The organism is Pseudomonas soli (genome assembly GCF_021283165.2).
GTDB classification, from domain to species: Bacteria; Pseudomonadota; Gammaproteobacteria; order Pseudomonadales; family Pseudomonadaceae; genus Aquipseudomonas; species Aquipseudomonas soli.
Genome location: NZ_CP128543.1, coordinates 1 through 110,914, shown reverse-complemented (window position 1 = coordinate 110,914; position 110,914 = coordinate 1). Strand labels below are relative to the sequence as shown.

Sequence of the window (110,914 nt, the reverse complement as noted above, 5' to 3'; positions counted from 1 at the left end):
CAACGACTTCGCCCGCCAACCCTTGGGTGAGATCGACCCGGAGCGGGTCTACGAGGTCGACTACCTGCTGGCCGAAGCCAACCAGAATTGGGTCAGCCGCTGGGGCCACAGCATGCTGCGCCTGGTGATCTGCGCCCCGGGTCGCCCACGCGGGCCGGCCTGTCGCCTGGACCTCGACCAGAGCCTGGTGCTGTCATACCGCGCCTTCGTCAACGATGTGCAGCTGTCCAGCTGGGACGGCCTGGTCGGCGCCTACCCGTCGAGGCTGTTCGTGCTGCCGTTGGGGCAGGTGATCGACGAGTACACCAAGACCGAGCTGCGCAGCCTGGCCTCGGTGCCGCTCAGGCTCAGCCGCGCCGAGATCGAAAACCTGGTGCGCCAGGCCGCGGAGATGCACTGGAGCTACGACGGCAACTACTACTTCCTGTCCAACAACTGCGCCGTGGAGTCGCTCAAGCTGCTGCGCAGCGGCACCGGTAATGCACGCCTGAACGACCTGGACAGCATCATGCCCAACGGGCTGCTCGAGGTCATGAAGGGCAGGGGACTGGCTGATACCAGCGTGCTCGACGACCCACGCGAAGCGCTGCGCCTGGGCTATCGCTTCGACTCTTACCGCGACCGCTACCAGGCGATGTTCGAGGTACTGCGCAAGCAGCTACCAATCAAACAGACGACGGTGGAAGGCTGGTTGGCGCTGGACGCCGAGCAGCGCCGCCAGTGGTTCGACCGCGCCGACCTGCGCACCAGCGCGGCCTTGCTGCTGCTCGAACAGGCCGGGCTACGGCGCCAGCTGCTGCTGGCCCAGGATGAGGTCAAGCAACGCTACCTGAACGGGCGGGCGCTCAAGGACGGCAGCTTCGACAAAGCCAACGAAACCTTGCAGGCGATGCTGGCCAACAGCGGCTTCCTCAGCCGCCCGGCGGAGTTGCTCGGGGCAGGGGGCTACGGCCTGCCGCAGCCGGACGAGCGCAAGCAACTGGAGCAGGTGAGCAGCGAGCGCCAGGCGCAGCTGCTGCGCCTGAGTACCGACCTCGACCAGCAGGTGAGGGCGCTGCTGGGGCCCGAGCGGGGCAGGGAGATCAAAGCCGTGGAGGCCAATATCAAGCAGGTGGGCGAGCACCTTCGGGCGTTGCACAAGGCGGCCGGGGGGTTGCAGCTGCCCTAGTACATGGCGATAGGGCCAGAAGAGGCAGCACAATGCCCTACAGGTTTTCCTCGTCTTCCTCCGGCAACCCTTGATCCACCTGCAACCACGGCAAGCGGCTCCCCACCCAGATATGCCGATTGGCCGGCACCCGCTCCGGGTGATCCAGCGTCGCCACGGTTACGTCGATCGAATCCGGGCTATGGGCCGTCACCAGTGCCACGTGCGCCCCGCAACTGCCACAGAAGTACCGACTGCAGGTTTCCGGCGCCATGTAGCGCTGCGGTGAGCCCGCCAGCCACTGGAAAGCCTTGAAGGGCAGGGTGACCCAGGTTACCAGAATGCCCCCGCTGACCCGCCGGCAGATCGAGCAATGGCAATGGGCGACATCGCCCAGGGCGCCCGACAAGCGATAACGCAGGGCACCGCAATGGCACCCGCCTTCTTCGACATCCACCATCGAAACGACCTCCCGTCGCCTGGCACCAGCCGAAAGCTGGCTGAAAGCTTGCCCACATAGGATAGCGCCACCACCGGCAGCAGACCGGCCAGCCAGGGCACCCGGAAACTTCCGCGCCCCGGCCCAATCAACAACAACAATGGTGATTCTGATGTTTTCCTGTGCCCGCCTTTTCGCAGTCCCCCTCCGCCAGCTCCTCGCGCAGCGCCTGACGCGCTGATCCGCCCGAATCGTCCTTCCTTTCGCCGCGCCACGCCTGGAGTACCGCCATGCTGACCTTCCTCGGCTTCGCCATGGTCATCACCTTCATGTACCTGATAATGACCAAGCGCCTGTCGGCCTTGATCGCGCTGATCCTGGTACCGATTTTGTTCGCCCTGTTCGGCGGCTTCTACAGCGACATCGGCCCGATGATGCTGCAGGGCATCAGCAAGCTCGCGCCCACTGGCGTGATGCTGATGTTCGCCATTCTCTACTTCGCCCTGATGATCGACTCCGGCCTGTTCGACCCGGCCGTGCGCAAGATCCTCAAGCTGGTCAAGGGCGACCCGCTGAAAGTCTCGATCGGCACCGCGGTGCTGGCCCTGGTGGTGTCCCTGGACGGGGACGGCGCCACCACCTACATGATCTGCTGCGCCGCCATGCTGCCGATGTACAGCCGCCTGGGGATGAGCCCGCGAATCATGGCTGGCCTGATCATCCTCGCCGGCGGGGTGATGAACATGACCCCATGGGGAGGGCCGACGGCGCGCGCCGCCAGCGCCTTGCACGTTGACCCTTCGGACATCTTCGTGCCGATGATTCCGGCCATGGCATTCGGCGTGGTGGCGATCCTGGCCATCGCCTACTGGTATGGCCTGCGTGAACGTGCCCGCCTCGGTGAACTGCACCTGCCGACCGACGACCTCGACCACAGCGAAATCAGCGTGTCGCAGTTCCCGGAAGCCCGCAGGCCCAAGCTGCTGTGGTTCAACGGCGCCCTGACCGCCGCGCTGATGGTCGCGCTGATCGCCGGCGTGCTGCCACTGCCGGTGCTGTTCATGATCGCCTTCAGCATCGCCATGATCGTCAACTACCCGTGCCTGCAGCAGCAGAAGGACCGCATCGCCGCCCACGCCTCCAGCGTGCTGGCCGTGAGCGGGCTGATCTTCGCCGCGGGCATTTTCACCGGCATCCTGTCGGGTACCGGCATGGTCGATGCCATGTCCAAGAGCCTGCTGGCGGTAATCCCGGAAGCGTTCGGCCCCTACATGGCGGTGATCACCGCCCTGGTCAGCATGCCGTTCACCTTCTTCATGTCCAACGACGCCTTCTACTACGGCGTGCTGCCGGTACTCTCGGAGTTCGCCAGCCATTACGGCGTCACCCCGGTGGAAATGGCCCGTGCGTCGATCGTCGGGCAACCGGTACACCTGCTCAGCCCGCTGGTACCCTCCACCTACCTGCTGGTGGCCCTGGCCGGCATCGAGTTCGGCGATCACCAGCGCTTCACCCTCAAGTGGGCAGTGCTGGTATGCCTGTGCATAATGGCCGGCGCGCTGGCGCTGGGGACTTTCCCGCTGTTCAGCAGTCTGTAATACAAGCGCCTCATCCAACCGCAAAGCGCCCGTCACCAGGGCGCTTTGCCTTTACCGCTCGAAGGAATACACATGGAATGGCTGACCAGCCCGGAAATCTGGGTTGCCTTTTTTACCCTCACCGCGCTTGAGATCGTGCTCGGGATCGACAACATCATCATGATCTCGATCCTGGTCAGCCGCATGCCCAAGCACATGCAACCACGCACGCGGATCTTCGGCCTGGCCCTGGCCATGGTCACGCGGATCATGCTGCTGCTGTCGATCACCTGGGTCATGCGCCTGACCGACGACCTGTTCCATGTACTGGGCGAGGGTATCTCCGGGCGCGACCTGATCCTGTTCTTCGGCGGCCTGTTCCTCCTGTGGAAAAGCTCTCAGGAGATCTACCACGGCCTGGAAGGCGAGGACGAGAACCCCGACGAGCCGAAAGGGGCAGGTGGCAAGTTCTTCTACACCATCATCCAGATTGCCATCATCGACATCGTGTTCTCGCTGGACTCGGTGATCACCGCGGTGGGCATGGTCTCCCACGTGCCGGTGATGATCGCCGCGATCATCGTCGCGGTACTGGTGATGATGCTCTGCGCCGGCACCATCAGCGATTTCATCGACAAGCACCCATCGCTGAAGATGCTCGCGCTTTCGTTCCTGATCGTCGTAGGCACCGTGCTGATCGCCGAATCTTTCGATGTGCATGTGCCGAAAGGCTACGTCTACTTCGCTATGGCTTTCTCGCTGGCGGTGGAGGCGATCAACATCCGCATGCGCACGGCGATGGCACGCAAGAAGGGCAAGGAGCACGATCCAGTGAAACTGCGCAAGGACATCCCGGGTCAATAAGCCCAGGAAGCGCGGTAGCGAAAGGGCCCTTCGGGGCCTTTTTTGTTGCCGACGATGAGGCCAGAGCATGTTTCAAATACGTTTCACCCATGCCAAGCTGGCACCAGCCAGGCAAAACAACTAAAGCTTCAGTGAGCACTGGGAAAAACAGCCCACCCCCGGGCCAGGCTCACCGCTGCACCCATTGGCCCCGCCCAGGGGCATAGAAGAAAAGGGGGCCCGACCATGCTGACCCTGCTCAATCTGCTCTCCGCCGTGGCGTTGCTGGTGTGGGGCACCCATATCGTGCGTACCGGCATCCTGCGGGTCTATGGCTCGAACCTGCGCCGCGTGCTCGGCCAGAACATGAACAAGCGCCCGCTGGCCTTCATTGCCGGGATCCTGGTCACCGCCATGGTGCAGAGCAGCAACGCCACCGCCATGCTGGTCACCTCGTTCGTCGGCCAGGGCCTGATGGCCATGACCCCGGCCCTGGCGATCATGCTCGGCGCCGACGTCGGGACCGCGCTGATGGCGCGGGTGCTGACCTTCGACCTGTCCTGGCTGTCGCCGCTGCTGATCTTCCTCGGGGTGATCTTCTTCCTTTCGCGCAAGCAGACCCGCGCCGGCCAGCTGGGCCGCGTCGGCATCGGCCTGGGCCTGATCATCCTGGCACTGCAACTGATCGTCCACGCCGCCGCGCCGATCACCCACGCCCAAGGGGTTAAGGTGCTGTTCGCCTCGCTCACCGGCGATATCCTCCTCGACGCCCTGATCGGCGCGCTATTCGCCATGATTTCCTACTCAAGCCTGGCCGCCGTGCTGCTCACCGCCACCCTGGCGGGCGCCGAAGTGATCAGCCTGCCGGTGGCCATCGGCCTGGTGATTGGTGCCAACATCGGCAGCGGCCTGCTCGCCTTCCTCACCACAAGCCTGCAGAACAGCGCCGGGCGCCGGGTGGCGCTGGGCAGCCTGCTATACAAGATCATCGGCCTGCTGCTGATCATCCCGGTGCTACACCCCTTGGTAGCGTGGATGGACAGCTTGAGCTTCAGCCCGCAGGAACTGGTGATCGGCTTCCACCTGCTCTACAACACCTTGCGCTGTCTGCTGATGCTGCCGACGGTCAAGCCCATGGGCCGCGTGTGCAACTACCTGTTGCCTGAACGCGACAATGGCAATGGCCACAACCAGCCCCGCCACCTGGATCCGACCGCGCTGAACACCCCCAGCCTGGCGCTGGCCAATGCCGTACGCGAGACTCTGCGCCTGGGCGATATAGTCGATAATTTGCTCGAGGCCGTGCTCGGCGCCCTGCGCGGCACCCAGACGGCCATGCCCCAGCAAGTCAGAGCCTTGGGCGAGGATGCCGAAGCGCTGTACAACGCCATCAAGCTGTACCTGGCACAAATGCCCCGTGAAGACCTCGGCGAGCAGGACAACCAGCGCTGGGCCGAGATCATCGAGCTGGCGATCAATCTGAAGCTGGCCAGCGATCTGATCGAGCGCATGCTTCGCAAGGTCCAGCAGCAGAAGACCTCGCAGCGTCGGGAGTTCTCCCAGGTTGGCTTGGAGGAGCTGACTGGCCTGCAGGAACAATTGCTGGCCAACCTGCGCCTGGGCCTGTCAGTGTTCCTCAGCGCCGACCCGCAGAGCGCGCAGCAGTTGCTGCGCGAGAAACGTCGTTTCCGCGCCCAGGAGCGGCGCCTGGCCCACGCCCATGTCAGCCGCCTGCAACGTAAAGTGGTGCAGAGTATCGAGACCAGTTCGCTACACTTGGAGCTCATTGCCGACATGAAGCGTTTGAACTCTTTGTTCTGCAGCAGTGCCTATGTGGTACTGGGCGGCACCGACACCGGCGGGCTGATGCTCGACAGCGTGCCGGACGAAGCCCGTCAGCCTTGAGCCAAGACACTCCGGAGACCTGAGCTCGCCTATGCGTTGCCTGTTGTTCGTTTGCCTGCTGATTTGTAGCCTGCCCACGCTCGCCCTCGACCGCTCGCGGGTCGAGGGCTACCTGTTGCCCAACGGCCTGCAGGTCATCCTCAAGTCCGGCTATGAGCGTGATCATGTGTCGATCCGCCTGGTGGTGGGCGTGGGCCTGGACGACTTCGACTGTGACCAGCGCGAGCTGCCGCACCTGCTCGAGCACCTGCTGTTCAGCGGTATCGACGAGACGGGCGAGGGCGGGCTGGAGGAGCGTATCCAGGCCCTGGGCGGGGAGTGGAACGCCTTCACCAGCAGCGCCGACACCACCTTCGTCATCGAAGCCCCGGCGCGCAACCAGCGCAAGGTGCTCGACCTGCTGCTGGCGGTGGTCCGCGATACTCAAATCGACACGAAGGCGCTGGCCACCGCGAAAAAGATCATCGAGCGCGAGGACGGTGGCCATTACGGCCGACTGCAGCGCTGGCTGGACCGTCAGGACATCGGCCACCCAGCCAGCGACCAGCTGGCTACCGAGCTGGGCCTGAAATGTCCCGAGCGCTCCAACTTCGACGACATGACCCTGGAACAGGTCCAGCAGTTGCGCGAGCACTGGTATGTGGCCAACAACATGTCGCTGATCGTCGTCGGCGGCCTCGACCGCCTGCTGCCAGCCTACCTGGAACGCACTTTTGGCGAGCTGCCGGCGACCGAGCCCGAAGAACGCCGCAACCTCGAAAGCATCAGCCAGCAGGCCGAGCAGCGCCGCGACCTGACCCGCGGCTGGCTGGGCGACAGCGTCAAGTTGCACTGGCTGTTCATCGAGCCGACCCTGGAGGAGGGGCACGACCAGACCCTCGAGCTGCTGTCGCGCTACCTGGACTGGGCGCTGTACGACCAGTTGCGCCTGCGCCACGGGTTGTCCTACGGGCCGTCGGTACAACGCGAGAGCTTCGGCGACAGCGGGCTGCTCACCCTGAATGCCGACCTCGAGCGCCAGGACCTCGACAAGGCACTCAAGGTACTCGAGCAGTTGTTCGACCATCTGCGCAAGCATGGCCTGGACCCGGACACCTTCGCCCGCATCAAGGAGGCGACGATCGCCCGGGAGAGCTGGACCACCCAGGGCAACGCAGCGCTCGCCGACTACTACTGGGGGGCGCTCAACGCCTACGAGGACGGACGTTTCACCGATCCGGTGCGAGAACTTCGCCAAGTCAGCCTGAAACAGGCCGATGCGGCGCTGCGCGAGCTGCTCAAGGAGCCGGGGTACCTGCGCATCGAGAAGCCGTTGCTGGGGTATGACGAGCTGTATGGGTTGGTGGCCTTGTTGCTGGGGTTGATCCTGGCAGTCGGGCTGATCCGCCGCCGCGGGCCTCGCGCCAAGCCCAGCGGTGCTACACGGGCGCCCTGATTCGGCGGTATCCTGTAAGCCTTTCGCTAGCACTCATCGCGGGGCAAGCCCGCTCCCACGACAATTCATGCGTGGGAGCAGGCTTGCCCCGCGATGAAGCCGGCACTGCCATCCACCGCTCCCTGTTGCTTGCCTCATGCCCCCAATCCCCAGCTTCATCCTGCGCATCATCGAGCTGCTCAAGCGCTACCCCGGCATCATCGCGCTCTACGGTTTCCTCTCGGGCATCGGCAGCTTCATGCTGGTCGACCGCCAGGCCGGCCTGGCAAGGTGGATCGCCATCGCGATGCTGGTCAGCTGGGTCTGGCTGATGCTGGAGAACACCCTCACCGAGCTGTTCGCCCGCACCTTCAAGCGCGAGATCCCGCAACCGTTGCTGCGCTTCGCGACACAGATGATCCATCAGGAAAGCCTGTTCTTCGTCTTGCCGTTCTTCTTCATCACCACCACCTGGAACAGCGGCCAGCTAATATTCACCGGCCTGCTCGGTGCCGCGGGGCTGATCTCGATCATCGACCCGCTGTACCACAAGTGGCTGGCGCCGCGGCGCTGGCTGTTCCTGGCGCTGCACACCCTGACGCTGTTCGCGGCCATGCTCACGGCATTGCCAATCATCCTGCATCTGACCACCGCGCAAAGCTTCAAGCTGGCACTGATCGCCGCCATGGCGCTGTCGTTCCCGAGCCTGGCCAGCAGCTTCCCGATCAACAGCTGGCGCCGTGGCGTGGCCCTGGTGCTGGTGACCCTGGCGGTGGGTGGCGGCGGGTGGCTGCTGCGCTCGTGGGTGCCGCCGGCCACACTGTGGATGACCGACGTGGCGATCAGTACCGAGGTGCTCAACCGCCAGCCAGGCGAATCACTGGACGAAGTGGCGGCCAGCCGTATCCGCAGTGGTGGGCTGTATGCCTACACCGCCATTAACGCGCCGCGCGGTCTGAACGAGCGCATCTACCATGTGTGGCAGCTCGATGGCAAAGAGGTCGACCGTATCGCCTTGGACATTCACGGCGGGCGCAAGGAAGGCTACCGGGCCTGGACCCACAAGCAGAACTTCCCACCCAATCCCGCAGGCAAGTGGCAGGTGAGGGTGCTGACCGAGGACGGGCAGGTGATCGGGGTTCTGCGCTTCAAGGTGGTGGAATCCTGACAAGGATCGCGGGGCACGCCCGCAACCATCATCGTGGTGGAAGCGGGCCGACCCCGCGATGGGCTATGATCTGACTCGCCGATTCGCCAGTCAGATGCAGGGAGCCTATGACCGCCCCGAGCGCCACCTTGGACACCCGGCAGCAGCCCACTCGCCTGCGCATCGCCGGAGACTGGACCCTTGCCCACTACGCCAGCCTCAAGCGCGAGTGCGAGCGACTGCGCGACCAGTACGGTGACGAAACCCTCGCCGACCTCAGCCAGCTGGGCCGCCTGGACACCGCCGGCGCCTCGCTGCTGGCCGAACTGCTGGGCTCCGAACGCCTGTCGCGCTGCAGCGACGAACTCCCCGATGCCAGCCGGGCCTTGCTGAAGAACGTCTACTGCTCGGTGCAGGACTACTGCATCCCGGTCAAGGAACCGGAGCAGCCAGTGCTGCTTCTCCTGCTGGCGCGCATCGGCCGCGCCGTCGACCAGCTGTGGCAGGACACCACCCAGGTGCTGGGTTTCATCGGCCTGATCCTGCAGACCTTGTTCCTGCGGCTGTTCCAGCCGCATCGCTGGCGGGTCACCCCGGTGGTCGCGCACCTCGAGCAGACCGGCCTGGACGCCGCGCCCATCGTCGCCTTGCTGACCTTTCTGGTCGGCGCTGTGGTGGCCTTCCTTGGCGCTACGGTGCTGGCTGACTTCGGCGCAACGATCTTCACCGTCGACCTGGTAGCGTTCTCCTTCCTGCGCGAGTTCGCCGTGCTGCTGACCGCCATCCTCATGGCCGGGCGCACCGCCAGCGCGTTCACCGCGCAGATCGGCTCGATGAAGGCCAACGAAGAGATCGACGCCATTCGCACCCTGGGCCTCAACCCGATCGAGCTGCTGGTTGTGCCCCGAGTGCTGGCACTGTTGATAGCATTGCCATTGCTGACCTTCGTCGCGATGCTCTGCGGCATGATCGGCGGCGCGGTGGTCTGTGCCCTGACCCTGGACATCTCGCCGGCCATGTTCCTCTCGCTGCTGCAGAGTGACATCGGCGTGCAGCATTTCCTGGTGGGCATGGCAAAGGCGCCGTTCTTCGCTTTCCTGATCGCCGCCATCGGCTGCCTGGAAGGCTTCAAGGTCAGCGGCAGCGCCGAGTCGGTGGGTGCCCACACCACCTCCGCCGTGGTGCAATCGATCTTCGTGGTCATCGTGCTGGACGCGGTCGCCGCGCTGTTCTTCATGGAGATGGGCTGGTGACTGAAGCCGTGATCGAAGCCCGGGGGCTGTGCAACCGCTTCGGCAGCCAGAGCGTGCACGAGAATCTCGACCTGGACCTGTACCGCGGTGAAATCCTCGCCGTGGTCGGCGGTTCGGGCAGCGGCAAATCGGTGCTGCTGCGCAGCATCATCGGCCTGCGCCGGCCCAATGAAGGCACGGTCAAGGTATTCGGCCAGGACCTGGCCACGCTCGACGAAAACCAGCGCTCGCTGGTCGAACGCCGCTTCGGCGTGCTGTTCCAGAAGGGCGCGCTGTTCTCCTCGCTGACCGTTACCGAGAACGTCGCCCTGCCGCTGATCGAGCATGCCGGGCTGTCGCGGGCCGACGCCGAGCACCTGGCCGGGGTCAAGCTGGCGTTGGCCGGGCTGCCGATCAGCGCTGCCGACAAGTACCCGGCCTCGCTGTCCGGCGGCATGATCAAGCGCGCCGCCCTGGCCCGCGCCCTGGCCCTGGACCCGGACATCCTGTTCCTCGACGAGCCCACCGCCGGCCTCGACCCGATCGGCGCCGCCGCCTTCGACCAGTTGATCCTTACCCTGCGCGACGCCCTGGGCCTGTCGGTGTTCCTCATCACCCACGACCTGGACACCCTCTACACCATTACCGACCGGGTGGCGGTGCTGTCGCAGAAGAAGGTGCTGGTAGCCGGGCCCCTGGCCGAGGTCGAGCAGACCGTTGATCCCTGGATTCACGAATACTTTCACGGCCCGCGTGGCCGGGCGGCCGAAGACGCCGCCCTGCGCGCCCGCCAGGAGCGCTGAACGATGGAAACCCGAGCTCATCATGTCCTGATCGGCCTGGTCACCGTGCTGGTGGTGGCGGGCGCCATGCTATTCGGCCTGTGGCTGACCAAGTCCAGTGTCGACGATGCTTTCAAGGACTACGAAGTGGTGTTCAACGAGGCCGTGTCGGGCCTGTCCCGCGGCAGCCCGGTGCAGTACAACGGCATCAAGGTCGGTGATGTCAGCAACCTGCGCCTGGACCCGAAGGACCCGCGTCGGGTCCTGGCTCGCGTGCGCCTTAGCGGCGACACGCCGGTCAAGGAGGACACCCAGGCCAAGCTGACCCTGGCGGGAGTGACCGGCAACTCGTTCATCCAGCTCAGCGGCGGCACGCCGCAAAGCCCGGAACTCAAGGGCAAGGACGGCAAGCTGCCGGTGATCGTCGCCTCGCCATCGCCAATCTCGCGCCTGCTCAACGATAGCAGCGACCTGGTGACCAACATCAACCTGCTGCTGCACAACGCCAACCAGATGTTCTCTTCGAGCAATATCGAGCGCCTCAGCAATACCTTAGCCAACCTCGAGCAGACCACCGGCGCCTTCGCCAACCAGAAGGGCGGGATTTCCGAGGCCATCGAACAGCTGGCTCAGGTCGGCAAGCAGGCCAATGCCACCCTGGCCGAGACCCAGGCCCTGATGCGCAATGCCAACGGCCTGCTGGGCACCCAGGGCAAGCAGGCCATCGGCAGCGCCGAGCAGGCCATGCAGTCGCTGGCCGAAAGCACCGCGACCATCAACAGCCTGTTGCAGGACAACCGCCAGTCCTTGGACGATGGTGCCCAGGGCCTGAACCAGATCGCCCCGGCAATCCGCGAACTGCGCGAGACCCTCAACTCGCTCAAGGGCATCTCCCGGCGCCTGGAAGCCGACCCCAGCGGCTACCTGCTGGGCCGCGACAACAACAAGGAGTTCCAGCCATGAAGCTGTCGCTGCGCCTGGCCGCACTCGCTACCACCCTGAGCCTGGCTACGGCCTGCTCGATCCTGCCGCAGTCCGAGCCTGTGGATATCTACCGCCTGCCGGTGAGCCAGACCGCCCGCAGTGCCGCGCCGCTGGACTGGTCGCTGCGCCTGAACAAGCCACTGGCCAGCGAAGCCCTGGCCGGGCCGCGTATCGCGGTCATTCCCCAGGGGGATGTGATCAGCAGCTACAAGGGCGCCCGCTGGAGCGACCCGACGCCAATGCTGGTGCGCAATCGCCTGCTCGACGGCTTCCAGCGCGATGGCCGGGTGCAGCGCCTGAGTGCCGACGACAGCAACCTGCAGGCGGACTACGAGCTGGGTGGCGAACTGCAGGCGTTCCAGAGCGAGTACCGCCCAGGCGGGGCTGTGGAGGTGGTGATTCGCTACGATGCACGGCTGGTGCAGGGCCGCAGCCAGCGCATCCTCGCGAGTAAACGCTTCGAGGTACGCCAGCCGCTAGGCAGCCAGCAAGTGCCGGCGGTGGTCGCCGGCTTCGGTACGGCCAGCGACCAGCTGGCGCGCCAGGTAATCGACTGGACCGTCAGCCAGGCTCAGGCAAAGAACCAGTAGCAGACGAAGATCGCCGCGATCACCCCGGACAGCTCGGCCAGCAGCGCGCAGCCCACCGCATGGCGCACGCGCTGGATACCCACCGCGCCGAAGTACACCGCCAGCACGTAGAAGGTGGTTTCGGTGCTGCCCTGGATGGTCGCCGCCACCAGCGCCGGGAAGCTGTCCACGCCCTGGGTCTGCATGGTCTCGATCAGCATCGCCCGCGCCGCGCTGCCGGAGAACGGCTTGACCAGCGCCGTGGGCAGGCCCTCGACGAAGCGCGTATCCAGGCCCATCCAGGTCACTGCGTGGCGGATGCCGTCCAGGGCCAGCTCCAGGGCGCCGGAGGCACGCAACACGCCCACGGCCACCAGCATCGCCACCAGGTAGGGCAGCAGCCCCTTGGCCACGTCGAAACCCTCCTTGGCGCCCTCGACGAAGGCCTCGTACACCTGCACCCGCCGCAACGCGCCGATCACCAGGAACAGGATGATCACGCCGAACAGCGTCAGGTTGCCCAGGATCGAGGACAGGCTGGCCAGCGCGGCCGCCGACAGCGTGCCGAGAAAAGCCATGAAGCCACCCAGCAACAGCGCGCCGGGGATCAGGTAGGCAAGCACCACCGGATCCCACAGGCGCAGGCGCTGCATCACCGCCACCGACAGCAGGCCGACCAGGGTCGAGCAACTGGTGGCCAGCAGGATCGGCAGGAACACCATGGTCGGGTCAGGTGCGCCTTGCTGGGCGCGGTACATGAAGATGGTCACCGGCAGCAGGGTCAGCGATGACGCATTGAGCACCAGGAACAGAATCTGCGCGTTGCTCGCCGTGGTGCTGCTGGGGTTGAGCTCCTGCAGCGAGCGCATGGCCTTCAGGCCGATGGGCGTGGCGGCGTTGTCCAGGCCCAGGCCGTTGGCGGCGAAGTTCATGGTGATCAGGCCCAGGGCAGGGTGGCCCGGCGGTACCTCCGGCATCAGCCGGGCAAACAGCGGCCCGAGGACCTTGGCCAGCCATTCGACGATACCGGCCTTCTCGGCAATCTTGAGAAAACCCAGCCACAGGGTCAGGGTACCGAACAGCAGGACCATCACCTCTACCGAGAGCTTGGCCATGGCGAAGATGCTCTCGACCATCGCGGCGAAGATACCGGCATTGCCGCCCACCAGCCATTGGCCCAGGGCGCTGATGGCCGCAATCAGGAAAAAGCCGAGCCAGAGGCCGTTGAGCATCCGTGTGTTCCCCCGTGAAAAAATGCCCGAATGATAGCGCAATCAACCGGCGCGCTGTTGGGGGCGCTTCGCACCCCATCGCCGGCAAGACGGCTCCCAAAGGGATTTGCGAGACCCGTGTGGGAGCCGGCTTGCCGGTGATGGGGCCAGTGTGGGTAACACGACCGCGGTCAGCTTTCAGACAGCAAAAAGCCCCGACAAGTCGGGGCTCTTCGTTTAGCTCAGCGGCTTACTGGTTGACGGTCTTGCCCGCCACCACGGCCTCTTTCTTGCCTTTTTCCAGCACCAGCGACTTGTAGTACGCCTCGCCTTTCTCGGCGTCGTACATGCCCTGCCACTTGGCGATGACCACTGCGGCCAAGGCGTTGCCCACCACGTTCAGCGCGGTACGAGCCATGTCCATGATGCGGTCGACACCGGCGATGAAGGCCAGGCCTTCCAGCGGGATGCCCACGCTGCCCAGGGTGGCCAGCAGTACCACGAACGATACACCCGGCACGCCGGCGATACCCTTGGAGGTGACCATCAGGGTCAGCACCAGCAGCAACTGCTGGCTCCAGGACAGGTCGATGCCATACAGCTGGGCGATGAAGATCGCCGCGATGCTCTGGTACAGGGTCGAGCCGTCAAGGTTGAACGAGTAGCCGGTCGGAACCACGAATGAGCAGATCGACTTCGGCGCACCGTACTTCTCCATTTTCTCGATCACGCGCGGCAGCACGGTCTCGGAGCTGGAGGTGGAGTAGGCGAGGATCAGCTCATCTTTCATGATGCGCATGATCTTGATCACCGAGAAGCCGAACAGGCGAGCCACCAGGCCCAGCACCATGAAGGCGAAGAAGGCGATGGCGAAGTACACCAGCAGCACCAGCTTGGCCAGCGGCAGCAGCGAGCTGAAGCCGAAGTTGGCGACAGTCACGGCGATCAGGGCGAACACACCGATCGGCGCGTAGTTCATGATCATGTGGGTGACCTTGAACATGGTCTCCGACACGCCCTGGAAGGTACGCACCAGCGGCTCGCGCAGATCGGCGTTGAGGCTCGACAAGCCCATGCCGAACATCACCGAGAAGAAGATGATCGGCAGCATCTCGCCACGCATCAGCGCCGCGAAGATATTCGACGGGATCAGGTTGAGCAGGGTCTCGATGAACGCATGCTCATGCTGCACCTCGGCCGCGGTGGCCTGGTACTTGGAGATGTCGACGGTGCCCAGGGTGCTCATGTCGATGCCGGCGCCCGGGTGGAACACGTTGGCCAAGACCAGGCCGACGACGATGGCGATGGTGGTCACCACCTCGAAGTAGATGATGGTCTTCAGGCCGATACTGCCCAGTTTCTTCGCGTCGCCTACCCCGGCGATGCCCACGATCAGCGACGAAATCACGATCGGGACGACGATCATCTTGATCAGGCGAATGAAGATATCGCCGGCTGGCTGGAGGACGTTGCTGATCCACCATGCCTTTTCTGCACTGAAATGATTCAGTAGCGCGCCGACTGCAACGCCCAGCAACAGACCGATGACGATCTGCCAGGCGAGGCTCAGTTTTGCCTTCTTCATGTCATTACCCTTTGTTGTAGTGGTCACGGGCACCTGACGGAAAGTCGCGTTCCAGAGCGCTTCAAAGCTGCTGGGCGGCTGCGTGTTCCGTTCCGGCCCCCTCTGTAAGGACACCGCGAGCGAGCATTTCTGGCGCTCGGGCCAAGGAAAAAGGCGGCAACTATTGCGACGTGGGCAGAGGCAGTCTAATGCCGGAAACGAATACCGTATGCCGAATCGGCATGAGACCAGAAGCCAAAATCGAGCATCGCCAAAGCCTTGATTTTCAACGTTCGGATTTCCGAACAAGGCCAATGCGCCATTTTTCGGCAGATTTGCAGGTATGAAAGAAGGGAGTTTGATGGCGTGTTCGACAATCCGAATGGCTGAAATGCCACACGGGCTGACCTGTCGGACAACTAAAAAAATTTCGATATACGGTAGCGACAAAATGTGTCTGAAGTGAAAAGTCGCTCGTATGGATAGATAAATCCCTACAGGCGCTTCGGAAGCCAGATCGATCACGTCCTCAACTCGACCCGATCGACCTGCAACTTCCGATGCCACCCTCTCCTGACCCGGCCCATGATGGAGGCACTCCCTGTACCCCTAGGCCACTCCGACCCTGCAACAGTCAGAACGGCCCGGCCCCCTGGTCATGCGCCGCCCCTCCTCGGGGCGGCGCATCATAGAAGCTTGAAAGATAAAAAGGTTCAGCTTCTATAGCGTTACAGTGCGCGACCGCTGGTCAGTACCAATTCGGGTCACGCTTGAGCTGCTCCTGCAGCAAAGCTTTCATGCCTTCGTCCGGCTTGCCCAACCAGCGGTAGTCCGCATGGCGGGTCGGCGACTTGTCCGCAGGCAGGCCCTCAGGCACTTCCACGAGCATGCCGTAGGCTTCGTCCTTGTCCCAGCTGAAGGCCACGACCAGGCGCTTGTAGGTGCAGTTGCCCTCGGATTCGCAGAGCGGACCAACCAGATACTGGTCGCCGTCCTCGGTCACCGCCGACATCTGCTGTGCCGAGCTGCCGCTGAGGTTGATCACCCATTCGGGCAAGCGCTCTTCTTTCTTTATCGTCTTCTGCCAGGTCTTCTGGTATTCGGGGTCCGAGCCAAGCAACTGGTTGACCCGGACCTGGCCGTCATTGGCGGCCAGCGCCGACGCACCACTGCCCAGCAGCAGTGCGACGGCCAAGGCTTTCGGGAGCATCCTGCTCATGGTCGTCAACCCCTACCGCGGCCGAAGAAGAAGGAGGCAACGAACAGCACCAGGAAGACGATGAACAGGATCTTCGCGATACCGGTCGCAGCGCCGGCGATACCACCAAAGCCCAGGACTGCGGCGATAATGGCGATGATCAGGAAAGTGATAGCCCAACTCAGCATGATGTTTCTCCTTTTCTTGTACGAAATCGGTTAACAGTGTCAGAACACCCAACGTTGCTGGGGCTCGACACGTTCAAGAACAGCAGGAGCGTTTTCAGCACTAGCCAGTGGCTCTGCAGCCTTGACCAAGGTGCTGGCGTGAGGCGTTGCCCGCAGTTGCGTCAACAGCGCGGTCTGCGCGGCCACTTGATCGGCCAGCCGAGCGGTCTGCCAGCTGTGGTGGAACAAGCCCACCGCCAAGGTCAGGAGCAGAGCCATGCCGAGGAACAGCAGTTGCTGCATAGGTACTACAGCGCTCTGCGTGCGATTGACATTGTGGCGATTCATGCCGGCTCCTCCTGCGAACTTGTTATTCGTGCTTGGAAACATCAGTGCAGCCTGCATGCCAGTCGTAAGCCTACAAAAAAATCCTTTTAAATCAATAACATATGAAATTTAGAAACCTTTACCTGGTGCGTATACTGCACGATACCCGTTATAGGGTCGTGCGATTTGCACGATTAGCCCTCCACCTTGGTAGCGATCTTGAGCAGGTCGGCGTCGACGCCACGTACCCCGACAATTTGCCTCGCGACTTCCACGGCAATCGTTTTCTGCTCACTACTGACCACCTCACCCGACAACCTGACCAGCCCCTCATCACTGGCTACCTTGATGTTCAATCCGTCAAGGTTGCGGCTGAATCGGTAGCTGGCCTGAATCTTGTCGACGATCCAGCTATCGCTGGGCTGCGGTCCTGCTGGCGCATCAAGGGGTTTTTCCCGGGCCTTGGCAAGGGCAGTGCTGTCCAGGCTGACCAGGTTGTTGACCAGATGCACTCCATCGGTTGTGCGCGCCAGCACCCCTGCTAGCTCCTTGGCTTCGGGGCTGTCTACTTTGCCCCGCAGAGTCACCACACCTTCGCGGCTTTCCACCTCAATGAACGCTTTCTCGGTGATTCGGCTCCACAGCAAGCGTGCGCGCACCACCGCGCCGAGGGTGGCGTCTTCCAGGCGCTGGGCGTAGGCGCGCAACTCCAGGGGCCTGTCCACCAGACGGGGATCGATCCGCAGTTGATTGTCGACCCGCTCGATACCTTTGGTGGCCAGAGCCACCTGCTCGGCCAGCGCCTGCTCCACCGGATTCTCAACATCCCCGGAGAGTCTCGCCTGCTGGCCATCGACTTCCACCTTTATAGAAAACGGGTTGAGCATGGGATTGAGGGACAAGGCTGTCTGCAACGCCCCTTCCAGACGAGCATCCTGCACGGGGTCGGCCTGGGCCGGCGCGATCATCGACAGGGCACAGGCAGCAAGTACAACCATTCGAGGGTAGGTGGACATAAGAGAATCTCCTTGCGCATAGCTCAACCAATCAAACTGGCAACCGTCGTGCCAGCCATTTGATGACAATGAACTTCATATTTTTCAGTCACTTAGACATCATTAAGGCATGCGGCTAGCATGCATGGCGCAGAATCAATCAGAATTGACCATGCAACTTGCCCGATTTTTCCGACACTAATTGAGATCAATCCCAAAGGAGCGCAGGAAATGGAATCAGCCCAGGACAACCAAGGCCGCATTCTGCTGGTGGACGATGAGTCCGCCATCCTGCGTACTTTCCGCTACTGCCTTGAGGACGAAGGCTATAGCGTGGCAACCGCCAACAGCGCCGCACAGGCTGAGACTCTGCTGCAACGCCAGGTGTTCGACCTATGCTTCCTCGACCTGCGCCTTGGCGAGGACAATGGCCTGGACGTACTGGCACAGATGCGCATTCAGGCGCCGTGGATGCGGGTGGTCATCGTCACCGCCCATTCCGCCATCGATACCGCGGTTGACGCTATCCAGGCTGGCGCCGCCGATTACCTGGTCAAACCCTGCAGCCCTGACCAACTGCGCCTGGCCACGGCCAAGCAGCTGGAAGTGCGCCAGTTGTCGGCGCGACTGGAGGCACTGGAAGGTGAAGTACGCAAGCCCAAGGACGGGCTGGACTCCCACAGCCCGGCAATGATGGCCGTGCTGGAAACCGCCCGCCAGGTGGCAACCACCGATGCCAACATTCTAATCCTCGGCGAATCCGGTACCGGCAAAGGCGAATTGGCCCGCGCCATCCATGGCTGGAGCAAGCGCGCACGCAAGGCCTGCGTGACCATCAACTGCCCGTCGCTGAATGCTGAGCTGATGGAAAGTGAATTGTTCGGCCACACCCGCGGCGCTTTTACGGGTGCTAGCGAGAGCACCCTGGGACGGGTCAGCCAAGCCGATGGCGGAACGCTGTTCCTCGATGAGATCGGCGATTTTCCTCTCACACTGCAACCGAAGCTGCTGCGTTTCATCCAGGACAAGGAATATGAGCGGGTCGGTGACCCGGTCACGCGCAGGGCGGATGTGCGAATCCTGGCAGCCACCAACCTGAACCTGGACGAAATGGTGCGTGAGAACCGTTTCCGTGAAGACCTGCTGTACAGGCTGAACGTCATCACCTTGCACCTGCCCCCTCTGCGCGAACGCAGCGAAGATATCCTGACCCTGGCCGACCGTTTCCTGGCGCGCTTCGTCAAGGAGTACTCGCGCCCGGCGCGTGGCTTCAGCGAAGAAGCCCGCGCCGCGCTGCTCAACTACCGCTGGCCGGGCAACATCCGTGAACTGCGCAATGTGATCGAGCGCGCCAGCATCATCTGCCCGCAGGAGCGTGTGGAGATCAGCCACCTGGGCATGGCCGAGCAACCCACCGGCAACGCACCCCGTGTCGGCGCGGCGCTGAGCCTGGACGAGTTGGAACGTGCCCATATCGGCGCGGTACTGGCCACCAGCGATACCCTCGACCAAGCCGCCAAGACGCTGGGCATCGACGCCTCCACCCTGTATCGCAAGCGCAAGCAGTACAACCTATGAAATGGCCGATGAAGCTGCGTACGCGACTGTTCCTGAGTATCTCGGCGCTGGTAACCGTGGCCTTGCTGGGGTTGCTGCTCGGGCTGTTCAGCGTGCTGCAGATGGCGGCCCTGCAGCAGCGAGTGGTACAGGACACTACCCAGACCCTGGAACTGGCCCTCAAGCTGCGCCAGAACCTGGGCGAGCAGCTCAACCTCATCCTCGACGAGGACACAGCTCCAAGCAACCTCGTCACACTGCAGGATCAGTTCCAGACACTGCTCAAACAGGGGCTGGAACAAGGTGGCGAGCGTACCGGTTTCAGCAAGGCTGCCAGCAACTACCAGGCATTTGTCCAGGCCTATCGGCAGAGCCCGATGCCCGCTCGCAGCATGGGCGTGGACCAACCCCTCGGCGCTGCTTTCAACCAGGTACGCACCGACCTGCTCGACTCGCACCGCCAGGCTCTGGAACACATTACCCGCAGCGAGGAGACATCGCGCGCGCACGCCTTGCTCATCAGCGGCTTGCTCGGCCTGATGGGCCTTATCGTGCTGGGGCTCGGTTTCATCACCGCGCACAACATCGCGCGCCGCTTTGGCCAGCCGATCGAGGCACTGGCCAAGGCTGCCGATCAGGTCAGCCAAGGCAACTTCGACGTCACCCTGCCGGTGACCCAGGCCACCGAGCTCAATCTGTTGACCCGTCGCTTCGGCCTGATGGCTGACGCTCTGCGCAAGCACCAGGCCACCAATGTCGATGAGCTGCAGGCTGGCCAGCAGCGCCTTCAGGCGGTACTGGACAGCATCGACGATGGCCTGCTGATCATCGACCGTCAAGGGCGCCTGGAGCACCTCAATCCGGTGGCCCAGCGCCAGCTGGGCTGGGACCCAAGCCGCCTGGGCGTGAGCCTGGCCGAAGCCTTGCACCGCCCCGAACTGGAACAACAGCTGCGTCAAGTGCTGCGCGGAGGCAGCCTGGACCGACTGCCTGAAGACCTGAGCCTGGAGGTGGATGAAGAGACCAGGCTGCTGACCTATAGCCTGACCCCGGTCAGCCACCCCGAAGGCCCCATTCTCGGTGCAGTGATGGTGCTGCACGATGTCACCGAACAACGCGCGTTCGAACGGGTACGCAGCGAATTCGTACTGCGTGCTTCCCATGAGCTGCGTACACCCGTCACGGGGATGCACATGGCATTTGGGCTGTTGCGCGAACGTATCAGCTTTCCCCCAGATGCACGGGAGAACGACCTGCTCGAAACCATTGCCGAAGAAATGCAGCGCCTCACTCAATTGATCAACGATCTGCTCAACTTTTCCCGCTATCAAAGCGGTTTGCAGAAACTGGAACTGGCCCCCTGCTCATTGGAGGAACTGTTCGAGCGCGCCCAGGCGCGTTTCATCGAACAAGCCTCGGGCAAGCAGATCGAGATCATCCGCGAGCTGGAGCCACCACTGCCACGCATCCAGGCCGATGTCGCCCAACTCGAGCGCGTGCTGGACAACCTGCTGCACAACGCCATTCGCCACACCGGCTCCGGCGGGCGTATCCGCCTGCATGCAAGGCGGCATGCCGAGCGGGTGATCATCAGCGTCGAGGATAACGGCGAAGGTATCGCTTATGGTCAGCAGGGGCGGATCTTCGAGCCGTTCGTGCAAGTCGGGCGCAAGAAGGGCGGGGCCGGGCTGGGATTGGCGCTGTGCAAAGAGATCGTGCAACTGCATGGCGGGCGGATGGGCGTGTTCTCACGGCCGGGTCAGGGGACACAGTTCTACATGGCACTGCCGGTTTGACCTGTTCACCCTCAACGCGCCCAGCCTCAAGGCTCATCATCGATCCGCCGCCCTGCCACACGCCGCCCACGAGTGATCAACTCGACAAACTGGCGGGCATTCAGCGGATGGGCGAACAGCCAGCCCTGTCCATAGTTAACCCCCTCGCTGTTGAGCAGCTGCGCCTGGTCCTCGCACTCGATCCCCTCGGCGATTACCCGCAGGTGCAGGTCGTGGGCCATGCGAATGATGTGCGGCGCCACGCCGCTGCTGGCGGCGTCATGGCCCAAGGCATCGATGAACGACTTGTCAATTTTCAGGCAGTCCACCGGCAGGGTCTGCAAGTAAGCCAAGCTGCAATAGCCCGTGCCGAAATCATCAATCAGCACTTGGTGTCCGACGGCACGCAGTGCTTGCAGATTGTCTCGCGCCACGACTACATCAATCAGGCCACGCTCGGTCACCTCGAAGGCGATCTGGCTGGGTGCAACACGATGGTGCGCCAGTAAGCGCGCCGCCACCCTTCCGATCCGCGGTGCCATGACATCGCAGGCCGCCAGGTTGACCGAGATATAGAGCTGGCGGTTGGCCCGCAGCAACTGGCCCAGTTGCTCCAGGACCCGTTGCAGAACAAAGTCGGTGATCTGTCGAATCTGGCCGGTATTTTCAGCCAGCGGAATGAACAGCTCCGGGCTGGTCAGGCTGCCGTCCGGGCGGCGCCAGCGCACCAGTGCCTCGGCACCGACGCAGCGACGGCTGTCCAGTTCGAAGATCGGCTGGTACAGCACTTGCAGCTCGCCACGGCGCAGCGCATGCTGCAGCTCAGAGCTCATCGAGCGACGTTGCAGGATCAGTTGCAATACCAGCCAGCCGATGCAGCCGGCCAACACCAGGCTTCCAGGGAACAGCAACCAGAGCAGGCCATTGAGCTTCAATGGCAGGCTCGCCCTCGGCGCGATCAGCACCAACTGGTAGTCCGGGGATTTGGTGGACATGCGATAGACCAGGCGATCAGGCAGCTCGATCAACGATTTGCCCTGGGCGGGCGGCCATTCGGTGGTCGGAGGCCAGGGTTGCGTCGGGCCAAGCACGGGGATGGCACGGGTACCGCGATCGAGCACCACCAGCAAGCTGCCACCGGGCGGCAGGTCGACGACGTCTGTGAGGTGGCCACGGGAGGTGGAGACCACGAAGCGGCCACGGCCCAGCATCAGGGCCGCGAGGTTCTCATTGGGCTCGGTGGTGGTATTGAGCCAGTAGCTGTAGGTCGGCCCTTGGATATCAGGGCTGCGCAAGGGCTCGATGATCCGCTCGTCGCCGCGGTTGGAACAGGCCCGCGTACCTTCCACATAGGACGCTTCGTAGATGAACCGCGACTTCAGCGCCACCTGTTGCAGTTGTGTCAGCATCAATGGATCGCAGCCGCGCAGGGGCTGCGCCTGAAGCTGGTCAACGGCCTCGCGCAACTGGCCGAACACCTGCTCCAGGCGCTCGAGAAAACGCTCGCCCTGGGCATTCATCTGCGCGCTTTCACTTTGTTTCATCTGTTGCAGGGCAACGTTGACGCTGATTGCAAGCAACAGCCCCGCGCTGGCAAGCGCCGCAAGCGCGGCCAACAGCCAGGGACGGTGGAAAAATTGACGCACCGTAGCGAAGAGGGCGGGCATGCGTGGCATCCAGTTGAATACCAAAGGTATAGCAACGGATTTAAAGCTTGGCGCAGCCGCTGGGCGTGTGAATTGGCCCGCTTGCGCGCCAAGCGTCCGAAAAGGTCGGGTCAGCGCTTGCGGTTAAGCACCTGCAACATCGCGGCGGTCTGCGCATCCGGCGTGCCATCGAATAGCCGCGGGCGGAAACGCATCTGGAAGGCCGCGATCACATGCCGGGTAGCTACGTCCAGATCACCGGTCTGGTCGATGGCATAGCCAAACCGCGCCAGCTGCTGCTGGTACCAGCTGATGGTCGGCGGATTGACCTCGAAATAGGCCTGCTGCCGCGCTACAGAAGGCGCATCCGGCCAGACACCCAGGCCGGCCTCGGCCAGACGCTTCCAGGGGAACAACGGGCCCGGGTCGAGCTTGCGCAGCGGGGCGATGTCGCTATGACCGATGATGTGGCGCGGGTCGATGTTGTTGCGCTTGACGATGTCCTTGAGCAAGGCGATCAGCGCTTGCACCTGGGCTTCGCTGTAGGGGTGCCAGACGCGCCCAGTCGGCGTGTCCGTGTAGCCCTCGTTGACGATCTCGATGCCAATGGAGCTTGAATTGAGCCAGGTGCGGCCCTGCCACTGGCTATCCCCGGCGTGCCAGGCGCGGCGGTTTTCGTCCACTAGCTGGTAGACCTTGGCCGGGCCATCTCCGATGAGGTAATGGCTGCTGACCTCGCCATGGGTCAGCAGGGCGAGGGAGCGCTCCAACGACGCGTTGGTGTAGTGCACCACGACGAACTGAATGCGACTGTCCTGATTGGCCGAGGGGTGGCTGCGGTCGATGCGCAGGCCACTGGAACAGCCTGCCAAGGCCAACAGGAGCAGAGCGGTAAAAAGTCTTTTCATTGCGGGGAGCACGTCATTGAGTAGGCGAGACAAGCGCTACAGTATAACGTGCTCTTGCGGCATCGTTGCGTTCAGCGTACGCACAGCACCAGAAATTCCAGCGAGTTGTCAGCGCTGGCGCTTTTCATGTCCACCAACTGGGTCATCACGCTCAGATGCTCGACCAATGGTTTACCGATCACTTTGGCCTGGCCGTGCATCTGCCGGTCGTAGCTGCTGACGTCGATCGACGACACCGAGCAGAAACCTGGAGCCTGATGCACGATACGTGGATTGAGCTTCAGCTTGTACTGGGTGAAGTAGTTGGCCTGCACCTCGCGCTCCACGTGGCTGATCCATTCCGGCCACTGGCGCAGTACCTTGCCGTCTGCTCCCACATGCGCGGTGAAAATCATGTCCTTGCCCGCGGCACTGGCCTGGAAGGCCAGGCCGAGCACGGCCAACATCAACCATCTAGTTACATTCATCCTCAACTCCTTTCACAATCGATCTATCGACGATGCGCTGAAGAGTCAGCGCTGCGAAAAGTGTCGATTGGTCGGGGGGCTGGGGGGGCGTTAACTATCTATGCCTGCTCGACACGATTGCGCCCATCGGCCTTGGCTCGATACAGCGCTTCGTCGGCCCGCTTGAGTACCTGGTCGCTACGCTCGCCGGAGCGGAAAGCGCTGATACCGATGGACGTGGTAATCACCACGCGCTCACCCTTGAAATGGAAGGGGCACGCCTCGATCGCCGCACGCAGCGTCTGCGCTACCTGGACAGCCGCCGGCGGCGAGGTCTGCGGCAGCAGCATGACGAATTCCTCACCACCGAAACGGGCGATGAAGTCGCGCCCGCGCAGGCGCTTACGCAGTTGATCGGCAACGATCTTCAGCACCTTGTCGCCTGCCAGGTGACCATAGCCATCGTTGATGCGCTTGAAATGGTCCAGGTCGAGGATGGCCATGGCCAGGTGGCCACCGTTTTCCTGCCAGTCGAGCACCTCGCGCTCGACCTGTTCACTCCAGGCCGCTCGGTTGGGCAGGCCGGTGAGCGGATCGATCATCGCTTTTTGCCGCTGCTCCTCGAGATGCTCGCGATAGCCCAGGGCCTCCTGCTCCATGCTCGCCACACGCTCGGCCAAGCCTTGCAGGCGGCTGGCCATATCATGCTCGCGGCGATCGCGCTCGTGCTGGTGATCATCCATCGTCACAAGCAGGCCTTCGAGGCGGCTCTCCAAGATATGCTTGAGGCTGTCAACATCAACAGCCCCCTGCACACTGCTCTGCAAGCCATCAACCTGCTCGCGCAGCTGGCTGTCGAGCTCCCGGGCGGCGAAGCTGTTATCGGCGTGGCCGGCGCTGGCTTCGTGAAGGTGGCTCTGGAAGGTTTCCAGGCGCTCGTTGAGTTGCTGCAGGTAGGCCTCGAACTCGTGCTGGCCGCTGTCGGTAATCGCCAACATGAGCACGGCCAGGTCATCCAGTACAGGGATCAGTTCGTACCAGTTCAGCCCCCGGGAAACCCGCTCACGCATTTCCAGAGCCTGTGCCTTATGGCGCTCAGGCAAGCTCAGGTCGTCGAGCAGGCCGATCAGGGTCTGCTCGATATGGGCGGCAACCTGGCTGTAGGGCGGCTCCACCGCATCGGGCAGGGCATAGGGGCCATCATCGCCGGCGTCCAGTTCTGCCACTGTATCCGGCTCAGCCGTTGCGGCTTGCTCCGTCTCGATGACGGTCGATGGCTCGGGTACAGGCTCGGCAACCGGCGGTTCGAGTTCGGGGCGGGGATCGGCAACGACTGACGGCGTGGTTTCAACCAGCGCCGGGCCAGCCAGTTCCACTTGCGCGCCAGCGGGCTCGACGGGCACCGTTTCATTCACGGCCTGTGCCGCCTCGGGCAAGGCTTGAGGCGCAGGTTCCAGGGCGTGCAGCTCGTCGACATCCCCAGGGTGTGGCTCAGCTGCGATGCCTGGGCCTGCAGCGGCCGGCTGCGGCGCAGGCGATGCCGCCTCGACCGCAACGGGTGCGGGCGTCAATTCGCCCATGGGCTCGTCACGGCCCCCGAACAGGCGCTGCAGGAACCCAGGACGGGTTTCATCATCGGGCTTTTGCACGGCGTTGAGGGCGCGCCCCTGCAAACCACTGAGCTCGCCCAGCAAGGGCGGCAACTCCCGGGACTGGCTGACGCCACCGTCGAGCTTTTTCGCCAGTTTTTTCAACGGACGGGCCACATCGCCCGGCAGCGGCAAGGTCTGCAACTGGGTAACCAGCGCGGTCAGCGCCTCGCTGACCTGATTCATGCGGGTTTCGCGGCGCTGCTCGGAGTCGAGCACGGCTTTTTCCAGGCGCGGAATCAACCCAGCGAGGCCGGCGTCCATGTTGTCGCTGCGGATGACCTCGCGCATCTCCTTCATGCACTGGTCAACGGTCTTGTCGCTCCCTTCGGCCGCCAGGGTGCTGCGCACCAGGCCACGACGCAGCAAGTCGAGACGGGCTTCCCAGCGCCGCTCGAGCTTTTCCTGCTGCTCGATGCTCTTGAGGTATTTTTCTTTCCAGCGCTCGGCTTCTTCGGTCATGCCTGGATCCGCAACGGGTAGTGGCATCTAGTCCTGCAATCACTGGATTTCGGCGGAAAAGCCCAACACTTGAGTGCAGGATTCGCCCAGGCAGGACTAACTCAGGACCGGCAGGGTATCCACAGTCAGGGCGTCAGGCAATCGGATCTCGACGGCGACGGGCAGGTGATCGGAAATTGGCTGTGCCAGCACCTCGACGCGCTCCAGTGTAAGACTCGGGCTGAGCAGGATGTGGTCAAGACAGCGTTGGGGGCGCCAGCTGGGAAAAGTGGCCTCGACCTGGGGCGCGATGAGACCTAGATCACGCAAGGGCGAATGATCGAGCAGGTCGTTGGCGTGGGTGTTCATGTCACCCATGAGGATCTGGTGACGATAGCCGCCGATCAGCTCGCGGATGTAGGCCAGCTGCCGGGCGCGCGTCTTGGAGCCGAGCGCCAGGTGCATCATCACCACGATCAGGGCGTCGGCACCTTCGCCGAAACGCACGAGGATCGCCCCTCGCCCAGACGGGCCAGGCAGGGGATGGTCTTCCAGGTGCTGGGGCTTCAGACGGCTGAGCACGCCGTTGCTGTGCTGGGCGAAACGCCCCAGATTGCGGTTGAGCTGCTGGTACCAATAGGGGAAGGCCCCCAGTTGGGCGAGATGCTCCACCTGGTTGACGAAGCCGGAGCGCAGGCTGCCGCCGTCGGCTTCCTGCAAGGCCACCAGGTCGAAGTCGTTGAGCAGGTCACCGATCTTCTGCAGGTTACCGGCGCGCCCGTTGTGCGGCAGCAGGTGTTGCCAACTGCGGGTCACGTAGTGGCGGTAGCGCTCGGTACTGATACCGACCTGGATATTGAAACTGAGCAGCCGCAGGCGACCATCGGCCGGCAGGCCGCTGGCCTGCAGGTGATGTTCGTTGACCTGCGGCTGGTGCAGGCCGACGCTTCGGGTTGAGCGAAAGCGGCCCATGGCATTCGCCGCTTACTTAGCGGCGCGCTCCTTGGCGATCAGCTGGTCGGCGACGTTCAGCACGCCTTCCGGACCACCGGCAGTGCCCAGGTCGAAGCGATACTTGCCGTTGACGACCATGCTCGGAACGCCGGTGATTTCGTACTTCTTGGCCAGTTCCTTGGCCTGGTTGACCTGGCCCTTGATGGCGAAGGAGTTGAAGGTGGCCAGGAACTTGTCCTTGTCCACGCCCTGAGTGGCCAGGAAGTCGGCCATGTCGTTCGGGTCAGTCAGGCGCTTGCGCTGATTCTGGATGGCGTCGAATACCGCGGCGTGAACCTTGTGCTCCACGCCCATGGCTTCGAGGGTCAGGAACATCTGGCCATGGGCATCCCATGGGCCGCCGAACATGGCCGGGATGCGTTTGAAGTTGACGTCCTTCGGCAGTTTTTCAGCCCAGGGGTTTATGACCGGTTCGAAGTGGTAGCAGTGCGGGCAGCCGTACCAGAACAGCTCGACGACTTCGATCTTGCCAGGCACCGACACCTGAACGGGGTTGCTCAGCTCGATATATTCCTTACCAGCGGTTGCAGGCTCCGCAGCCTGTACGGCGGCCATACCGAACACGCTGGCGGCGACCAGCGCGGCGCTGAGAATCAGTTTACGCATGCTTTACTCCTGAGCAGTCTTTGGTCGCCTCGACGCGACCTGTGTAGGACAGGTCGGGAAGGGCTCGAGTTCTGTAGTGTAACGGCTACGGACAGAAAAAAGGGCAGCGTGGGCTGCCCTTTTCATCTTTAGCGCTGAAGCATTAACCGAGTGTTAACGCGTAATTCAGTGCAGGCCCTGGATGTAGCTGGACAGCGCTTCGATGTCCTTGTTGCTGAGCTTGCCGGCGATGGTGCGCATGGTCATGGCGTCGCCGTCGTTGGTGCGGTTGCCTTCGCGGAAGTCGGTCAGCTGCTTGCTGACGTACTGCGCGTGCTGGCCGCTGAGGTGCGGGAACTTCGCCAGGGCGATGCCTGCACCATTGGGGGAGTGACAACCGGTGCAGGCCGGCATGCCTTTCTCCAGGTTGCCGCCGTTGAACAAGGCACGACCATGCTCGACGAGCTTCGGATCGGCGGCACCTACGCTGCCTTTCTGGCTGGCGAAGTAAGCGGCGATGTCGGCCAGGTCCTGGTCGTTGAAATTGGCCAGCATGCCGGTCATCTCAAGCACGGTACGCTTGCCGTCCTTGATGTCGTGCAGCTGCTTGTTCAGGTAGGGCTCACCTTGGCCGGCGAGTTTCGGGAAGTTCGGTGCCAGGCTGTTGCCGTCCGGGTTGTGACAGGCCCCACAGACAGCTGTCTTGGCCTGGCCGGCGGCGGCATCGCCTTTGATGGGTCCTGCAGCAGTTGCCGCACCTGCGACCCCCATGGTCAACAGCAGACTCACGACTAGTTTGTTCATCAGCTAATCCAACACGGCTAAGGGTGAAATGTTATGTATCGGGACTGCCGCTCATCCAAAGGATGACCAAACGGTAGTCCTCGGCACTGCAGTCCATGCACAATCCACGCGGCGGCATAGCCTTGAAACCCTGTGTAACATGCACCACCAGTTGCGCCATGCCTTGCGCCAGTCTTGGCTCCCAGGCCGCCCGGTCACCGCTTCTGGGTGCCTGGGGCAGTTGTCCGGCGTGACAGGCCGCGCACGTGCGGTTGTACAACGCCTCGGGATCCTGTGTAGCCTGTGCGCTGAAAAACGGCAGGAACATACCGACAGCAAGCAGCCATTTCGCCATGCGGAACGACCTGACAGGGTTGGGGGCCGCGCTGCGTTCTGTTGCGCGAGCTATTGTTCGACACCCCATGCTCAATTGCCTTCGCTGGGCGAATGAGCACACAAAAACTGGGGCATTATATACTTCCGCCAGCCAAACGGAAACGACACCGCTTGCCAGGCCTGGTCCTACGCCTCCAGCGCTGGGCAACACCCACATCGGAAATCCCATGCAAGTCAAGAACCCCATCCTCGGCCTCTGCCAGAAAGCCAAATTCGCCCTCAGCGCCGCCAAGGTCGAACAATGCCCCGAAGACCAGGGTTACGAGGTGGCTTTCGCCGGCCGTTCCAACGCCGGTAAATCCAGCGCCCTCAACACCCTGACCCACGCCAGCCTGGCGCGTACCTCGAAGACCCCCGGCCGCACCCAGCTGCTGAATTTCTTCAGTCTGGACGATGAACGGCGTTTGGTCGACCTGCCGGGCTACGGTTATGCAAAAGTGCCGATTCCGCTCAAGCAGCACTGGCAGAAACACCTGGAGGCCTACCTGGGCAGCCGCGAGTGCCTGCGCGGGATCATCCTGATGATGGACACCCGCCATCCGATGACCGACTTCGACAAGATGATGCTCGACTGGGCCAAGGCCAGCGGCATGCCGATGCACATCCTGCTGACCAAGGCCGACAAGCTGACCCACGGCGCGGGCAAGAACACCTTGCTCAAGGTGCAGTCGGAGATTCGCAAGGGCTGGGGCGACACCGCGACCATCCAGCTGTTCTCGGCGCCCAAGCGCCTGGGCCTGGAAGAGGCCTATCGCGTGCTGGCGGACTGGATGGAGCTGGAAGACAAGCCGGCTGTCTGAGGTCGAGTGAGGCTTTCGTGGTAGCGGGCTTGCCCCGCGATGGCCCTGTCGCAGGGCCAACCCGCGCCCACCAGCCCAGGCAGGCATGACGCCGAATTCCGGGCAAAAAAAACCCCGGACTTCGTATGGGGAGGGGGAAGTTCGGGGTCCAAGTCCGGACCGCTAGGGCGGGGTCCAGATATCTGCCAACACTTAACACAACATAGGAGCATCGAAAGGCTTCACCAGCCATTCAGTACCTCTGAGTGGCGGTTCACCGGTTTAGTTCCGAGCCCCTGGAAACTATTTGCGATAGTTTCATGAAACTCTCGATCTAAAGCCCGAGGCCTGCACCGGATCCGCGACACTACGCCGCAGATCCTACACAGCTTTCACACGGCGTTTAGTGAGCTTCGTCCCAATTCGAGCCAACGCCCGCTTCCACCAGCAACGGCACGTCCAGTTGCGCCGCGCCGCTCATGTGGACCCGAATCTCGGCTTTCACCTGTTCGACCAGGTCTTCGCGCACCTCGAGCACCAGTTCGTCGTGCACCTGCAGGATCACCCGCGCATCCAGCCCGCTCTCGGCCAGCCAGTTGTCCACCGCCACCATGGCGCGCTTGATGATGTCCGCCGCAGTGCCCTGCATCGGCGCGTTGATCGCGGTGCGCTCGGCGCCTTTGCGCAAGGCCGGGTTCTTGGCGTTGATGTCCGGCAGGTACAGACGACGCCCGAACAGGGTCTCGACGAAGCCCTTTTCAGCGGCCTGGGCGCGGGTGCGCTCCATATAGGCCAGCACGCCTGGGTAACGGGCGAAATAACGGTCGATGTAGTCCTGCGATTGCTTGCGATCGACGCCGATCTGCTTGGCCAGACCGAAAGCGCTCATGCCATAGATCAGCCCAAAGTTGATCGCCTTGGCGCTGCGGCGCTGGTCGGTGGTGACGTCCTCGAGAGCGACGCCGAATACCTCTGCAGCGGTGGCGCGGTGCACGTCCAGGTCGTTGCGGAAGGCGTGCAGCAGCCCTTCGTCCTTGGCCAGGTGGGCCATGATGCGCAGCTCGATCTGCGAATAGTCCGCCGCCAGCAATTTGTAGCCGGGGCTGGCAACGAAAGCCTGGCGAATGCGCCGGCCCTCGGCGGTGCGGATCGGGATGTTTTGCAGGTTCGGGTCGCTGGACGACAGGCGACCGGTGGCAGCCACCGCTTGCTGGTACGAGGTATGGATGCGGCCGGTACGCGGGTTGATCTGCCCCGGCAGCTTGTCGGTGTAGGTGCTCTTTAGCTTGCTCAGGCTGCGGTACTGCATCAGCACCTTGGGCAGCGGGTAGCCCTGTTCGGCCAGGTCATCCAGGACCGCCTCGGCGGTGGACGGCTGGCCCTTGGCGGTCTTGCTCAGCACCGGCATGCCCAGCTTGTCGTAGAGGATCGCGCCGAGCTGCTTGGGCGAGCCCAGGTTGAATTCCTCGCCAGCCAGCGCATACGCCTCACGCTCCAGCTCGACCAGCTTCGCCCCCAGCTCGCCACTCTGCACGCCGAGCAGACTGGCGTCGACCAGTGCGCCCTGGCGCTCGATCTTCGCCAGCACCGGCACCAGCGGCATCTCGATATCCATCAGCACCGGCAGCACGCTGGGCGTCTGGGCCAGGCGCGCCTGCAGCGCATGGTGCAGACGCAGGGTGATATCGGCATCCTCGGCGGCGTAGGGGCCAGCCTTGTCCAGTGGGATCTGATTGAAGGTCAGCTGCTTGGCGCCCTTGCCGGCGATATCCTCGAAGCCGATGGTGGTGTGGTCCAGGTACTTCTGCGCCAAGCTATCCATGTCGTGACGGGTGGCCGTGGAGTCGAGCACGTAGGACTCGAGCATGGTGTCGTAGGCCACGCCGCGCATGTGGATGGCCGGGCTGCCATTGGCCAGGATGTTGATGTCGTACTTGGCGTTCTGGCCGATCTTGCCCTTGGCCGGATCCTCCAGCAGCGGTTTGAGCGCCAGCAGCACGCGCTCGCGGTCCAGCTGGGCCGGAGCGCCTTCGTAGTCGTGAGTCAGGGGCACATAGGCGGCTTCATGGGGCTCGACGGCGAACGACAGGCCGACGATCTGTGCCTGCTGGGCATCCAGGCCAGTGGTTTCCGTATCGAAGGCGAACAGCGGCGCCTGACGCAGCTTTTCCAGCCAGGCGTCGAAGCGAGCCTGGTCGAGGATGGTTTCGTACTTTGGCTCGACCTTCTCGCCCACAGGAGCCTCGGCGGCAGCGACGCCATCACCGGCCTGGGGAGCGCTGCGCTGGACTTCGGCAACCCAGCTCTTGAACTCCATCTCGGCGTACAGCGCCAGCAGTGCTTCACGGTCCGGCTCGCCGCAGACCAGGGCGTCCACCTCGATATCCAGCTCGACATCGCACTTGATGGTGGCCAGCTCGTAGGAGAGGAAGGCCGCGTCGCGGTGCTCTTCAAGCTTGGCGGCGAGGGTCTTGGCGCCACGAATGGCCAAGCCCGGCACCTTGTCCAGGTTCTGGTACACATCGCTCAGGCCACCACCGATACCGGTCAACAAGCCGACTGCGGTCTTCTCGCCAACGCCCGGCACGCCGGGAATGTTGTCGACCTTGTCGCCCATCAGGGCGAGAAAATCGATGATGTGTTCGGGACCTACGCCAAACTTCTCGTGCACGCCAGCGACGTCGAGCACGCTCCCGGTCATGGTATTGACGAGGGTAACGTGGCCGTCCACCAGCTGGGCCATGTCCTTGTCGCCGGTCGAGATGATCACCGGGCGGCCGGCGGCGGCGCTGCTGCGCGCCAGGGTGCCGATCACGTCGTCGGCCTCCACGCCTTCGACGCACAGCAGCGGGTAGCCCAGGGCGCGGACGCTGGCGTGCAGCGGTTCCACCTGCACCCGCAGGTCGTCGGGCATGCTCGGGCGGTTGGCCTTGTACTCGGCGAACATGGCATCGCGGAAGGTCCCGCCCTTGGCATCGAAGACCACTGCGAACAGGCTGTCCGGATACTGCTTGCGCAGGCTCTTGAGCATGTTCAGCACGCCCTTGACCGCGCCGGTGGGCATGCCTTTGGAGGTGGTCAGCGGCGGCAGCGCGTGAAAGGCGCGGTAGAGGTAGGACGAACCGTCCACCAGGACGAGGGGCGCTTGGCTCATGAGGAGAATCAACCTTTTCGACGGGTCCGGCGCTAGAATAACCGGATCAATGACGACAAAAGGACTAGGTTATCATGCGCACACTCAATCGCCTGTTACTGCTCGGTCTGCTGGCCACCATGCCAGTCGTCACCCAGGCGGCGGACGAAGCCCCATCGGCCGATCCCGATGTAACCATTCGCACGGAAGGCGATAAGACCATCCAGGAGTACCGTCAAAACGGCTTCCTGTATGCGATCAAGATCACGCCGAAGAACGGCAAACCTTATTTCCTGGTACGCGCCGATGGCTCCGAAGGCAATTTCATTCGTTCCGACCAGCCGGATATGCTGATTCCGTCCTGGAAGATCTTCGAGTGGTGAGCTAGTAACGCGTATCGTTCTTATCAACCAGGCACTTCCGGCGGAAGTGCCCGCATGGGCAATTCTTCAACATGTCAGTCTTCACCCCTGTGTCCCGGCCTGAGCTGGAAACCTTTCTGGCGCCATACGAGCTGGGCCGCCTGCTCGACTTCCAGGGCATCGCCGCCGGTACCGAGAACAGCAATTTCTTCGTCAGCCTGGAAAAAGGGGAGTTCGTCCTCACACTGATCGAGCGTGGGCCGGCTGAAGACATGCCGTTCTTCATCGAACTGCTCGACGTGCTGCACGATGCCGACATGCCCGTGCCCTATGCCCTGCGCGACCGCGAAGGGCATGGCCTGCGCGAACTGTGCGGCAAGCCTGCGCTGCTGCAACCGCGACTGTCGGGCAAGCACATCAAGCTGCCGAACAACCAGCACTGTGCCCAGGTCGGCGAGCTGCTGGCGCACATTCACTTGGCCACCCGCGAGCGCATCATCGAGCGCCGCACCGACCGGGGCCTGGACTGGATGCTGGAATCGGGCGCCGAACTGCTGCCGAGCCTGAACCAGGAGCAAACCGCGCTGCTGCAACCGGCGCTGGCGGAAATCACCGCGCACAAGCCGCAGATCCTCGCCCTGCCCAAGGCCAACCTGCACGCCGACCTGTTCCGTGACAACGTGATGTTCGAAGGCACTCACCTGACCGGGCTGATCGACTTCTACAACGCCTGCTCCGGGCCAATGCTGTATGACATCGCCATCACCGTGAACGACTGGTGCCTGGACGAACAGGGGGGTATCGACCTGCCGCGGGCCCAGGCCTTGCTGGGCGCCTACGCGGCACTGCGACCGTTCACCGCCGCTGAAGCGGAGCTGTGGCCGGTGATGCTGCGGGTGGCTTGCGTGCGCTTCTGGCTGTCGCGCCTGATCGCGGCGCAGGCGTTCGCCGGGATGGACGTGATGATCCATGACCCCAGCGAGTTCGAAGTGCGTTTGGCGCAACGCCAGCAGGTGGCGCTGAAGCTGCCGTTCGCGCTCTGATAGACAATCGCGGCATTTGTGGGAGCGGCGATGCGGCGACCCGACTTGCCCCGCGATAGGCAAGTCGGGTCGCGGCATCGCCGCTCCCACCTGGCCCGCCTACAGCCTCAGAGCTGTTCCAGGCACCCGGCCAAATCACCACCGAGCTTCTCCAGCAAGCGCTCATAGCCCTTGTCATCCACCTTGTCGCCGCCACCCAGCGCATCCAACTCGGCCAACCGCACCGGCAACCCGGCCGTCAGCGTCTCGGCCAGGCGCGGCCTCAGCGGCGGCTCGCTGAACACGCAGGTCTTGCCCACCGCCTGCAAGCGCTTGCGCATGGCGGCGACGTGCTGCGCGCCCGGCTGCACCTCGGAGGCCACGCTGAACACGCCGGTGTGCTTCAGGCCATAGGCGGCCTCGAAGTAGTCGAACGCCTCGTGAAACACGAAGTAAGGCTTGCCGGCGATCCCCGCCACACGCTGCTTGATACGCGCATCAAGGGCATCCAGGCGCTCGACGAACTGCTTGAGGTTGGCCTGGTAGCGCGGGGCATTGGCCGGGTCGGCCGCTGCCAGGTCGCCGGCCATCTTCGTCGCGATCACCCGGGCATTCAGCGACGACAGCCACAGGTGTGCATCGAGACTGCCCGGGCGGTGGTCGTGGTCATGGTCGTCGTGGTCTTCCTCATCATGGGAGTGGCTGTCCTCGCCGAAATGACGCAACTGCATGCCCGGCAGCGACTGCACGGCCACGGTCGGCTTGGCGCGGCTCTTCAGCACGCGGGGCAGGAAACCTTCCATGTCCGGGCCGATCCAGTACAGCAGGTCGGCATCGGCGACCTTGCGCACGTCGGAGGGGCGCAGTGCGTAGTTGTGCGGGGAGGCGCCCGGTGGCAGCAGCACATCGGGGCTGCCGACACCGTCCTGAACGGCGGCGGCGATCTGCTGCAGGGGCTTGATGCTGGTCAGCACACGCACGTCGGCGTGCGCCGAAAAAGCGATGAAAGCGACAAAGAGGGCAAGGATTCGGGACACGGTGGATACTCGGGTCGTCAGAAACAGGTAACATAATAACGTCTCCATCCTGAACCGTCGCTGCCCATGTCCATCACGCCGCTGGCCCACCGTCCCCACGATCACTCCCATTGCGTCCACAGTGCGCTGGCCGAGGCCGACGCGCTGTGCAACCGTCAGGGCCTGCGCCTGACCGCCTTGCGCCGCCGCGTGCTGGAGCTGGTGTGGCAGAGCCACAAGCCGCTGGGCGCGTACGATATCCTCGCCGTGCTCAGCGAACAGGACGGCCGCCGCGCTGCGCCACCGACCGTCTATCGCGCCCTGGACTTCCTTCTGGAAAACGGCCTGGTGCACCGCATCGCCTCGCTCAATGCCTTTATCGGCTGCAGCCATCCCGAGCACGCGCACCAGGGACAGTTCCTCATCTGCCGCGAATGTCACGTGGCCATCGAGCTGGAGCAGAACAGCATCAGCGACGCCATCGTCAGCAGCGCCAATGCCGTGGGTTTCGCGGTCGAGACGCAAACCGTCGAAGTGGTCGGCCTGTGCGGCAACTGCCGGGGCAAGGCATGAGCGATGCCCTGATCCGCCTCGAGCAGGTCGGCGTCAGCTTCGCTGGCGAAGCGGTGCTCGACAGCATCGACCTGGCGGTGGCGCCGGGCCAGATCGTTACCCTGATCGGTCCCAACGGCGCCGGCAAGACCACCCTGGTGCGCGCCGTGCTGGGTCTGCTCAAGCCGCATCGCGGCAAGGTGTGGCGCAAGCCCAGGCTGCGCATCGGCTATATGCCGCAGAAGATCCAGGTAGACGCCACATTGCCCTTGTCGGTGCTGCGCTTCCTGCGCCTGGTGCCCGGTGTAGACCGTGCGGCAGCCTTGGCGGCGTTGCAGGAAGTCGGCGCCGAGCAAGTGATCGACAGCCCGATCCAGACCATCTCCGGTGGCGAGATGCAGCGCGTGCTGCTGGCCCGCGCGCTGCTGCGCGAGCCCGAGCTGCTGGTACTCGATGAACCGGTGCAGGGTGTCGATGTGGTTGGCCAGACCGAGCTGTATAACCTGATCACACGCTTGCGCGACCGCCACGGCTGCGGCGTGCTGATGGTCAGCCACGACTTGCACCTGGTCATGAGTGCCACCGACCAGGTGGTCTGCCTCAACCGCCACGTGTGCTGCTCGGGCCACCCGGAGCAGGTCAGCAACGATCCGGCCTTCGTCGAGCTATTCGGCCAGAACGCCCCGAGCCTGGCCATCTACCACCACCATCACGATCACAGCCACGACCTGCACGGTTCGGTGATCGCCCCCGGCGCCCATGTTCACGGAGAGCACTGCAAGCATGGCTGATTTTCTTCTCTACGCCCTGCTTGCCGGTGTATCGCTGGCGCTGGTCGCCGGCCCCCTGGGCTCGTTCGTGGTGTGGCGGCGCATGGCCTATTTCGGCGACACCCTTTCCCATGCCGCGCTGCTCGGCGTGGCCCTGGGCTTCGCCCTGGATGTCAGCCCGGCGCTGGCAGTGACCGTTGGCTGCCTGCTGCTGGCGATCCTGCTGGTGACCCTGCAGCAGCGCCAGCCCCTGGCCTCGGACACCCTGCTCGGCATCCTCGCCCCCAGCACGCTGTCGCTGGGGCTGGTGGTGCTGAGCTTCATGCACGATGTGCGCATCGACCTGATGGCCTACCTGTTCGGCGACCTGTTGGCGATCAGCCCAACCGACCTGGCCTGGATCCTCGGTGGCAGCGCCTTGGTGCTGATGCTGCTGGCGATGTTCTGGCGCCCCTTGTTGGCGGTGACCGTGCACGAGGAACTGGCGATGGTCGAAGGCTTGCCGGTGACCGGCCTGCGCCTGGCGCTGATGCTGCTGATCGCCGTGGTGATTGCGGTGGCTATGAAGATCGTCGGTGTGCTGCTGATCACCTCGCTGCTGATCATCCCGGCCGCCGCGGCACAGCGTCACGCCCGCTCACCGGAGCAAATGGCCCTGGGCGCCAGTCTGCTGGGGGTTGCCGCGGTCTGCGGGGGCCTGGCGCTGTCCTGGTTCAAGGACACCCCGGCCGGGCCTTCGATCGTGGTCTGTGCGGCAGTGCTATTCTTGCTGAGCCTGGCGTTGCCGAAACGCTGAATTTTCAGGGTGCGCGCAGGCGCATCCTGCAACCTTTTCGCAGCTTTCGAGTCTGAGAAGACCTGTTTTCGAGCGTACGCACCTGGGTGTAGACTTGCTCGCTTTTTGCGCAAATAGAGAGTCGCAGGAATGAAGCCGTTCGCCTCACGTTATCTGCTTGTTGCCGCGTTTTCCCTGTTCCTGGCTGCCTGCTCCAGCAAGCCGGCCGAACAGCCGGTGGCGCCTGCCCAGCCCGATGCCTGGCAGCAGCTCGAGCAAAGCATCGCCAGCAACGAGCTGGCCACCGCCGAGGATCAACTGGTCGCCTTGCAGGGCCAGGCGCCGGATGATGCCCGCCTCGAACCGCATCAGCGTCAGCTGGCCGAGGCCTACCTGCGCCGTAGCCAGATCGTCCTGCAGAAGGGCGATGTGAATGCCGCTGCCACGGCATTGGCCCGCGCCCGCGCGCTGATGCCGCAAGCCCCGGCCCTGACCGGCGGCGATGCCGTGGCCCAGGCCCGCAAGGCCGAACTGGAAAAGGCCGAAGCGGCGCTCAAGGCTGCCGAGTCCAAGCCCAAGGCCCGGGTGATCGACCCCACCGCGCCGACCACCGTCGTGGCACTTAAAACCACCGATAGCCGCGCCATGCGTCGCCAACTGGACGATATCGCGGCGGACGTGGTGAGTTATCAGTGCGATGTAGTGTTCCAGGTGCCGCGCACCGAGGATGCGCCTTGGCTCAAGACCCTTCTGCAGAAGCGGGTGCGCAAGCTCGACAGTGGATTCGAGCTGAAGCAGAAGCATGAGATCCAGCGTTCATTGCCGGCGCAGGTGGTGTTGATTCCCCATCAGCAATAAACCTGTCCGGGCCTCATCGCCGACAAGCCGGCTCCCACAGGGAACGCCTACAATCTGTGGGAGCCGGCTTGTCGTGGACGAACCGCGGCGATAGGCTGCAGAGCAGCCCCCGATTAAGCAGGAATAGCTTCGGCAGCCGCCTCCCGCGCCCACACCCGGTGCCCCTCGACTGCCTTGAAGAAGGCCTCGAACGCCTTCTGGTCATCGCCCAGTAGCAGCCCCGCATCCTCCTTGAGCCCCAGCTTGTTCAGCAGCAGCTTGCCTTCACTGGCTACGCCCATGGGCTTGAGATGCTTGTAAGCCTCGAGCAGGAAGTGCTTGGCCACGCCGCTGTTTTCCAGCGCCTCCAGCGAAGCCTTGCCCGCCGGCACCCACACGCCGTCGAACATCACCGACGGCATGCCCTCCATCGACGCATCCACCGGCAGCTGCTTGCCACCGGCAGTCTTGACCGGTGCCGAGGTCGGCCCCAGCAGCATCGGACGCGCACGCTGTGCTTCCAGCGCCTTGACCACCTTGTCGACGCTCGTATCGTCCACGCCGTCAGCCATCAGGATGGCAATCTTGCGTCCACTGATACCGATGTCACCGGGGTGATTCATCTGGCTCAGTGCCTCGGATTGCGCCGGCTTGCTGGCCTTGACCGTAACCGTCCCGGCCTTCGGCGCGGGCAAGCCGAGGTTGGCCGCCACGGCAGCTGCCAGCTTGAGGTCGATATTGGCCAGGATCTCGTTCACCTCCCGCGCCCGGATCGTCTCGCGCTCCACCTTGCCCAGCTCGAAGCTGTAGGCCTTGATGATGTGCTGCTGCTCGGTGGGGCTCATGCTCTGGAAGAAAAGCCGCGCCTGGGAGAAATGATCGCCGAACGACTCGCTGCGCTGGCGGATCTTATGAGCGTCGATGCGCTCTTGATAACTTTCGAAACCGCCATCCTGCGCGGCGGGGGGCGTTTCCTTCGGCCAGCCGCCATCGATCGAGTTGGGCTCGTAGGACGCCCGACCCTTGTCGATGGTCATTCGATGCATCGCATCGCGCTGGCCGCTGTGGTTGGGCGCAACAGGACGGTTGATCGGGATCTCATGGAAGTTCGGCCCACCCAGACGGCTGATCTGGGTATCGGTGTAAGAAAACAGCCGGCCCTGCAATAACGGATCGTTGCTGAAATCGATGCCCGGCACGATATGCCCGGGGCAGAAGGCGATCTGCTCCACCTCGGCAAAGAAGTTGTCTGGGTTGCGGTCGAGGACCATCTTGCCCAGCGGGGTTACCGGCACCAGCTCCTCTGGAATGATCTTGGTCGGGTCGAGCAAGTCGAAGTCGAACTTGTGCTCGTCGGCCTCCGGCACAATCTGCACGCCCAGCTCCCATTCCGGGTAATGACCGGTCTCGATCGCTTCCCACAGGTCGCGGCGGTGGTAGTCGGTGTCCTTGCCGGCAAGCTTCTGGGCTTCGTCCCACAGCACAGAGTGCACGCCCTGGCGCGGCTTCCAGTGGAACTTGACGAAGCTGGCCACGCCTTGGGCATTGATCAACCGGAAGGTATGCACGCCAAAGCCTTCCATCATGCGCAGGCTGCGCGGAATGGCCCGGTCGGACATCGCCCACATGACCATGTGCGCGGATTCCGGCACCAGCGAAACGAAGTCCCAGAAGGTGTCGTGGGCAGAGCCACCGGTGGGCATCTCGTTGTGCGGTTCGGGTTTGACCGCGTGGACGAAGTCGGGGAACTTGATCGCGTCCTGGATGAAGAACACCGGCATGTTGTTGCCGACCAGATCGAAGTTGCCTTCATCGGTGTAGAACTTCACCGCAAAGCCGCGCACGTCGCGCACCGTGTCGCCCGACCCGCGTGGACCCTGCACGGTGGAAAAGCGCACGAACACCGGGGTGATTTTCTCGGGATCTTGCAGGAAACCGGCCTTGGTCAGTTCGGCATGGCAGCCGTAGCTCTGGAAGTAGCCATGGGCGCCGGTCCCGCGGGCATGGACGATGCGCTCGGGTATGCGCTCATGGTCGAAGTGGGTGATCTTCTCGCGCATGATGAAGTCTTCGAGCAGCGAAGGCCCGCGAGCTCCAGCCTTAAGGCTGTTCTGGTTGTCGGCGATCTTCACCCCCTGGTTGGTACGCAACGCCTGGCCGCTGGCGTCACTGCGAAACGCTTCCAAGCTCTGCAGTTTGGCGTTGGTGTTGGCCTTGTCCGGGGTGTCGGTGCCGGCGACCGTGCTCGGCTGCGGCGCCAGGGGCTTCTTGCTGGGCATCTTCGGCTCTCCTCATCAGTCTTCAGGCTGCCCATTCGGGCTAGTTGAAGTAGTGACTGGGCCGCCCTTGAATGCGTTCAATCGGATTGCCGACCGTCGCGTTATGCCGATTGGATTGGAGCGTGACGAAATAAATGCTAAGAACACGCAGGGGAAAAGGCTAAAATGCGCGCCCCGGCTAACCGCTGACCCAAATTCCATGCGCCCCACAAGGTTCGCTCAGTGATCGAGTTTCAAAATGTCCACAAGACCTACCGCGTCGCCGGTAGGGATATCCCGGCCCTGAACCCGACCAGCCTGACCATCGAAGATGGCCAGGTGTTCGGCCTGATCGGCCACTCCGGTGCCGGCAAGAGCACCATGCTGCGCCTTATCAACCGCCTCGAGGAGCCGTCCGGCGGCAAGATCGTGGTCGACGGTGAAGACGTCACCGCCTTCGACTCGAACCAGCTGCGGCGCTTCCGCCAGCAGGTCGGCATGATCTTCCAGCACTTCAACCTGCTGGCCTCCAAGACCGTCGCCGACAATGTCGCCCTGCCGCTGGTGCTGGCGGGCGAGCTGTCGCGTGGCGAGATCGACAAGCGCGTCACCGAGCTGCTGGCCCGTGTCGGCCTTTCCGAGCATGCCCGCAAGTACCCGGCGCAACTGTCGGGTGGGCAGAAGCAGCGCGTCGGCATCGCCCGCGCCCTGTCCACCAACCCCAAGATCCTGCTGTGCGACGAGGCCACCAGCGCCCTGGACCCGCAGACCACGGCCTCGGTCCTGCAATTGCTGGCCGAGATCAACCGCGAGCTGAAGCTGACCATCGTGCTGATCACCCACGAGATGGACGTGATTCGCAGGGTCTGCGACCGCGTGGCGGTGATGGATGCCGGGCAGATCGTCGAGCTGGGCCCGGTGGCCGACGTGTTCCTGCACCCGCAGCACGCCACCACCAAGCGTTTCGTCCAGGAAGACGAGCAGGTCGACGAGAACGAACAACGCGACGATTTCGCCCATGTGCCGGGGCGCATCGTGCGCCTGACCTTCCAGGGCTGCGCCACCTACGCGCCGCTGCTGGGCACCGTGGCCCGCGAAACCGGCGTGGACTACAGCATCCTTGCCGGGCGCATCGACCGCATCAAGGACATTCCCTATGGCCAGCTGACCCTTGCCCTGATCGGTGGAGACATGGAGGCGGCATTCGCCCGCTTCACTGCAGCTGACGTACATATGGAGGTACTGCGTTGATGGACATCCTCAGCTATTTCGCCAACGTCGACTGGGTCGAGATCTGGCAGGCGACCAACGACACCATGGTCATGCTGTTCATCTCTCTGGCCTTCATCATCCTGCTGGGCCTGCCACTGGGTGTCGTGCTGTTCCTGTTCAGCCCACGGCAGATGTTCGAGCACAAGAAGGTCTACGCCGTGCTGGCGACCATCGTCAACATCGTGCGTTCGGTGCCGTTCATCATCCTGCTGATCGTGATGATCCCGATCACGGTGCTGATCACCGGCACCTCGCTGGGCGTTGCCGGTGCCATCCCGCCGCTGGTGGTGGGGACCACGCCGTTCTTCGCGCGGCTGGTGGAAACCGCCCTGCGTGAGGTGGACCGCGGCATCATCGAGGCGACCCAGTCGATGGGCGCCACCACCCGCCAGATCATCTTCAAGGCCGTGCTGCCTGAAGCGATGCCGGGCATCATCGCCGCCATCACCGTGACCGCCATCACCTTGGTGTCCTACACCGCCATGGCCGGCGTGGTCGGGGCCGGTGGCCTGGGTGACTTGTCGATCCGTTTCGGCTATCAACGCTTCCAGACCGACGTGATGATCGTCACCGTGGTGCTGCTGGTCATTCTGGTCCAGGTACTGCAAATGATCGGCGACAAGCTAGTCGTGCATTTTTCCCGTAAGTAACCCCAATGGGGTCGGCCCAGCCGACCCGTTCGGGGGCCATCGCGGCCCTCACAAGGAGTGATCAATGAAGAAGCTGCTTGCTGTTGTCGCCGCGGTAGCGGCCTTCTCGGCCCACGCCGAGACCCTGACGGTCGCCGCCACCCCGGTGCCGCACGCCGAAATCCTCAACTTCGTCAAGCCGCAGCTGGCGAAGGAAGGCGTGGAACTGAAGGTCAAGGAGTTCACCGACTACATCCAGCCGAACGTGCAGGTGTCGGAAAAGCGCCTGGACGCCAACTTCTTCCAGCACCAGCCGTACCTGGATGAGTTCAACAAGGCCAAGGGCACTCACTTGGTAAGCGTCGCCGGCGTGCACATCGAGCCGCTGGGTGTGTACTCGACCAAGGTCAAGGAGCTCGACAAACTGCCTTCCGGCGCCGCCGTGGTCATTCCCAACGACGCCACCAACGGCGGCCGCGCCCTGCTGCTGCTGGACAAGGCCGGAGTGATCAAGCTCAAGGACAACACGAACATCCTGTCGACCATCAAGGACATCGCCGAGAACCCGAAGAACCTGAAGTTCCGGGAGCTGGAAGCCGCGACCATCCCGCGTGTGCTGACCCAGGTCGATGCCGCCCTGATCAACACCAACTACGCGCTGGAAGCCAAGCTCAACCCGGAAAAAGACGCCCTGGCCATCGAAGGCAAGGACTCTCCGTACGTGAACATCCTGGTGACCCGCGAGGACAACAAGGACGCGGACGCGGTGAAGAAGCTGGTACAGGCCCTGCACTCGCCTGAGGTGAAGCAGTTCATTACCGAGAAGTACAAGGGCGCTGTGGTTCCTGCGTTCTAAGCTGAAATTCCCAGGGCCGCTTTGCGGCCCATCGCGATACAGGGCCGCTCCCACAGTTGCAGTGCCAGCTCAACCCTAGCACTGCAACTGTGGGAGTGGGCTTGCCCGCGATGCATCTACAAAGGCTGGACTGCGTTTTGTCACCTTATAACTCAGCCTAGTTGTCTGTTCCACCGCGCAACACCGCCAAAGCGTCCAGATAATTGTTGTACGTCAAACCCTGGGCCGGATCTGCGAAAGAACCAGTAACACCGCCCAAAGCCACTGAAGTTCTCCTGAGTTCAACCATAACTGCCTGCGCACGGGCTGGATTCACTTCAATGGGTATTGCCGTTGCCGTCGTGAGCCTCTGCTCCACTGCCGCCTTCATGGACGCTTTGATTGATTCCCTATTGGGACGTGGTGCCGAACTACTTGGTCCGGTTACTGTGTTTGGAGAGCTTGCTCCATGTACTGCGTGTTGTGGCTGTAGAGCGGTATTGGTGTCAGGGAGTGGTAGCTGATCAAAGTGGGCCATCATTCCCTCCAGCACCTGGGAAGGTGACATCCCGCTTTCAGAAATTCGTCTAGCAGTGTTACCCGCTCCTGAATGACGGCCGGGCGAAGAGGATCTGAGCATATGGCCAGTCGGGTCGCTGAAATTCACAGGATCGCCATTGCAGTAGACATAACAATTGATGCCGCCCTCCAAGAAAGGGCTCAGCGAATCTGGTGAATGGAAGCGCATGAATGTCGTGCTGTACAAGCGGTACCCATTTCCGAGCAAGTAGCTTTGTAGCTCGGTGGACCTCAACTGGCCCGTGAAGCCCAGGCGCGATTGCAATACAGTTTCCAGCCCGTAGGGCGTGTAGGCTCCAACACGTCTACCGTTCATATCAGTTTCGCAAAGCGGCGAAGCTTGCTGATTGGTACTAAGCAGCATTGTCAGCGCCTGGAGGCGACGTGTACTGCCCTGCGCCAAAGATCTGGTGTTGCAAACTCGGCTTTTGTCCGTAGATGGCATTTCGGGCACTCCGAACTAATGGTTCGGGCGCTAGCCTGTAAGGGATGAGACATTCGTTCAACTGGTAGAATTACCAGGTCTGATAGCCTGCGTGCTACTTCGGAACTGCTGCGGATGCTCTGCGGCTCTTTCGCAGCTGGCCCAAGGATTGAATGCCAATCGCGGGGCAAGCCCGCTCCCACGCAAGTTATGTCCGGCGTGGGAGCGGGCTTGCCCCGCGACTCATTTCAACGGTCAGTCGCGCTTCACAAGCCCCGGCAACTGCGCCACCAGCTTCTGGTTGTTGAACGGCGCACGGATGAACCCGCGCTGACGCCCGTCAGGCCCGACCACCGCCAGGTTGCCGCTGTGATCCACGGTATACCCCGGCTTGCTGGTATCGGCCGGGATGAACGGGATGCTCAAGGCGTTGGCCAGCTTCTGGGTGTCCTCGATCGACCCCGCCACCCCGACGAAATCCTTGTCGAAATAGCCCAGGTACTGCTTGAGCTGGTTCGGCGTGTCGCGGTTCGGGTCGACGCTCACCAGCACCACCTGCAGACGCTCCAGCGCCTCCTTGGGCAGCTCGCTCTTCACCTGGCGCAACTGGGCCAGGGTGGTCGGGCAGATGTCCGGGCAGTAGGTGTAGCCGAAGAACAGCAATGACCACTTGCCCTTGAGCTGGTCCAGCACCAGCGGCTGGCCGTCCTGGTCGGTCATGGTCACGTCCGGCACGGTACGGCTCTGCGGCAGCAGGATGATGCCGGCATCGATCAGTTCGGTGGGGTTCAACTGACCACGGTCGTTGAGCACCTTGTTGACGGTCAGGCCCATGATCAGCGCGACCAGGGCAACGAGGATGAAGACGGTTTTCTGGGTTCGGGTCATAGGTTCAGCAAAAGGTAGTGGTCTACGAGCAACGCGATGAACAGGGCGAACAGGTAGCCGATAGAGTACTTGAACGTCTTGATCGCCGCGTGCGGCCGGGTGCCACGGTACAACACCCAGGCCCAGTGCAGGAAGCGCAGGCCCAGCACCAGGGCACAGGCCAGGTACAGCGGGCCGCTCATGTGAATGGCGTAGGGCAACAGGCTCACGGCCAGCAATATCAAGGTGTAGAGCAGGATATGCAGGGCCGTGTAACGCTCGCCATGGGTAACGGGTAGCATGGGAATATCAGCTTTTGCGTACTCCTCCTTGCGATGAATCGCAAGGGCCCAGAAGTGCGGCGGTGTCCAGGCGAAGATGATCAGCACCAGCAGCAGGGGCTCGGCGCCCAGGTGCCCGCTGACCGCCACCCAGCCCAGCAATGGCGGTGCTGCCCCGGCCAGGCCGCCGATCACGATGTTCTGCGGCGTGGCTCGCTTGAGAAAGCCGGTGTAGAGCACCGCGTATCCCAGCAGCGAGGCCAGGGTCAGCCAGGCGGTGAGGGGGTTGGTGAACGTTAACAGCAAAACCATCCCTGCCACGGCCAGCAGCAGGGCGAACAGCAGTGCCGGCAAGGGCGCGACCCGGCCCTGGGCCAGCGGGCGCTTGTGGGTGCGGGCCATCAGCGCATCGACGCGGCGATCAACCACGTGGTTGACCGCCGCCGCGGCACCCGCGCACAAGCCAATTCCCAGGTTGCCGAACAGCAGGACGTTCCAGGCCACCCCCGCGCGGGTAGCGAGAAACATCCCCACCAGCGAGGTGATCAGCATCAGCACCACCACCTTCGGCTTGGTCAGTTCCAGATAGTCACGCCACCCGGCGCGCTGGCGTTCCGTGCTCAGAACCGTCGCCACGAATCGTTCCTCATGTGATGAGTGAGTTGCCCCCCGACCACCGGTGTCAGGCGCCAGCCATGGCCCACGCGAACCTTGTCGACCACGCGGATGCGGTAGTTCACCAGCACCATGGTCAGCAGCAGCAGCACACCGCCGGCGTTGTGGGCAACAGCCACGCCCAGCGGCAGGTGGAACAATACATTGCTGATGCCCAGGCTTAACTGCAGCGCCAGCGCCAGCAATACCAGGCGCGCCAGGCCGCTCAGGCCATGGCGGTGCAGCTTCCAGCCGAGCATCGATAGAACCGCCAGCACCAGCATTGCGCCGAGCCGGTGGCTGACATGGATCGCCGTGCGCGCATCGCTGTCCAGTTGCCCGCCCAGGTAATTGGGGCCGACATGCTGGGTCAGGTGGAAGCCGTTGCTGAAGTCCGCCGCCGGCCACCACTGGCCATGGCAGGTGGGCAGGTCGATGCAGGCCACCGCCGCGTAGTTGGCGCTGACCCAACCGCCCAGGGCGATCTGGCCGGTCACCACCAGCAGCGCCAACGCAGCGATCCGTCGCAGGCTCAGCGGCAGTTTCGGCAAGGGCGCAAAGGCCCGGGATAGACGCAGGGATAGCAGGAAAAGCAGGCTCACCGTGGTGAACCCGCCAAGCAGGTGGGCGGTCACCACCTGGGGCCACAGTTTCAGTGTCACGGTCCACATGCCGAACGCCGCCTGGGCCAGCACCACCCCCAGCAGCAACACCGGCAGGCGGTAGGGCTGGCCGTCATGGGCATGCCGGCGTACAGCCTGGAAGGCAAGCAGTGCGATCACCAGCGCCAGGGTGCCAGCGAAATAGCGATGGACCATCTCCGCCCAGCCCTTGGCTTCTTCCACCGGGTGCTCAGGGAAGTGCAGCTCGGCATGGGCCAGTTGGGCATCGGTCTTGGGCACGCTGATGAAGCCGTAGCACCCCGGCCAGTCGGGGCAGCCAAGACCAGCGTGAGTCAGGCGAGTGTAGGCGCCGAGCAGCACGACCAGCAGCGCCAGTAGCGTGGCGAACACAGCAAGGCGGAATCCGGGTCTGGCCATGGCAGCCTCCTAGCCGATGTTGGACAGCTTGAGCAGGTGGCGCAGGTCGTCCAGCACATGCTTGCCCTTGACCTTGGCGTCGTAGCGCAGCACCAGGTTGCCGTGAGGATCGACGATCCACAGTTGCGGGGCAGTGTCGCCGACCTTCTGGATATAGCGCTGGGCATCCAGCGGGTAGCGTTGCAACTGCGGGTACTCGCGGCCCAGCAGCGCCTGGTAGTCGGCGGCCAGCGGCTGGGCCGCCGCCAGGGCATGGCTGGCGCGGCTGGCATCGCGGCCCAGGCCGACCTGGATCTGCCGGGCCAGGTACACCAGTTGCTGGCACTCCTCGACACAGGCGCCCGGAGCGCTGACCAACAGCTGCCAACGCTCGTCCTGGGCATCGATGCCGATATCGGCCCGGCCCTCGCCATTGCCGATCATCACACCGTGATAGCTGCGACCTTCCGGTACCCAGAACTTGAGCTTGTACATGCTGGTGGCAAGTATCATCGGCCCGAGCACGACGAACAGGATCAACAGCAGTTGCAGGCGCCCGCGGGGCTTGCGGCGGTCAGGCACGTCCAGTGGACTCGTGGCGGCGGCCATGGCGGTTCTCCTTGTCGTTGTGATGCCAGCCGAAATACAGGTAGAGCAGGACCAGCGCGCTGGCCAGGGCGAACCACTGCACGGCGTAGCCCTGGTGCTTTTCCGGGCCCATGGCGACCACCGGCCAGTCCAGGCGGTAGGCGGCAGGGCCTGGCTGCAGGCGTAGCTCCTGGGCAAAGCCCTCCCGGCCCAGCTGCTGCCAGAGCCCGGCCGGATCGATCGCAGTCAGCAGTTGCGGCCACTGGCCGTCGGGGTTGTCCGGGTGCAGTTGGAAGGTCTTGCCCGGCGGCACGTAGACTGTGGCGTCCAGCGCCAGCGCCTGGCTCGGCGTGTCGAAGCGGACCGGCACGCGACGGTCGGGCCACGGCAGCCAGCCTCGATTGACCAGCAACCACAGGTCGCTGACCTGGTCGTGGAAGGGCTGCAACAGCTCTACGCCGACCTTGCCGTCGCGCATCTGGTTATCCAGCAGCAGGCTGTGATCGGCGTCGAACCGGCCATACAGGTGCACGGGGTAGAACGCCGGGTCTGGTAGCTGGCGCAACCGGACAGCAGTGACCGGCGCCTCGATCTGGCGCTCGGTGTAGGTGGCCAGCAGGTCACGCTTTTCGTCGGCGCGCCGCAGTTGCCAGCAGCCGAGCGCGATCAACCCCGGTAGCAGCGCAAGCACCACCAGGGTCGGTATCAGGCCTGGGCGAAACGGCTTCACCAGGGCCTCGTGAGGTCGAGCGCTATACTTGTATCCATCACCGCATCCCCCGGAGTTTCGCCATGCTCAAGGCCGCAATTGTCCTGATGCTGCTGGCCACCATCGCCAGCCTGTTCAGTGGCCTGGTGTTCTTGGTCAAGGACGACGACCAGTCGACCCGCCTGCTCAAGGCCCTTACCGTGCGCGTCGCCCTCGCCACCCTGACCATCGCCCTGGTGGCCTGGGGCCTGATCAGTGGGCAACTGGTGTCGCACGCACCTTTCTAAGTGTTCCCTCCGTGGTCAAAGCACATACACGAAGATGAACAGCCCCACCCACACCACATCGACGAAGTGCCAGTACCAGCTCGCCGCCTCGAAGCCGAAGTGCTTGTCCGGCTCGAAGTGCCCGCGCAACACCCGGCAGAACATCACGAACAGGATCAGCGTGCCCAAGGTCACGTGCGCGCCATGGAACCCGGTCAGCATGAAGAACGTCGCGCCGTAGATGCCCGAGCCCAGGGTCAGCCCGAGTTTGTTGTAGGCCTCGTGGTACTCGTAGGCCTGCAGGGCGAGGAACGCCAGCCCCAGCAGGATCGTCAGCCCCAGCCACAGCTTCAGCGTGCCGCGGTGCCCCTTGCGCAGGGCGTGGTGGGCGATGGTCACGGTCACACTGGAGCTCACCAGCAAGATGGTATTGATCAGCGGCAGGTGCCACGGATCTATAACCTCCTTGGGCGGTGGGAACAGTTTCGGGTCCGGTGTGTGCAGCAGCGGCCAGACGAACTCGAAGTTGGGCCAGAGCATGTGCGTCACACCCTTGGCCCCGTCGCCCCCCAGCCACGGCCCGGCCAGCACCCGCACGTAGAACAGCGCGCCGAAGAAGGCCAGGAAGAACATCACCTCGGAGAAGATGAACCAGCTCATGCCCCAGCGGAACGAGCGGTCCATCTGCGCGCTGTAGAGCCCGGCGTGGCTTTCCTTGACCACCGCGCCGAACCAGCCGAACAGCATGTAGGCCAGGAACAGCGCGCCGACGAAGAAGATCAGCGGCCCATGGGACTCCGGGTGGCCGGCCTTGAGGTCGTTGAACCAGGTGCCGAGCCCGAACACGGTGATGAACATGCCGATCGTGGCAATGATCGGCCACTTGCTCTGCGCCGGTACGTAGTAATGCTCGTGGCTTGCCATGATGTATCTCCTTCCCTCAACGGGCGCCCTCGGTCGCGGCGTGGGCGACCGGGGGGTGGCGAGCGGTGATGTCGAACAGGGTGTAGGCCAGGGTCAGGTGTTTCACCGACTCCGGCAGGTCGCGGTCGACGATGAAGCGCACCGGCATCTCGATGCGCTCGCCCGGCTGCAGGACCTGCTGGGTGAAACAGAAGCACTCGGTCTTGTGAAAGTACGCCGCGGCCTCGGCAGGGGTGATGCTGGGGATGGCCTGGGCGCTCATGGGCTGGTTGGTCGGGTTGCGGGCCACGAAGATCATCTGGTTCACCGCCCCCGGGTTGACCTCGATCTGGTCGGCGGTGGAGTGGAACTCCCAGCTCATGTCGCCGGCATTGGTCGACATGAACTGCACCCGCACCGAACGGGTCGGGTCGCTCACCTGGGTGCCCGCGTACTGCCCGCCGGTCTTGCCATTGATACCGAAGGCCTTGCACATCACGTCGTAGATCGGCACCAGGGCAAAGCCGAAGGCGAACATCACCACGGTCAGCATCAGCAGGCGGCTGACCAGGCGTTTGAGCGACAAGCCGTCCATGGGCGGGCTCCTACTTCACTTCCGGCGGCGTCTGGAAGGTGTGGTAAGGCGCAGGTGAAGGGATCGACCACTCCAGCCCCTCGGCGCCGTCCCAAGGTTTGGCCGGTGCCGGCGCGCCACCGCGGATGCACTTGATGACGATGAACAGGAAGAAGATCTGCGTGGCGCCGAACATGAAGGCGCCAATCGACGAGACCATGTTGAAGTCGGCGAACTGCAGGTTGTAGTCGGGGATGCGCCGGGGCATGCCGGCCAGACCGACGAAGTGCATGGGGAAGAAGGCCAGGTTCATGCCGACGAACGACAGCCAGAAGTGCAGCTTGCCCAAGGTCTCGTCGTACATGTGCCCGGTCCATTTCGGCAGCCAGTAGTAGGCCGAGGCAAAGATGCCGAAGATCGCCCCGGGCACCAGCACGTAGTGGAAGTGGGCGACCACGAAGTAGGTGTCGTGGTACTGGAAGTCCGCAGGCGCGATGGCCAGCATCAGCCCGGAGAAGCCGCCGATGGTGAACAGGATGACGAAGGCGATGGCGAACAGCATCGGCGTCTCGAAGGTCAGCGAGCCTTCCCACATGGTGCTGACCCAGTTGAACACCTTCACCCCGGTGGGCACGGCGATCAGCATGGTGGCGTACATGAAGAACAGCTCGCCCACCACCGGGATGCCGACCACGAACATGTGGTGCGCCCAGACGATGAACGACAGGAAGGCGATCGCCCCGGTGGCATAGACCATCGAGGTGTAGCCGAACAGCGGCTTGCGCGAGAACGCCGGGATGATCGAGCTGACCGCGCCGAAGGCTGGCAGGATCATGATGTACACCTCGGGGTGACCGAAGAACCAGAACACATGCTGGAACAACACCGGGTCACCGCCGCCGGCGGCGCTGAAGAAGCTGGTGCCGAAATGGATGTCCATCAGCATCATGGTCACCACACCGGCCAGCACCGGCATCACCGCGATCAGCAGGAACGCGGTGATCAGCCAGGTCCAGACGAACAGCGGCATTTTCATCAAGGTCATGCCGGGGGCGCGCAGGTTGAGGATGGTGGCGATCACGTTGATCGCGCCCATGATCGAGCTGATGCCCATCAGGTGGATGGCGAAAATGAAGAAGGTCACGCTGGCCGGGGCGTAAGTGGTCGACAGCGGGGCATAGAAGGTCCAACCGAAGTTCGGCCCGCCACCGGGGCTGAACAGGGTCGAGACCAGCAGCAGGAACGCCGCTGGCAGCAGCCAGAAGCTGAAGTTGTTCATCCGCGGCAGGGCCATGTCGGGCGCGCCGATCATCAGCGGGATCATCCAGTTGGCCAGGCCGACGAAAGCCGGCATCACCGCACCGAACACCATGATCAGCCCGTGCATGGTGGTCATCTGGTTGAAGAATGCCGGCTCGACGATCTGCAGGCCGGGCTGGAACAGCTCGGCGCGGATCACCATGGCGAACGAGCCGCCAAGCAGGAACATGGTGAAGGCGAACCACAGGTACATCGTGCCGATGTCCTTGTGGTTGGTGGTCAGCACCCAGCGCATCAGGCCCTTGGCCGGGCCGTGGGCATGTTCATGACCGTGGGCGTGGTCGTCGATCACTGCACTCATGTCCTGTCTCCTGCAATCCACTGACTGCCGCGGGTAGCCCGGCTCATTGCGCTTCGGCCTGCTTGAGCGCCAGCACGTCCTTCGGCGTGACCATGTCGCCCTTGTTGTTGCCCCAGGCGTTGCGCTCGTAGGTGACCACCGCGGCGATATCGACTTCCGAAAGCTGCTTGCCGAATGCCGCCATGGCGGTGCCCGGCTTGCCGTGGAAGACGATGCCCAGGTGCGCTTCCTTGGGCCCGGTGGCGATCTTCGAGCCCTTGAGGGCAGGGAACATCGGCGGCAACCCCTGGCCTTCGGCCTGGTGACAGGCCACGCAGGTGGTGTGGTAGACCTTGTCGCCACGCGCCACCAGCTCTTCGAGGGTCCATTCCTTGCTGGTCAGCTCCTTGAGCTTGGCCGCCTCGGCCTTGCGCTCGCCGAGCCAGGTGTCGTAGTCGGCCTTGGATTTCACTTCGACCACCACCGGCATGAAGCCATGGTCCTTGCCGCACAGTTCGGTGCACTGGCCACGGTAGATCCCGGGCTTCTCGACCCGGGTCCAGGCTTCGTTGACGAAGCCGGGGATGGCATCACGCTTGACCGCGAAGGCCGGCACCCACCAGGAATGGATGACGTCGGCAGCGGTCACCAGGAAGCGCACCTTGGCGCCCACCGGCAGCACCAGCGGCTGGTCGACTTCGAGCAGGTAGTGCTCGTCCTTCGGTGAATTGTTGTGGATCTGCTCGGCGGGGGTGGCCAGGTTGCTGAAGAACTCGACGTCCTGGCCCAGGTACTTGTAGTGCCACTTCCACTGGTAGCCGGTGACCTGGATATCGATGTCCGAGTCGCTGGCGTCGTAGATGTCGATCAGGGTCTTGGTGGCCGGGATGGCCATGGCCACGAGGATCAGGAAGGGCACGACGGTCCAGAGGATCTCGACCCAGGTATGCTCGTGGAAGTGCGCGGCCTGCTGCCCGGTGGAACGGCGGTGGACGACCATCGACCAGAACATCGCGCCGAACACCACGATGCCGATGATCACGCAGATCCAGAAGATGGTCATGTGCAGGTCGAACACCGCGTGGGAGACTTCCGTCGCCCCGGGCGCCATGTTCACCGTCCATGCGGCCTGTGCCTGACCAAACAATGACCACAGCAACAGGCCCATCCAGACATGTGGATGTCGCATCATTGCGGGTTCCCCTTATCGTTCTTGTAGTCCCGGAGGCGTGGACGACCTGCTACGACAAAGGGGGGAACGGTGGCCAAGACTGCCTGGCTTCGACGACCGAGCCCCCTGCTTAAGGCAGTCGGGCCTCATCAACGAATCACGTTTCAAGCGGAGTATAGACACCGACGAATGGGGCGCAACGCAGGGACTGAAATGATCTTCACGCAACCAAACGTTTGCGCTGAAAGGCCCATGGATACTGGGCCGGGACACAATAATGGCACATTGATATAGCCAATTTCCTACACGTGCCTCAGAGATATAACAAATGCGTCTTAGCGATTCTCGTAAGCAAGCTAACTTAGTGTCTTCCGTTTGTAACGCCTTGTCCCTGGAGTTGTCATGAACATCGCTGCTGTACGCGAGCAGATCGAAAACGCCCATCAACATGAGAGCCGCACAGGCCAACTGAAAAACCGTCTCGAGAAGCAACTGCCACACCTGCACCCTTCGATTCACCTACCCCAGCAGGACGCCCAGGGTACTTTGGCCCGCTTCGTCGGCGCCTATATCAACGAGGTTCCAGAACTGCTCGAAGCCGCGCACACCGTGGCCCTCGAGGCCGGCATCGAATCGCAGATCAAGCCAGTGCTGAAGATTGCCGAGGCCTATTTCCTGCAGCCACCGAGCGTGATGGCGGGGCAGGTCGGGCTGGACTGCCTGTTGGACGAGGCCTACCTGGCGCATCGCTTGGTCGAGGAAGTCAACGACCTGTATATCCGCCATTTCCAGCAGCCGCTGATTCCGGTGGATACCACGGTCGCCAACCTGATCGCCCACCAGCTGATCGGCGAGACCTTCGCCAACCAGCTGGATGAGGTGGTGCATCACTCGGTGGACGAGATGCTCGATGACGAGAGCTTTGCCGTGGAGTCAGTCGAGCACTATCGCGACAAGCTGTCGAACCCGGAAACCGGAGAGGCCTGGAAACGCTGGCCATGCCTGTCGCGCCAGCTGGGCGTGGAGTTGAGCCAGTCGGCCTGAGTTGACCTGATCCGACCCTATCACGGGGCAAGCCCGCTCTCACGAACTCGATCATGGGAGTGGGCTTGCCCCACGATAGGCCGCTACAGACTTACCCTAAGCGCCAACCCCCGCCGTAGTCCGCAACCTTCCCTCGACCCGCCGCTTCAGACGCCGCTGCTCCAGCACCAGCCGCGAGCCCTTGGCCGCGCCGCTGCGGCCCCAGTCCTCCAGCAGTTCCAGGCAGGAATGGTCGATATAGCTCAGGTTGCCGAGCGGCACGTGCAGCGTGGTTCCCTCCGGCACGGAATCCAGCACCTGGGTCAGCGCCGGCACCTTGAGGAAGGTGGCCGCGCCGCCAAGGCGAAGCTCCATGTGCCCCGGCTCGTCCAGCGCCACCAGGTTGATCTTCAACCGCGCCGCCTTCAGCGCCAGTTTCAGCAGGGTCAGGGCAAAGCCCAGCAGCACGCCGGTCAGCAAGTCGGTAAAGATGATTGCCAGGGCCGTCGCCGCATAGGTGAACATCGGCATCCGCCCGTAGCGGCCCAGGCCGCGGAACGCCTTGAAGTCCACCAGTTTCACGCCGGTGTAGACCAACACCCCGGCCAGGCTGGCCACCGGGATCTGTTGCAGCACACTGCTCAGCGCCACGACGAACGCCAACAACCACAGGCCATGCAGGATCGCCGAGGCGCGAGTCTGCGCACCGGCCTGGACATTGGCCGAACTGCGTACGATCACACCGGTCATCGGCAATGCGCCGAGCACGCCGCAGAGCATGTTGCCGATACCCTGCGCCGACAGCTCTCGGTCGAAATCCGAGCGCTGGCCACTGTGCATGCGATCGACTGCCGCCGCGGACAACAAGGTCTCGGCGCTGGCGATGAAGGCCAGGGCGAAGGCCGCCACCAATAGGGTCGGGTCGGCCAGCTTGAGCAGGTCGTCGGGGCGCAGCCAGTCAATGGCCTCGGACAGGTCCGCAGGTACCTGCACGCGGTTGACCGGCAGAGCCAGCCACAAGCTGACAGCGGTCATTGCCGCCACACCGAGCAAGGCACCGGGAATGAAGCGCAGGCGTTGCGGGCGCCAGCGCTCCCAGCCCCACATGATGGCGATGGTGCCCAGGCCCAACGCGCCGGCCTGCCAACCGGCGCCTGCGCTTTCCAGCGGCAGGGCCGAGGCCAGCGTCGCCGGGAAGCCCAGCAGGTTGTCCACGCCCGATGGCTGGGGCGCCGTGTCGAACATCACGTGCACTTGGGACAGCACGATCAGCACGCCGATCCCGGCAAGCATGCCGTATACCACCGCTGGTGCGGTGACCCGGAACCAGCAGCCCAGGCGCAAGCGCCCGGCCAGCAGTTGCAGCAGGCCGGCCAACAGCAGGATCGGCCCGAGCATGGCCACGCCATGCTGGCGCACCAGCTCGAACACCAGCACCGCCAGGCCCGCCGCCGGGCCGCTCACCTGCAACGGAGAACCGGCGAGGAAGCCCACGACGATGCCACCGATGATCCCGGTGATCAGCCCTTTTGCGGGCGGCATGCCCGAGGCGATGGCGATACCCATGCACAAGGGCAGGGCTACCAGGAAGACCACCACCGAAGCCAGCAACTCACGCGGCATGGCCGCCTTTATCTGTGTCATGTTCACCATGTAGCTCCTTTCTAGATTCACGGCCATTCCGCTGACCGCTAGCACGGGGAAGCCTGAACGACGCGCAGGCGTGGGCCGCCAGCGGGACTGCCGGCACGGCATTCAGGAAGATTCAAGGCAGGCGAAGGCCGCGCCGCACCCATCGGGTGCAGCCGGCAATCAAGGCTTGTTCAGCGTGTTGGGGTCGCTTAGTAGCGGCCTCTCGGTGTGGCAGAAGGGATCGACTCGCCTGCGGTCAGCGGCAGGAAGCGGTCGCTGGCGGCATCGTAGGCTTCGATCTGGCTGGTTTCGATGTCGTAGATCCAGCCATGGATGTGCAACTGGCCGGCCGCCAGGCGCGAGGCGACCGAAGGATGGGTACGCAGGTGGTGCAGCTGGGCGATGACGTTTTCCTTGGTCAGCAGCTGCATGCTTTCGTGCTCGCTGCCGCAGGAGCAGTTGTCTTCGATCACGGTCCGAGCCACTTCGGCATGGCGCAGCCAGGCGGAAACGGTCGGCATCTTGGCCAGCGATTGCGGGTTGAGCACCGCGCGCATGGCACCGCAGTCGGAGTGACCGCAGACGATGATGTGGTGCACGCCCAAGGCCAGCACCGCGTACTCGATGGCGCTCGACACACCGCCGTTCATCTGCCCGTACGGCGGTACGACGTTGCCGACGTTACGGGTGACGAACAGGTCGCCCGGCGAACTTTGGGTGATCAGCTCAGGAACGATACGCGAATCGGCGCAGGTGATGAACATCGCCCGCGGCTTCTGCGCGGTGGCCAGTTTCTTGAACAGCTCTTGCTGCTCGGGGAAGACTTCGGTGTGGAACCGCAGGAAGCCGTCGACGATATGCTTGAGGGCGGCATCGGCGCTTTCGGCGGGTGCGGCCGGGACAACCTTGGATGGGTCCTTGACGGGCATGATTCATCCTCTGGACGGTTTGAAAGTGAATTCCATGTTACCGGGGAAAGATCAGGGTGACGCGGGGATTTAGATGACGCGCACGGGTAAATAATCACAGTCACCGCTGACTCATGACTCACGCTAGCGTAGGAAACTTAACTGAAACTTAATTGCGCAGGCTCTAGAACGGGCGTTCTGGATAGGAGAGGGGAGAACTGGATAATAGCAAAAAAGCATCAGATGCCAAGCTGCATGAGTGAAATTGTTGGGTTGCTTTAGTTGTACTTATAGAGCTCGACTTCCCGATTGAACGAGCCGCTGGCTAGAACAGCGCCATCTGAGCACCGGGAGGACAGAATGCGCTGCAGTCCAGCGCCAACTCCTCACGCCCTTCGAACCCCAGCCGCCTGGCCGCCTTGCGAAAGCGCTGCGCCAGCAAGTCAGCGAACACCCCTTCACCGCGCATCCGCGCACCGAAGCGGCTGTCGTACAGTTCACCGCCCCGGCTCTGACGAATCAGGCTCAGCACATGCGCGGCCCGCTGCGGGTAGTGATCGTGCAGCCACTGCTCGAACAACGGCGCCACCTCCAGCGGCAAGCGCAGCATCATGTACGCCGCGCTCTGCGCGCCGGCCTCCTTCGCCGCCTGCAGCAGGTGCTCCAGTTCGCTGTCATTGATCATCGGGATCATCGGCGAGCACAGCACGCCCACCGGCACACCGGCCTCACGCAGCACGCGAATAGCGCGCAGGCGCGCCTTTGGAGCGGCCGCACGTGGTTCGAGGGTGCGCTTGAGCTCATCGTCCAGGGTGGTGAGGCTGATCATCACCCGCGCCAGGCGCTGGCTGGCCAGCTCGCTCAACAGGTCCAGGTCGCGCAGCACCAGCGAGCCCTTGGTGACAATGGTCACTGGGTGGCGGTAGCGCAGCAGAACTTCGAGCAGGCGCCGGGTCAGCTGTTGTTCGCGCTCGATGGGCTGATAAGGGTCAGTGTTGGACCCCAGGTTGATCGGCGCACAGACGTAGCCAGGCTTGCTCAACTGCTGCTCGAGCACCTCGGCGGCGTTGGTCTTGGCGATCAGCTTGGTTTCGAAGTCCAGGCCGGGGGAGAGGTCCCAGTAGGCGTGGCTGGGACGGGCGTAACAGTAGATGCAGCCATGCTCGCAACCGCGATACGGATTTATGGAGCGGTCGAAGGGCAGGTCAGGGGAGGTATTGCGGGCGATGATGGTCTTCGCCACCTCGATCCGTACCTCGGTGCCCTGGGTTATCGGCACCTCCTGGTACCACCCGTCATCCTCGGCCACCGCACGACTCGGGGCGAAACGGTTGTGCGGGTTGCTGGCGGTGCCGCGGCCGCGGATGGGAGAAGTAGACATGACGACAATCCATTTACTGTATTTTTGTACAGTATAATGAGTCGTCATCGATAGCCAGTACCGTCAGGCAGGCTGATGCCAGTCACGGTAGGCCGCCAGGGAAAGCCCCCGGCCGACGAACGCGTTGAATGAAGCGGAAAGCCCGCGCAAAGCAATCTTGGTCATGAGTTCCCGCCGCATTATCCGCGCGACCTCCCGCTGATCGACACCTTGTTCCTCGAAGCGGGTGAACGCATCGATGGCATGCGCCTGGGCCCATTTGTAGCTGTAGTACCCGGCCTCATAACCTGTCACCAGATAATCGAAAGACTCGACGAAACGCTCCTGCGCGAACGCCGCAGGGAGCCCGACCAGATGGCTGGCCTGGCGCGCCAGGTCTTGCAGGTCGAGACGTGCATCCCTATCGCGATGCGCGATGAAATCGAACCAGGCACGACGCAGCTTCTCGGCCTCGGCCACGCCTCGCAGCCGCCGTCGGCTCGCCAGCCAGCGCCGCAAGGCTTCCAGGGGAACCGGGGCAGTATCCGCCATGAGGGCAGTGACGCCTTGCAGAGCCGGTGCGGACCAGCACCATTGCTCGAACAGGATGCCAACGAACTCACAGCTGTCCGGGCCGAGCATCGCCGGCAAGGTGCGATTGAGGCGACGGTGACGATGGGTCACGAGAATCTGGTGCAGCGCATGGCCGAACTCATGGTGGAGCTTGCACAAATCGCTGTGGCCAAGGTGCGACGTAAACCCATCGGGCCCGTGTGCGAAGGAGCACGACAGCAGTGTGGTTGGCAATGTCATCGCACCGTCGGCATCGACATGGCGCTGACGCATGGGGTAGCAGTACGGCCAGGACACTTTGCCAGGACGCGCGTGAAGGTCGAGGTAGATGTACCCCAGGACGCTACCCTGTTCGCGTACCTCCAGCACTTGCACATCTGCGTGCCAGACCGCGACGGCACGCGGCACCATGCGGATATCGAACAATCGTTCGTGCAGCTCGCGCAAAGCGGTCAGGGCTGTATCGAGTGGGAAGCGATCACGCAGTTGCAGCCCGGCGACAGCATCGTCCCTGAGTTGCCTGGTCAGATAAGCGATATCCGAAGGCTCAAGCGCCCCCATACCCAATTGGTCAGCCCGCTCCTGCAGTTCCTCGAGGTCGGCCTGCAGCCTGGGACGGTTCTCTTCGATCAGACCCTTGATGAATGCTTCGACCTCGCTTGTGGTACGAGCAGCTTTCAGCTCGAGCCCGAACTCGGCAGCGTTGGACAAGCCCAGCAGCTGGGCCCGCTCGTGTCGCAAACGCAACAGCGCTTGCATTACCTGGGCATTGTCGTGGTCAGGGTCCGTCTCCAGTGACCGGGAAGCACGGTAGACCCAGGCACGCAGCGAGCGATCATCAGCCGATTCGAGAATCGCCTCGACGGTCGTTTCCCCCAGGTCGATCAGCCAGCCATCCAGCTCCTCTTCCTGGGCTTTGTCACGCAGGCGCTGCCGTTGGGGTCCGTCAAGGCCACTCAATTGCGATTCATCGGACAACAAACGTGCACCGGCACTTCGGGCGCCGCTGAGATTGTCCATGAACTGCCGTTCGAGCCCGCTTATGGCGGCTTCGGTCGCGCGCAATTGGGCTCGTTCAGCGCCACCCAGTTGAAAGCCACCCAGGCGAAAGTCCCTGAGAATCCTCGACAGCACCACACGTTGCTCAGTGTCGAGTGTCGCCTCGTCGATGCGTTGATAGGCCTGCAACAGCCCCGGATATTCATGCTTAGACCGCTTCCAGCCGCCGAGCAAACCATGGCAGGCACCCACGGCATCGGCCCAATCCTCGCCCTCGTAAGCGAGGGGGACCAGTGAGTGAAAAGTGTCCTCCAGCCGCTGGTCGAGCCGCTCGATTGCCAGGACCAGGTCATTCCATCCAGGAAAATGCGCCTGATCGGCAACGATCCGCTCAAGCGCTACCAGGTTGGCATCATGAATCTGACGAACAGCCGGTTCGAGCTGCTCGGGCCGCAACGACGCGTAATCAAGCAGCCCGCCAGGAAGAAAAACAAATGGATGGGTCATCGTGCATCTCGGTGCGGGTCAAAGGACCTACACCTTAGTGACCCACCCAAGCGGGACAGGCAGCAATATCTACCCTGCCCCCAAAGAGCGTCCCGAGGGCGCCCGAAAGGTCGTTATTCCGAAGGCTTCTTCAGCTTCGGATTGGGGAAGAACTGCACGGTCTGCACCTTGGCCGGCGGCGCTTTCGGCGCCAGGTGATTGACCCGGGTGCCGAGCTCGCTGGGTACCGACAGGCCTTGTTCGTTCAGGGTGTCAGTGAACCCGCAGGCCACGCACTCACGGTGCGGCACGCCGTCCTCGTTCCACATCATCAGCTTGTCCATCTCGCTGCATGCCGGGCATACCGCCCCGGCGATGAAGCGTCGCTTGCTCTTGCTCAAGGCTACCTCACTCATGCCACAGCGTCCTCGGTGAGGCCGCTGTGGCGCAACAATGCATCGATGGAAGGCTCGCGGCCACGGAAGTCGACGAACAGCACCATCGGCTCTCGGGAACCGCCACGGGCCAGGATGGCTTCGCGGAAGGCGCGACCGGTCTCGGCGTTGAGCACACCTTCTTCCTCAAAGCGCGAGAAGGCGTCGGCCGACAGCACTTCGGCCCACTTGTAGCTGTAGTAACCCGCCGCATAACCGCCGGCGAAGATGTGCGCGAAGCTGTTGGGGAAGCGGTTGTAGGCCGGCGGACGCATCACCGAGACCTCGTCACGCACGCCCTCGAGCACCTGCAGCACGCTGCGGCCGTCGCCATGGGTGGCGTGCAGCTCGAAGTCGAACAGCGAGAACTCCAGCTGGCGCACCATCATCATGCCGGACTGGAAGTTCTTCGCCGCGAGCATCTTGTCCAGCAGGTCCTGGGGCAATGCCTCACCGGTCTCGTAGTGGCCGGAGATCAGCGCCAGGCCCTCGGGCTCCCAGCACCAGTTCTCCATGAACTGGCTCGGCAGCTCCACCGCATCCCAGGCCACGCCGTTGATGCCGGACACGCCGGCATGCTCGATACGGGTCAGCAGGTGGTGCAGGCCGTGACCGAACTCGTGGAACAGGGTGGTGACTTCGTCGTGGGTGAGCAGCGCGGGCTTGCCGGGCGTGGCCGGGGTGAAGTTGCACACCAGGTTGGCCACCGGGCTCTGCAGGCTGCCATTGGCGGTGCGGCGATGGTCGCGGGCGCCATCCATCCAGGCACCGCCACGCTTGTTGGCGCGGGCATAGAGGTCGAAGAAGAAACGGCCGACGTGCTGGCCGTTTTCCTTGATCTCGAACAGGCGCACGTCCGGGTGCCAGCTGTCGAAGCCCTTGAGCTCGTTGATCTCGATGCCGTACAGGCGTTGCACGATGACGAACAGGCCGGACAGCACCTTGTCGATCGGGAAGTAGGCGCGCAACGCTTCCTGGGACACGCTGTAGCGCTGCTCGCGCAGCTTCTCGCCGAAGTACCCGGCGTCCCAGCTGGCCAGCTCGGCGGTGCCCTGCTCGGCGGCATAGGCCTTGAGCTGCTCCAGGTCCTGGGCGGCGAATGGCTTGGAACGCTTGGCCAGGTCGCGCAGGAAACTCAGCACCTGGTCGCTGGACTCGGCCATCTTGGTGGCAAGGCTCAGCTCGGCGAAGTTCTTGTAACCCAGCAGCCCGGCCAGCTCCTGGCGCAGGTCGAGGATCTCTTCCATCACCGGGCCGTTGTCGAACTGGCCGGCGTTCGGGCCCTGGTCGGAGGCACGGGTGCAGTAGGCGGCATACACCTCTTCGCGCAGTGCGCGGTCGCTGGCGTAGGTCATCACTGCGTAGTAGCTGGGGAACTCCAGGGTGATCAGCCAGCCGTCCAGGCCCTTGGCCTGCGCTGCGGCGGCCATCTGCGCCTTGGCCGAGTCGGTCAGGCCGGCCAGCGCGGCTTCGTCGGTGACGTGCTTGGTCCAGGCCTGGGTGGCGTCGAGCAGTTGGTTGGAGAAGCGGCTGCCCAGTTCGCTGAGCTTGCTCTGCACCTCGGCGTAGCGCTGCTGCTTGTCGGCCGGCAAGTCGATGCCCGACAGGCGGAAATCGCGCAGGGCGTGGTCGATGATGGTTTTCTGCGCCACGTCGAAGCTGGCGGCTTCAGGGCTGGCGGCCAGGGCTTCATAAGCTTCGAACAGGGCACGGTTCTGGCCCAGTTCGGTGGAATAGGCGCTCAGGGCCGGCAGGCACGACTCGTAGGCCTCGCGCAGTTCCTGGCTGTTGCACACCGCGTTGAGGTGGCTGACCGGGCTCCAGGCGGCGCCCAGGCGGTCGTTGAGTTCGTCCATTGCCAGCACCAGGCCGGCCCAGGTCGGGTTCTTGCCCTGCTTCTCAAGGATCTCGGCGATGGCCTTGCGGTTGTCGGCGAGGATCTGCTCGATCGCCGGCAGCACATGCTCGGCGCGGATCGCCGAGAAGGGCGGCAGATCATGGGACTGCAGCAGCGGGTTGTTCGCACTCACGGTTCGGGTACCTTGGCAGGAGAAACACGGGACCATCTTAATTACAATCGACGCCGACCGCAGCAGGCAGCCTGCCTATCGGCATTGCAGAGGAACACTATCATGGCCATCCGCACGTTTCGGGAACACACGCCGAAAGTGGGACCACGGGCCTTCGTCGACCGTTCGGCGGTGGTCATCGGCGACGTCGAGATCGGCGAGGACAGCTCGATCTGGCCGTTGACCGTAGTACGCGGCGACATGCACCGGATCCGTATTGGCGCGCGTACCAGCGTGCAGGACGGCAGCGTGCTGCACATCACACACGCCGGGCCGTTCAACCCCGATGGCTACCCACTGATCATAGGCGACGAGGTGACCATCGGTCACAAAGTCATGCTGCATGGCTGTACCCTGGGCAATCGCATCCTGGTCGGCATGGGCAGCACCATCATGGACGGCGCCATCGTCGAGGACGAAGTGATCATCGGCGCCGGCAGCCTGGTGCCACCCGGCAAACGCCTGGTCAGCGGCTACCTGTACATGGGCAGCCCGGTGAAACAGGTGCGCCTGCTGAGCGAGCAGGAACACGCGTTCTTCCCCTACAGCGCCGGCAACTACGTCAAGCTCAAGGACCAGCACCTGGCCGAAGGCTACGACCTCCCGGAATGAATCCGACTGCAGAGAACACCATGCACCAGCAGAACATCCTCTTCGACCTCGACGGCACCCTGACCGACCCGCGCCTGGGCATCACCCGCTCGATCCAGTACGCCCTGGCCAAGCTGGGCATCGACGAGCCAGACCTTACCCGCCTTGAGCACTTCATCGGCCCGCCCTTGCTGCAGGCGTTCATGCAGTTCTATGCCTTCGACGAGGCCAAGGCCTGGGACGCGGTGAACTTCTACCGCGAGCGCTTCAAGGTAACCGGGCTGTACGAAAACCTGGTGTTCGACGGCGTGCCCGAGTTGCTGCAAGCGCTCAATGGCCAGGGCCGCACCCTGTACATCGCCACCTCCAAACCTTGGGAGTTCGCCCGTGAAATCGCCCGGCATTTCGCCTTCGACCATCACTTCAAGGTGATCTACGGCAGTGAGCTCGATGGCACGCGGACCAACAAGGTGGAACTGATTCGCCACCTGCTGGACGAGGAGGGGCTGGATCCGACGCAGACCTTGATGATCGGGGATCGCAAGCATGACCTGATCGGTGCGCGCAGCAACGGTTTGCAGGCCGTCGCGGTGGGCTATGGGTTCGGCAGCCGGGAAGAACTCGAGGCCGAGGCGCCGGCGTTCCACTTCGAGACGCTGGCCGAGTTGCACCAGGCATTCGTGCGCTGATCCCGCTTTATCGCGGATCAGGCCCGCACCCACGCGCTGTCGTGGCAGCGGGCTTGCCCCGTGATGATGCCAGCGCTGCCAACGCCAATTTGCGCTGCTCGATCGGCAATTTTCCAAGCGCTTCCACCCGCTCATAAAACCGCAGCCAATCCCCACCAACCTCTTTGAACAACTGCGAAAAAGCCGGCACCCACTGATCATACAGGCCAAATGGCAACAACTTCGCATTGGTCATCGGCCCGTACATCCAGGCATCGAAACGCCGATCCCCAGCCCAATCCCGATCCCGCACCTCTCGGTATTCGCGCCGCAACCGTTCGAACTCCGCCTGCTTGGCCGCCCGCTTGCCCGCTGCATCCAGCGGCCCGGCATAGATCGCCTGCAGACGCTTGCGGCTGGCGAGCACCAGGCGTATGAAGGCGTCGCGTTGCCCGGCGCCATGCTCCTCGACCGCCGCCAACCCGCGCGCCGCGCGCCATTGCCGGGTGCCTTCCTGCTCGACAAACGACGCGAACGATTCGTTGAACTCGGTATCGTCCTGTACGTAGAAGCGTTGATGCGCCAACTCGTGGAAAATCACCGTGGCCAGGCGCTCCTCGCCCCAGCCGGTCATGGTCGAAAGAATCGGGTCGTCGAACCAGCCCAGGGTGGAGTAGGCCTCCACGCCCCCGACATAGACATCCAGCCCGTCCTGGCGCATCAGCGCCGCCGCTCCGCGGGCGGCACCCTGGCGGTAGTAACCGCGATAGGCCACGCAACCGGCGATGGGGAAACAATGGGTCACCGGCTGCAATGACAGCTCCGGGGTGGCGAACACGTTCCACACCACGTATGGCCGGCCGAGATCGGCATACACCCGATAACTGCCGTTGTCCGGCAACTTCAGTTGCGCGCTGGCGAAGGCCCGGGCTTTTTCGGCGAACAGCAGGCGCTGCCGCAAGGCCGGGTTGGTGGCAGGGTCTGCAATCACCCGATCCAGCGGCTGGCGTGCCCGCAACAGCTGCCATTGCCCCTCGGCCAGCTGACCGTAATAGCCCACGCTGGAGCAACCGCTCAGCAGGACAGCCAGCGTCACGGGAACAAACCGGGTGAAAACGCGGTCGAGAGCCCGACGGCTGCAGCGCATGAAAAGAAAAAGTCCAAACATCGAGGCTGTCTATCTCGCTCGTCGGCCGAATGCGACCAAGACTATCTCGCCAAGGGGAAGCTTTGCCATGCGTACACTGTTTGCGGTCGGCACGCTCGTGCTGTTGTCCGGGTGTTCCACCTTGCCCGACCCGGACCCGAATCAAGCCTGGGTAGACCTGGCACCGGGTGACAACGATTCGCTGCACGCCCTGCAAGTGGATGAACGCGACTGGGCTGACAGCCGCTATTTCGAGGTACAGCCCGGCAACCATGAACTGACCGTGCGCTACCAGTTCGCCGTGACGCCCAGCAACATCGGCCCGGTGGAGCAGCCGCTGTGGCGCGACTGCCAGCTCAACCTCACCTTCAAGGACTTCACCGCCGGCCAGCGCTACCAGATGCAAGCCGGCAGCATCGGCTTCCGGCCGTGGATCAAACTCTACGACCAGCGCCAGAAGCTGATCGGCCAGGGCGAACCGGCAGGCTGCCAGCGCACCTGAACACCGCGAACGGCGCTATGCTTGTAGCCTGTGAACCGCGAGCGGGAGTTTCACCATGCGCCAGCCCATGATGCTGATGGCCCTCAGTGCTTTGGGGGCTTGCGCCAGCCCCTTGCCCCCCGCCGACCCCGGCAAGGCCTGGATCGACATGTACACCATCACCCCCGGTCGCACCCTCATGGCCGACCGCCTGGACGGCAAGCGCCTCGACGACGGCCGCTATTTCCAGGTGACGCCGGGCCGGCATGAACTGGTGGTGCGCTTCGACTACGAGATCTACGCCGGTGGCTTCAGTACCGACCCGACCGAGCGGACCTGCTACCTGACCGTGCGCTACAACGATTTCAAGGCGGGCGAGCGTTACCGCCTGGAGGCCCGGGCTCCGGCGATGCAGCCGCAGGTGTTGCTGTACGACGCCAGCCGCAAGGTGGTGGTGAACGAACCGAGCAACGTCACCTGCATTCCTTGATCGATGGTGGGGCTGCTGTGCAGCCCCGACTGTCGAGCCTTACCGATCATTCTTCTGGTAGATGATCTTCTTCGTGCCGCCATCGCAGCTGCCAACGATCATGTTGGGGTCACTGACCTCGCCATTGGGCACGACCTCCAGCGTGTAGGAGGAAACCTTGTTCGCCTGGATCTTCGCTTCGATCTCGGCCTTCAGTTCCTCGCACGGCTTGGGCGCGGCCAGGGCGGCGGTGGCCAGCAGGGAAGCCAGCACACCAAATGCTACGCGGATCATGGAACGGCTCCTGAGGCAGGGCAGACGAGCTGCCAACGCTGGTTAGACTACAGGAAACCGCCGCCGTTGCGCCGCCTAGGAAAGCAGCGTGGCATCCAGGCTGATAGTTGCGTTCAGCACCTTGGATACCGGGCAGCCGGCCTTGGCCTTGTTGGCGATTTCCTGGAACTGCGCCTCGCTGGCCCCAGGCACGGTGGCCTTGAGGGTCAGGTGAACGGCGGTGATGGCAAAGCCATCAGCCTGCTTGTCCAGGCTCACCTCGGCGTGAGTGTCGATCCGTTCAGGCGTGAATCCCGCCTCGCCCAACATCATCGACAACGCCATGGAGAAGCAGCCGGCATGGGCAGCGCCGATCAGCTCTTCCGGGTTGGTCCCAGGCGTGCCTTCGAAACGGGTGTTGAAGCCGTAGGGCGCTTGCTTGAGCGCGCCGCTTTCAGTGGAGATCTGGCCCTTGCCATCCTTCAGGCCACCTTGCCAGACCGCCGATGCTGTCTTCTTCATGCTGCCTCCTGTCACAGGGTTGGGGTGTCTAAGGTTCTGAGGACCAGGCCCACGCCAAGTTCAGATCAATCTGCAAGAAGGCATTGAATCCAGCGAATATGCCCATACAGAGTCCAGAAGGCCCATGGCCAACCACCTGTAGCGGAGGCTCCAATGACGCACCTGCGAGACCTGAAGATTTCCACCCTCGACCTGGTGCCCGTACGCGCCGACGGCAGCCCGGCGCAATCGCTGCGCAATTCGCTGGACCTGGCGCAACACGTCGAGGGTTTCGGCTACAACCGCTTCTGGGTCGCCGAGCATCACAACATGGACGGTATCGCCAGCTCGGCCACCGCCGTGCTGATCGGTTACCTCGCCGGGGGTACCTCGACCATCCGCATCGGTTCTGGCGGGGTGATGCTGCCCAACCACGCACCGCTGGTAATCGCCGAACAATTCGGCACCCTCGCCAGCCTGTACCCAGGCCGCATCGACCTGGGCCTGGGCCGCGCCCCGGGCTCCGACCAGATGACCGCCCGCGCCTTGCGCCGCGAGCGCTCCGGCAGCGCCGACGACTTTCCGGACGATGTCGAGGAACTGTCACGCTACCTGGGCCCGCGCACCGACGACCAGAAGGTCATCGCCGTACCCGGCCACGACACCGAGGTACCCATGTGGCTGCTCGGCTCCAGCCTGTTCAGCGCCCAGCTCGCCGGCATGCGCGGCATGCCCTACGCCTTCGCTTCGCATTTCGCGCCGCGCTACATGCACGAGGCGATCCGCATCTATCGCGACCATTTCAAACCGTCGACGACGCTGGACAAGCCTTACGTGATGCTGGGCATTCCGATGGTGGTGGCTGAAACCGACGAAAAGGCCGAATACCTGGCCACCTCGGTGTACCAGCGCATCCTCGCGCTGATCCGTGGCCAGAGCCTGATGCAGCGTCCGCCCGTCGAGAGCATGAATGGCCTTTGGCTGCCCCATGAACGTGATGCGGTGAGCAGCTTCCTGGGCCTGGCGATGATCGGCAGCCCGCAGAAGGTGCGGGCGAAGGTCGAGGTGTTGCTGGAGCAGACGGGGGCGGACGAGCTGATCTTTACCAGTGACCTGTATGAGCACGCGGACCGGATCAAGTCCTATGAGCTGATGGCGCAGGCACTCAAGGCCGAGTGAACTCAATCGCGGGGCAAGCCGCTGCGACTTGCCGCGCGATAAGGATTCGATCAGCCGCGGCGGTAGACGATTTCCTTGGTCCCGCCCTCGCAGCTGCCGATTACCTTGCCGGCCGGCTCGCCCTTGTTGACGATCTCCAGCGAGTACCCCTTCACCCCTTTGGCATCGAGCTTCGCCGCAATCTCAGCCTTGAGTTCCTCGCACGGCTTGCCCGCCGCCATCGCACCGCCAGCCAACACCATCAGCCCCACGGCCAGAATCAATTTCTTCATCGATCGCTTTCCTTGTACAGATCAAAGACAAAAAGGGCGCGAAGCACGCGCCCTGCAACCTTGATACCCCAACACGCCGGGCGAGCCTAGCCCAGCTTGGTTTCAGCTGTTGGCGATGCGGAACCCAACCTTCAGCGTCACCTGGAAATGCGCGGCTTTGTTGTCACGGATATGCCCGCGGGTATCGATCACTTCGAACCATTCCAGGTGCTTGATGCTCTTGCCGGCCTCGGCCAGGGCATTGTTGATCGCTTCTTCGATGCTGGTGGGCGAAGACCCGACCAGCTCGATCTTCTTGTAGGTGTGATGATCCGACATGAGCGCTCTCCTTGAGTGGTAGTGGCTTGAGCCTAGCAGCACAGGCCCGGTTTACCTGCGAGCGATCGCCGCAGGGGAAAGTTCGATCGCACTTTCACCCAGCTGCGCAGTCGCAACCTGTACATCCCCCCTCAGCAAGGAGAGTCGACATGGCACGCAATGCGTTGCGCAAAACCTCACTGGAAAGCATGGAAGCCGAGATCGAAAGCCTCCTCAAGACTCTGGAAGGCCTCAAGCACGATGCGTCGGAAGAAACGCAGAAGACCATGAAGACGCTGCGCGGCAACGCCGAAAGCGCCCTCAAGCACTCACGCAGCCTGCTCAGCGATGCCTACGAGGAAGTGAAGACCCGCACCCGCGAAACCGGCGTAGCCACCCGCGACTATGCCCAGGAACACCCTTGGACCACCGCAGGTGTCGCGGTGGGCGCCCTGGGTCTGCTGGCCGCCTACCTGATGTGCCGCCGTAACTAACCCGTCTGTCGCTGCAGCTCCTGGCGCAGCCATTGCGCCAGTTGCTCGGCGCGCCCGTCCGCGCCGCGCCGGGGTACCCACAAGGCCAGTGCCGCATTGGTGGGGGAAAAGCCCCATGGCGCGGCCAACCGCCCGGCCTTCAGGTCGTCCGCCACCAGCGGTTGCGGGGCGATGGCCACACCCAGCCCGGCCACCGCTGCTTCCAACAAGTAGTAGAGATGCTCGAAGGCTTGCCCGTAACTCAGCGCCTCGGGCGCCAACCCATGCTGTCGCGCCCAGGTAGGCCAAGCCTGCGGCCGCGAGGTCGTATGGAGCACGGCAACATGCTGCAAAGCCACGGCTGGCGAGGCTTTCAAACGATCAAAGGCGTCAAAGCGCGGGCTCATCACCGGGCCGATGCGCTCCTCGGCGAGCACGTGTACCTGCATGTCCGCCGGCCACGGTGGCTCTGCGTAGACCAGCAGTGCGTCCAGCCCCGGGCGTCGCGGATCAAGGTCACCTTCGCCCGCTGACAGGTGCAGGCGCAGCTCCGGCAGGTCGGCTTTCAGGCGTCCAAGGCGGGGGATGAACCAACGCGCCAACAAGCTGCCGGAGCAACCGAGCACGAACGGCGCTTCGTCGGCATCGCGGGAAAGCTCGGCGCAGACCCCGCGCAGCCGGTCGAAGGCCTCGAAGCTGGCATCGCGCAGACGCACACCGGCATCTGTGAGTTTGACGCCACGCCCATCCTTGACGAACAAGGCTACCCCCAGATGCTCCTCAAGCACCTTGATCTGCCGGCTGACCGCGCCATGGGTGACATGAAGCGCTTCTGCTGCCTGGCTGACGCTGTTCAGCCGGGCTGTCGCCTCGAACGCCCGCAACGCATTGAGGGGAGGAAGGTCCTGAGCCATCTTACTTGTGAGTTTTCCTGACAGGTTTGCGCAATCTTATCGGTTTTCAGCCGGCCACGTCGTGGTTAGAGTAAAGCCCATCGAATCTCTACTTCGCCTACGGAGCGCCCCATGACCCAGACCCAATACCGCCCCGGCCCCGACGCCAACGGCCTGTTCGGCTCGTTCGGCGGCCGCTACGTGGCCGAAACCCTGATGCCGCTGGTACTTGACCTTGCCCGCGAATACGAAGCTGCCAAGGCCGACCCCAAGTTCCTCGAAGAGCTGGCCTACTTCCAGCGCGACTACATTGGCCGGCCCAACCCGCTGTACTTCGCCGAGCGCCTGACCGAGCACTGCGGCGGCGCCAAGATCTTCTTCAAGCGTGAAGAACTCAACCACACCGGCGCGCACAAGGTGAACAACTGCATCGGCCAGGTGCTGCTGGCCAAGCGCATGGGCAAGAAACGCCTGATCGCCGAGACCGGCGCCGGCATGCACGGCGTGGCCACCGCCACCGTCGCCGCGCGCTTCGGCCTGCCCTGCGTGATCTACATGGGCGCCACCGACATCGAGCGCCAGCAGGCCAACGTGTTCCGCATGAAGTTGCTGGGCGCCGAGATCGTCCCCGTCACCGCTGGCACCGGCACGCTCAAGGACGCCATGAACGAAGCCCTGCGCGACTGGGTGACCAACGTCGATGACACCTTCTACCTGATCGGCACCGTGGCAGGTCCCCACCCGTACCCGGCGATGGTCCGCGACTTCCAGTCGATCATCGGCAAAGAGACCCGCGCCCAGTTGCACGAGAAGGAAGGGCGACTGCCCGACAGCCTGATCGCCTGCGTCGGCGGCGGCTCCAACGCCATGGGCCTGTTCCACGAGTTCCTCGAAGAGCCTAGCGTCAAGATCATCGGCGTCGAGGCCGGCGGCCACGGCGTGCACACCGACAAGCACGCGGCCAGCCTGAACGGCGGCGTACCAGGCGTGCTGCACGGCAACCGCACCTACCTGCTGCAGGACGACGACGGCCAGATCACCGACGCCCACTCGATTTCCGCAGGCCTGGACTACCCCGGCATCGGCCCGGAGCACGCTTACCTGCACGAAGTGAAGCGCGTGGAATACGTCAGCATCACCGACGACGAAGCCCTCGACGCCTTCCACACCAGCTGCCGCCTGGAAGGCATCATCCCGGCGCTGGAAAGCTCCCACGCCCTGGCCGAGGCGATCAAGCGCGCCCCGACCCTGCCCAAGGACCACTTGATGGTGATCTGCCTGTCCGGTCGCGGCGACAAGGACATGCAAACCGTGATGAACCACATGGCCGCCCAGGAGAAACAGGCATGAGCCGTCTCGAACAACGCTTCGCCGATCTCAAGGCCGAAGGCCGCTCGGCACTGGTCACCTTCGTTACCGCTGGCGACCCCGGCTACGATGCCTCGCTAAAAATCCTCAAGGGCCTGCCGGCCGCTGGTGCCGACGTGATCGAGCTGGGCATGCCGTTCACCGACCCGATGGCCGATGGCGTGGCGATCCAGCTCGCCACCCTGCGCGCCCTGGAAGCCGGCCAGACCCTGGCCAAGACCTTGCAGATGGTGCGTGAATTCCGTGTGGATAACCAAAACACCCCGATCGTGCTGATGGGTTACTACAACCCGATCCATCGCTTCGGCGTGGAGCAGTTCGTCGCCGAAGCCAGGGAAGCTGGTGTCGATGGCCTGATCATCGTCGACCTGCCGCCCGAGCATGACGCCGAGCTGGCCACGCCGGCCCAGGCCGCGGGCATCGACTTCATCCGCCTGACCACCCCGACCACCGACGACGCGCGCCTGCCACGCGTGCTGGAGCGCAGTTCCGGATTCGTCTACTACGTCTCGGTGGCCGGTGTGACCGGTGCGGGCTCGGCGACCACCGAGCATGTGACCGAGGCCATTGCGCGCCTGCGTCGGCATACCGACCTGCCGATCAGCGTTGGTTTCGGTATTCGCACGCCGGAGCAGGCTGCGGCTATCGCCCGCCTGGCCGATGGCGTGGTGGTGGGCTCGGCGCTGGTCGACAAGATCGCCCAGGCCAAGGGTGCCGAGCAGGCCGTGACTGATGTGCTGAGCCTGTGCTCGGCGCTGGCCGAAGGTGTGCGCGCGGCACGCAACTAAGCGCGAGGGCTTCGCCCTCGATCGCCGGCAAGCCGGCTCCCACACGACTTGTGGGAGCTTGCCGGCCCAAGCAACTAGCCTTCGAAAATCGACAGGTCCAACGGCCTGATTGCCCCCATCCAGATCGCATGATCGCGGTGATCCGCCAGTTCATCCCCGGTTTCCGGGTGCAGGAACACCACCAGCCCCTTGCGATACAGCGCCAGCCACGGCAGTACCACCCCCACCACCTCCGGCCCGAACGCCAGCTGGCAGCTCCAGTCCGGGTGCGGCCCGACCGGCTTCTGGTGCATGCGACCCATGGTCACGGGAAACAGCCGCGTCGCCTCCTCGCAGAGTTCACGGGCCTGTTGCATGGTCGATGCGTCGTAGTACACGTGGGCGTGATAGCCCTTGATCCTTTGCACGGTGGCTCCTGATTGCAGTAATGCGAACATCTTGAAGTCTACGCCATCTCATTACAGGCGCTCCTGCTCCAGCCAATCCACAAACCGCTCGATCAACGCCCCACGCCGCTTGCGTGGCGGCAGCACCACGTAATACCCCCGCTTCGAGCGCAAACTGCCTTCCAGCGGCCGGCACAGCAGCCCCTGCTCGACCAGCCCATCCACCAGGTGCGCCCAGCCGATCGCCACGCCCTGGCCGGCAATCGCGGCCTGAATCAGCAGGGTGTAGTTGTCGAACCGCAGTTGACCGGACGGAGGAGGGCTGTCCACACCAAGACCACGGAAAACTCCGGCCCAATCGAACCAGCGACTGGCCTGCTCGCCCTTCAGATGCAGCAATGGCAATCTCTGCAAAGCCACGGCTGACAAGGGTTTGCCATGAATCAGCCGAGGGCTGCACACCGGAAAAACTTCCTCATCGAACAGCCAGCGGCTCTCGCCCTGATGGAATCGCCCATCACCGAACAGCACCGCCACATCGATGTCCGGACGCAGCATCGCCTGGCTGCGCTCGCCGGTCACCAGGCTCACGTCCACCTGTGGATAAGCCTCGTGGAAACGCTGCAGGCGTGGCATCAGCCAGAACGCCGCAAAGGCGAAGTCGGTAGCTACCTGCAGCACCTCGCGCTGGCCGCGCCCACTGGCTTGGGCAACGCCATCGTCCATCGCCTGCAAGCCCTGGTGCACCTGCTCGAACAACAGCAACCCCGCCTCGGTCAGCTCGATACCGCGGTAGATCCGGTCGAACAACCGCGTGCCCAGCTGCGCCTCCAGGCGCTTCATCTGCTGGCTGACCGCCGGCTGGGTCGTGCCCAGCTCCACGGCGGCAGCGGTGAAACTGCGCAGGCGGGCGGCGGCCTCGAACACGCGCAAGGTGTCGAGGGGCAGGTCGGCAAGGTGCTCAAACATAAGCTTGGCTAATCCCAGTCATTGCCCGGCATGGGCTTTACCACTGTTATCCGCAGCCGCATGCTGGATTGCAAGCGGTACCCATAACTCTCGACGATGGAAGGCTCCCATGAAGCGACCCAACATCCTGTTCATCATGGCCGATCAGATGGCCGCGCCCTTGCTGCCCATCTACAATCCATCGCCGATCAAGATGCCCCACCTGGCTCGCCTCGCCGAAAAGGCCGTGGTGTTCGACAGTGCCTACTGCAACAGCCCCCTGTGTGCGCCGTCGCGCTTCACCCTGGTCAGCGGTCAGTTACCCAGCCGTATCGGCGCCTACGACAACGCTGCCGATTTCCCCGCCGACGCGCCCACCTACGCCCACTACCTGCGCCGCCTCGGCTACCGCACAGCGCTATCGGGCAAGATGCACTTCTGCGGCCCGGACCAACTGCACGGCTACGAAGAACGCCTGACCAGCGATATCTACCCGGCAGACTACGGCTGGGCGGTGAACTGGGATGAACCGGAGGTGCGCCCGAGCTGGTACCACAACATGTCCTCGGTGTTGCAGGCCGGGCCCTGCGTGCGCACCAACCAGCTGGATTTCGATGAAGAGGTGGTGTTCAAGGCGCGCCAGTACCTCTATGACCATGTGCGCGAGGACGACGGCCGGCCGTTCTGCCTGACCGTCTCCATGACCCACCCCCACGACCCCTACACCATTCCCAAGCACTACTGGGACATGTACGAGGATGTGGATATCCCCCTGCCGCAGGACGAGATCGCTCAGGGCGAGCAGGACCCGCACTCGCAACGGCTGCTCAAGGTCTACGACCTGTGGAACAAGCCACTACCTGTGGACAAGATCCGCGACGCCCGCCGCGCCTATTTCGGTGCCTGCAGCTACATCGACGACAACATCGGCAAGCTCCTGCAGACCCTTGAGGAGTGCGGCCTGGCCGACGACACCCTGATCGTGTTCTCGGGCGATCACGGCGACATGCTTGGCGAGCGCGGACTCTGGTACAAGATGCACTGGTTCGAGATGTCGGCGCGGGTACCGTTGCTGATCCACGCGCCCAAGCGCTTCGGGCCAGCTCGCGTCAGCGCCAGCGTTTCCACCTGCGACCTGTTGCCGACCCTGGTCGAACTGGCCGGCGGCGCTGTGGATAACCACCTGCACCTGGACGGCCGCTCGCTGCTCGGCCACCTGCAAGGGCAGGGCGGGCATGACGAGGTAATAGGCGAGTACATGGCCGAAGGCACGGTCGGCCCGCTGATGATGATCCGCCGTGGCCCCTACAAGTTCGTGTACAGCGAAGACGACCCATGGCTACTCTACGACCTGAGCCGCGACCCGCACGAGCGGGAGAACCTCACCGGCAGCCCGGACCACCAGGCGCTGCTGCAGGCATTTGCCGATGAAGCCAGGCAGCGCTGGGATATCCCGGCCCTGCGCCAGCAGGTGCTGGCCAGCCAACGGCGCCGCCGCCTGGTGGCCGAGGCACTGGCCATCGGCAAGCTGAAAAGCTGGGACCACCAACCGTTGGTGGACGCCAGCCAACAGTACATGCGCAACCATATCGATCTCGACGACCTCGAGCGCAAGGCACGTTATCCACAGCCCGCACCCCTGGATTGAGAAGAGAGGCCGCCATGCAGAAGTTCTCCACCGCCGTGCTCACCCTGGCCCTGAGCCTGGGCGCGGCCCACGCCGCCGACAACGACGCGCAATGCAGCACCGTGAAGATGGCCGACCCCGGCTGGAGCGATATCGCCAGCACCAACGCCGTGGCCCGGCTGCTTCTGGAAAGCCTGGGGTACCAGGTGAAGATCGACAGCCTGGCCGTGCCGATTATCTATGGCGGCCTGAAAGATGGCCGGGTGGATGCTTTCCTCGGCAATTGGATGCCGGCGCAGCAGGGCTTCCATGACAAGTTCATCGCCAATGGCGATGTGCAGCAACTGGCGAAAAACCTGGAAGGCACCGAGTTCACCCTGGCGGTGCCCGATTACGTATGGAACGCGGGCGTGAAAGACTTCGCCGACCTGCACAAGCACGCTGCGCAGTTCGACAAGAAGCTCTACGGCATTGGTTCAGGCGCACCGGCCAACTTGTCGCTGAAAGAGATCATCGACAAGAATGAGTTCGACCTGGGCCAGTGGAAACTGGTCGAGTCCAGCGAGCAGGCGATGCTCGCTCAAGTGGACCGGGCAGTGAAGAAGCAGCAGTTCATCACCTTCCTGGGCTGGACTCCGCATCCGATGAACGTGAAGCTGAAGATGCATTACCTTACGGGCGGGGAGAAATGGTTCGGCAGCAAGGGCGATGTCTACACCCTGACCCGCAAAGGTTATCCACAAGCCTGCCCGAATGCGGCGAAGCTGCTGGGGAACTTGAAGTTCTCGCTGGAGATGGAGAACAGCATCATGGCCGAGGTTGTGGATAAGAAGGTGAGCTTCGATGAGGCGGCCAAGGCTTGGGTGAAAGCGCATCCGCAGTTGTTGGAAGGGTGGTTGGCTGGAGTGACCACCAAAGCCGGTGGTGACGCGCTAGAGGCTATAAAGGCCAAACTATGACTTAACAAGCGACACAACACCTGTAGGAGCGGCTTTAGCCGCGATTACCCGCGCAGTGGGTACCAGACACCGCGTTGCCTGCATCGCGGCTGAAGCCGCTCCTACAGCGATCATGCACCTCAAGGACACCCCATGCCCCGCCTGACCCACCTGCTGCCCTTCCTCACCTGGCTGCCCCGCCAATCGGGCCGCAGCCTGCGCCAGGACCTGCTGGTGGGCCTGAGCGGCGCCATCCTCGCCCTGCCGCAGTCAATTGCCTACGCCCTGATCGCCGGGCTGCCCGCCGAGTACGGCCTGTACGCCGCCATCGTCCCCGTGCTGATCGCCTGTCTGTGGGGCTCGTCCTGGCACCTGATCTGCGGGCCCACGGCCGCCATCTCCATCGTCCTCTACGCCAGCATCAGCCCCCTGGCCGTGGCCGGCAGCGCCGACTATGTAACTCTGGTACTGCTGCTGACCTTCCTTGGCGGCATCTTCCAGCTGCTGCTGGGGCTGTTGCGCTTCGGTGCGCTGGTCAATTTCGTTTCCCACTCGGTGGTGCTGGGCTTCACCCTCGGCGCCGCCATCGTCATCGCCCTTGGGCAGTTACCGAACCTCCTGGGGATGGACCTGCCGAGCCAGGCCACGGCGTTGAAGACTGTGCAGGACCTGGCTGGGCACATGGGCGAAGTTGATCTGTCATCGCTGGCCCTGGGCCTGGCCACGCTGGTGATCGGTATCGCCCTGAAACTGTGGCGCCCGCGCTGGCCAAGCCTGTTGATAAGCCTGCTGCTGGTCAGCCTGATGGCCTGGCTAATGCCCGGCGTGTTCGGCCATGTGCCCAGAGTGGCTGCGTTCACCGGACAGCTCCCGCCCTTCAGCCCGCTGCCTCTGCTGGATGTGGAACTGATGCTGCGCCTGCTGCCCAGCGCTGTAGCGGTGGGCATGCTGGGGCTGGTCACTAGCCTGTCGATTGCCCGCTCGTTGTCGGCACGTTCGGAGCAATTGATCGACCCTGACCAGGAAATCCGCGCACAGGGCCTGTCGAACATCGGCGGCGCGTTTTTCTCCGGCTACCTGTCCGCAGGTTCCTTCACTCGCTCGGGCCTGAGCTACGACGCCGGCGCCCGCTCGCCACTGGCTGGGGTGTTCTCGGCCTTGTGGGTGGCGCTGTTCGCGGTGACCGGCGCCGGGCTGATCGCCCACCTGCCGATCCCGGCGATGGCGGGGAGTATCCTGCTGATCTGCTGGGGGCTGGTGGACCATCGCGGCATTCGCGCGCTGTTCCGGGTCAGCCGCTCGGAGTTCCTGGTGATGGCACTGACGGCGGCGGCGACGTTGCTGCTGGAGTTGCAGACGGCGATTTATGCCGGGGTGCTGGCGTCGCTGTTCTTCTACCTCAAGCGCACCTCGAGGCCACGGGTGCAGCAAAGCCGGGAAGGGGAGGCGGACGTATTGCGGGTGGGTGGGTCGATCTTCTTCGGCGCGGCGCACTACCTGCAGGTGCGTCTTCAGCGCTGCCAGGGGCCACACGTGGTGATCGATGCGCGGCAGGTGAACTTCATCGATTACTCGGGTGTGGATATGTTGCACCGCGAGGCGCGGCGGTTGATGCGCAGTGGCGGGAGCCTGACGTTGCAGCGGGCAAGGCCGCAGGTGGTGGAGGAGTTGCAGAAGCTGGAGGGGGTTGAACTGTGCCCCATTCGCTTTGAGGAATGACTGGGGCTGCTTCGCAGCCCCAAAAATGCAGCCTCAGCCGCGGGCCAACTGCCGGCGCAGCTCATCCAGCACCGGCCCGGTCTCAGGCCGAACCCCGCGCCAGATAAAGAACGCCTCGGCCGCCTGCTCCGCCAGCATCCCCAACCCATCCAGCACCTTGGCCGCGCCCAGCTTGCTTGCCCACTGGCAGAACGGTGTCGGCTCCTTGCCATACATCATGTCGTAGCAAACGGTACGCCCCGCCTCGACCAGGCTGTCGGCAATCGGCGGCAGCTCGCCAGCCAGGCTCGCCGAGGTGGCATTGATGATCACGTCCACCGGCTCCTGCAACCAGGCAAAACCGCTGGCCACCACCGGCCCCAGCTCATCGAACTCACGGGCCAACTGCTCGGCCTTCTCCACCGTGCGGTTGGCGATCACCAGCGACTGCGGCTTGTGCGCCAGGATCGGCTCCAGCACGCCACGCACCGCACCGCCGGCACCAAGGATGAGGATGCGCTTGCCGGCCAGCTCGACCCCGGCGTTGATGGTGAGGTCGCGTACCAGTCCGGCGCCATCGGTGTTGTCGCCTTGCAACGTGCCGTCGGCCAGCTTGCTCAAAGTGTTTACCGCGCCGGCACGCTTGGCACGCGGGGTGAGGCTGTCGCACAGGCGGTAGGCCTCTTCCTTGAACGGCACGGTGACGTTGGCGCCGCAGCCTTGCTTGAAGAAGCCACGGGCGCAGTCGCTGAACTCGTCCAGCGGCGCCAGCAGGGTGGCGTACTCCAGGTCCTCGCCGGTCTGGTCGGCGAACAGACGGTGGATCAGCGGCGATTTGCTGTGGCCGATGGGGTTACCGAAAACGACGTACTGGTCCATGGGTGATCCTCAGGTTTCCACAGGCTTACTGGGCGAGCCAGTCGCGGTCTTGCAGGAAGTATTCGGTCAGGCGCGCTTCTTCGCTGCCTGGTTCGGCTTTCCAATCGTAGCCCCAGCGCACTTGCGGTGGCAGCGACATCAGGATCGATTCGGTGCGGCCACCGGACTGCAGGCCGAACAGGGTGCCACGGTCGTAGACCAGGTTGAACTCCACGTAACGGCCACGGCGGTATTCCTGGAATTCGCGCTGGGCGGGGGTATACGGAGTGTCCTTGCGGCGCTGGACGATCGGCAAGTAGGCCTCGACGTAGGCGTCACCGATGGCGCGGATGAAGGCGAAGCAGGTATCGAAGTCCCACTCGTTCAGGTCGTCGAAGAACAGGCCGCCGATGCCGCGTGGCTCGCCACGGTGCTTGAGGTGGAAGTAGCGGTCGCACCAGGCCTTGTAGCGCGGGTACACGTCGGCGCCGAACGGCGCGCAGGCCTGTTCGGCCACGCGGTGCCAGTGCACGCAGTCTTCTTCATTGCCGTAGTAGGGGGTCAGGTCGAAGCCACCGCCGAACCACCATACTGCTTCTTCACCCTCTTTTTCGGCGATGAAGAACCGCACGTTGGCGTGGGAAGTCGGCACATGCGGGTTGTGCGGATGTATCACCAGCGACACGCCCAGCGCCTCGAACCCACGGCCCGCCAGCTCCGGGCGGTGGGCACTGGCCGACGGCGGCAGGCCGCTGCCGAACACGTGGGAGAAGTTCACGCCGCCTTTCTCGATCACCTTGCCGTCGCCGATCACCCGCGTGCGACCGCCGCCGCCGGCATCGCGCACCCAGGCATCCTCGACGAAGCGGGCGCCGCCGTCTTCGTTCTCGAGGGCAGTGCAGATGCGGTCTTGCAGGTCGAGCAGGTAGGCTTTCACGGCCTCGGTGCGGCTGGTCATCGGGTCACCTGGAAGGAGCGGGGAAAATTCGCCGCGTAGCATACCACCGGCAAACCCCGCGCCGCAGTTGACGGCGATCAAGCAAAGGCGTCCGATAGAAGGCCTTTAAGGTTTGTACGAAAAGTCGCCGAGCGGCGATCAGGCAAGGCGAAAACAGGCGAGGAACGGTCGGAGTCGCGTTCGACTTTGCTGGTTGCAAATGAGCATTCCGAGCCTGTTTTCAACGCAGCATGATCGTCGCGCAGGCACTTTTCGTGCAAACCGAGCGACCCAAAGACAGGAGTGTGTGATGGCCAAGCATATTCAGTTCAGCCAGCATGGCGGCCCGGAAGTGTTGCAGTTGGTAGAGTTCGACCCGGCCCCGCCCGGCCCGCAGCAAGTGCGCGTGCGCAACCATGCGATCGGCCTGAACTTCATCGACACCTATTTCCGTGGCGGGCTGTATGCGCCGCCGTCGCTGCCTTCCGGGCTGGGTACCGAAGCGGCAGGGGTGGTCGAGGCGGTGGGCGAGGGCGTCAGCCGGATCAAGGTCGGCGACCGCGTGGCCTATGCCGGCGGGCCGCTGGGGGCCTACAGCGAGGTGCATACACTGCCGGAGGCTAACCTGGTCAAGCTGCCGGATGCGATCAGCTTCGAGCAGGCGGCGGCGGTGATGCTCAAGGGGCTGACCACGCAGTACCTGCTCAAGCAGACCTATGCCGTGCAGCCGAGGGATTTCGTGCTGTTTCATGCCGCTGCCGGTGGCGTGGGATCGCTGGCTTGCCAGTGGGCCAAGGCGCTGGGGGCGAAGCTGATTGGTACCGTCAGCTCTCCCGAGAAAGCCGAGCGGGCCAAGGCACTCGGGGCCTGGGCGACCATCGACTACAGCCATGAAGATGTGGCCAAGCGTGTGCTGGAGCTGACAGACGGTCAGAAGTGCGCGGTGGTGTATGACGGCGTGGGGGCCGATACCTGGCTGACTTCGCTGGATTGCCTGAGGCCGCGAGGGTTGATGGTGAGTTTCGGCAATGCCTCCGGCGCGGTAAGCGGGGTCAACTTGGGGATCCTGTCGCAGAAGGGGTCGTTGTATGTCACCCGGCCGACGCTGGGGAGCTACGCCAACAATGCCGAGAACACCCAGGCCATGGCCGATGACCTGTTCGCGATGATCGCCAGTGGCAAGCTGGTTGTGGATATCCAACAGCGGTATCCATTGAGTGAGGCGGCCAAGGCGCAGGCGGAGTTGTCGGCGCGGCGGACCGTTGGCTCGACGGTATTGCTGCCTTGAGGGTCAGCCCTGCGTGGTGTTCGCCGCAAGCGTTGCAGCGCCTATGAAATCGAGCGCCGCGCGGGCGGCGCTCGATCTCAAGAGCACTGCAAAACTATCGCCCTGCACTTGCCCGCCAACACGCGATCAACCGCCCTGCCGGGGCCTCCCAGGTGCTGGCGCCGACTCGATGCCATCGAGCATCGCCTCCACCAACCCCTCCGCCATTTCCAGCGAATGCAGACTCGACCAGTACATGCCACGCCCCTCGTCGCGTAGATGGTCAAGGGCCTTGATGCCGGTGTCATAGGCACAGCGCAGGTAGAGCGCGACGTGTACCAGGGCATCATGGGCTTCGATGTTGGGGTTTACGGTGAAGAGCGGTGGGTGACCGGCATCGCAGCGGCCGAAGGGGTGGGTGGTGGTGTTTGGGAGGGGGGGATCGGGGACAATCTTCTTGGTCATGGCAACCTCTACCAGAGTAGGGCTGACACCTCGTCCGTTACCAAACGAATGGGTGGCAGCTGTACACGGGGTGGTAAACCGGGGAGGTACCAGACCCGGCAGGCTCGAAAGCCTCCCGCGCACAGCCGCCATAGACGACTCTGATACCTTCCTGTTACCGGGTTACCACACCCGATCGCCAAGTTATTCGGCGACGGTCTGGAGCCTAGAGGCAGGAGTTCCCACTGAGAAGGTAATGGCAGTCGACAATCTGCGTAGGATATTTCTCTGAATAGAAAACTCCAGCTATTTCAATATTTTTCAGAAAAGTCCTGCAAAACAGTCTCGAGAGAACAAACAAGCGAACGCTCTAAGCTACTAACCCCGCCCCCCTGTGTACGCCGATGCTTGAGGGACCAAGACATTAATGATTATTCAATATTTCGAGTTATCGAGTGATAGGCCTGATCAGCCTCACATGCTGGGATTCGAATCCTATTCAGGTATCCAAGAAACGCTAATAGCATTAGAGCCTAACCTCAGCGCAAGTAAATCACTCTACCCTGTATTTCTTACCAAACGCTTTGAGCTTCGGGCCAGTCATGTCTGGAGACTTCATGCAATCGAACGTATTTCCCCGGAGCTACCTTCGCCCGCTATCTTTAAAATCTATCTCTGGCCTCATGATGTAACGCGAGAAGAATTCTTATTCAAAACAATGAGAAAGAATCCCTGTGTAAAAATTCACAAGCTCATTCGACAAGGAACTCTCGTAGAGGTTGATTTTGGCTTTGTGCAGCAGGTAGCACGTGCAAGCTCCGAGGTTAGAAGCAACAAGCGATACATGGACACAGTTCTTTTCGGAGAGATGCATAAGCGACGCCTGGCAGTCGTGACCAAAGTAATATCTAAACATATTGTCCAAGTCGCACCTGTCACGTCTTCCGAGCTCCCCGAAAAAGACAAAAGCAGTTTCATGATAAATCGCAATTTGTTAAGCGAGATGCCAAGGTACAAGCACAGCGAAAAAAACTGCACTGTGCTTTGCAGTATGCTTCAAAGCGTTTCAACACAGCGCGTACTTCCACCAATGAGCATTCATCGCGGAAGTGTCGGCCGAAATCCAAATTACGCCATCGTCCTGAAGGGCTCCGATAAAAGCGCTTTGAAAGAAGCATTGGTGCATGCAGTGGGCTCGGCCAACTACATCCCCGCCCAAGATCTCATGGATCTGAAAAAAGCGTTTTCCGAAGCTGAAACATCAATACTGACTCAGTCGGCTGCACTGAATGCATACAAATCGAAAGTCCGTGATTTCGATACGCTCCAACGCCTAGCACAGCGCTGGGCCGAGAGCATGGGCTTGACTCTGAGCGAGGAGATTGCGTTTCAAGAGGCCTTGGATGCTGAAAATGGACTCTGACCCGCCCTGGAAACAGGAGCCGGTCAAAGCAATCTTTTACAGCGTTTTGCATGAGGCATGCCGTTTATTGACGAGGTGGCCATGCAGGCATAGCATGCAGCCTACATGGCCTGGCGAAGAGAGCAGAACTCTACCCAGGCGACAGGGCTGAAACCCTCTTCTGCATCAAAAAACCGCCAGCATGGCGGTTTTTTTTGGTCGGTCAAAATAGAGAGTCACCCCGGACGCACAACCTCACCGGTCGCCAAATCCCGAATCACACTCGGATTCTTCCTCCCACCCAACGCCCCACCCAGCACCATGTCCAGCTGCTTGTGGAAATACTGCTCCACCCGCAACCGGCTCTTTGCCGCCGGGCGCCCGGCCGGGTTGCAGGACGTGGAAATCAACGGGCCCACCAGCGCGCACAGCTCACGCACCTGTGGGTGATCGCTGACCCGCAATGCCACGCTGTCATGCTGCCCGGTCACCCACTCGGGCAGCAGGTCCTGGTGCGGCACCAGCCAAGTGTTCGGCCCCGGCCAGGTGGCGGCCATGCGGTCGATCCAGTCCTGGGGGAAGTCTTCGAACAGGAAGTCGAACTGGTGGATGCTGTCGGCGACCAGGATCAGGCCTTTATCCACAGGCCGCGACTTGAGCGCCAGCAGGCGATACACCGCGTCCTCGTTCCACGGGTCGCAGCCCAGGCCCCAGACCGCTTCCGTTGGATAGGCGATCACCGCACCCGCCTTCACCTCACGCGCGGCTTGTTGCACACGCCAACTGCTCACCATTTCCGTCTCTCCGCATAAACGCCGTGTGCGCAGTGTACTTAGCCGGAACGGGCAAACCAACGCCCGGCTTCATTGCTGACCCGGCCCTCGAGCTCCAGCTCGGTGAGGCTGGCCAATACCTGGGCCAAAGGCTGACCGCTGCTGTGCGCCAGGCCCTCGCTGGTGTGGGGTGCGGCGTGGAGCAAGGCGAGCAGGGGATGGTCGGCTTTGCCCATAGGCGCGCCCGGCAGGTTCTGCCAACCGCGCAGGCTGTCGAGGATCTGTTCCACGCTTTCCACCAACAGCGCACCGTCGCGAATCAGTTGGTGGCAGCCCTTGGCGCCGGGGTGGTGGATCGAACCCGGAATGGCATACACCTCGCGCCCTTGCTCCGCGGCAAGGCGCGCGGTGATCAATGAGCCGCTGGCGATGCTCGCCTCGACCACCAGCACGCCGAGCGACAGCCCGCTGATGATGCGGTTGCGCCTGGGGAAGTTACCGGCCAGCGGCCCGGCATCCAGCGGGTACTCGGAGACCAGCGCGCTGCCACTGTCGAGCATCGCCCGGGCAAGGTCACGGTGGCGCTGTGGATAAAGTTTTTGCAACCCCGTGCCGAGCACTCCAATGGTCTGCCCTCCGGCTTTCAGCGCGGCCCGATGAGCGGCACCGTCAACGCCCAGCGCCAGCCCGCTGGTGATGGTGAACCCGGCTTGCGCCAGGCAGCGCGAAAACGCAGCCGCAGTATCCAGCGCCGGTGGTGAAGCACGCCTGCTACCCACAATCGCCAGCTGCGGATGCTCCAGCAAAGCGGGGTCACCGGCGACGAACAGCAGGGGTGGCGGGTCGTCGATTTCACTCAGCAATGCGGGGTAGCCAGGCCCGTCCCACATCAGCAAATGCTGGCCAGGGCGCTCTATCCAGGCCATTTCAGCCAATGCGCCGTCGCGCACTTCAGGGCTGCGACGGGCATCGATACTGGCGGCTGGCAACCCCAGCGCACGCCAGGCACTGGCCGGCGCACTGAGTGCCGATGAGGCATTGCCAAAGGCTTCGATCAGGGTAAGAAAGCGGCGCAGGCCGATGTCGGGGAGGCGATGCAGACGCAGCCGCGCCTCCAGTTCGGCAGGCGAGCAAGGCGAAGAACGGAGTGTGCTCATGGGTGATCCTCCTCGATCGACAGGGGGCCATCGGCGTGGCACAGCCTGTGGATAACTTTGTGGGTAATACTTTGAAAAGCTGTCCATTAAATGGCAGCTATCAAGCCCATAAAGACCCTAGCCGAGCTTTCACAGGTGCCTTGTCCACCGTTTCCCTTTATTATGTGTGCTCAGTTTTCAACCGACCGCACAGTGACTGCCTGACCGCCATGGCCATTTTGAACATTCTCGAATTTCCCGATCCGCGCCTGCGTACCATTGCCAAACCGGTAACGGTGTTTGACGACGCGTTGCGCCAGCTGATCGACGACATGTTCGAAACCATGTACGAGGCCCCGGGCATCGGCCTGGCGGCCACCCAGGTCAACGTGCACCAGCAAGTCGTGGTGATGGACCTGAGCGAAGATCGCAGCGAGCCGCGCGTCTTCATCAACCCCAGCGTCGAAGAGCTGACCCACGACATGGGCCAGTACCAGGAAGGCTGCCTGTCGGTGCCGGGCTTCTACGAAAACGTCGACCGCCCACTGCGCGTCCGGGTCAAGGCTCAGGACCGCGACGGCAAGCCGTACGAGCTGGAATGCGAGGGCCTGCTGGCGGTGTGCGTGCAGCACGAGTTCGATCACCTCAACGGCAAGCTGTTCGTCGACTACCTGTCGCAGCTCAAACGTGACCGGATCAAGAAGAAGCTGGAAAAGCAGCACCGCCAGCAAGCCTGATCCCCACCTTCCAGAAGGCTTGCTCCGGCAAGCCTTTTTCTTTTTCAAGAAGCGAGAACTCCATGCGCATCGTCTTCGCAGGCACCCCAGAGTTTGCCGCCGAACACCTCAAGGCTTTGCTCGACAGCCCGTACGAGATCGTGGCCGTCTACACCCAGCCCGACCGCCCGGCCGGGCGTGGCCAGAAGCTCATGCCAAGCGCGGTCAAGGCGCTGGCCGTGGCCCATGACATCCCGGTGTACCAGCCGCAGACCCTGCGCAACGCCGACGCCCAGGCCGAACTCGCCGCACTGAAGCCGGACCTGATGGTGGTGGTCGCCTACGGCCTGATCCTGCCGCAAGCTGTGCTGGATATCCCACGCCTGGGCTGCATCAACAGCCACGCCTCGCTGCTGCCGCGCTGGCGTGGTGCGGCGCCGATCCAGCGCGCCGTTGAAGCCGGTGACGCCGAGAGCGGTGTGACCGTGATGCGCATGGAAGCAGGTCTGGACACCGGCCCGATGCTGCTCAAGGTGGTCACCCCGATCAGCGCCGAGGACACCGGCGGTACCCTGCACGACCGCCTCGCCGCCATGGGCCCGGGCGCCGTGGTGCAGGCCATCGCCGGCTTGGCCGATGGCAGCCTGCAAGGTGAAGTGCAGGACGATGCCCTGGCCACCTACGCCCACAAGCTGAACAAGGACGAAGCGCGCATCGACTGGAGCCGCCCGGCCGTGGAGCTTGAGCGCCTGATCCGCGCCTTCAACCCCTGGCCGGTGTGCCACAGCACCCTGGACGGCGAAAGCGTGAAGGTGCTGGCCGCCAACTTGTCCACAGCCCAGGGCGCCCCCGGCGAAATCCTGTCGGCCAGCAAAGATGGCCTGGTGGTCGCCTGCGGTGACCAGGCCCTGAGCCTGACCCGCCTGCAACTGCCGGGTGGCAAGGCCCTCAACTTCGCCGACCTGTTCAACAGCCGCCGCGAGAAATTCGCCAGTGGCAAGGTGCTCGGCCAATGAATCCACGCCTGGCTGCCGCCCGTGCCTTGGCCGCTGTACTCAGCGGCAAGGCTTCGCTGAACAGCTCGCTGCCAGCGCAACTGGACAAGGTCGATGAGCGCGACCGTGGCCTGACCCAGGACCTGGCCTTCGGCACCGCCCGCTGGCAGCCGCGCCTGGACCTGCTGGCCGCGCAACTGCTGCAGAAGCCGTTCAAGGCTGCCGACGCCGATGTGCAGGCGCTGCTGCTGGTCGGCCTGTATCAACTGTTCTACACCCGCATCCCAGCCCACGCCGCCATCGGCGAAACCGTCGGCTGTGCCGACAAGCTGAAGAAGCCGTGGGCCAAGGCCCTGCTCAATGCCGTGCTGCGCCGCGCCCAGCGCGAAGGCGAGGCACTGCTGGCCGGCATGGAGCGCGATCCGGTAGTGCGCACCGCCCATCCGCGCTGGCTGCAAAAGGCGCTCAAGGCCTTCTGGCCGGAGCAGTGGGAAGCCATCTGCGCCGCCAACAACGCCCACCCGCCGATGATCCTGCGCATCAACCGCCGCCACCACGGCCGCGACGCTTACCTCGCGCTGCTGGCCGAGGCCGGTATCGGCGCCAGCGCCTGCCAGTACAGCCGTGACGGCATCGTCCTGGCCGAGGCTTGCGACGTGCGCGGCCTGCCAGGCTTCGCCGACGGCTGGGTGAGCGTGCAGGACGAAGCCGCGCAGCTGTCCGCCGACCTGCTGGAACTGGCCCCCGGCCAGCGCGTGCTCGACGCCTGCTGCGCCCCGGGCGGCAAGACCTGCCACCTGCTTGAAGCCGAACCGGGCTTGGCGCACATGGTCGCCATCGACCTCGAGGCCAAGCGCCTGACGCGCGTGCGCGAGAACCTCGACCGCCTCAAGCTCGATGCCGAGCTGATCGCCTGCGACGCCCGCGACACCGCCAGCTGGTGGGACGGCAAGCCCTTCCAGCGCATCCTGCTCGACGCCCCCTGCTCGGCCACTGGGGTGATCCGCCGCCACCCGGACATCAAGCTGACCCGCCAGGCCGACGACATCCCGGCCCTGGCCGCGCTGCAAGGCGAGCTGCTCGACGCCCTGTGGCCGACCCTGGAAGTGGGCGGCATGCTGCTGTACGCCACCTGCTCGAGCCTGCCGACCGAGAACACCGAAGTGATCGACGCCTTCCTCGCCCGCACCCCCGGTGCCCGCGAGCTGGACCTGGCCACCGAGGCCGGTCTGCGCCAGCCCCACGGGCGCCAGCTACTGGCCCAGGAAGGCGGCCACGACGGCTTCTACTATGCCAAGCTGATCAAGATCGCCGCCTCGCGGTAAGCACAAGAACGTAGGGAGTAGTGGATGAAGATCATCATCCTCGGCGCAGGGCAGGTGGGCGGCACGCTGGCGGAACACCTGGCCAGCGAAGCCAATGACATCACCGTGGTCGATACCGATGGCGAGCGCCTGCGCGACCTCGGCGACCGCCTCGACATCCGCACCGTGCAAGGCCGCGCCTCGCTGCCGACGGTGTTGCGCCAGGCCGGCGCCGACGATGCCGACATGCTGGTGGCGGTGACCAACAGCGACGAGACCAACATGGTCGCCTGCCAGGTGGCGTACTCGCTGTTCCACACCCCGACCAAGATCGCCCGGGTGCGCGAGTCGGCCTATCTGACTCGCGAAGAACTGTTCGACAACGACCATATTCCGGTGGATGTGCTGATCAGCCCCGAGCAGGTGGTGACCAACTACATCAAGCGCCTGATCGAACACCCCGGCTCCCTGCAGGTGATCGACTTCGCCGAGGGCAAGGCCCAGCTGGTGGCGGTCCGCGCTTACTACGGCGGGCCGCTGGTCGGCCAGCAACTGCGCCAGATCCGCGCCCACATGCCCAACGTCGACACCCGCGTGGCGGCCATCTTCCGGCGCGACCGGCCGATCACCCCACAGGGTGACACGGTGATCGAAGCTGACGACGAGGTGTTCTTCATCGCAGCGAAAAAGGACATCCGCGCGGTGATGGGCGAACTGCGCCGTATCGACGAGAGCAACAAGCGCGTGGTCATCGCCGGTGGCGGGCAGATCGGCGAGCGCCTGGCCGAGGCCATCGAGAGCCGCTACCAGGTGAAGATCATCGAGATGAACCCGGCCCGTTGCCGCCAGCTCTCCGATACCCTGGAAAGCACCGTGGTGCTGCAGGGCAGCGCATCGGACAAGGACCTGATGCTCGAAGAGAACATCGCCGACGCCGACATCTTCCTGGCCCTGACCAACGACGACGAGGCCAACATCATGGCGTCGCTGCTGGCCAAGCGCCTGGGCGCGCGCAAGGTGATGACCATCATCAACAACCCGGCCTATGTCGACTTGGTGCAGGGTGGCGACATCGACATCGCCATCAGCCCGCAATTGGCCACCATCGGTACCCTGCTGGCCCACGTGCGCCGTGGCGATATCGTCAGCGTGCATTCGCTGCGCCGCGGCGCGGCCGAGGCCATCGAAGCCGTGGCCCATGGCGATTCGAAGTCGAGCAAGGTGGTCGGCAAGGCCATCGAGGACATCAACCTGCCGCCAGGCACCACCATCGGCGCAATCATCCGCGAGGACGAAGTGATGATTGCCCACGACGACACGGTGATCGAGTCGGGCGACCATGTGATCCTGTTCGTTGTGGATAAAAAGCATATTCGGGACGTGGAGAAGCTGTTCCACGTGGGCTTGAGTTTCTTCTAGGAGGGAAGGGCATGCGTGAATCGCTGGAGAAGATGCTGGCCAAGGGTGTGGATAACCCGCTGCTGCGCTTTGGCTTGGGCAAGGCCTGGCTGGACGAGGGCAATGGCGCTGAGGCGGCGGTGCACCTGGCCAGCTGCGTGAAGCAGGACCCCAAGTATTCGGCGGCATGGAAGCTGCTGGGCAAGGCGTATCAGCTCAGCGGAGATCTGGCTGGCGCGCGCAAGGCCTGGGAAGAGGGGATCGAGGCGGCGCAGGCCCATGGGGACAAGCAGGCCGAGAAAGAGATGACGGTGTTCCTGAAAAAGTTGAACAAGGTCTGAGAATGCCGGGGCTGCTTTGCAGCCCCCAAAAATCTCAGTACCAGCGCGCCTCACCCGCCGGGCGCTTCTTGAAGCGCTTCATGCTCCACATGTACTGGCTCGGGTACTCGCGCACGTAACGCTCGACCACCTTGCTCATGGCTGCCGCCGATTCATTCACATCGGTGCTGTACATGGCCTCTGGCGCCGCTTCCAGGAATACCTTGAAGCCTGAACCATCCGGCAGGCGCAGCGCATGCAGGAACACCCCGACAGCCTTGCCACCGGCGAGCATGTTCGGGACGAACTTGCTGGTCAGCGCCTGGGTACCCAGGAACGGCACGAACACCCCGGCCGACTCGGCCGGCTCCGGGTCGGCGGGAATCCCCACCTGGCCACCCCGGCGCACTTCCTTGATCACGCTGAGAATGCCTTCCTTGGTCGAAGGCGCCACGCGGTTGCCCATCTGCACCCGCTGCTCACGCAGCAGGTCATCCACCGCCTTCAACTTCGGCGGGCGATAGAAGATGATCGGTTTGCACTGGTTGCAATAGAAGTGGTTGAGCACCTCCCAGTTGCCCAGGTGGCTGGTGATGCCGACCACGCCCTTGCCCGAGGCCAGGGCCTGCTCCAGCACTTCCAGGCCGTGCACTTCCTTGACCAGGTCGAGCGAGCGCTGCGGCGGCCAGATCCAGGCGCAGGCGCTTTCGACGAACGACTTGCCGATGTCCTTGAGCGCGCGACCGACCAATTGCTCACGCTCGGCCGGGTCCATCTCCGGGAAGCATTTGGCCAGGTTGATGCGCACGACATTGCGCGAGCCGTTGGGGATTTTCCACATCAGCCAGCCGATACCGGCGCCGACGCGCTGCACGGCGCCCCAGGGCAGCTTGGCAAACAGGCGCAGCACCCCGACCATCAGGGCGCCCTTGAACTTTTCCACAGGCGAATTCCTTATTTCAGCAAGGCGCGCATTGTACCCCGTCAGCGCACCAGCGCGGCGTAGCGATCGCAGTCGGTGGTGTGGTCCATGACCATGCCGGTGGCCTGCATGAAGGCGTAGCAGATGGTCGGCCCGACGAAAGTGAAGCCAGCCTTCTGCAAGGCCTTGCTCATCGCCTTAGCCTCGTCGGTGACCGCCGGCACGTCGCCACGGCCCTGGAAATGGTTGATCTTCGGCGCGCCGCCGACGAACGACCATAGCCACTCGGCGGGGTTATCCACAGCCAGCCAGGCTTGGGCATTGCGGCGCACGGCCTTGAGCTTGAGGCGGTTGCGGATGATGCCAGCATCCAGCATAAGCTCCTCGATGCGTTCATCGCTGAGCTGCGACAGTTTCAGCGGATCGAAGCCGTCCAGCACCTCGCGATAGCGCTCGCGCTTCTTCAATACCGTGATCCACGACAACCCCGCCTGGAACCCTTCGAGCAAAAGCATCTCGAAGAGCAACGCCGGGTCGCGCTGCGGCGTTCCCCACTCGTGGTCGTGATAGGCCTGATACAACGGATCGTCGGAACACCAAAAGCAGCGTGGCATAAGGCTCCAATAACGTAGAGGGCGAGGCGAATCGGGTATACTCCCGCTCTTTACATCCGCATCCCCAGATACAGGTGAATTTCGTGAGCCAGCCTACGCCAGCCGTGCGTACCTTCCAAGACCTGATCCTCGCCCTGCAGAACTACTGGGCAGCTCAAGGTTGTGTGGTGCTTCAGCCCTACGATATGGAAGTAGGCGCCGGAACTTTCCACACCGCTACCTTCCTGCGTGCCGTGGGCCCGGAGACCTGGAACGCCGCCTATGTGCAGCCCAGCCGTCGCCCAGCCGACGGGCGGTATGGCGAAAACCCCAACCGCCTGCAGCACTACTATCAGTTCCAGGTGGTGCTCAAGCCAAACCCGGCGAACTTCCAGGAGCTGTACCTCGGCTCGCTGAAGGCCATCGGCATCGACCCGCTGGTTCACGACATTCGCTTCGTCGAAGACAACTGGGAATCGCCAACCCTCGGCGCCTGGGGCCTTGGCTGGGAAATCTGGCTGAACGGCATGGAGGTGACTCAGTTCACCTACTTCCAGCAAGTCGGCGGTATCGAGTGCTACCCGGTCACTGGTGAAATCACCTACGGCCTGGAGCGCCTGGCCATGTACATCCAGGGCGTGGACTCGGTCTACGACCTGGTATGGGCCGACGGCCCGTTCGGCAAGGTTACCTATGGCGACGTGTTCCACCAGAACGAGGTGGAGCAGTCGACCTACAACTTCGAGCACGCCAACGTCGAGAAGCTGTTCGAACTGTTCGACTTCTACGAAAGCGAAGCTAACCGTCTGATCAAGCTGGACCTGCCGCTGCCCACCTACGAAATGGTCCTGAAGGCCTCACACACCTTCAACCTGCTGGACGCCCGCCGCGCCATCTCGGTGACCGAGCGCCAGCGCTACATCCTGCGCGTACGTACCCTGGCCCGGGACGTAGCGCAAAGCTATCTGCAAGCTCGCGCACGCCTGGGCTTCCCGATGGCCACCCCTGAACTGCGTGACGAAGTGTTGGCTAAGCTGGAGGCTGCACAATGAGTGCTCAAGATTTCCTGGTTGAACTGGGCACCGAAGAGCTGCCACCCAAGGCCCTCGCCACGCTGGGCGACGCTTTCCTCGCCGGCATCGAGAAAGGCCTGCAGGCCGCCGGCCTGAACTACACCGGCAAGCAGGTCTACGCCGCGCCGCGCCGCCTGGCCGTGCTGATCCGCCAGCTGGATGTGCAGCAGCCAGACCGCAGCATCAACATCGACGGCCCGCCCGTGCAGGCTGCCTTCAAAGACGGCGAACCTACCCAGGCCGCCCTGGGCTTCGCCAAGAAGTGCGGCGTCGAGCTGTCGGACATCGACCAGAGCGGCCCGAAGCTGCGCTTCTCCCAGCACATTCCGGGCAAGGCCACTACCAGCCTGCTGCCAACCATCGTCGAGGATTCGCTCAACGACCTGCCGATCCCCAAGCGCATGCACTGGGGCGCCAGCCGTGAAGAGTTCGTGCGCCCGACCCAGTGGCTGGTGATGTTGCTCGGCGATCAGGTCGTCGACTGCACCATCCTGGCCCAGAAAGCCGGCCGTGAATCCCGTGGCCACCGCTTCCACCACCCGGAAAACGTACTCATCACCACCCCGGCAAACTACGTCGAGGACCTGCGCAAGGCCCACGTGCTGGCTGACTTTGCCGAGCGTCGCGAGCTGATCAGCAAGCGCACCGCAGAGCTGGCCATGCAGCAGGAAGGCACGGCCATCGTGCCGCCGGCGCTGCTGGACGAAGTAACCGCCCTGGTCGAGTGGCCGGTGCCGCTGGTGTGCTCGTTCGAGGAGCGTTTCCTCGAGGTGCCGCAGGAAGCGCTGATCACCACCATGCAGGACAACCAGAAGTACTTCTGCCTGCTGGACAGCGAAGGCAAGCTGCTGCCGCGCTTCATCACCGTGGCCAACGTCGAGAGCCGTGATCCCAAGCAGATCGTGCAGGGCAACGAGAAGGTCGTGCGCCCGCGCCTGACCGACGCCGAGTTCTTCTTCAAGCAGGACAAGAAGCAGCCCCTGGAAAGCTTCAACGAACGCCTGAAGAACGTGGTGTTCCAGGCTCAGCTGGGGACCGTGTTCGAAAAGGCCGAGCGCGTCTCCAAGCTGGCCGCCTTCATTGCCCCGTACATCGGTGGCAGCGCCGCCAATGCTGGTCGTGCCGGTCTGCTGTCGAAGTGCGACCTGGCCTCGGAAATGGTCGGCGAATTCCCTGAAATGCAGGGTATTGCCGGCTACTACTACGCCCTCAACGACGGCGAGCCGCAAGACGTCGCCCTGGCGCTGAACGAGCAGTACATGCCGCGCGGCGCTGGCGCCGAGCTGCCGCAGACCCTCACCGGTGCCGCCGTGGCCATTGCCGACAAGCTAGACACCCTGGTCGGCATCTTCGGCATCGGCATGCTGCCCACCGGCAGCAAGGACCCATACGCCCTGCGCCGTGCTGCCCTGGGCGTGCTGCGTATCCTGATCGAGAAGCAGCTGGATCTGGACCTGAATGTCGCGGTCGAGTTCGCGGTCAAGCAGTTCGGTGCCAACGTCAAGGCCGCCGGCCTGTCCGAGCAGGTGCTGGAGTTCGTCTTCGACCGCCTGCGCGCGCGCTACGAGGATGAAGGCATCGACGTCTCCACCTACCTGGCGGTGCGTGCCCTGAAGCCCGGCTCGGCGCTGGACTTCGACCAACGCGTACAGGCCGTGCAGGCCTTCCGCAAGCTGCCGGAAGCCGACGCGCTGGCTGCAGCGAACAAGCGCGTGTCGAACCTGCTGGGCAAGGCCGAAGGCGCCATCGCCGATCAGGTCGAACCCAAGTACTTCGACAACGCCAACGAGTTCTCCCTGTACTCGGCCATCCAGCAGGCCGACCAGGCTGTGCAACCGATGGCCGCGGCGCGTCAGTACAGCGAAGCCCTGGCCCGTCTGGCCGCCCTGCGTGACCCGGTCGACGCCTTCTTCGAGGCGGTGATGGTCAACGCCGAGGACGCCAAGGTACGCGCCAACCGTTATGCCCTGCTCAGCCGCCTGCGCGGTCTGTTCCTGGGCGTGGCCGATATCTCGCTGCTGGGGTAAGTCGTTGAAACTGCTGATTCTTGATCGAGACGGAGTGATCAACCACGACTCCGACGCCTACATCAAGTCGCTGGAGGAGTGGATCCCCATTCCCGGCTCGATCGAGGCCATCGCGCAGTTGAGCAAGGCGGGCTGGACGGTGGCCGTGGCCACCAACCAGTCCGGCATCGCCCGCGGCTACTACCCGCTGCAAACCCTCGAGGCCATGCATGCGCGCCTGCGCGCGCTGGTGGCCGAGCAGGGCGGCGAGGTCGGCCTGATCGTGCATTGCCCGCACGGCCCGGACGAGGGCTGCGAATGCCGCAAGCCCAAGCCCGGCATGCTGCGGACCATTGCCGAGCATTACCAGGTGTCCCTGGCCGGCGTGTGGTTCGTCGGTGACAGCAAAGGTGACCTGGAGGCGGCCCTGGCCGTCGATGCACAACCCGTGTTGGTAAAAACCGGCAAGGGCGAGAGGACCCTGGAAAAAGGCGTCCCGCAAACTACACTGATTTTCGACGATCTGGCGGCTATCGCCAGAGAACTTATTTAAATGAGTGCGCCAGAAACGGCGCACTTTTCATTAGGCGGGCACGCCCCGCAACGGTACATGCCACTATGTCGATCCTGCAGGCGATCAGAATCTTTCTTTTTTACCTGCTGTTGGGCACCAGTTCACTGCTGTGGTGCTCGCTGAGCTTCTTCGTCGCGCCCTTCCTGCCGTTCCCCAAGCGCTACAAGTTCATCAACGTGTACTGGTGCCGCTGTGCGTTGTTCCTGGCCCGCACGATCCTGCGCATCGACTACAAGATCACCGGTGCCGAGAACGTACCGAAAGTACCTTGCGTGATCCTGTCGAACCACCAGAGCACCTGGGAAACCTTCCTGCTCTCCGCGTATTTCTCGCCGCTTAGCCAGGTGCTCAAGCGCGAACTGCTGTACGTGCCGTTCTTCGGCTGGGCCATGGCCATGCTGCGGCCGATCGCCATCGATCGCAAGAATCCCAAGGAAGCGCTGCGCCAGGTCGCTAGCCAGGGCGACGAGCTGCTCAAGCAAGGCACCTGGGTGCTGATCTTCCCCGAAGGCACCCGCGTGCCTCATGGCCAGATCGGCAAGTTCTCCCGTGGCGGTACCGCCCTGGCGGTCAACGCCGGCCTGCCGGTACTGCCGATTGCCCACAACGCCGGCAAGTTTTGGCCGCGAGAAGGCTGGGGCAAACGCCCGGGCACCATCGAGGTGGTGATCGGTGAACCAATGTATGCCGTGGGCACTGGCCCACGCGCCATCGCCGAGCTGAACGACCGCGCCCAGGCCTGGAACGAAGCGACCCAGCGAGCCATGGGTTCGCTGCCGCCGCTGGCGGAAAACCCGGAGCAGCAGCCAGCCTGACGATCTGTGGATAACTTGTTAGCAAGTTTTGCATGGATGATCGATAAAGCATGCTAAGTGATTGAATTGGCTGTTTATTTCCATGTATGACGTTTTTGCGAAAATCGTGCATAAGTTTTTTCGCGCTATAAAAAAACCGGCTTTTACGCCGGTTTTTTTGCTCGTTTGATGGTGGCATAGCGAGTACGTGTGAGCGGGCTTGCCCCGCGATGGATGGCACAGGCTGCGCCGGTATCGCGGGACAAGCCCGCACGCAGTGTCATCTGTACTGCCTAGACCTTATCGATATCAACGTCCTTGGTCTCTTTCAGGCAGAGGATCCCTACCACCAGGCTCACCCCGGTGATCAGCACCGGATACCACAGCCCATAGAAGATATCCCCGGTATACACCACCAACGCGAACGATACCGTTGGCAGGAAGCCACCGAACCAGCCGTTACCGATATGGTAGGGCAGGGACATCGAGGTATAGCGGATCCGCGTCGGGAACAGCTCGACCATGACCGCCGCCAGTGGCCCGTAAGTCATGGTGGCGATCAGGATCATGGCAACGATCAGCACTACCACCATCACCTGGTTCACATGCGCCGGGTCGGCCTTGGCCGGATAGCCAGCCGCTTCGATGGCGCTGCGCATGGCCGCCTCGTCGAAACCGTTGATGGTCTTGTCACCGATGCTCACCTGCACTTCGCTGCCGGCAGCCTCGACCGAGCTGTAGGGCAGGCCCTGTTTGACCAGGAAGGTCTTTACCTTGTCGCAAGGGCTGTCGAAACGGGCCTTGCCCACCGGGTCGAACTGGAAGGTGCAGCCTTGCGGGTTGGCACTGACGACAATGGGCGCTTCCCGGCTGGCGGCGTCGATCTGCGGGTTGGCGTAATGGCTCAGCGCCTTGAATATCGGGAAGTAGCACACGGTGGCCAGCAACAGCCCAACCATGAGGATTGGCTTGCGCCCGATACGGTCCGACAGCCAACCGAAGAACACGAAGAACGGCGCGCCGATCACCACGCTGATGATCAACAGGGTATTGGCCTGGGCCGGGTCCATCTTGAGCATCTGGGTCATGAAGAACAGCACATAGAACTGTGCGGTGTAGAAGGTCACCGCTTGTCCGGCGTTGATGCTGAACAGCGCGGTCAGGACCACCTTGAGGTTTGGCCAGGAGGTGAACGATTCGCGGATCGGCGACTTGCTGGTCTTGCCCTGGGCTTTCATTTTCACGAATGCCGGCGACTCATGCATGCTCATGCGGATCCAGGTGGAGATCGCCAGCAGGACGATCGACAGCAGGAACGGCAGGCGCCAGCCCCAGGTCTCGAACTCATCGCCACTGATATAGCGACTGGCCAGGACCACGATCAACGACAACAGCAGGCCGAGCGTAGCGGTGGACTGGATGAAGCCGGTATGGAAACCGCGCTTGCCGGACGGAGCGTGTTCGGCCACATAAGTGGCCGCACCGCCGTATTCGCCGCCCAATGCCAGTCCCTGGAGCATGCGCAGTATGACGAGGATAATCGGCGCGGCGATACCGATGCTGGCATAGGTGGGCAGCAGACCGACGGCGAAGGTCGAGAGGCCCATCAGTACGATGGTCACCAGGAAGGTGTACTTGCGCCCGATCATGTCCCCCAGACGGCCGAACACCAAGGCGCCGAACGGGCGCACCAGGAAACCGGCGGCGAAGGCCATCAAGGCGAAGATGAACGCGGTGGTGTCGTTGACCCCTGCAAAGAACTGCTTGCTGATCACCGCCGCCAAGGCGCCATAGAGAAAGAAGTCATACCACTCGAACACTGTCCCGAGGGATGACGCGAAAATGATCTTGCGTTCCTCACGGCGGCTCGGGCTGCTCGCCACCGCACCCTGTTCCTGGATGTAATCCGACATCGTTGCTGTCCTCGGCCCTTGGGGCCACAGTGATTATTCTTGTTGTTCCACTGCCGGCAGCCGCTGACCGCGCTGCCGCTGTTGCACACACCCGGGTCAGGGCGTCGGTATCGCGTTGCTGTCGCTGAGGTTGGTCTGGGTGTTGGCCCCCTTGAGGATAAGTTGTGCCGCCTTTTCGGCAATCATCAACGTGGGTGAACAGGTATTGCCGGAGACTATCTGCGGCATGATCGAGGCATCCGCCACACGCAGGCCCGGAATGCCATGCACGCGCAGCTGGTTATCCACAACATCGAGCACACCACTGCCCATGCGGCAGGTACCCACCGGGTGGAAGATGGTGGTGCCGATCTGGCCGGCGGCCTGGTGCAGGTCTTCTTCGCTCTGCAGGGCAGGGCCTGGCAGGTACTCGCGGGGTTCGAAGGCGGCCAGGGCAGGGGCATGGACGATGCGCCGGGTAAGGCGGATGGCGTCGGCGGCCACGCGCAGGTCCTCGGGGGCGCTGAGGTAGTTGGGGTCTATCAGCGGCGCGGCGTTCATGTCCGCCGAGCGGATATCGATTCGACCTCGACTGGCCGGGCGCAGGTTACATACCGACGCGGTGAAGGCCGGGAACCGGTGCAGCGGCTCGCCGAAGCGCTCCAGCGACAAGGGCTGGACGTGATACTGAAGATTGGCGGTCTCTTGCTCTGGGCTCGAACGGGCGAAGGCGCCCAACTGACTCGGCGCCATGGCCAGTGGTCCACTACGGTCGTAGGCATAGCGCAGGCCCATGCCCAGCTTACCCCACAGGCTGTTGGCCATCTGGTTGAGGGTGCGCGTGTTCTGGATCTGGTAGATCAACCGCAGTTGCAGATGGTCCTGCAGGTTGCCGCCGACGCCAGGCATGTCGTGGCGCACGGCGATGCCCAACCCTTCGAGCAATTTGCGTGGGCCAATCCCCGAGCGCTGCAGGATGCCGGGCGAACCGACCGAACCTGCACAGAGAATAATCTCGCGGCGTGCCGCGAACTCATGCCATGCACCTTGCCAAAGCGCCCTTACAGCCCGGGCGCGGGTGTTGCCGAGCAACACCTGGTCGACCTGCACGCCGGTCAGCACGGTCAGGTTCGGGCGCTTGAGAACGGGCCTGAGAAATGCCTTGGCCGAGTTCCAGCGCACACCGCTGCGCTGGTTGACCTGAAAGTATCCACAGCCGGCGTTGTCGCCTGTATTGAAGTCGTCGGTCCTGGCGATGCCGCTCTGTTCGGCCGCATCGCGAAAGGCATCGAGGATTGGCCAGCTGTAGCGCTGCTGCTCGACTCGCCACTCACCGTCGACGCCATGGCTGTCGCTGGCACCGGCATAGTGGCTCTCGCTGGCCTTGAACAGCGGCAGCACATCCTTCCATGCCCAGCCCTCGTTGCCTTGCTCGGCCCAACGGTCGTAGTCGGCGGCCTGGCCGCGCATGTAGATCATGCCGTTGATGGATGAACAGCCACCCAGCACCTTGCCCCTCGGATAGCCTAGGGCACGCCCGTTCAGCCCGGGCTGGGCCTCGGTCTTCATGCACCAGTCGGTGCGTGGATTGCCGATGCAGTAGAGGTAACCGACGGGGATATGAATCCAGGGATAGTTGTCACGGCCACCCGCCTCGAGCAGCAACACGCGGCAGGATGGATCGGCGGACAAGCGATTGGCCAGCAGGCAACCGGCGGGACCGGCACCCACGACCACGTAGTCGTAGACAGAATCGGCTGATGGCATGTGCAACCTCGCGCCTGATTATTATTCTTGTCCCGATCCATCTTATTGATTAATTTCGCGGAGGAAACACGAGATTTCGCGCAGCCGTTGTGCGTTTTAGCACAGCGACTATCCGACTGTGAGAGCGGGTTCATCCCGCGGTGGCTTCAACAGCCAGCACATCCAAGGACGCCCATGTTCGACTGGAACGATCTGCGTTTTTTCCTCGAGTTGCAGCGCAGCGGCCGCTTGCTCAGCGCCGCCAAGCGCCTCAACACTACCCACAGCACCGTCGCCCGGCATATCGAGAGCATCGAGAAGCACCTGGGCACCGCGCTGTTCGTCCAGCACGCTCAGGGTTACGAGCTCACCCCCTCGGGCCAGGCGCTGCTCAAGCATGCCGAAGCCATGGAGAACGTCGCCTTGCTGGCGCAGGAAGAGATCACCCAGGCCATCACGCCGCTGGGCAAGATCCGCCTTGGCGTGACCGAAGGCATCGGCATCATGTTCTTCACCCCGCGCATGAAAGCGTTGTTCCAGCGCTATCCGGGGCTTGAAGTGGAACTGGTGGCGGTGCCGCGGTTCGTGAGTATCCTCAACCGCGAAGCCGAGATCAGCATCCACCTGGAACGACCCAACGCTGACCTGCTGATCACCCGCAAGCTCACCGACTACCGTCTGGCCCTGTACGCCAGCCAGGAATACCTGAATCAAGCGCCATCGCTCGACACTCGTGAAGATCTGGCCCGGCACAACTGGATCGGTTATGTCGACGACCTGCTGTTCAGCCAGGAACTGCTGTTCCTCAACAGCTTCTGCCGAGCGCCCAACGTGGTGTTCCGCAGCACCAGTGTGATCGCCCAGCAGCACGCCGCCCAGGCCGGGCTCGGTATCGCCGTGCTGCCCAACTACATGGCCCGGCACGATCCGAAGCTGGTACGCGTGCTGCCCGGCGAGACCATCCAGCGCAGCTACTGGATCTGCACTCGCCGCGAGCTGCACAAGTCGGTGCGCCTGCGCGTGGTGTGGGACTACTTCCTGGCGCTGTGCGCCGCCGAGCAGGATGAGTTGCTAGCCGAATAGCGCCTTGCCGGCGAGCAGCACGGCAGCGCCGCAGCCCACTGCGGCGAACAGCTGCTGAAGACGCGGACCGGCAAGCTTGCTAGCCAACGGCCGCGCCAGCAGCAAGCCCAGCACCGCCCCTGCGGCGAATGGTGCGCCGACCCACCAATGCATCACACCCGCCACGCTGGCGCTGACCACACTGCCAGTGGACACCAGGGCGATCACCGCCAGCGAGGTGGCGACGATACTTTGCATATTCAGGTTGGTGTAGCGGTTCAAAGCAGGAATGATCACGAAGCCGCCACCGACGCCCAGCAGGCCAGATAGCAACCCCGACAGCATCCCGGTGAACGCCAGTGCCCTGGCGCAGGGCAGGGTCCAGCGCAAGCGCCCCTGCAGCGGGTTGAGCACGCAGGGCATGATCTCCCGTTCGCCGCAGGGTGACTCGCCACGCAGCTCACGTGCTGCCTTGCGCCATATCCGCAAACAGGCGTACACCAGCACCCCGGCGAAGACCAAGGCCAACGGTGTATTCGGCACACGGTGAGCGAGCATCAAGCCGAACGGCGCACAGGCAATCCCGATCAGCGCGATGAACAGTGCCGCCCGATAACGCACCAGCCCCTGGCGCAGGCCGAGCACCGCACCGACTGCCGCCGCCAACCCCACGGCCAGCAGGCCGATCGGAGCCGCCTCGACCATGCTCAGACCCAAGCCGAACACCAGCAGCGGCACCGCGAGGATGCCGCCACCGGCGCCGGTCAGCGCCAACACCGCACCAATGATCGCACCAAGCCCGGCGCCCAGCAGTTGGTGCTCGATCACTGTTGCGCCTCGACCACCAGAGGTTGCGGCCGGGCCAGCCACTCGCGGCCCTTGAGCATGGCTTTCCAGTACAGCGGCGGCAGGATCTGCGCCTTGAGCAGCCAGGCCAGGCGGGTTGGCTTGCGGCCATCGAGCAGCCAACGCGGGAAGCTCGGTGCCAGCTTGCCGCCGTAGGTGAACTCGGCCAGGACGATCTTGCCCCGCTCCACTGTCAGCGGGCAGGAGCCATAGCCATCGTATTGCGCGAGGGTCGCGAGTCGACCAAGCGCCACCAGCACATTGTTGGCCACCACCGGTGCCTGCTTGCGGGCGGCGGCGGCGGTCTTGGCGTTGGTGGTGTTGGCCACGTCGCCCAAGGCATGGATATTGCCAAACTGGCGATGGCGCAAGGTTTGCGGGTCGACGTCCACCCAACCCGCCGCATCAGCTAGCGGGCTCTGGCGGATGAAATCAGGCGCCACCTGGGGCGGAACCACATGCAGCATATCGAAGGCCTCGACGCGGGTCTCGGTAGTGCCGTCGGGGAGGGTGCGCACAAACGTAGCGCGCTTGTTCGCGCCATCTACTGCCGTCAGGCGATGCTGATAGTTCAGGTCGACGCCGTACTTGTCGATGTAGCTCATCAGCGCCGGTACATAGTCCGGCACGCCGAACAGCACCGCGCCGGCATTGAAGAAGCTGGCCCTCACGTTGCCCAGTTGGCCGCTGCGCAGCCAGTGGTCACATGACAGGTACAGCGCCTTCTGCGGCGCCCCGGCGCACTTGATCGGCATCGGCGGCTGGGTGAAAAGGGCGCGCCCCTGCTTGAGGTTCTGTACCAGTTGCCAGGTATAGGGCGCCAGGTCATAGCGGTAGTTGGAGGTGACGCCGTTGCGCCCGAGGGTCTCACTCAAGCCTTCGATGGCATTCCAATCGAGCTTCAAACCCGGGCAGACCACCAGCTGTTCATAACTGACAGCGCGACCACCCTCGAGCAGCACCAGTTGGCCCTGGGGATCGAAGCCGTCCACCCGCGTCTTGATCCAGCGCACACCGCGCGGCAGGGTGGCGGCCATGGTGTGGGCGGTACTCGACGCCTTGAACACACCGGCACCGACCATGGTCCAGCCTGGCTGGTAGTAGTGCACATCGGCGGGGTCGATCAGGGCAATATCCAGCGAAGGATCACGGGCGATCAGGCTGGAGGCGGTAGCGATACCGGCGGCACCGGCGCCGACGATCACCACCTTGTGGTGGTCGGCACGGGATGAATCGGCAGGGGACAGGGCAGGCATGGCGGTGTTCCTTGGAAATCTCGTTATGGGTAAAGCGTGACTTACAGCTTGTTCAGCGGGATCTTCAGGTAGCTCACACCGTTTTCTTCAGGTTCGGGGAATTGCCCGCTGCGCATGTTGATCTGCACCGAGGGCAAGATCAGCACGGGCATGTCGAGGGTCTTGTCACGGGCTTCGCGCATCTGCACGAAGCTGTCTTCGCTGACCCCTTGATGAATATGGATGTTGTCGGCGCGTTGCTCGGCCACGGTGGTGACGAAGCACAGCTCACGGCCACCAGGCAGATAGTCGTGGCACATGAACAGCCGGGTCTGGTCCGGGAAGGCGAGCAGGCGACGGATCGACTTGTACAGGGTTCTTGCGCTGGCGCCCGGGAAGTCGCAACGAGCCGTGCCATAGTCGGGAGTGAACAAGGTGTCGCCGACGAACACGGCGGTCTCACCAGCATCCTCGATCATATAGCTCATGCACGCCGGGGTATGCCCAGGGGTGTGCAGGGCACGGGCATGCAGGTTGCCAATGCGGAATCCTTCTTCATCTTCGAACAGCACGTCGAACTGACTGCCGTCCCGAGCAAAGCCCGGTTCGGCGTTGAACAGGGAGCCGAAGACTTTCTGTACCTGGGTGATCTGCGCACCGATCGCGATGCTGCCGCCCAGCCGGGATTTGAGGTAGGCCGCCGCGGACAGATGGTCGGCGTGCACATGGGTATCCAGGATCCATTGCACCTTGGCATCCAGCTCCTCGACGCGAGCGATCAGCTTGTCCGCCGAATCGGTACAGGTACGCCCGGACTTGGGGTCGTAATCCAGCACGCTGTCGATCAACGCGCATTGTCGCGTCTCGCCATCCATGACCAGGTAGCTGATGGTCCAGGTCGCCTTGTCGAAAAACTCTTCGACGTGAAGGTTGTTGCCGATGATCATTGCACTCTCCAGTTGTCCCAAGCCTCCTTGAAGGCATAGGCAGTGGGAGGTGCTTTATCAAGATACATGCCAGCCTTTCAGATAGACGCCTTCCCCCTGCAGGAACGGTCTCGTGCCGCGAAGGACGCGCAGCAGCCGTCATTCCAGCAACCCAAAGGTGACAGTTCCTGGCAGTCGACTGTCAGTCGATGGCAGTGTTTGGCAGTCCTTGCTACGCTCGCAAGGTCCTTCCTCTGGTGCTGTCATGCTAGCCGCTTCCCATCCCGCGATCATCGCACTGGTGTCATACCTTGAACACGATGTGCTGCCCAGCATCGTGCTGGACACCGACTACAACATCCTCGCCGCCAACGCCGCCTACCGTCGCCAGTTCGGCAATGAGGAGCACGCGCCAATCGGCGATAAGTGCCATCGGGTTTCCCATCACTATGCCGTTCCCTGCGACCAGGCGGGTGAACACTGCCCGCTGCGCAAGTCGCTGGACAGCAAGGTGCCCGAGCGTGTGCTGCACATCCATCACACTCCACGCGGGCCTGAACATGTGGATGTAGAACTGCGTCCGATCCTCGACGACGAGGGCAGGGTGGTGGCGTTCGTCGAGCGGCTGACCAGTGTCACCCTGGCATCGGCACAACCTCAACAACAGGGTTTGGTTGGCCGGGCTCCGTCCTTCAAGAGCGCCGTTTCCAGTCTGCAGCGTGCCGCCCCCGCGCAGATCCCGGTCTTGCTCCAGGGTGAATCCGGGACGGGCAAGGAGCTGTTCGCCCGGGCGTTGCACCTGGGTAGCCCACGAGCCAATGGCCCCTTGGTGGTGGTGGACTGCACCGGGCTGACCGAGTCGCTATTCGAAAGTGAACTGTTCGGTTATGAGAAGGGCGCCTTCACCGGCGCGATCCAGCGCAAGATCGGCCTGGCAGAAGCGGCTCACGGTGGAACCTTGTTCCTCGACGAGATCGGTGAGGTGCCGCTGGCCATGCAGGTGAAGTTGCTACGCCTGATCGAGTCCGGAAGCTTCCGTCCGGTCGGCAGCACTCGCACGGTCCATTCAGACTTCCGTCTGATCTCGGCAACGCATAAGCCATTGAAAGAGATGGCCGTCGAAGGGACGTTCCGCGAAGACCTGTATTACCGCATCAGCGGATTCCCGATTCGCCTGCCGTCACTACGTGAGCGAGTCGAGGATTTACCGTTACTCTGTGAGAGCCTGCTGCAACGCATGGCCGGCAAGCATGCGCCCAAGGTTACCGCCGAAGCCCTTGAGCGCCTCAACCTGCATACCTTCCCAGGCAACATTCGCGAGCTCAGGAACATCCTGGAACGGGCCCGGCTGTTTGCCGATGATGGTTTCATTCGTCCGGAACATCTGCCCGAAGACATCCATCCACTATCAGATCAGAGTCATTTCGGCCGTCGCGGACGTAATGAAATGGCCGAGCTGGCGCATGCCTTGGAGACCTTCAAAGGATCACGTAATGAGCTGGCAGCACATCTGGGCATGAGTGAGCGGACTCTCTATCGCCGTCTCAAATCACTAGGGCTTTGAGCGTTCCACGTGGAACATTCAACGAGAACACTGCTGAATGGTATTGTTTTGATATCGCCGCTCAAGGAAGATTGCGAGCTTTGCCCTGGGTCACGGAGAGAGTGTTGAAAAAGATCATCGGTTTGACCTTAGTTGCAGCAGGCCTGCATGGCTGCAGCTTCTACGAAAAAACCAACATTCGAAATGAGGCCGAGACGGCCAAGTACGACCCCGCTACCACGGCTCGCATTCGCGCCTTTACGTCTCCTGAGATCACCGGGTCCTATCAGGCCAATGCAACCTGTGAACAGTATCGCCCTCTCCAAACCAAGGAAGGTACACCGCTCACTGTAACGTTCAAAGATCGAACCTCTACCAAGCAGTACATGCTTTGGAGAAGGGTTGATCTGTTAGGTATGGTTGAAGAAGATTACATCAACCGCACCATTGGTGTTCCTGCTTCGACAACGACAGAAGAGCTGAAGAACGACCGGGTAGGTTACAACGAGCATGTGATCCCGGCTGGTAAACCCATCGTCCTGAGCTTGGGTTTCCACGCTGTATCTGATCAGGGCAAGGCCTGGTGTTACCCAAAACCCGTCTACTTGGTACCACAAGCAGGGAAGGACTATGAGGTCAGATACATCACAGTAAAGGAAAGCTTCATGTCCTCTTCTTGCAAAGTCGCAGTCAGCGAGCTGACTGGCAATGGTCCGGTCAAGACGCCCCAGCCTGTGAAAACCGGAGTCTGTGTGCCGGACAAAGGCTACCTGTACAGAACCGTAGGGCCGTGACGTAACAGTCGATCACCATCAGACGGGCAAAAAAAAGCCAATACTTACGTATTGGCTTTTTCTATTGCGTATCGCCTGAGTAATCAGAAGTCCAGGTTGGACACCGACAAGGCGTTGCTTTCGATGAAGTCGCGACGTGGCTCGACCGCATCACCCATAAGGGTGTTGAACAGTTGGTCGGCGGCGATAGCGTCCTCGATGGTTACCTTGAGCATGCGGCGCACGGTCGGGTCCATGGTGGTTTCCCACAGCTGGTCCGGGTTCATCTCACCCAGCCCTTTATATCGCTGGATGGTGTGGCGCTTGGTGCTCTCGTTCATCAGCCAGTCGAGGGCTTCCTTGAACTCGGTGACCGCCTTGCGACGCTCACCGCGCTGAACGTAGGCACCTTCGCCCAACAACGTACCGAGGTTTTCGCCGAGGGCGACGACACTGCGGTAGTCATTGCTACCGAAGAAATCACGGTTGAAGGTGACGTAGCTGGCCAAGCCGTGAGAGGTGGTTTCCACCACCGGCAACCAGATATTACGTTCCTTGTCCTCGTGCAAGGCAGCCTTGTAGGTCAAACCAGAACGCTGGCTGTTGTCCAGGCGCTGCTGGAACGCTTTGAGCCAATCATCCATCTGCGCCTTGTCAGCCAATTGCTCGACAGTAACTTTAGGCAAGTAGATGAAGTTCTCGGTCAGCTCTTCCGGATACAGGCGTGACAGACGCTTCAGCGTTTTCATCACTCCGCGGAACTCGTTTACCAGTGCTTGTAGCTGGACACCAGATACTGCTGGCGCTGCCTCATCCAGGTGCAGGCTGGCATCTTCCAGGGCCGATTGGGTCATGTATTCTTCCATGGCCTCGTCGTCCTTGATGTACTGCTCCTGCTTGCCTTTCTTCACCTTGTACAGTGGTGGCTGGGCGATGTAGATGTAGCCGCGCTCGACCAGCTCCGGCAGCTGACGGAAGAAGAAGGTCAGCAGCAGGGTACGGATGTGCGAACCGTCGACGTCAGCATCGGTCATGATGATGATGTTGTGATAGCGCAACTTGTCGATGTTGTACTCTTCGCGGCCGATGCCACAGCCCAGTGCGGTGATCAACGTGCCGACCTCCTGCGAGGAGATCATCTTGTCGAAGCGTGCTTTCTCGACGTTGAGGATCTTGCCCTTCAGCGGCAAGATAGCCTGGGTGCGACGGTTGCGGCCTTGCTTGGCCGAGCCACCCGCGGAGTCACCCTCCACCAGGTACAGTTCGGAAAGGGCAGGGTCCTTCTCCTGGCAGTCGGCCAGTTTACCTGGCAGGCCAGCGATATCCAGGGCGCCTTTGCGACGAGTCATCTCGCGCGCTTTACGCGCCGCTTCACGGGCACGTGCGGCATCGATCATCTTGCCGACTACGGCCTTGGCTTCGTTGGGGTTCTCCAACAGGAAGTCGGCGAAGTATTTGTTCATCTCCTGTTCCACGGCGGTCTTCACCTCCGAGGAAACCAGCTTGTCCTTGGTCTGCGAGCTGAACTTCGGATCCGGCACCTTGACCGAAATGATCGCAGTCAAGCCTTCACGGGCGTCGTCACCGGTGGTGGCAACCTTGTTCTTTTTCGCCAGGCCTTCCTGCTCGATATAGCTGTTCAGGCTACGGGTAAGCGAGGAACGGAAGCCGACCAGGTGGGTACCACCATCGCGCTGGGGAATGTTGTTGGTGAAGCACAGCAGGTTTTCGTTGAAGCTGTCGTTCCACTGCAGGGCAATCTCAACGCCCACGCCATCTTCACGCTGGACATTGAAGTGGAATACCTGGGAGTTGACCGGAGTCTTGTTGGTATTCAGGTACTCAACAAATGCACGCAGGCCACCCTCGTACTTGAAGAACTCTTCCTTGCCGCTGCGCTCATCCTTCAACAGGATACCGACGCCGGAGTTCAGGAACGACAGCTCGCGGATACGCTTGGCGAGGATGTCCCAGCTGAAGTGGATGTTCTTGAAGGTTTCAGCCGAAGGCTTGAAGTGAATGTGGGTACCGGTGGTTTCGCTGTCACCCACGACCGCCATCGGCGCTTGGGGCACGCCATGGACGTAGGTCTGTTCCCAGATCTTGCCGCTACGACGAACGGTGAGCACTAGCTGTTCCGACAGGGCATTCACAACCGATACACCTACACCGTGCAGACCGCCGGACACCTTGTAGGAGTTATCGTCGAACTTACCGCCGGCGTGCAGCACGGTCATGATGACCTCGGCTGCAGAAACGCCTTCTTCTTTATGCACATCGACCGGAATACCACGGCCGTTGTCACGGACGCTGATAGATTCGTCCGGGTGAATGATGACGGTGATGTCATCGCAATGTCCGGCCAGGGCTTCGTCGATCGAGTTGTCGACCACCTCGAATACCATGTGGTGCAGGCCGCTGCCGTCATCGGTGTCGCCAATGTACATGCCGGGACGTTTGCGTACGGCATCCAGCCCTTTCAGCACTTTGATGCTGGAGGAGTCGTACGTTTGATTTTCGCTCATGCCTTCACTCCCGATGGTCGTGGGTCTGGGTGATACGGCCTTGTTCCACGTGGAACAAGGCAACTGGCGTTTCCGTTTGCCAGCCTTCCCTCAGAAATTCGTGGTCTACACAGGTGATGAACACCTGGCAGTTCAATTCTTCAAGCAAGCGGCACAGGGCGCGGCGATGCTGCTCGTCCAGCTCGGACGGCAAGTCATCCACCAGATAAATACACTGACCGCGACGAACCTGGCTAACCAGGTGCCCCTGTGCAATGCGCAGGGCGCAGACCACCAACTTCTGCTGCCCACGCGAAAGAATGTCGGCCGCATTGTTCGCGCCCAATCGAAGGCGCAGATCAGCACGCTGTGGCCCGGCCTGGGTGTGGCCCATCTGCTGATCACGAAGGAGGGAGGCGGCGAGAACTTCATTGAGTTCCCGGTCCTTGTCCCAGCCTCGGTAATAGCTCAGGGTCAGCCCGTCCAGTTCGACCAGTTCGCTCAGGGTCTGCTCGAAGACAGGCTTCAAGGCCTTGATATAGTTGCGACGGTATTCATCTATCTCCGCACTGGCGAGACATAACTCTCGATCCCAGGCGGCTTGCGAAACGGCGTCCAGTGTACCATGCCGCAGCCATGAGTTCCGCTGCCGCAGGGCCTTCTGCAGGCGCTGCCAGGTAGCCATGAAGCGGGGTTCCACGTGGAACACGCCCCAATCGAGGAACTGCCGACGCACTTTAGGCGCACCTTCGAGCAGCCGGAAACTGTCCGGATTGATCAACTGCAACGGCAGCATCTCTGCCAGTTGCGCGGCGCTGCGCGCGTTCTGTCCATCGATGCGAATGGTGAAATCCCCCTGGCGCTCCCGCGACACACCAAGGTTGCTCATACCGCCCTCAGCCAATTCGACCTGGCCGAACACCGTGCAGGTCGGCTGATCGTACTGGATCACCGGGTTTAACCGGGTGCTGCGGAACGAGCGCGCAAGACCGAGCAGGTGCACAGCTTCGAGCACGCTAGTCTTGCCGCTGCCGTTGGCGCCGTAAAGGATGTTGATGCGAGGGGAGGGTGAGAGGGTCACCGGGTGCAGGTTGCGCACCGCGGTGACCGAGAGACGTCGAAGGGACATGTCGCCTGCTACGGGTTACAGACGCATCGGCATGACAACGTAGGACGAGTCGTCATTGCCGGCTTCCTGCAACAGGGCGCTGCTGTTGGAGTCCGACAGAATCAGGCGCACCTGCTCTGTAGTCATGACACCCAGCACGTCCAGCAGGTAGCTGACGTTGAAACCGATCTCCAACGAGCTGCCGCTGTAGTCAACGCTGATCTCTTCTTCCGCCTCTTCCTGTTCCGGGTTGTTGGCCTGGATCTTCAGCTGACCAGCGGCCAGTTGCAGGCGGATGCCGCGGTATTTCTCGTTGGACAGGATCGCGGTGCGGCTGAACGCTTCGCGCAGTGCCTGACGATCACCGACCACCAGCTTGTCGCCACCTTTAGGCAGAACGCGCTCGTAGTCCGGGAACTTGCCGTCCACCAGCTTGGAGGTGAAAGTGAATTCACCGGTGGTGGCACGGATGTGGTGCTGGCCCAGAACGATGCTGACCATGCCTTCTGGGTCTGTCAGCAGGCGCGCCAGCTCCAGGATACCTTTGCGCGGCACGATGACCTGATGACGATCAGCTTGGTCGATCGGTGCCTGCATGGCACACAGCGCCAGGCGATGGCCATCGGTGGCCACGGCACGCAAGGTGCCGGGGGATACTTCCAGCAGCATGCCGTTGAGGTAGTAGCGCACGTCCTGTTGGGCCATGGCGAAGCTGGTGCGCTCGATCAGGCGGCGCAATTTGCTCTGCTCAAGCTGGCAGGTCAGCGAGCCCGGCCCTTCTTCCACAGTCGGGAAATCATTGGCAGGCAAGGTGGAAAGGGTGAAACGGCTGCGCCCGGCCTTGACCAGCAACTTCTGCTCGTCGACCTTGATGTCGATCAGCACATCGCTGGGTAGGCTTTTGCAGATGTCCATCAGCTTGCGCGCTGGGACGGTGATCTCGCCCGGTTCAGCCGGTTCTTCCAGCTGGACGCGGCCAACCAGTTCGACTTCCAGGTCGGTACCGGTCAACGACAGCTGCTGGCCTTGCACGACCAGCAGGACGTTGGACAGAACCGGCAAGGTCTGGCGGCGCTCGACGACGCCTGCGACCAGTTGCAGAGGTTTCAACAGGGCTTCGCGTTGAATGGTGAAATGCATGGTCTAGTCCCTTGCCTTCAAATAGCTGCGCAGACGACGGTCATCAAGTCGTCAGCGTACGCAGCAGGTTCTTGTAGTCCTCGCGGATATCCGCGTCGGATTCCTTCAATTCGTTGATCTTCCGGCAAGCGTGCAGGACGGTGGTGTGGTCACGGCCGCCAAACATATCGCCAATCTCCGGCAGACTGTGGTTGGTCAACTCTTTCGACAACGCCATCGCCACCTGCCGAGGCCGCGCCACCGAGCGCGAGCGACGCTTGGACAACAGATCCGAGATCTTGATCTTGTAGTACTCGGCCACCGTGCGCTGGATGTTATCCACACTGACCAGTTTGTCCTGTAGGGCCAACAAGTCCTTGAGCGACTCGCGAATCAGCTCGATGGTGATATCGCGGCCCATGAAGTGCGAGTGGGCAATCACTCGTTTCAGTGCACCTTCCAGTTCACGCACGTTGGAGCGAATGCGCTGGGCGATGAAGAAGGCAGCATCGTGTGGTAACTCGACCTTGGCCTGGTCGGCTTTCTTCATCAGGATCGCAACACGAGTTTCCAGCTCTGGCGGCTCGACGGCGACCGTCAGACCCCAACCAAAGCGCGACTTCAGTCGCTCCTCCAGGCCTTCGATTTCCTTCGGGTAGCGGTCACTGGTGAGGATCACCTGCTGGCCGCCTTCAAGCAGGGCATTGAAGGTGTGGAAAAACTCCTCCTGGGAGCGCTCCTTGCGGGCAAAGAACTGAATGTCATCGATCAGAAGCGCGTCGACCGAGCGGTAGAAACGCTTGAACTCATTGATGGCGTTCAACTGCAGCGCCTTGACCATATCGGCCACAAAGCGCTCGGAATGCAGGTAGACCACCTTGGCGTTCGGGTTCTTCTTCAGCAGGTGGTTACCCACAGCGTGCATCAAGTGAGTCTTACCCAGACCTACGCCGCCATAAAGGAAGAGCGGATTGTAGCCATGCTTTGGGTTGTCGGCGACCTGCCAAGCTGCGGCGCGGGCCAGTTGGTTGGATTTACCCTCGACGAAAGTCTCGAAGGTAAAGGTTCGATTCAGGTAACTGGTGTGCTTCAACGCACCTTCGACCTGAACCGTGCGCTGCTCGGTGCGCCCACCGGCCTTCGGCGGCGTGATGGTGTCGCTCATGCTGTCGAAGCTATCACGACTCGATGGCTCCTCGACCTCGGCAACCTCCGCCAGCTCGACCACAGGGGCATTCGTATGCTGGACCGCCGCCACCGGAGGCTGCACTTGGCTCTGTTGAGCAAGGGTCGCGGCAACTGCAGCGCTGACAGGTGCGTTGGGGGCAGCACGCGCCGCGGAGCTGCGACGGCTACCTATCAACAAGGAAAGCGCAGGGGCAATGCCGCTGCCCTGTTCACCCAGCAGTTCGAGCAGGCGGCCAAGGTACTTCTCGTTGACCCAATCAAGCACGAAGCGGTTGGGCGCATAGACGCGCAACTCGTCGCCTTCGGCTTCGACCTGTAGCGGACGGATCCAGGTGTTGAATTGCTGGGCAGGCAGTTCATCGCGCAGAAGCTCCACGCACTGCTGCCAAAGTTCCACTGACAC

107 protein-coding genes (1 of these 107 cut by a window edge) are annotated in these 110,914 nt (G+C 63.0%); 49 read left to right on the top strand and 58 right to left on the bottom strand.

Annotation, left to right across the window (positions count from 1 at the left end; translation table 11 throughout):
- Window positions 1–1,168, top strand: the 3' portion of a protein-coding gene (locus LU688_RS00535) for a DUF7844 domain-containing protein (RefSeq protein ID WP_094010779.1). It extends 791 nt beyond the left edge of the window; only the last 1,168 of its 1,959 coding nucleotides appear in the window; the start codon falls outside the window, past its left edge; it ends in the stop codon at window positions 1,166–1,168.
- Window positions 1,169–1,205: 37 nt separating this feature from the next.
- On the opposite strand, the gene LU688_RS00530 is transcribed toward LU688_RS00535, so the two are convergent.
- Window positions 1,206–1,607 carry a GFA family protein gene (locus LU688_RS00530; RefSeq protein ID WP_094010780.1) on the bottom strand — a complete coding sequence of 134 codons (402 nt, stop codon included), beginning with the start codon at window positions 1,605–1,607 and terminating at the stop codon, window positions 1,206–1,208.
- Window positions 1,608–1,876: 269 nt separating this feature from the next.
- Here LU688_RS00530 and LU688_RS00525 point away from each other — a divergent pair, with 269 nt between their 5' ends.
- The 9 genes from LU688_RS00525 to LU688_RS00485 all read left to right on the top strand — a co-directional run bounded on the left by LU688_RS00525 (window position 1,877) and on the right by LU688_RS00485 (window position 12,060).
- Window positions 1,877–3,184 carry a CitMHS family transporter gene (locus LU688_RS00525; RefSeq protein ID WP_094010781.1) on the top strand — a complete coding sequence of 436 codons (1,308 nt, stop codon included), beginning with the start codon at window positions 1,877–1,879 and terminating at the stop codon, window positions 3,182–3,184.
- Between the two features lie 72 nt (window positions 3,185–3,256).
- Complete coding sequence (locus LU688_RS00520) at window positions 3,257–4,027, top strand: TerC family protein (protein ID WP_023629725.1); 771 nt, start codon at window positions 3,257–3,259, stop codon at window positions 4,025–4,027.
- Between the two features lie 225 nt (window positions 4,028–4,252).
- Complete coding sequence (locus LU688_RS00515) at window positions 4,253–5,911, top strand: Na/Pi cotransporter family protein (protein WP_094010782.1); 1,659 nt, start codon at window positions 4,253–4,255, stop codon at window positions 5,909–5,911.
- 31 nt (window positions 5,912–5,942) lie between these two features.
- The gene (locus tag LU688_RS00510) at window positions 5,943–7,346 is read left to right on the top strand and encodes a M16 family metallopeptidase (protein WP_094010783.1); all 1,404 of its coding nucleotides are present in this window, start codon (window positions 5,943–5,945) and stop codon (window positions 7,344–7,346) included.
- Between the two features lie 136 nt (window positions 7,347–7,482).
- Window positions 7,483–8,493, top strand: coding sequence for a DUF5924 family protein (locus LU688_RS00505; RefSeq protein ID WP_094010784.1), 1,011 nt, complete (start codon window positions 7,483–7,485; stop codon window positions 8,491–8,493).
- A 107-nt stretch (window positions 8,494–8,600) separates the two neighbouring features.
- A complete protein-coding gene (locus LU688_RS00500) occupies window positions 8,601–9,725 on the top strand; it encodes an ABC transporter permease (protein WP_094010785.1) in 1,125 nt (374 codons plus the stop codon).
- A complete protein-coding gene (locus LU688_RS00495) occupies window positions 9,722–10,507 on the top strand; it encodes an ABC transporter ATP-binding protein (RefSeq protein ID WP_094010786.1) in 786 nt (261 codons plus the stop codon). Before LU688_RS00500 ends, LU688_RS00495 begins: the two co-directional genes overlap by 4 nt.
- Before the next feature lie 3 nt (window positions 10,508–10,510).
- Window positions 10,511–11,449, top strand: a complete 939-nt coding sequence (locus LU688_RS00490; protein WP_023632377.1) for an MlaD family protein — start codon at window positions 10,511–10,513, stop codon at window positions 11,447–11,449.
- Entirely contained in the window at window positions 11,446–12,060 is a 615-nt protein-coding gene (locus LU688_RS00485; protein ID WP_094010787.1) for an ABC-type transport auxiliary lipoprotein family protein, read from the top strand. Before LU688_RS00490 ends, LU688_RS00485 begins: the two co-directional genes overlap by 4 nt.
- Here LU688_RS00485 and LU688_RS00480 read toward each other — a convergent pair.
- From LU688_RS00480 to LU688_RS00455, 6 genes are all read right to left on the bottom strand, one after another.
- Window positions 12,042–13,271 carry a nucleoside recognition domain-containing protein gene (locus tag LU688_RS00480; protein ID WP_046853634.1) on the bottom strand — a complete coding sequence of 410 codons (1,230 nt, stop codon included), beginning with the start codon at window positions 13,269–13,271 and terminating at the stop codon, window positions 12,042–12,044. The genes LU688_RS00485 and LU688_RS00480 overlap by 19 nt on opposite strands.
- Window positions 13,272–13,500: 229 nt before the next feature.
- Window positions 13,501–14,835, bottom strand: a complete 1,335-nt coding sequence (gene gltP, locus LU688_RS00475) for a glutamate/aspartate:proton symporter GltP (protein ID WP_023629390.1) — start codon at window positions 14,833–14,835, stop codon at window positions 13,501–13,503.
- Window positions 14,836–15,562: 727 nt separating this feature from the next.
- The gene (locus LU688_RS00470; RefSeq protein ID WP_031314662.1) at window positions 15,563–16,033 is read right to left on the bottom strand and encodes an inhibitor of vertebrate lysozyme family protein; all 471 of its coding nucleotides are present in this window, start codon (window positions 16,031–16,033) and stop codon (window positions 15,563–15,565) included.
- A 5-nt stretch (window positions 16,034–16,038) separates the two neighbouring features.
- Complete coding sequence (locus LU688_RS00465; RefSeq protein WP_008092060.1) at window positions 16,039–16,200, bottom strand: DUF1328 domain-containing protein; 162 nt, start codon at window positions 16,198–16,200, stop codon at window positions 16,039–16,041.
- A 39-nt stretch (window positions 16,201–16,239) separates the two neighbouring features.
- On the bottom strand, window positions 16,240–16,527 hold the full coding sequence (locus LU688_RS00460; protein WP_023629392.1) for a hypothetical protein: 288 nt from the start codon (window positions 16,525–16,527) through the stop codon (window positions 16,240–16,242).
- A 173-nt stretch (window positions 16,528–16,700) separates the two neighbouring features.
- Window positions 16,701–17,522, bottom strand: a complete 822-nt coding sequence (locus tag LU688_RS00455; protein WP_023629393.1) for a BON domain-containing protein — start codon at window positions 17,520–17,522, stop codon at window positions 16,701–16,703.
- A 210-nt stretch (window positions 17,523–17,732) separates the two neighbouring features.
- Here LU688_RS00455 and algB point away from each other — a divergent pair, with 210 nt between their 5' ends.
- Window positions 17,733–19,079, top strand: coding sequence for a sigma-54-dependent response regulator transcription factor AlgB (gene algB, locus LU688_RS00450; protein ID WP_023629394.1), 1,347 nt, complete (start codon window positions 17,733–17,735; stop codon window positions 19,077–19,079).
- A complete protein-coding gene (locus LU688_RS00445) occupies window positions 19,076–20,854 on the top strand; it encodes a KinB sensor domain-containing domain (protein WP_023629395.1) in 1,779 nt (592 codons plus the stop codon). The genes algB and LU688_RS00445 overlap by 4 nt, the downstream gene beginning before the upstream one ends.
- A gap of 26 nt (window positions 20,855–20,880) precedes the next feature.
- Here the strand turns inward: LU688_RS00445 and LU688_RS00440 are convergent, their stop codons facing one another.
- The 8 genes from LU688_RS00440 to LU688_RS00405 all read right to left on the bottom strand — a co-directional run bounded on the left by LU688_RS00440 (window position 20,881) and on the right by LU688_RS00405 (window position 28,660).
- Window positions 20,881–22,500 carry an EAL domain-containing protein gene (locus LU688_RS00440; RefSeq protein ID WP_031314663.1) on the bottom strand — a complete coding sequence of 540 codons (1,620 nt, stop codon included), beginning with the start codon at window positions 22,498–22,500 and terminating at the stop codon, window positions 20,881–20,883.
- A 110-nt stretch (window positions 22,501–22,610) separates the two neighbouring features.
- Window positions 22,611–23,387, bottom strand: coding sequence for an N-acetylmuramoyl-L-alanine amidase (locus LU688_RS00435; protein WP_201754954.1), 777 nt, complete (start codon window positions 23,385–23,387; stop codon window positions 22,611–22,613).
- Window positions 23,388–23,458: 71 nt separating this feature from the next.
- Window positions 23,459–23,854, bottom strand: coding sequence for a hypothetical protein (locus LU688_RS00430; protein ID WP_143067535.1), 396 nt, complete (start codon window positions 23,852–23,854; stop codon window positions 23,459–23,461).
- Between the two features lie 98 nt (window positions 23,855–23,952).
- Window positions 23,953–25,944: a GGDEF domain-containing protein gene (locus LU688_RS00425; RefSeq protein WP_094010790.1), complete on the bottom strand. Its 1,992-nt coding sequence runs from the start codon at window positions 25,942–25,944 to the stop codon at window positions 23,953–23,955.
- Window positions 25,945–26,040: 96 nt separating this feature from the next.
- The gene (locus tag LU688_RS00420; protein WP_023629399.1) at window positions 26,041–26,895 is read right to left on the bottom strand and encodes an endonuclease/exonuclease/phosphatase family protein; all 855 of its coding nucleotides are present in this window, start codon (window positions 26,893–26,895) and stop codon (window positions 26,041–26,043) included.
- Window positions 26,896–26,907: 12 nt separating this feature from the next.
- A complete protein-coding gene (dsbA, locus tag LU688_RS00415; RefSeq protein WP_023629400.1) occupies window positions 26,908–27,543 on the bottom strand; it encodes a thiol:disulfide interchange protein DsbA in 636 nt (211 codons plus the stop codon).
- Between the two features lie 165 nt (window positions 27,544–27,708).
- On the bottom strand, window positions 27,709–28,326 hold the full coding sequence (locus tag LU688_RS00410) for a c-type cytochrome (RefSeq protein ID WP_023629401.1): 618 nt from the start codon (window positions 28,324–28,326) through the stop codon (window positions 27,709–27,711).
- A gap of 31 nt (window positions 28,327–28,357) precedes the next feature.
- Entirely contained in the window at window positions 28,358–28,660 is a 303-nt protein-coding gene (locus tag LU688_RS00405; RefSeq protein WP_031314666.1) for a c-type cytochrome, read from the bottom strand.
- Window positions 28,661–28,868: 208 nt separating this feature from the next.
- On the opposite strand from LU688_RS00405, the gene yihA reads away from it, so the two are divergent.
- Window positions 28,869–29,501, top strand: coding sequence for a ribosome biogenesis GTP-binding protein YihA/YsxC (yihA, locus tag LU688_RS00400; RefSeq protein WP_023629403.1), 633 nt, complete (start codon window positions 28,869–28,871; stop codon window positions 29,499–29,501).
- A 382-nt stretch (window positions 29,502–29,883) separates the two neighbouring features.
- Here the strand turns inward: yihA and polA are convergent, their stop codons facing one another.
- A complete protein-coding gene (polA, locus tag LU688_RS00395; protein ID WP_094010791.1) occupies window positions 29,884–32,634 on the bottom strand; it encodes a DNA polymerase I in 2,751 nt (916 codons plus the stop codon).
- Window positions 32,635–32,708: 74 nt separating this feature from the next.
- Between polA and LU688_RS00390 the strand changes: the two genes are divergently transcribed.
- Together LU688_RS00390 and LU688_RS00385 are read left to right on the top strand one after the other, a co-directional pair.
- Window positions 32,709–32,996, top strand: coding sequence for a DUF2782 domain-containing protein (locus tag LU688_RS00390; RefSeq protein WP_023629405.1), 288 nt, complete (start codon window positions 32,709–32,711; stop codon window positions 32,994–32,996).
- Between the two features lie 71 nt (window positions 32,997–33,067).
- On the top strand, window positions 33,068–34,018 hold the full coding sequence (locus LU688_RS00385) for a homoserine kinase (protein ID WP_023629406.1): 951 nt from the start codon (window positions 33,068–33,070) through the stop codon (window positions 34,016–34,018).
- 107 nt (window positions 34,019–34,125) lie between these two features.
- Here LU688_RS00385 and LU688_RS00380 read toward each other — a convergent pair whose 3' ends face one another.
- Window positions 34,126–35,082: a zinc ABC transporter substrate-binding protein gene (locus LU688_RS00380; protein ID WP_094010792.1), complete on the bottom strand. Its 957-nt coding sequence runs from the start codon at window positions 35,080–35,082 to the stop codon at window positions 34,126–34,128.
- A gap of 18 nt (window positions 35,083–35,100) precedes the next feature.
- Here LU688_RS00380 and zur point away from each other — a divergent pair, with 18 nt between their 5' ends.
- From zur to LU688_RS00360, 4 genes are all read left to right on the top strand, one after another.
- Window positions 35,101–35,586, top strand: coding sequence for a zinc uptake transcriptional repressor Zur (gene zur / locus LU688_RS00375; protein ID WP_046853615.1), 486 nt, complete (start codon window positions 35,101–35,103; stop codon window positions 35,584–35,586).
- Window positions 35,583–36,356 (top strand): zinc ABC transporter ATP-binding protein ZnuC, encoded by a 774-nt coding sequence (gene znuC, locus LU688_RS00370; RefSeq protein WP_023633007.1) that lies wholly within the window; start codon window positions 35,583–35,585, stop codon window positions 36,354–36,356. Before zur ends, znuC begins: the two co-directional genes overlap by 4 nt.
- Entirely contained in the window at window positions 36,349–37,131 is a 783-nt protein-coding gene (gene znuB / locus LU688_RS00365) for a zinc ABC transporter permease subunit ZnuB (RefSeq protein WP_094010793.1), read from the top strand. Before znuC ends, znuB begins: the two co-directional genes overlap by 8 nt.
- A 129-nt stretch (window positions 37,132–37,260) precedes the next feature.
- Window positions 37,261–37,968 carry a PA5502 family lipoprotein gene (locus LU688_RS00360; RefSeq protein WP_094010794.1) on the top strand — a complete coding sequence of 236 codons (708 nt, stop codon included), beginning with the start codon at window positions 37,261–37,263 and terminating at the stop codon, window positions 37,966–37,968.
- Window positions 37,969–38,081: 113 nt separating this feature from the next.
- On the opposite strand, the gene katE is transcribed toward LU688_RS00360, so the two are convergent.
- On the bottom strand, window positions 38,082–40,226 hold the full coding sequence (katE, locus tag LU688_RS00355) for a catalase HPII (protein ID WP_094010795.1): 2,145 nt from the start codon (window positions 40,224–40,226) through the stop codon (window positions 38,082–38,084).
- 222 nt (window positions 40,227–40,448) lie between these two features.
- Here katE and LU688_RS00350 point away from each other — a divergent pair, with 222 nt between their 5' ends.
- The 3 genes from LU688_RS00350 (at window position 40,449) to LU688_RS00340 (ending at window position 42,962) form a co-directional block, all read left to right on the top strand.
- On the top strand, window positions 40,449–41,456 hold the full coding sequence (locus tag LU688_RS00350; RefSeq protein WP_094010796.1) for a methionine ABC transporter ATP-binding protein: 1,008 nt from the start codon (window positions 40,449–40,451) through the stop codon (window positions 41,454–41,456).
- Window positions 41,456–42,127, top strand: a complete 672-nt coding sequence (locus LU688_RS00345) for a methionine ABC transporter permease (RefSeq protein WP_023632566.1) — start codon at window positions 41,456–41,458, stop codon at window positions 42,125–42,127. Before LU688_RS00350 ends, LU688_RS00345 begins: the two co-directional genes overlap by 1 nt.
- A 64-nt stretch (window positions 42,128–42,191) precedes the next feature.
- A complete protein-coding gene (locus tag LU688_RS00340; RefSeq protein ID WP_023632565.1) occupies window positions 42,192–42,962 on the top strand; it encodes a MetQ/NlpA family ABC transporter substrate-binding protein in 771 nt (256 codons plus the stop codon).
- Window positions 42,963–43,119: 157 nt separating this feature from the next.
- On the opposite strand, the gene LU688_RS27800 is transcribed toward LU688_RS00340, so the two are convergent.
- The 6 genes from LU688_RS27800 to LU688_RS00310 form a co-directional block, all read right to left on the bottom strand.
- Complete coding sequence (locus LU688_RS27800; RefSeq protein WP_371041514.1) at window positions 43,120–43,884, bottom strand: RHS repeat-associated core domain-containing protein; 765 nt, start codon at window positions 43,882–43,884, stop codon at window positions 43,120–43,122.
- Window positions 43,885–44,199: 315 nt separating this feature from the next.
- On the bottom strand, window positions 44,200–44,832 hold the full coding sequence (locus LU688_RS00330; RefSeq protein ID WP_094010798.1) for an SCO family protein: 633 nt from the start codon (window positions 44,830–44,832) through the stop codon (window positions 44,200–44,202).
- The gene (gene cyoE / locus LU688_RS00325; protein ID WP_094010799.1) at window positions 44,829–45,728 is read right to left on the bottom strand and encodes a heme o synthase; all 900 of its coding nucleotides are present in this window, start codon (window positions 45,726–45,728) and stop codon (window positions 44,829–44,831) included. The genes LU688_RS00330 and cyoE overlap by 4 nt, the downstream gene beginning before the upstream one ends.
- Entirely contained in the window at window positions 45,713–46,786 is a 1,074-nt protein-coding gene (locus LU688_RS00320) for a COX15/CtaA family protein (RefSeq protein ID WP_094010800.1), read from the bottom strand. The genes cyoE and LU688_RS00320 overlap by 16 nt, the downstream gene beginning before the upstream one ends.
- 9 nt (window positions 46,787–46,795) lie before the next feature.
- Window positions 46,796–47,374, bottom strand: a complete 579-nt coding sequence (locus LU688_RS00315) for a PA_0111/PP_0108 family redox-active disulfide protein (RefSeq protein ID WP_046853607.1) — start codon at window positions 47,372–47,374, stop codon at window positions 46,796–46,798.
- On the bottom strand, window positions 47,340–48,083 hold the full coding sequence (locus tag LU688_RS00310; RefSeq protein WP_094010801.1) for an SURF1 family protein: 744 nt from the start codon (window positions 48,081–48,083) through the stop codon (window positions 47,340–47,342). The genes LU688_RS00315 and LU688_RS00310 overlap by 35 nt, the downstream gene beginning before the upstream one ends.
- A gap of 62 nt (window positions 48,084–48,145) precedes the next feature.
- Here LU688_RS00310 and LU688_RS00305 point away from each other — a divergent pair, with 62 nt between their 5' ends.
- Window positions 48,146–48,349 (top strand): twin transmembrane helix small protein, encoded by a 204-nt coding sequence (locus tag LU688_RS00305; RefSeq protein ID WP_023628968.1) that lies wholly within the window; start codon window positions 48,146–48,148, stop codon window positions 48,347–48,349.
- A gap of 15 nt (window positions 48,350–48,364) precedes the next feature.
- Here LU688_RS00305 and LU688_RS00300 read toward each other — a convergent pair whose 3' ends face one another.
- The 4 genes from LU688_RS00300 to coxB are packed head-to-tail and all read right to left on the bottom strand — an operon-like array spanning window position 48,365 to window position 52,597.
- Window positions 48,365–49,252, bottom strand: a complete 888-nt coding sequence (locus tag LU688_RS00300) for a cytochrome c oxidase subunit 3 (protein WP_031314487.1) — start codon at window positions 49,250–49,252, stop codon at window positions 48,365–48,367.
- Window positions 49,253–49,268: 16 nt separating this feature from the next.
- Window positions 49,269–49,826 (bottom strand): cytochrome c oxidase assembly protein, encoded by a 558-nt coding sequence (locus LU688_RS00295; protein WP_038707108.1) that lies wholly within the window; start codon window positions 49,824–49,826, stop codon window positions 49,269–49,271.
- A 10-nt stretch (window positions 49,827–49,836) separates the two neighbouring features.
- Window positions 49,837–51,426: a cytochrome c oxidase subunit I gene (ctaD, locus tag LU688_RS00290; protein WP_023628965.1), complete on the bottom strand. Its 1,590-nt coding sequence runs from the start codon at window positions 51,424–51,426 to the stop codon at window positions 49,837–49,839.
- Between the two features lie 43 nt (window positions 51,427–51,469).
- Entirely contained in the window at window positions 51,470–52,597 is a 1,128-nt protein-coding gene (coxB, locus tag LU688_RS00285; RefSeq protein WP_023628964.1) for a cytochrome c oxidase subunit II, read from the bottom strand.
- Between the two features lie 381 nt (window positions 52,598–52,978).
- Here coxB and LU688_RS00280 point away from each other — a divergent pair, with 381 nt between their 5' ends.
- Window positions 52,979–53,620 carry a hypothetical protein gene (locus LU688_RS00280; RefSeq protein ID WP_023628963.1) on the top strand — a complete coding sequence of 214 codons (642 nt, stop codon included), beginning with the start codon at window positions 52,979–52,981 and terminating at the stop codon, window positions 53,618–53,620.
- 96 nt (window positions 53,621–53,716) lie between these two features.
- Here LU688_RS00280 and LU688_RS00275 read toward each other — a convergent pair whose 3' ends face one another.
- The 6 genes from LU688_RS00275 to prlC all read right to left on the bottom strand — a co-directional run bounded on the left by LU688_RS00275 (window position 53,717) and on the right by prlC (window position 62,057).
- Window positions 53,717–55,252 carry a SulP family inorganic anion transporter gene (locus LU688_RS00275; protein ID WP_023628962.1) on the bottom strand — a complete coding sequence of 512 codons (1,536 nt, stop codon included), beginning with the start codon at window positions 55,250–55,252 and terminating at the stop codon, window positions 53,717–53,719.
- A 188-nt stretch (window positions 55,253–55,440) separates the two neighbouring features.
- On the bottom strand, window positions 55,441–56,160 hold the full coding sequence (locus LU688_RS00270; RefSeq protein WP_023628961.1) for a carbonic anhydrase: 720 nt from the start codon (window positions 56,158–56,160) through the stop codon (window positions 55,441–55,443).
- A gap of 304 nt (window positions 56,161–56,464) precedes the next feature.
- A complete protein-coding gene (locus tag LU688_RS00265; protein ID WP_371041513.1) occupies window positions 56,465–57,520 on the bottom strand; it encodes a PA0069 family radical SAM protein in 1,056 nt (351 codons plus the stop codon).
- Window positions 57,521–57,583: 63 nt separating this feature from the next.
- The gene (locus LU688_RS00260; protein WP_094010803.1) at window positions 57,584–59,578 is read right to left on the bottom strand and encodes a M3 family metallopeptidase; all 1,995 of its coding nucleotides are present in this window, start codon (window positions 59,576–59,578) and stop codon (window positions 57,584–57,586) included.
- Window positions 59,579–59,691: 113 nt separating this feature from the next.
- Window positions 59,692–59,973: a YheV family putative zinc ribbon protein gene (locus LU688_RS00255; protein WP_023628738.1), complete on the bottom strand. Its 282-nt coding sequence runs from the start codon at window positions 59,971–59,973 to the stop codon at window positions 59,692–59,694.
- On the bottom strand, window positions 59,970–62,057 hold the full coding sequence (gene prlC / locus LU688_RS00250; RefSeq protein WP_167335922.1) for an oligopeptidase A: 2,088 nt from the start codon (window positions 62,055–62,057) through the stop codon (window positions 59,970–59,972). The genes LU688_RS00255 and prlC overlap by 4 nt, the downstream gene beginning before the upstream one ends.
- A 66-nt stretch (window positions 62,058–62,123) precedes the next feature.
- Here prlC and LU688_RS00245 point away from each other — a divergent pair, with 66 nt between their 5' ends.
- Entirely contained in the window at window positions 62,124–62,672 is a 549-nt protein-coding gene (locus LU688_RS00245; RefSeq protein WP_023628737.1) for a gamma carbonic anhydrase family protein, read from the top strand.
- A gap of 20 nt (window positions 62,673–62,692) precedes the next feature.
- Window positions 62,693–63,340 (top strand): HAD family hydrolase, encoded by a 648-nt coding sequence (locus tag LU688_RS00240; protein WP_094011055.1) that lies wholly within the window; start codon window positions 62,693–62,695, stop codon window positions 63,338–63,340.
- A gap of 7 nt (window positions 63,341–63,347) precedes the next feature.
- Here LU688_RS00240 and LU688_RS00235 read toward each other — a convergent pair whose 3' ends face one another.
- Window positions 63,348–64,466, bottom strand: coding sequence for an aminopeptidase (locus tag LU688_RS00235; RefSeq protein ID WP_094010804.1), 1,119 nt, complete (start codon window positions 64,464–64,466; stop codon window positions 63,348–63,350).
- An 88-nt stretch (window positions 64,467–64,554) separates the two neighbouring features.
- Between LU688_RS00235 and LU688_RS00230 the strand changes: the two genes are divergently transcribed.
- Both LU688_RS00230 and LU688_RS00225 read left to right on the top strand, forming a co-directional pair.
- Window positions 64,555–64,968 (top strand): PA0061/PA0062 family lipoprotein, encoded by a 414-nt coding sequence (locus tag LU688_RS00230; protein WP_094010805.1) that lies wholly within the window; start codon window positions 64,555–64,557, stop codon window positions 64,966–64,968.
- A gap of 55 nt (window positions 64,969–65,023) precedes the next feature.
- Window positions 65,024–65,437, top strand: a complete 414-nt coding sequence (locus tag LU688_RS00225) for a PA0061/PA0062 family lipoprotein (RefSeq protein WP_023628733.1) — start codon at window positions 65,024–65,026, stop codon at window positions 65,435–65,437.
- A gap of 39 nt (window positions 65,438–65,476) precedes the next feature.
- Here the strand turns inward: LU688_RS00225 and LU688_RS00220 are convergent, their stop codons facing one another.
- The gene (locus tag LU688_RS00220) at window positions 65,477–65,710 is read right to left on the bottom strand and encodes a DUF1161 domain-containing protein (protein ID WP_023628732.1); all 234 of its coding nucleotides are present in this window, start codon (window positions 65,708–65,710) and stop codon (window positions 65,477–65,479) included.
- A gap of 75 nt (window positions 65,711–65,785) precedes the next feature.
- Entirely contained in the window at window positions 65,786–66,211 is a 426-nt protein-coding gene (locus tag LU688_RS00215; RefSeq protein WP_028688713.1) for an OsmC family protein, read from the bottom strand.
- 153 nt (window positions 66,212–66,364) lie between these two features.
- Between LU688_RS00215 and LU688_RS00210 the strand changes: the two genes are divergently transcribed.
- On the top strand, window positions 66,365–67,369 hold the full coding sequence (locus LU688_RS00210) for an LLM class flavin-dependent oxidoreductase (RefSeq protein ID WP_038707101.1): 1,005 nt from the start codon (window positions 66,365–66,367) through the stop codon (window positions 67,367–67,369).
- A gap of 50 nt (window positions 67,370–67,419) precedes the next feature.
- On the opposite strand, the gene LU688_RS00205 is transcribed toward LU688_RS00210, so the two are convergent.
- Window positions 67,420–67,641, bottom strand: coding sequence for a DUF1161 domain-containing protein (locus LU688_RS00205; protein WP_023632600.1), 222 nt, complete (start codon window positions 67,639–67,641; stop codon window positions 67,420–67,422).
- Between the two features lie 102 nt (window positions 67,642–67,743).
- Complete coding sequence (locus LU688_RS00200) at window positions 67,744–67,959, bottom strand: dodecin (RefSeq protein ID WP_023632599.1); 216 nt, start codon at window positions 67,957–67,959, stop codon at window positions 67,744–67,746.
- Between the two features lie 149 nt (window positions 67,960–68,108).
- Here LU688_RS00200 and LU688_RS00195 point away from each other — a divergent pair, with 149 nt between their 5' ends.
- Window positions 68,109–68,432, top strand: coding sequence for an ElaB/YgaM/YqjD family protein (locus LU688_RS00195; protein ID WP_023632598.1), 324 nt, complete (start codon window positions 68,109–68,111; stop codon window positions 68,430–68,432).
- On the opposite strand, the gene LU688_RS00190 is transcribed toward LU688_RS00195, so the two are convergent.
- The gene (locus tag LU688_RS00190) at window positions 68,429–69,325 is read right to left on the bottom strand and encodes a LysR family transcriptional regulator (RefSeq protein ID WP_094010806.1); all 897 of its coding nucleotides are present in this window, start codon (window positions 69,323–69,325) and stop codon (window positions 68,429–68,431) included. The genes LU688_RS00195 and LU688_RS00190 overlap by 4 nt on opposite strands.
- 111 nt (window positions 69,326–69,436) lie before the next feature.
- Here LU688_RS00190 and trpB point away from each other — a divergent pair, with 111 nt between their 5' ends.
- Together trpB and trpA are read left to right on the top strand one after the other, a co-directional pair.
- Window positions 69,437–70,654, top strand: coding sequence for a tryptophan synthase subunit beta (gene trpB / locus LU688_RS00185; RefSeq protein WP_023631191.1), 1,218 nt, complete (start codon window positions 69,437–69,439; stop codon window positions 70,652–70,654).
- Window positions 70,651–71,460 (top strand): tryptophan synthase subunit alpha, encoded by an 810-nt coding sequence (trpA, locus tag LU688_RS00180; RefSeq protein ID WP_094010807.1) that lies wholly within the window; start codon window positions 70,651–70,653, stop codon window positions 71,458–71,460. Before trpB ends, trpA begins: the two co-directional genes overlap by 4 nt.
- A gap of 74 nt (window positions 71,461–71,534) precedes the next feature.
- On the opposite strand, the gene LU688_RS00175 is transcribed toward trpA, so the two are convergent.
- Entirely contained in the window at window positions 71,535–71,867 is a 333-nt protein-coding gene (locus LU688_RS00175; protein WP_023631190.1) for a DOPA 4,5-dioxygenase family protein, read from the bottom strand.
- A gap of 51 nt (window positions 71,868–71,918) precedes the next feature.
- A complete protein-coding gene (locus LU688_RS00170) occupies window positions 71,919–72,815 on the bottom strand; it encodes a choline sulfate utilization transcriptional regulator (RefSeq protein WP_023631189.1) in 897 nt (298 codons plus the stop codon).
- 109 nt (window positions 72,816–72,924) lie between these two features.
- On the opposite strand from LU688_RS00170, the gene betC reads away from it, so the two are divergent.
- From betC to LU688_RS00155, 3 genes are all read left to right on the top strand, one after another.
- On the top strand, window positions 72,925–74,442 hold the full coding sequence (gene betC / locus LU688_RS00165) for a choline-sulfatase (RefSeq protein ID WP_038707098.1): 1,518 nt from the start codon (window positions 72,925–72,927) through the stop codon (window positions 74,440–74,442).
- Window positions 74,443–74,456: 14 nt separating this feature from the next.
- The gene (gene choX / locus LU688_RS00160; protein WP_094010808.1) at window positions 74,457–75,380 is read left to right on the top strand and encodes a choline ABC transporter substrate-binding protein; all 924 of its coding nucleotides are present in this window, start codon (window positions 74,457–74,459) and stop codon (window positions 75,378–75,380) included.
- Between the two features lie 132 nt (window positions 75,381–75,512).
- Window positions 75,513–77,078: a SulP family inorganic anion transporter gene (locus tag LU688_RS00155; protein WP_094010809.1), complete on the top strand. Its 1,566-nt coding sequence runs from the start codon at window positions 75,513–75,515 to the stop codon at window positions 77,076–77,078.
- Window positions 77,079–77,111: 33 nt separating this feature from the next.
- On the opposite strand, the gene aroE is transcribed toward LU688_RS00155, so the two are convergent.
- Together aroE and hemF are read right to left on the bottom strand one after the other, a co-directional pair.
- The gene (gene aroE, locus LU688_RS00150) at window positions 77,112–77,936 is read right to left on the bottom strand and encodes a shikimate dehydrogenase (RefSeq protein WP_094010810.1); all 825 of its coding nucleotides are present in this window, start codon (window positions 77,934–77,936) and stop codon (window positions 77,112–77,114) included.
- A 25-nt stretch (window positions 77,937–77,961) separates the two neighbouring features.
- Window positions 77,962–78,873, bottom strand: a complete 912-nt coding sequence (gene hemF / locus LU688_RS00145) for an oxygen-dependent coproporphyrinogen oxidase (RefSeq protein WP_094010811.1) — start codon at window positions 78,871–78,873, stop codon at window positions 77,962–77,964.
- 289 nt (window positions 78,874–79,162) lie between these two features.
- Between hemF and LU688_RS00140 the strand changes: the two genes are divergently transcribed.
- Window positions 79,163–80,140 carry an NADPH:quinone reductase gene (locus tag LU688_RS00140; RefSeq protein ID WP_094010812.1) on the top strand — a complete coding sequence of 326 codons (978 nt, stop codon included), beginning with the start codon at window positions 79,163–79,165 and terminating at the stop codon, window positions 80,138–80,140.
- A 126-nt stretch (window positions 80,141–80,266) separates the two neighbouring features.
- Here the strand turns inward: LU688_RS00140 and LU688_RS00135 are convergent, their stop codons facing one another.
- Complete coding sequence (locus LU688_RS00135) at window positions 80,267–80,584, bottom strand: hypothetical protein (RefSeq protein WP_094010813.1); 318 nt, start codon at window positions 80,582–80,584, stop codon at window positions 80,267–80,269.
- A 406-nt stretch (window positions 80,585–80,990) separates the two neighbouring features.
- Here LU688_RS00135 and LU688_RS00130 point away from each other — a divergent pair, with 406 nt between their 5' ends.
- On the top strand, window positions 80,991–81,986 hold the full coding sequence (locus LU688_RS00130) for a type II toxin-antitoxin system PemK/MazF family toxin (protein WP_143067536.1): 996 nt from the start codon (window positions 80,991–80,993) through the stop codon (window positions 81,984–81,986).
- 215 nt (window positions 81,987–82,201) lie between these two features.
- On the opposite strand, the gene tsaC is transcribed toward LU688_RS00130, so the two are convergent.
- Both tsaC and dprA read right to left on the bottom strand, forming a co-directional pair.
- Complete coding sequence (gene tsaC, locus LU688_RS00125; protein ID WP_094010815.1) at window positions 82,202–82,759, bottom strand: L-threonylcarbamoyladenylate synthase type 1 TsaC; 558 nt, start codon at window positions 82,757–82,759, stop codon at window positions 82,202–82,204.
- A 38-nt stretch (window positions 82,760–82,797) separates the two neighbouring features.
- On the bottom strand, window positions 82,798–83,895 hold the full coding sequence (gene dprA / locus LU688_RS00120; protein ID WP_094010816.1) for a DNA-processing protein DprA: 1,098 nt from the start codon (window positions 83,893–83,895) through the stop codon (window positions 82,798–82,800).
- 209 nt (window positions 83,896–84,104) lie between these two features.
- Between dprA and def the strand changes: the two genes are divergently transcribed.
- The 5 genes from def (at window position 84,105) to LU688_RS00095 (ending at window position 88,628) form a co-directional block, all read left to right on the top strand.
- Complete coding sequence (gene def, locus LU688_RS00115) at window positions 84,105–84,611, top strand: peptide deformylase (RefSeq protein ID WP_038707094.1); 507 nt, start codon at window positions 84,105–84,107, stop codon at window positions 84,609–84,611.
- Between the two features lie 62 nt (window positions 84,612–84,673).
- Window positions 84,674–85,606: a methionyl-tRNA formyltransferase gene (fmt, locus tag LU688_RS00110; RefSeq protein WP_038707093.1), complete on the top strand. Its 933-nt coding sequence runs from the start codon at window positions 84,674–84,676 to the stop codon at window positions 85,604–85,606.
- A complete protein-coding gene (gene rsmB, locus LU688_RS00105) occupies window positions 85,603–86,910 on the top strand; it encodes a 16S rRNA (cytosine(967)-C(5))-methyltransferase RsmB (RefSeq protein ID WP_094010817.1) in 1,308 nt (435 codons plus the stop codon). The genes fmt and rsmB overlap by 4 nt, the downstream gene beginning before the upstream one ends.
- A 24-nt stretch (window positions 86,911–86,934) precedes the next feature.
- Window positions 86,935–88,308 (top strand): Trk system potassium transporter TrkA, encoded by a 1,374-nt coding sequence (gene trkA, locus LU688_RS00100; protein WP_023629849.1) that lies wholly within the window; start codon window positions 86,935–86,937, stop codon window positions 88,306–88,308.
- 11 nt (window positions 88,309–88,319) lie between these two features.
- Window positions 88,320–88,628 (top strand): tetratricopeptide repeat protein, encoded by a 309-nt coding sequence (locus LU688_RS00095; protein WP_023629850.1) that lies wholly within the window; start codon window positions 88,320–88,322, stop codon window positions 88,626–88,628.
- Window positions 88,629–88,662: 34 nt separating this feature from the next.
- Here LU688_RS00095 and LU688_RS00090 read toward each other — a convergent pair whose 3' ends face one another.
- On the bottom strand, window positions 88,663–89,550 hold the full coding sequence (locus tag LU688_RS00090) for a lysophospholipid acyltransferase (RefSeq protein WP_023629851.1): 888 nt from the start codon (window positions 89,548–89,550) through the stop codon (window positions 88,663–88,665).
- A gap of 41 nt (window positions 89,551–89,591) precedes the next feature.
- The gene (locus tag LU688_RS00085; protein WP_038707091.1) at window positions 89,592–90,143 is read right to left on the bottom strand and encodes a DNA-3-methyladenine glycosylase I; all 552 of its coding nucleotides are present in this window, start codon (window positions 90,141–90,143) and stop codon (window positions 89,592–89,594) included.
- 83 nt (window positions 90,144–90,226) lie between these two features.
- Between LU688_RS00085 and glyQ the strand changes: the two genes are divergently transcribed.
- The 4 genes from glyQ to LU688_RS00065 all read left to right on the top strand — a co-directional run bounded on the left by glyQ (window position 90,227) and on the right by LU688_RS00065 (window position 94,590).
- Window positions 90,227–91,174 carry a glycine--tRNA ligase subunit alpha gene (gene glyQ / locus LU688_RS00080; protein WP_023629852.1) on the top strand — a complete coding sequence of 316 codons (948 nt, stop codon included), beginning with the start codon at window positions 90,227–90,229 and terminating at the stop codon, window positions 91,172–91,174.
- Entirely contained in the window at window positions 91,171–93,222 is a 2,052-nt protein-coding gene (gene glyS, locus LU688_RS00075; RefSeq protein WP_094010818.1) for a glycine--tRNA ligase subunit beta, read from the top strand. The genes glyQ and glyS overlap by 4 nt, the downstream gene beginning before the upstream one ends.
- 4 nt (window positions 93,223–93,226) lie before the next feature.
- A complete protein-coding gene (gmhB, locus tag LU688_RS00070; protein WP_038707089.1) occupies window positions 93,227–93,754 on the top strand; it encodes a D-glycero-beta-D-manno-heptose 1,7-bisphosphate 7-phosphatase in 528 nt (175 codons plus the stop codon).
- A gap of 65 nt (window positions 93,755–93,819) precedes the next feature.
- Entirely contained in the window at window positions 93,820–94,590 is a 771-nt protein-coding gene (locus tag LU688_RS00065; RefSeq protein ID WP_094010819.1) for a lysophospholipid acyltransferase family protein, read from the top strand.
- A 272-nt stretch (window positions 94,591–94,862) separates the two neighbouring features.
- Here LU688_RS00065 and LU688_RS00060 read toward each other — a convergent pair whose 3' ends face one another.
- Together LU688_RS00060 and LU688_RS00055 are read right to left on the bottom strand one after the other, a co-directional pair.
- Window positions 94,863–96,482: an MFS transporter gene (locus LU688_RS00060; RefSeq protein WP_232887888.1), complete on the bottom strand. Its 1,620-nt coding sequence runs from the start codon at window positions 96,480–96,482 to the stop codon at window positions 94,863–94,865.
- Window positions 96,483–96,578: 96 nt separating this feature from the next.
- Window positions 96,579–98,228: a GMC family oxidoreductase gene (locus LU688_RS00055; RefSeq protein ID WP_094010821.1), complete on the bottom strand. Its 1,650-nt coding sequence runs from the start codon at window positions 98,226–98,228 to the stop codon at window positions 96,579–96,581.
- Between the two features lie 174 nt (window positions 98,229–98,402).
- Here LU688_RS00055 and LU688_RS00050 point away from each other — a divergent pair, with 174 nt between their 5' ends.
- Complete coding sequence (locus LU688_RS00050; protein WP_160290883.1) at window positions 98,403–99,290, top strand: LysR family transcriptional regulator; 888 nt, start codon at window positions 98,403–98,405, stop codon at window positions 99,288–99,290.
- Here LU688_RS00050 and LU688_RS00045 read toward each other — a convergent pair.
- The 3 genes from LU688_RS00045 to LU688_RS00035 are packed head-to-tail and all read right to left on the bottom strand — an operon-like array spanning window position 99,279 to window position 102,297.
- Window positions 99,279–100,097, bottom strand: coding sequence for a sulfite exporter TauE/SafE family protein (locus LU688_RS00045; RefSeq protein WP_094010823.1), 819 nt, complete (start codon window positions 100,095–100,097; stop codon window positions 99,279–99,281). The two genes, LU688_RS00050 and LU688_RS00045, sit on opposite strands and share 12 nt — an antisense overlap.
- A complete protein-coding gene (locus LU688_RS00040; RefSeq protein WP_094010824.1) occupies window positions 100,094–101,371 on the bottom strand; it encodes an NAD(P)/FAD-dependent oxidoreductase in 1,278 nt (425 codons plus the stop codon). The genes LU688_RS00045 and LU688_RS00040 overlap by 4 nt, the downstream gene beginning before the upstream one ends.
- A 41-nt stretch (window positions 101,372–101,412) precedes the next feature.
- The gene (locus tag LU688_RS00035) at window positions 101,413–102,297 is read right to left on the bottom strand and encodes an MBL fold metallo-hydrolase (RefSeq protein ID WP_023629230.1); all 885 of its coding nucleotides are present in this window, start codon (window positions 102,295–102,297) and stop codon (window positions 101,413–101,415) included.
- Between the two features lie 244 nt (window positions 102,298–102,541).
- Here LU688_RS00035 and LU688_RS00030 point away from each other — a divergent pair, with 244 nt between their 5' ends.
- Window positions 102,542–103,840, top strand: a complete 1,299-nt coding sequence (locus tag LU688_RS00030) for a sigma-54 interaction domain-containing protein (RefSeq protein ID WP_023629231.1) — start codon at window positions 102,542–102,544, stop codon at window positions 103,838–103,840.
- Between the two features lie 104 nt (window positions 103,841–103,944).
- Complete coding sequence (locus LU688_RS00025) at window positions 103,945–104,613, top strand: hypothetical protein (protein WP_146229499.1); 669 nt, start codon at window positions 103,945–103,947, stop codon at window positions 104,611–104,613.
- Window positions 104,614–104,696: 83 nt separating this feature from the next.
- Here LU688_RS00025 and gyrB read toward each other — a convergent pair whose 3' ends face one another.
- The 4 genes from gyrB to dnaA are packed head-to-tail and all read right to left on the bottom strand — an operon-like array spanning window position 104,697 to window position 110,914.
- Window positions 104,697–107,117, bottom strand: a complete 2,421-nt coding sequence (gyrB, locus tag LU688_RS00020; RefSeq protein WP_023628552.1) for a DNA topoisomerase (ATP-hydrolyzing) subunit B — start codon at window positions 107,115–107,117, stop codon at window positions 104,697–104,699.
- Between the two features lie 4 nt (window positions 107,118–107,121).
- On the bottom strand, window positions 107,122–108,225 hold the full coding sequence (gene recF / locus LU688_RS00015; RefSeq protein ID WP_094010826.1) for a DNA replication/repair protein RecF: 1,104 nt from the start codon (window positions 108,223–108,225) through the stop codon (window positions 107,122–107,124).
- 15 nt (window positions 108,226–108,240) lie between these two features.
- Window positions 108,241–109,344 carry a DNA polymerase III subunit beta gene (dnaN, locus tag LU688_RS00010; RefSeq protein WP_038707084.1) on the bottom strand — a complete coding sequence of 368 codons (1,104 nt, stop codon included), beginning with the start codon at window positions 109,342–109,344 and terminating at the stop codon, window positions 108,241–108,243.
- Between the two features lie 43 nt (window positions 109,345–109,387).
- The gene (gene dnaA, locus LU688_RS00005) at window positions 109,388–110,914 is read right to left on the bottom strand and encodes a chromosomal replication initiator protein DnaA (RefSeq protein WP_023628553.1); all 1,527 of its coding nucleotides are present in this window, start codon (window positions 110,912–110,914) and stop codon (window positions 109,388–109,390) included.

What these genes read in the sequence shown, in the direction of transcription:
- LU688_RS00530 (WP_094010780.1), bottom strand. Translation starts at nt 1,607, where the DNA reads ATGGTGGATGTCGAAGAAGGCGGGTGCCATTGCGGTGCCCTGCGTTAT.
- LU688_RS00525 (WP_094010781.1), top strand. Translation starts at nt 1,877, where the DNA reads ATGCTGACCTTCCTCGGCTTCGCCATGGTCATCACCTTCATGTACCTG.
- LU688_RS00520 (WP_023629725.1), top strand. Translation starts at nt 3,257, where the DNA reads ATGGAATGGCTGACCAGCCCGGAAATCTGGGTTGCCTTTTTTACCCTC.
- LU688_RS00515 (WP_094010782.1), top strand. Translation starts at nt 4,253, where the DNA reads ATGCTGACCCTGCTCAATCTGCTCTCCGCCGTGGCGTTGCTGGTGTGG.
- LU688_RS00510 (WP_094010783.1), top strand. Translation starts at nt 5,943, where the DNA reads ATGCGTTGCCTGTTGTTCGTTTGCCTGCTGATTTGTAGCCTGCCCACG.
- LU688_RS00505 (WP_094010784.1), top strand. Translation starts at nt 7,483, where the DNA reads ATGCCCCCAATCCCCAGCTTCATCCTGCGCATCATCGAGCTGCTCAAG.
- LU688_RS00500 (WP_094010785.1), top strand. Translation starts at nt 8,601, where the DNA reads ATGACCGCCCCGAGCGCCACCTTGGACACCCGGCAGCAGCCCACTCGC.
- LU688_RS00490 (WP_023632377.1), top strand. Translation starts at nt 10,511, where the DNA reads ATGGAAACCCGAGCTCATCATGTCCTGATCGGCCTGGTCACCGTGCTG.
- LU688_RS00485 (WP_094010787.1), top strand. Translation starts at nt 11,446, where the DNA reads ATGAAGCTGTCGCTGCGCCTGGCCGCACTCGCTACCACCCTGAGCCTG.
- LU688_RS00480 (WP_046853634.1), bottom strand. Translation starts at nt 13,271, where the DNA reads ATGCTCAACGGCCTCTGGCTCGGCTTTTTCCTGATTGCGGCCATCAGC.
- gltP (WP_023629390.1), bottom strand. Translation starts at nt 14,835, where the DNA reads ATGAAGAAGGCAAAACTGAGCCTCGCCTGGCAGATCGTCATCGGTCTG.
- LU688_RS00470 (WP_031314662.1), bottom strand. Translation starts at nt 16,033, where the DNA reads ATGAGCAGGATGCTCCCGAAAGCCTTGGCCGTCGCACTGCTGCTGGGC.
- LU688_RS00465 (WP_008092060.1), bottom strand. Translation starts at nt 16,200, where the DNA reads ATGCTGAGTTGGGCTATCACTTTCCTGATCATCGCCATTATCGCCGCA.
- LU688_RS00460 (WP_023629392.1), bottom strand. Translation starts at nt 16,527, where the DNA reads ATGAATCGCCACAATGTCAATCGCACGCAGAGCGCTGTAGTACCTATG.
- LU688_RS00455 (WP_023629393.1), bottom strand. Translation starts at nt 17,522, where the DNA reads ATGTCCACCTACCCTCGAATGGTTGTACTTGCTGCCTGTGCCCTGTCG.
- algB (WP_023629394.1), top strand. Translation starts at nt 17,733, where the DNA reads ATGGAATCAGCCCAGGACAACCAAGGCCGCATTCTGCTGGTGGACGAT.
- LU688_RS00445 (WP_023629395.1), top strand. Translation starts at nt 19,076, where the DNA reads ATGAAATGGCCGATGAAGCTGCGTACGCGACTGTTCCTGAGTATCTCG.
- LU688_RS00440 (WP_031314663.1), bottom strand. Translation starts at nt 22,500, where the DNA reads ATGCCCGCCCTCTTCGCTACGGTGCGTCAATTTTTCCACCGTCCCTGG.
- LU688_RS00435 (WP_201754954.1), bottom strand. Translation starts at nt 23,387, where the DNA reads ATGAAAAGACTTTTTACCGCTCTGCTCCTGTTGGCCTTGGCAGGCTGT.
- LU688_RS00430 (WP_143067535.1), bottom strand. Translation starts at nt 23,854, where the DNA reads ATGAATGTAACTAGATGGTTGATGTTGGCCGTGCTCGGCCTGGCCTTC.
- LU688_RS00425 (WP_094010790.1), bottom strand. Translation starts at nt 25,944, where the DNA reads ATGACCGAAGAAGCCGAGCGCTGGAAAGAAAAATACCTCAAGAGCATC.
- LU688_RS00420 (WP_023629399.1), bottom strand. Translation starts at nt 26,895, where the DNA reads ATGGGCCGCTTTCGCTCAACCCGAAGCGTCGGCCTGCACCAGCCGCAG.
- dsbA (WP_023629400.1), bottom strand. Translation starts at nt 27,543, where the DNA reads ATGCGTAAACTGATTCTCAGCGCCGCGCTGGTCGCCGCCAGCGTGTTC.
- LU688_RS00410 (WP_023629401.1), bottom strand. Translation starts at nt 28,326, where the DNA reads ATGAACAAACTAGTCGTGAGTCTGCTGTTGACCATGGGGGTCGCAGGT.
- LU688_RS00405 (WP_031314666.1), bottom strand. Translation starts at nt 28,660, where the DNA reads ATGGCGAAATGGCTGCTTGCTGTCGGTATGTTCCTGCCGTTTTTCAGC.
- yihA (WP_023629403.1), top strand. Translation starts at nt 28,869, where the DNA reads ATGCAAGTCAAGAACCCCATCCTCGGCCTCTGCCAGAAAGCCAAATTC.
- polA (WP_094010791.1), bottom strand. Translation starts at nt 32,634, where the DNA reads ATGAGCCAAGCGCCCCTCGTCCTGGTGGACGGTTCGTCCTACCTCTAC.
- LU688_RS00390 (WP_023629405.1), top strand. Translation starts at nt 32,709, where the DNA reads ATGCGCACACTCAATCGCCTGTTACTGCTCGGTCTGCTGGCCACCATG.
- LU688_RS00385 (WP_023629406.1), top strand. Translation starts at nt 33,068, where the DNA reads ATGTCAGTCTTCACCCCTGTGTCCCGGCCTGAGCTGGAAACCTTTCTG.
- LU688_RS00380 (WP_094010792.1), bottom strand. Translation starts at nt 35,082, where the DNA reads ATGGAGACGTTATTATGTTACCTGTTTCTGACGACCCGAGTATCCACC.
- zur (WP_046853615.1), top strand. Translation starts at nt 35,101, where the DNA reads ATGTCCATCACGCCGCTGGCCCACCGTCCCCACGATCACTCCCATTGC.
- znuC (WP_023633007.1), top strand. Translation starts at nt 35,583, where the DNA reads ATGAGCGATGCCCTGATCCGCCTCGAGCAGGTCGGCGTCAGCTTCGCT.
- znuB (WP_094010793.1), top strand. Translation starts at nt 36,349, where the DNA reads ATGGCTGATTTTCTTCTCTACGCCCTGCTTGCCGGTGTATCGCTGGCG.
- LU688_RS00360 (WP_094010794.1), top strand. Translation starts at nt 37,261, where the DNA reads ATGAAGCCGTTCGCCTCACGTTATCTGCTTGTTGCCGCGTTTTCCCTG.
- katE (WP_094010795.1), bottom strand. Translation starts at nt 40,226, where the DNA reads ATGCCCAGCAAGAAGCCCCTGGCGCCGCAGCCGAGCACGGTCGCCGGC.
- LU688_RS00345 (WP_023632566.1), top strand. Translation starts at nt 41,456, where the DNA reads ATGGACATCCTCAGCTATTTCGCCAACGTCGACTGGGTCGAGATCTGG.
- LU688_RS00340 (WP_023632565.1), top strand. Translation starts at nt 42,192, where the DNA reads ATGAAGAAGCTGCTTGCTGTTGTCGCCGCGGTAGCGGCCTTCTCGGCC.
- LU688_RS27800 (WP_371041514.1), bottom strand. Translation starts at nt 43,884, where the DNA reads ATGCTGCTTAGTACCAATCAGCAAGCTTCGCCGCTTTGCGAAACTGAT.
- LU688_RS00330 (WP_094010798.1), bottom strand. Translation starts at nt 44,832, where the DNA reads ATGACCCGAACCCAGAAAACCGTCTTCATCCTCGTTGCCCTGGTCGCG.
- LU688_RS00320 (WP_094010800.1), bottom strand. Translation starts at nt 46,786, where the DNA reads ATGGCCAGACCCGGATTCCGCCTTGCTGTGTTCGCCACGCTACTGGCG.
- LU688_RS00315 (WP_046853607.1), bottom strand. Translation starts at nt 47,374, where the DNA reads ATGGCCGCCGCCACGAGTCCACTGGACGTGCCTGACCGCCGCAAGCCC.
- LU688_RS00305 (WP_023628968.1), top strand. Translation starts at nt 48,146, where the DNA reads ATGCTCAAGGCCGCAATTGTCCTGATGCTGCTGGCCACCATCGCCAGC.
- LU688_RS00300 (WP_031314487.1), bottom strand. Translation starts at nt 49,252, where the DNA reads ATGGCAAGCCACGAGCATTACTACGTACCGGCGCAGAGCAAGTGGCCG.
- LU688_RS00295 (WP_038707108.1), bottom strand. Translation starts at nt 49,826, where the DNA reads ATGGACGGCTTGTCGCTCAAACGCCTGGTCAGCCGCCTGCTGATGCTG.
- ctaD (WP_023628965.1), bottom strand. Translation starts at nt 51,426, where the DNA reads ATGAGTGCAGTGATCGACGACCACGCCCACGGTCATGAACATGCCCAC.
- coxB (WP_023628964.1), bottom strand. Translation starts at nt 52,597, where the DNA reads ATGATGCGACATCCACATGTCTGGATGGGCCTGTTGCTGTGGTCATTG.
- LU688_RS00280 (WP_023628963.1), top strand. Translation starts at nt 52,979, where the DNA reads ATGAACATCGCTGCTGTACGCGAGCAGATCGAAAACGCCCATCAACAT.
- LU688_RS00275 (WP_023628962.1), bottom strand. Translation starts at nt 55,252, where the DNA reads ATGGTGAACATGACACAGATAAAGGCGGCCATGCCGCGTGAGTTGCTG.
- LU688_RS00270 (WP_023628961.1), bottom strand. Translation starts at nt 56,160, where the DNA reads ATGCCCGTCAAGGACCCATCCAAGGTTGTCCCGGCCGCACCCGCCGAA.
- LU688_RS00265 (WP_371041513.1), bottom strand. Translation starts at nt 57,520, where the DNA reads ATGTCTACTTCTCCCATCCGCGGCCGCGGCACCGCCAGCAACCCGCAC.
- LU688_RS00260 (WP_094010803.1), bottom strand. Translation starts at nt 59,578, where the DNA reads ATGACCCATCCATTTGTTTTTCTTCCTGGCGGGCTGCTTGATTACGCG.
- LU688_RS00255 (WP_023628738.1), bottom strand. Translation starts at nt 59,973, where the DNA reads ATGAGTGAGGTAGCCTTGAGCAAGAGCAAGCGACGCTTCATCGCCGGG.
- prlC (WP_167335922.1), bottom strand. Translation starts at nt 62,057, where the DNA reads ATGGTCCCGTGTTTCTCCTGCCAAGGTACCCGAACCGTGAGTGCGAAC.
- LU688_RS00245 (WP_023628737.1), top strand. Translation starts at nt 62,124, where the DNA reads ATGGCCATCCGCACGTTTCGGGAACACACGCCGAAAGTGGGACCACGG.
- LU688_RS00240 (WP_094011055.1), top strand. Translation starts at nt 62,693, where the DNA reads ATGCACCAGCAGAACATCCTCTTCGACCTCGACGGCACCCTGACCGAC.
- LU688_RS00235 (WP_094010804.1), bottom strand. Translation starts at nt 64,466, where the DNA reads ATGCGCTGCAGCCGTCGGGCTCTCGACCGCGTTTTCACCCGGTTTGTT.
- LU688_RS00230 (WP_094010805.1), top strand. Translation starts at nt 64,555, where the DNA reads ATGCGTACACTGTTTGCGGTCGGCACGCTCGTGCTGTTGTCCGGGTGT.
- LU688_RS00225 (WP_023628733.1), top strand. Translation starts at nt 65,024, where the DNA reads ATGCGCCAGCCCATGATGCTGATGGCCCTCAGTGCTTTGGGGGCTTGC.
- LU688_RS00220 (WP_023628732.1), bottom strand. Translation starts at nt 65,710, where the DNA reads ATGATCCGCGTAGCATTTGGTGTGCTGGCTTCCCTGCTGGCCACCGCC.
- LU688_RS00215 (WP_028688713.1), bottom strand. Translation starts at nt 66,211, where the DNA reads ATGAAGAAGACAGCATCGGCGGTCTGGCAAGGTGGCCTGAAGGATGGC.
- LU688_RS00210 (WP_038707101.1), top strand. Translation starts at nt 66,365, where the DNA reads ATGACGCACCTGCGAGACCTGAAGATTTCCACCCTCGACCTGGTGCCC.
- LU688_RS00205 (WP_023632600.1), bottom strand. Translation starts at nt 67,641, where the DNA reads ATGAAGAAATTGATTCTGGCCGTGGGGCTGATGGTGTTGGCTGGCGGT.
- LU688_RS00200 (WP_023632599.1), bottom strand. Translation starts at nt 67,959, where the DNA reads ATGTCGGATCATCACACCTACAAGAAGATCGAGCTGGTCGGGTCTTCG.
- LU688_RS00195 (WP_023632598.1), top strand. Translation starts at nt 68,109, where the DNA reads ATGGCACGCAATGCGTTGCGCAAAACCTCACTGGAAAGCATGGAAGCC.
- LU688_RS00190 (WP_094010806.1), bottom strand. Translation starts at nt 69,325, where the DNA reads ATGGCTCAGGACCTTCCTCCCCTCAATGCGTTGCGGGCGTTCGAGGCG.
- trpB (WP_023631191.1), top strand. Translation starts at nt 69,437, where the DNA reads ATGACCCAGACCCAATACCGCCCCGGCCCCGACGCCAACGGCCTGTTC.
- trpA (WP_094010807.1), top strand. Translation starts at nt 70,651, where the DNA reads ATGAGCCGTCTCGAACAACGCTTCGCCGATCTCAAGGCCGAAGGCCGC.
- LU688_RS00170 (WP_023631189.1), bottom strand. Translation starts at nt 72,815, where the DNA reads ATGTTTGAGCACCTTGCCGACCTGCCCCTCGACACCTTGCGCGTGTTC.
- betC (WP_038707098.1), top strand. Translation starts at nt 72,925, where the DNA reads ATGAAGCGACCCAACATCCTGTTCATCATGGCCGATCAGATGGCCGCG.
- choX (WP_094010808.1), top strand. Translation starts at nt 74,457, where the DNA reads ATGCAGAAGTTCTCCACCGCCGTGCTCACCCTGGCCCTGAGCCTGGGC.
- LU688_RS00155 (WP_094010809.1), top strand. Translation starts at nt 75,513, where the DNA reads ATGCCCCGCCTGACCCACCTGCTGCCCTTCCTCACCTGGCTGCCCCGC.
- aroE (WP_094010810.1), bottom strand. Translation starts at nt 77,936, where the DNA reads ATGGACCAGTACGTCGTTTTCGGTAACCCCATCGGCCACAGCAAATCG.
- hemF (WP_094010811.1), bottom strand. Translation starts at nt 78,873, where the DNA reads ATGACCAGCCGCACCGAGGCCGTGAAAGCCTACCTGCTCGACCTGCAA.
- LU688_RS00140 (WP_094010812.1), top strand. Translation starts at nt 79,163, where the DNA reads ATGGCCAAGCATATTCAGTTCAGCCAGCATGGCGGCCCGGAAGTGTTG.
- LU688_RS00135 (WP_094010813.1), bottom strand. Translation starts at nt 80,584, where the DNA reads ATGACCAAGAAGATTGTCCCCGATCCCCCCCTCCCAAACACCACCACC.
- LU688_RS00130 (WP_143067536.1), top strand. Translation starts at nt 80,991, where the DNA reads ATGATTATTCAATATTTCGAGTTATCGAGTGATAGGCCTGATCAGCCT.
- tsaC (WP_094010815.1), bottom strand. Translation starts at nt 82,759, where the DNA reads ATGGTGAGCAGTTGGCGTGTGCAACAAGCCGCGCGTGAGGTGAAGGCG.
- dprA (WP_094010816.1), bottom strand. Translation starts at nt 83,895, where the DNA reads ATGAGCACACTCCGTTCTTCGCCTTGCTCGCCTGCCGAACTGGAGGCG.
- def (WP_038707094.1), top strand. Translation starts at nt 84,105, where the DNA reads ATGGCCATTTTGAACATTCTCGAATTTCCCGATCCGCGCCTGCGTACC.
- fmt (WP_038707093.1), top strand. Translation starts at nt 84,674, where the DNA reads ATGCGCATCGTCTTCGCAGGCACCCCAGAGTTTGCCGCCGAACACCTC.
- rsmB (WP_094010817.1), top strand. Translation starts at nt 85,603, where the DNA reads ATGAATCCACGCCTGGCTGCCGCCCGTGCCTTGGCCGCTGTACTCAGC.
- trkA (WP_023629849.1), top strand. Translation starts at nt 86,935, where the DNA reads ATGAAGATCATCATCCTCGGCGCAGGGCAGGTGGGCGGCACGCTGGCG.
- LU688_RS00095 (WP_023629850.1), top strand. Translation starts at nt 88,320, where the DNA reads ATGCGTGAATCGCTGGAGAAGATGCTGGCCAAGGGTGTGGATAACCCG.
- LU688_RS00085 (WP_038707091.1), bottom strand. Translation starts at nt 90,143, where the DNA reads ATGCCACGCTGCTTTTGGTGTTCCGACGATCCGTTGTATCAGGCCTAT.
- glyS (WP_094010818.1), top strand. Translation starts at nt 91,171, where the DNA reads ATGAGTGCTCAAGATTTCCTGGTTGAACTGGGCACCGAAGAGCTGCCA.
- LU688_RS00065 (WP_094010819.1), top strand. Translation starts at nt 93,820, where the DNA reads ATGTCGATCCTGCAGGCGATCAGAATCTTTCTTTTTTACCTGCTGTTG.
- LU688_RS00060 (WP_232887888.1), bottom strand. Translation starts at nt 96,482, where the DNA reads ATGTCGGATTACATCCAGGAACAGGGTGCGGTGGCGAGCAGCCCGAGC.
- LU688_RS00055 (WP_094010821.1), bottom strand. Translation starts at nt 98,228, where the DNA reads ATGCCATCAGCCGATTCTGTCTACGACTACGTGGTCGTGGGTGCCGGT.
- LU688_RS00050 (WP_160290883.1), top strand. Translation starts at nt 98,403, where the DNA reads ATGTTCGACTGGAACGATCTGCGTTTTTTCCTCGAGTTGCAGCGCAGC.
- LU688_RS00040 (WP_094010824.1), bottom strand. Translation starts at nt 101,371, where the DNA reads ATGCCTGCCCTGTCCCCTGCCGATTCATCCCGTGCCGACCACCACAAG.
- LU688_RS00035 (WP_023629230.1), bottom strand. Translation starts at nt 102,297, where the DNA reads ATGATCATCGGCAACAACCTTCACGTCGAAGAGTTTTTCGACAAGGCG.
- LU688_RS00030 (WP_023629231.1), top strand. Translation starts at nt 102,542, where the DNA reads ATGCTAGCCGCTTCCCATCCCGCGATCATCGCACTGGTGTCATACCTT.
- gyrB (WP_023628552.1), bottom strand. Translation starts at nt 107,117, where the DNA reads ATGAGCGAAAATCAAACGTACGACTCCTCCAGCATCAAAGTGCTGAAA.
- recF (WP_094010826.1), bottom strand. Translation starts at nt 108,225, where the DNA reads ATGTCCCTTCGACGTCTCTCGGTCACCGCGGTGCGCAACCTGCACCCG.
- dnaN (WP_038707084.1), bottom strand. Translation starts at nt 109,344, where the DNA reads ATGCATTTCACCATTCAACGCGAAGCCCTGTTGAAACCTCTGCAACTG.